This is a genomic window from Gemmata obscuriglobus (genome assembly GCF_008065095.1).
GTDB classification, from domain to species: domain Bacteria; phylum Planctomycetota; class Planctomycetia; order Gemmatales; family Gemmataceae; genus Gemmata; species Gemmata obscuriglobus.
In genome coordinates this window covers 339,527-453,471 of the sequence record NZ_CP042911.1, presented here as the reverse complement: position 1 = coordinate 453,471, position 113,945 = coordinate 339,527, and the positions used below count along the sequence as shown (strand labels likewise).

General features: G+C 68.2%; 103 protein-coding genes and 1 pseudogene (1 of these 104 cut by a window edge). 45 read left to right on the top strand and 59 right to left on the bottom strand.

The features are described 5' to 3' along the window. Together GobsT_RS01985 and GobsT_RS01980 are read left to right on the top strand one after the other, a co-directional pair. Positions 1-1,237, top strand: the 3' portion of a protein-coding gene (locus GobsT_RS01985; protein WP_010043653.1) for an ABC transporter permease. Its footprint begins 407 nt before the window's first position; only the last 1,237 of its 1,644 coding nucleotides appear in the window; the start codon falls outside the window, past its left edge; it ends in the stop codon at positions 1,235-1,237. A gap of 156 nt (positions 1,238-1,393) precedes the next feature. Then, positions 1,394-3,541 carry an ABC transporter permease gene (locus GobsT_RS01980; protein WP_010043656.1) on the top strand — a complete coding sequence of 716 codons (2,148 nt, stop codon included), beginning with the start codon at positions 1,394-1,396 and terminating at the stop codon, positions 3,539-3,541. Positions 3,542-3,802: 261 nt separating this feature from the next. Here GobsT_RS01980 and GobsT_RS01975 read toward each other — a convergent pair whose 3' ends face one another. Next, on the bottom strand, positions 3,803-7,285 hold the full coding sequence (locus GobsT_RS01975; RefSeq protein WP_109571347.1) for an isoleucine--tRNA ligase: 3,483 nt from the start codon (positions 7,283-7,285) through the stop codon (positions 3,803-3,805). A 229-nt stretch (positions 7,286-7,514) separates the two neighbouring features. On the opposite strand from GobsT_RS01975, the gene GobsT_RS01970 reads away from it, so the two are divergent. Next, complete coding sequence (locus GobsT_RS01970; RefSeq protein ID WP_010042952.1) at positions 7,515-10,109, top strand: VWA domain-containing protein; 2,595 nt, start codon at positions 7,515-7,517, stop codon at positions 10,107-10,109. Positions 10,110-10,228: 119 nt separating this feature from the next. On the opposite strand, the gene GobsT_RS01965 is transcribed toward GobsT_RS01970, so the two are convergent. The 8 genes from GobsT_RS01965 to infC all read right to left on the bottom strand — a co-directional run bounded on the left by GobsT_RS01965 (position 10,229) and on the right by infC (position 17,960). After that, positions 10,229-11,062: an N-formylglutamate amidohydrolase gene (locus GobsT_RS01965; RefSeq protein WP_010042954.1), complete on the bottom strand. Its 834-nt coding sequence runs from the start codon at positions 11,060-11,062 to the stop codon at positions 10,229-10,231. A 17-nt stretch (positions 11,063-11,079) separates the two neighbouring features. Beyond that, positions 11,080-11,259, bottom strand: a complete 180-nt coding sequence (locus GobsT_RS01960) for a hypothetical protein (RefSeq protein WP_010042956.1) — start codon at positions 11,257-11,259, stop codon at positions 11,080-11,082. A 74-nt stretch (positions 11,260-11,333) separates the two neighbouring features. Beyond that, positions 11,334-11,585 carry a hypothetical protein gene (locus tag GobsT_RS01955; protein ID WP_010042958.1) on the bottom strand — a complete coding sequence of 84 codons (252 nt, stop codon included), beginning with the start codon at positions 11,583-11,585 and terminating at the stop codon, positions 11,334-11,336. A 30-nt stretch (positions 11,586-11,615) separates the two neighbouring features. Beyond that, a complete protein-coding gene (locus tag GobsT_RS01950) occupies positions 11,616-12,923 on the bottom strand; it encodes a 3-isopropylmalate dehydratase large subunit (protein WP_010042961.1) in 1,308 nt (435 codons plus the stop codon). Between the two features lie 494 nt (positions 12,924-13,417). Continuing rightward, a complete protein-coding gene (locus tag GobsT_RS01945) occupies positions 13,418-15,811 on the bottom strand; it encodes a spermidine synthase (RefSeq protein WP_010042963.1) in 2,394 nt (797 codons plus the stop codon). Positions 15,812-16,075: 264 nt separating this feature from the next. Beyond that, the gene (locus GobsT_RS40355) at positions 16,076-16,522 is read right to left on the bottom strand and encodes an ISAs1 family transposase (RefSeq protein WP_010042093.1); all 447 of its coding nucleotides are present in this window, start codon (positions 16,520-16,522) and stop codon (positions 16,076-16,078) included. A 1-nt stretch (position 16,523) separates the two neighbouring features. Next, positions 16,524-17,222, bottom strand: a complete 699-nt coding sequence (locus GobsT_RS40350; RefSeq protein WP_010042966.1) for an ISAs1 family transposase — start codon at positions 17,220-17,222, stop codon at positions 16,524-16,526. Positions 17,223-17,348: 126 nt separating this feature from the next. After that, positions 17,349-17,960, bottom strand: coding sequence for a translation initiation factor IF-3 (infC, locus tag GobsT_RS01930; protein ID WP_010042968.1), 612 nt, complete (start codon positions 17,958-17,960; stop codon positions 17,349-17,351). Between the two features lie 341 nt (positions 17,961-18,301). On the opposite strand from infC, the gene GobsT_RS01925 reads away from it, so the two are divergent. Together GobsT_RS01925 and GobsT_RS01920 are read left to right on the top strand one after the other, a co-directional pair. After that, the gene (locus GobsT_RS01925) at positions 18,302-18,850 is read left to right on the top strand and encodes a peroxiredoxin (protein ID WP_010042970.1); all 549 of its coding nucleotides are present in this window, start codon (positions 18,302-18,304) and stop codon (positions 18,848-18,850) included. Positions 18,851-18,969: 119 nt separating this feature from the next. Next, complete coding sequence (locus GobsT_RS01920) at positions 18,970-19,644, top strand: tetratricopeptide repeat protein (protein ID WP_010042974.1); 675 nt, start codon at positions 18,970-18,972, stop codon at positions 19,642-19,644. 251 nt (positions 19,645-19,895) lie between these two features. Here the strand turns inward: GobsT_RS01920 and GobsT_RS01915 are convergent, their stop codons facing one another. Continuing rightward, on the bottom strand, positions 19,896-20,648 hold the full coding sequence (locus GobsT_RS01915) for a hypothetical protein (protein ID WP_010042975.1): 753 nt from the start codon (positions 20,646-20,648) through the stop codon (positions 19,896-19,898). A 161-nt stretch (positions 20,649-20,809) separates the two neighbouring features. On the opposite strand from GobsT_RS01915, the gene GobsT_RS01910 reads away from it, so the two are divergent. Next, a complete protein-coding gene (locus GobsT_RS01910; protein ID WP_010042981.1) occupies positions 20,810-24,412 on the top strand; it encodes a hypothetical protein in 3,603 nt (1,200 codons plus the stop codon). Positions 24,413-24,456: 44 nt separating this feature from the next. Next, positions 24,457-25,320, top strand: coding sequence for a carbon-nitrogen hydrolase family protein (locus GobsT_RS01905; RefSeq protein ID WP_010042984.1), 864 nt, complete (start codon positions 24,457-24,459; stop codon positions 25,318-25,320). A 187-nt stretch (positions 25,321-25,507) separates the two neighbouring features. On the opposite strand, the gene GobsT_RS01900 is transcribed toward GobsT_RS01905, so the two are convergent. Further along, entirely contained in the window at positions 25,508-27,088 is a 1,581-nt protein-coding gene (locus GobsT_RS01900; RefSeq protein WP_010045771.1) for a GTPase family protein, read from the bottom strand. Positions 27,089-27,161: 73 nt separating this feature from the next. After that, on the bottom strand, positions 27,162-28,373 hold the full coding sequence (locus GobsT_RS01895) for a YcjF family protein (protein WP_157506899.1): 1,212 nt from the start codon (positions 28,371-28,373) through the stop codon (positions 27,162-27,164). A 125-nt stretch (positions 28,374-28,498) separates the two neighbouring features. On the opposite strand from GobsT_RS01895, the gene GobsT_RS01890 reads away from it, so the two are divergent. After that, entirely contained in the window at positions 28,499-29,380 is an 882-nt protein-coding gene (locus GobsT_RS01890) for a class I SAM-dependent methyltransferase (RefSeq protein ID WP_010045775.1), read from the top strand. A 351-nt stretch (positions 29,381-29,731) separates the two neighbouring features. Further along, the gene (locus GobsT_RS01885; RefSeq protein ID WP_010033957.1) at positions 29,732-30,877 is read left to right on the top strand and encodes an ISAs1-like element ISGob5 family transposase; all 1,146 of its coding nucleotides are present in this window, start codon (positions 29,732-29,734) and stop codon (positions 30,875-30,877) included. On the opposite strand, the gene GobsT_RS01880 is transcribed toward GobsT_RS01885, so the two are convergent. The 3 genes from GobsT_RS01880 to GobsT_RS01870 all read right to left on the bottom strand — a co-directional run bounded on the left by GobsT_RS01880 (position 30,838) and on the right by GobsT_RS01870 (position 32,611). Further along, the gene (locus GobsT_RS01880; RefSeq protein ID WP_148087576.1) at positions 30,838-31,281 is read right to left on the bottom strand and encodes a hypothetical protein; all 444 of its coding nucleotides are present in this window, start codon (positions 31,279-31,281) and stop codon (positions 30,838-30,840) included. The genes GobsT_RS01885 and GobsT_RS01880 overlap by 40 nt on opposite strands. Positions 31,282-31,392: 111 nt before the next feature. Then, positions 31,393-31,953, bottom strand: coding sequence for a thiamine pyrophosphate-dependent enzyme (locus GobsT_RS01875; RefSeq protein ID WP_010045777.1), 561 nt, complete (start codon positions 31,951-31,953; stop codon positions 31,393-31,395). A gap of 262 nt (positions 31,954-32,215) precedes the next feature. After that, positions 32,216-32,611 carry a hypothetical protein gene (locus GobsT_RS01870; protein ID WP_010045780.1) on the bottom strand — a complete coding sequence of 132 codons (396 nt, stop codon included), beginning with the start codon at positions 32,609-32,611 and terminating at the stop codon, positions 32,216-32,218. Between the two features lie 223 nt (positions 32,612-32,834). Between GobsT_RS01870 and GobsT_RS01865 the strand changes: the two genes are divergently transcribed. From GobsT_RS01865 to GobsT_RS01845, 5 genes are all read left to right on the top strand, one after another. Continuing rightward, entirely contained in the window at positions 32,835-34,445 is a 1,611-nt protein-coding gene (locus GobsT_RS01865) for a serine/threonine protein kinase (RefSeq protein WP_010045783.1), read from the top strand. A gap of 32 nt (positions 34,446-34,477) precedes the next feature. Then, the gene (locus tag GobsT_RS01860; RefSeq protein ID WP_148087575.1) at positions 34,478-35,302 is read left to right on the top strand and encodes a hypothetical protein; all 825 of its coding nucleotides are present in this window, start codon (positions 34,478-34,480) and stop codon (positions 35,300-35,302) included. 103 nt (positions 35,303-35,405) lie between these two features. Next, positions 35,406-36,038 (top strand): RNA polymerase sigma factor, encoded by a 633-nt coding sequence (locus tag GobsT_RS01855; protein WP_010045788.1) that lies wholly within the window; start codon positions 35,406-35,408, stop codon positions 36,036-36,038. Positions 36,039-36,215: 177 nt separating this feature from the next. Continuing rightward, positions 36,216-36,926: a hypothetical protein gene (locus tag GobsT_RS01850; protein WP_010045790.1), complete on the top strand. Its 711-nt coding sequence runs from the start codon at positions 36,216-36,218 to the stop codon at positions 36,924-36,926. Between the two features lie 112 nt (positions 36,927-37,038). Further along, the gene (locus tag GobsT_RS01845; RefSeq protein WP_148087574.1) at positions 37,039-37,521 is read left to right on the top strand and encodes a hypothetical protein; all 483 of its coding nucleotides are present in this window, start codon (positions 37,039-37,041) and stop codon (positions 37,519-37,521) included. Between the two features lie 21 nt (positions 37,522-37,542). On the opposite strand, the gene GobsT_RS01840 is transcribed toward GobsT_RS01845, so the two are convergent. From GobsT_RS01840 to GobsT_RS01805, 8 genes are all read right to left on the bottom strand, one after another. Then, positions 37,543-37,749 (bottom strand): type II toxin-antitoxin system HicA family toxin, encoded by a 207-nt coding sequence (locus GobsT_RS01840; RefSeq protein WP_010045794.1) that lies wholly within the window; start codon positions 37,747-37,749, stop codon positions 37,543-37,545. Next, entirely contained in the window at positions 37,746-37,979 is a 234-nt protein-coding gene (locus GobsT_RS01835) for a type II toxin-antitoxin system HicB family antitoxin (protein WP_010045798.1), read from the bottom strand. The genes GobsT_RS01840 and GobsT_RS01835 overlap by 4 nt, the downstream gene beginning before the upstream one ends. Positions 37,980-38,104: 125 nt before the next feature. Further along, a complete protein-coding gene (locus GobsT_RS01830) occupies positions 38,105-39,067 on the bottom strand; it encodes an ADP-ribosylglycohydrolase family protein (protein ID WP_010045801.1) in 963 nt (320 codons plus the stop codon). A gap of 7 nt (positions 39,068-39,074) precedes the next feature. After that, a complete protein-coding gene (locus GobsT_RS01825) occupies positions 39,075-39,656 on the bottom strand; it encodes a GNAT family N-acetyltransferase (protein ID WP_010045804.1) in 582 nt (193 codons plus the stop codon). A gap of 4 nt (positions 39,657-39,660) precedes the next feature. Continuing rightward, entirely contained in the window at positions 39,661-40,587 is a 927-nt protein-coding gene (locus GobsT_RS01820; RefSeq protein WP_010045805.1) for a carbohydrate kinase family protein, read from the bottom strand. A 28-nt stretch (positions 40,588-40,615) separates the two neighbouring features. Beyond that, positions 40,616-41,404 (bottom strand): enoyl-CoA hydratase/isomerase family protein, encoded by a 789-nt coding sequence (locus GobsT_RS01815; RefSeq protein WP_010045807.1) that lies wholly within the window; start codon positions 41,402-41,404, stop codon positions 40,616-40,618. Positions 41,405-41,564: 160 nt separating this feature from the next. Next, positions 41,565-41,930 carry an AtuA-related protein gene (locus GobsT_RS01810; RefSeq protein WP_010044819.1) on the bottom strand — a complete coding sequence of 122 codons (366 nt, stop codon included), beginning with the start codon at positions 41,928-41,930 and terminating at the stop codon, positions 41,565-41,567. Beyond that, on the bottom strand, positions 41,930-43,288 hold the full coding sequence (locus tag GobsT_RS01805) for an acyclic terpene utilization AtuA family protein (RefSeq protein ID WP_029601098.1): 1,359 nt from the start codon (positions 43,286-43,288) through the stop codon (positions 41,930-41,932). The genes GobsT_RS01810 and GobsT_RS01805 overlap by 1 nt, the downstream gene beginning before the upstream one ends. Positions 43,289-43,665: 377 nt before the next feature. Between GobsT_RS01805 and GobsT_RS01800 the strand changes: the two genes are divergently transcribed. Then, complete coding sequence (locus GobsT_RS01800) at positions 43,666-44,364, top strand: FHA domain-containing protein (RefSeq protein ID WP_010044825.1); 699 nt, start codon at positions 43,666-43,668, stop codon at positions 44,362-44,364. Between the two features lie 89 nt (positions 44,365-44,453). Here GobsT_RS01800 and GobsT_RS01795 read toward each other — a convergent pair whose 3' ends face one another. Next, positions 44,454-45,368: a dihydroorotate dehydrogenase gene (locus GobsT_RS01795; RefSeq protein ID WP_010044826.1), complete on the bottom strand. Its 915-nt coding sequence runs from the start codon at positions 45,366-45,368 to the stop codon at positions 44,454-44,456. A 107-nt stretch (positions 45,369-45,475) separates the two neighbouring features. On the opposite strand from GobsT_RS01795, the gene GobsT_RS01790 reads away from it, so the two are divergent. Next, positions 45,476-45,817 carry a hypothetical protein gene (locus GobsT_RS01790; RefSeq protein WP_010044827.1) on the top strand — a complete coding sequence of 114 codons (342 nt, stop codon included), beginning with the start codon at positions 45,476-45,478 and terminating at the stop codon, positions 45,815-45,817. Positions 45,818-45,896: 79 nt separating this feature from the next. On the opposite strand, the pseudogene queC reads toward GobsT_RS01790, so the two are convergent. Next, positions 45,897-46,601 (bottom strand): annotated as a pseudogene (gene queC, locus GobsT_RS01785) (7-cyano-7-deazaguanine synthase QueC); the annotation flags it as partial. Between the two features lie 98 nt (positions 46,602-46,699). Between queC and queF the strand changes: the two are divergent. After that, positions 46,700-47,065 carry a preQ(1) synthase gene (gene queF, locus GobsT_RS01780; RefSeq protein WP_029601099.1) on the top strand — a complete coding sequence of 122 codons (366 nt, stop codon included), beginning with the start codon at positions 46,700-46,702 and terminating at the stop codon, positions 47,063-47,065. A gap of 74 nt (positions 47,066-47,139) precedes the next feature. On the opposite strand, the gene GobsT_RS01775 is transcribed toward queF, so the two are convergent. Further along, positions 47,140-47,346 (bottom strand): hypothetical protein, encoded by a 207-nt coding sequence (locus tag GobsT_RS01775; RefSeq protein ID WP_010044830.1) that lies wholly within the window; start codon positions 47,344-47,346, stop codon positions 47,140-47,142. Positions 47,347-47,604: 258 nt separating this feature from the next. Here GobsT_RS01775 and GobsT_RS01770 point away from each other — a divergent pair, with 258 nt between their 5' ends. The 6 genes from GobsT_RS01770 to GobsT_RS01745 all read left to right on the top strand — a co-directional run bounded on the left by GobsT_RS01770 (position 47,605) and on the right by GobsT_RS01745 (position 53,470). Further along, positions 47,605-47,880 carry a hypothetical protein gene (locus GobsT_RS01770; protein ID WP_148087573.1) on the top strand — a complete coding sequence of 92 codons (276 nt, stop codon included), beginning with the start codon at positions 47,605-47,607 and terminating at the stop codon, positions 47,878-47,880. A 189-nt stretch (positions 47,881-48,069) separates the two neighbouring features. Then, the gene (locus GobsT_RS01765) at positions 48,070-49,101 is read left to right on the top strand and encodes a tetratricopeptide repeat protein (protein WP_010044832.1); all 1,032 of its coding nucleotides are present in this window, start codon (positions 48,070-48,072) and stop codon (positions 49,099-49,101) included. Positions 49,102-49,146: 45 nt separating this feature from the next. Further along, entirely contained in the window at positions 49,147-49,761 is a 615-nt protein-coding gene (locus GobsT_RS01760; protein ID WP_010044833.1) for a macro domain-containing protein, read from the top strand. 1,314 nt (positions 49,762-51,075) lie between these two features. Continuing rightward, complete coding sequence (locus GobsT_RS01755; protein WP_010044835.1) at positions 51,076-51,387, top strand: hypothetical protein; 312 nt, start codon at positions 51,076-51,078, stop codon at positions 51,385-51,387. Positions 51,388-51,450: 63 nt separating this feature from the next. Then, positions 51,451-52,428 carry a DUF1559 family PulG-like putative transporter gene (locus GobsT_RS01750; RefSeq protein WP_010044838.1) on the top strand — a complete coding sequence of 326 codons (978 nt, stop codon included), beginning with the start codon at positions 51,451-51,453 and terminating at the stop codon, positions 52,426-52,428. A gap of 358 nt (positions 52,429-52,786) precedes the next feature. Beyond that, positions 52,787-53,470 (top strand): DNA-3-methyladenine glycosylase family protein, encoded by a 684-nt coding sequence (locus GobsT_RS01745; RefSeq protein ID WP_010044842.1) that lies wholly within the window; start codon positions 52,787-52,789, stop codon positions 53,468-53,470. Positions 53,471-53,553: 83 nt separating this feature from the next. Here the strand turns inward: GobsT_RS01745 and GobsT_RS01740 are convergent, their stop codons facing one another. Further along, on the bottom strand, positions 53,554-54,570 hold the full coding sequence (locus GobsT_RS01740) for a hypothetical protein (RefSeq protein WP_010044843.1): 1,017 nt from the start codon (positions 54,568-54,570) through the stop codon (positions 53,554-53,556). Positions 54,571-55,118: 548 nt separating this feature from the next. Between GobsT_RS01740 and GobsT_RS01735 the strand changes: the two genes are divergently transcribed. From GobsT_RS01735 to GobsT_RS01725, 3 genes are all read left to right on the top strand, one after another. After that, positions 55,119-56,069 (top strand): DUF1559 domain-containing protein, encoded by a 951-nt coding sequence (locus GobsT_RS01735; RefSeq protein WP_010044844.1) that lies wholly within the window; start codon positions 55,119-55,121, stop codon positions 56,067-56,069. Further along, on the top strand, positions 56,069-56,482 hold the full coding sequence (locus GobsT_RS01730) for a hypothetical protein (protein ID WP_010044845.1): 414 nt from the start codon (positions 56,069-56,071) through the stop codon (positions 56,480-56,482). Before GobsT_RS01735 ends, GobsT_RS01730 begins: the two co-directional genes overlap by 1 nt. 351 nt (positions 56,483-56,833) lie before the next feature. Then, positions 56,834-57,166 (top strand): ATP-dependent Clp protease adaptor ClpS, encoded by a 333-nt coding sequence (locus GobsT_RS01725; protein ID WP_010044847.1) that lies wholly within the window; start codon positions 56,834-56,836, stop codon positions 57,164-57,166. Positions 57,167-57,485: 319 nt separating this feature from the next. Here GobsT_RS01725 and GobsT_RS01720 read toward each other — a convergent pair whose 3' ends face one another. Continuing rightward, positions 57,486-57,968 (bottom strand): hypothetical protein, encoded by a 483-nt coding sequence (locus tag GobsT_RS01720; protein WP_010044850.1) that lies wholly within the window; start codon positions 57,966-57,968, stop codon positions 57,486-57,488. 80 nt (positions 57,969-58,048) lie between these two features. Between GobsT_RS01720 and GobsT_RS01715 the strand changes: the two genes are divergently transcribed. Next, positions 58,049-59,116 carry an alpha/beta hydrolase gene (locus GobsT_RS01715; protein ID WP_010044852.1) on the top strand — a complete coding sequence of 356 codons (1,068 nt, stop codon included), beginning with the start codon at positions 58,049-58,051 and terminating at the stop codon, positions 59,114-59,116. 655 nt (positions 59,117-59,771) lie between these two features. Next, positions 59,772-60,299, top strand: coding sequence for a peptidylprolyl isomerase (locus GobsT_RS01710; protein WP_029601130.1), 528 nt, complete (start codon positions 59,772-59,774; stop codon positions 60,297-60,299). A 140-nt stretch (positions 60,300-60,439) separates the two neighbouring features. On the opposite strand, the gene GobsT_RS01705 is transcribed toward GobsT_RS01710, so the two are convergent. From GobsT_RS01705 to GobsT_RS01650, 12 genes are all read right to left on the bottom strand, one after another. After that, a complete protein-coding gene (locus GobsT_RS01705) occupies positions 60,440-61,210 on the bottom strand; it encodes a carboxylesterase family protein (protein WP_010045461.1) in 771 nt (256 codons plus the stop codon). A 70-nt stretch (positions 61,211-61,280) separates the two neighbouring features. Further along, positions 61,281-62,792, bottom strand: a complete 1,512-nt coding sequence (locus GobsT_RS01700) for an ABC transporter permease/substrate-binding protein (RefSeq protein ID WP_010045462.1) — start codon at positions 62,790-62,792, stop codon at positions 61,281-61,283. Next, the gene (locus GobsT_RS01695) at positions 62,789-63,526 is read right to left on the bottom strand and encodes an ATP-binding cassette domain-containing protein (RefSeq protein WP_010045463.1); all 738 of its coding nucleotides are present in this window, start codon (positions 63,524-63,526) and stop codon (positions 62,789-62,791) included. The genes GobsT_RS01700 and GobsT_RS01695 overlap by 4 nt, the downstream gene beginning before the upstream one ends. 7 nt (positions 63,527-63,533) lie before the next feature. Continuing rightward, complete coding sequence (locus GobsT_RS01690) at positions 63,534-63,818, bottom strand: DUF427 domain-containing protein (protein ID WP_010045465.1); 285 nt, start codon at positions 63,816-63,818, stop codon at positions 63,534-63,536. 20 nt (positions 63,819-63,838) lie between these two features. Then, the gene (gene egtD / locus GobsT_RS01685; RefSeq protein ID WP_010045466.1) at positions 63,839-64,789 is read right to left on the bottom strand and encodes an L-histidine N(alpha)-methyltransferase; all 951 of its coding nucleotides are present in this window, start codon (positions 64,787-64,789) and stop codon (positions 63,839-63,841) included. Further along, entirely contained in the window at positions 64,786-66,051 is a 1,266-nt protein-coding gene (egtB, locus tag GobsT_RS01680; RefSeq protein ID WP_010045467.1) for an ergothioneine biosynthesis protein EgtB, read from the bottom strand. Before egtB ends, egtD begins: the two co-directional genes overlap by 4 nt. A gap of 193 nt (positions 66,052-66,244) precedes the next feature. Beyond that, positions 66,245-67,483, bottom strand: a complete 1,239-nt coding sequence (locus GobsT_RS01675; protein WP_010045470.1) for a PQQ-binding-like beta-propeller repeat protein — start codon at positions 67,481-67,483, stop codon at positions 66,245-66,247. A gap of 153 nt (positions 67,484-67,636) precedes the next feature. Continuing rightward, a complete protein-coding gene (locus GobsT_RS01670; protein ID WP_010045480.1) occupies positions 67,637-68,431 on the bottom strand; it encodes a sugar phosphate isomerase/epimerase family protein in 795 nt (264 codons plus the stop codon). Between the two features lie 269 nt (positions 68,432-68,700). Continuing rightward, on the bottom strand, positions 68,701-69,264 hold the full coding sequence (locus GobsT_RS01665; protein WP_109571350.1) for an HYExAFE family protein: 564 nt from the start codon (positions 69,262-69,264) through the stop codon (positions 68,701-68,703). An 8-nt stretch (positions 69,265-69,272) separates the two neighbouring features. Then, positions 69,273-70,112: a hypothetical protein gene (locus GobsT_RS01660; protein ID WP_010045484.1), complete on the bottom strand. Its 840-nt coding sequence runs from the start codon at positions 70,110-70,112 to the stop codon at positions 69,273-69,275. Positions 70,113-70,142: 30 nt separating this feature from the next. Continuing rightward, positions 70,143-71,495, bottom strand: a complete 1,353-nt coding sequence (gene hisS, locus GobsT_RS01655) for a histidine--tRNA ligase (RefSeq protein WP_010045486.1) — start codon at positions 71,493-71,495, stop codon at positions 70,143-70,145. 107 nt (positions 71,496-71,602) lie between these two features. Further along, a complete protein-coding gene (locus GobsT_RS01650) occupies positions 71,603-72,805 on the bottom strand; it encodes a site-2 protease family protein (RefSeq protein ID WP_010045488.1) in 1,203 nt (400 codons plus the stop codon). A 103-nt stretch (positions 72,806-72,908) separates the two neighbouring features. Here GobsT_RS01650 and GobsT_RS01645 point away from each other — a divergent pair, with 103 nt between their 5' ends. Both GobsT_RS01645 and GobsT_RS01640 read left to right on the top strand, forming a co-directional pair. After that, complete coding sequence (locus GobsT_RS01645; protein ID WP_010045491.1) at positions 72,909-73,418, top strand: NUDIX hydrolase; 510 nt, start codon at positions 72,909-72,911, stop codon at positions 73,416-73,418. Positions 73,419-73,512: 94 nt separating this feature from the next. Further along, positions 73,513-75,393, top strand: a complete 1,881-nt coding sequence (locus GobsT_RS01640) for a hypothetical protein (protein ID WP_010045494.1) — start codon at positions 73,513-73,515, stop codon at positions 75,391-75,393. 152 nt (positions 75,394-75,545) lie between these two features. Here the strand turns inward: GobsT_RS01640 and glgC are convergent, their stop codons facing one another. From glgC to GobsT_RS01610, 6 genes are all read right to left on the bottom strand, one after another. Next, positions 75,546-76,808 carry a glucose-1-phosphate adenylyltransferase gene (gene glgC / locus GobsT_RS01635; protein ID WP_010049703.1) on the bottom strand — a complete coding sequence of 421 codons (1,263 nt, stop codon included), beginning with the start codon at positions 76,806-76,808 and terminating at the stop codon, positions 75,546-75,548. Between the two features lie 126 nt (positions 76,809-76,934). Further along, a complete protein-coding gene (locus tag GobsT_RS01630) occupies positions 76,935-77,390 on the bottom strand; it encodes a GNAT family N-acetyltransferase (protein ID WP_010049705.1) in 456 nt (151 codons plus the stop codon). Positions 77,391-77,597: 207 nt separating this feature from the next. Next, positions 77,598-78,146 carry a hypothetical protein gene (locus GobsT_RS01625; RefSeq protein ID WP_010049707.1) on the bottom strand — a complete coding sequence of 183 codons (549 nt, stop codon included), beginning with the start codon at positions 78,144-78,146 and terminating at the stop codon, positions 77,598-77,600. Between the two features lie 57 nt (positions 78,147-78,203). Beyond that, on the bottom strand, positions 78,204-78,527 hold the full coding sequence (locus tag GobsT_RS01620) for a hypothetical protein (protein ID WP_010049708.1): 324 nt from the start codon (positions 78,525-78,527) through the stop codon (positions 78,204-78,206). Positions 78,528-79,010: 483 nt separating this feature from the next. Next, positions 79,011-79,559 carry a DUF6939 family protein gene (locus tag GobsT_RS01615; RefSeq protein ID WP_010049711.1) on the bottom strand — a complete coding sequence of 183 codons (549 nt, stop codon included), beginning with the start codon at positions 79,557-79,559 and terminating at the stop codon, positions 79,011-79,013. 43 nt (positions 79,560-79,602) lie between these two features. Continuing rightward, positions 79,603-80,301 carry a YqjF family protein gene (locus GobsT_RS01610; protein WP_010049714.1) on the bottom strand — a complete coding sequence of 233 codons (699 nt, stop codon included), beginning with the start codon at positions 80,299-80,301 and terminating at the stop codon, positions 79,603-79,605. Positions 80,302-80,732: 431 nt separating this feature from the next. On the opposite strand from GobsT_RS01610, the gene GobsT_RS01605 reads away from it, so the two are divergent. The 4 genes from GobsT_RS01605 (at position 80,733) to secD (ending at position 87,226) form a co-directional block, all read left to right on the top strand. After that, positions 80,733-82,109 (top strand): DNA-directed RNA polymerase subunit alpha C-terminal domain-containing protein, encoded by a 1,377-nt coding sequence (locus tag GobsT_RS01605; RefSeq protein ID WP_010049716.1) that lies wholly within the window; start codon positions 80,733-80,735, stop codon positions 82,107-82,109. Positions 82,110-82,232: 123 nt separating this feature from the next. Beyond that, on the top strand, positions 82,233-83,342 hold the full coding sequence (gene tgt, locus GobsT_RS01600; protein ID WP_010040057.1) for a tRNA guanosine(34) transglycosylase Tgt: 1,110 nt from the start codon (positions 82,233-82,235) through the stop codon (positions 83,340-83,342). Positions 83,343-83,404: 62 nt separating this feature from the next. Next, positions 83,405-83,731: a preprotein translocase subunit YajC gene (gene yajC / locus GobsT_RS01595; protein WP_010040058.1), complete on the top strand. Its 327-nt coding sequence runs from the start codon at positions 83,405-83,407 to the stop codon at positions 83,729-83,731. Positions 83,732-83,812: 81 nt separating this feature from the next. Further along, on the top strand, positions 83,813-87,226 hold the full coding sequence (gene secD / locus GobsT_RS01590; RefSeq protein WP_010040059.1) for a protein translocase subunit SecD: 3,414 nt from the start codon (positions 83,813-83,815) through the stop codon (positions 87,224-87,226). 149 nt (positions 87,227-87,375) lie between these two features. Here secD and GobsT_RS01585 read toward each other — a convergent pair whose 3' ends face one another. Continuing rightward, the gene (locus GobsT_RS01585) at positions 87,376-87,948 is read right to left on the bottom strand and encodes a protoglobin family protein (protein ID WP_010040062.1); all 573 of its coding nucleotides are present in this window, start codon (positions 87,946-87,948) and stop codon (positions 87,376-87,378) included. 136 nt (positions 87,949-88,084) lie between these two features. Here GobsT_RS01585 and GobsT_RS01580 point away from each other — a divergent pair, with 136 nt between their 5' ends. Next, positions 88,085-88,549: an RrF2 family transcriptional regulator gene (locus GobsT_RS01580; protein WP_010040064.1), complete on the top strand. Its 465-nt coding sequence runs from the start codon at positions 88,085-88,087 to the stop codon at positions 88,547-88,549. Between the two features lie 108 nt (positions 88,550-88,657). Here GobsT_RS01580 and GobsT_RS01575 read toward each other — a convergent pair whose 3' ends face one another. Further along, complete coding sequence (locus GobsT_RS01575; protein WP_010040066.1) at positions 88,658-89,113, bottom strand: hypothetical protein; 456 nt, start codon at positions 89,111-89,113, stop codon at positions 88,658-88,660. 1,064 nt (positions 89,114-90,177) lie between these two features. On the opposite strand from GobsT_RS01575, the gene GobsT_RS01570 reads away from it, so the two are divergent. The 3 genes from GobsT_RS01570 to GobsT_RS01565 all read left to right on the top strand — a co-directional run bounded on the left by GobsT_RS01570 (position 90,178) and on the right by GobsT_RS01565 (position 93,058). Further along, entirely contained in the window at positions 90,178-91,116 is a 939-nt protein-coding gene (locus tag GobsT_RS01570; RefSeq protein WP_010040068.1) for a DUF1559 domain-containing protein, read from the top strand. Between the two features lie 81 nt (positions 91,117-91,197). After that, positions 91,198-91,362, top strand: coding sequence for a hypothetical protein (locus GobsT_RS37395; RefSeq protein ID WP_157506716.1), 165 nt, complete (start codon positions 91,198-91,200; stop codon positions 91,360-91,362). A gap of 277 nt (positions 91,363-91,639) precedes the next feature. Then, positions 91,640-93,058 carry a sulfatase family protein gene (locus GobsT_RS01565; RefSeq protein WP_010040073.1) on the top strand — a complete coding sequence of 473 codons (1,419 nt, stop codon included), beginning with the start codon at positions 91,640-91,642 and terminating at the stop codon, positions 93,056-93,058. 445 nt (positions 93,059-93,503) lie between these two features. On the opposite strand, the gene GobsT_RS01560 is transcribed toward GobsT_RS01565, so the two are convergent. After that, positions 93,504-95,723 (bottom strand): methyl-accepting chemotaxis protein, encoded by a 2,220-nt coding sequence (locus tag GobsT_RS01560; protein ID WP_010040076.1) that lies wholly within the window; start codon positions 95,721-95,723, stop codon positions 93,504-93,506. 490 nt (positions 95,724-96,213) lie between these two features. Between GobsT_RS01560 and ilvN the strand changes: the two genes are divergently transcribed. Together ilvN and GobsT_RS01550 are read left to right on the top strand one after the other, a co-directional pair. After that, positions 96,214-96,720 carry an acetolactate synthase small subunit gene (gene ilvN / locus GobsT_RS01555; protein ID WP_010040078.1) on the top strand — a complete coding sequence of 169 codons (507 nt, stop codon included), beginning with the start codon at positions 96,214-96,216 and terminating at the stop codon, positions 96,718-96,720. A 59-nt stretch (positions 96,721-96,779) separates the two neighbouring features. Continuing rightward, positions 96,780-97,085 (top strand): hypothetical protein, encoded by a 306-nt coding sequence (locus GobsT_RS01550; RefSeq protein ID WP_010040082.1) that lies wholly within the window; start codon positions 96,780-96,782, stop codon positions 97,083-97,085. Positions 97,086-97,120: 35 nt separating this feature from the next. Here GobsT_RS01550 and GobsT_RS38585 read toward each other — a convergent pair whose 3' ends face one another. Further along, complete coding sequence (locus GobsT_RS38585; RefSeq protein WP_010040084.1) at positions 97,121-98,224, bottom strand: hypothetical protein; 1,104 nt, start codon at positions 98,222-98,224, stop codon at positions 97,121-97,123. 35 nt (positions 98,225-98,259) lie between these two features. Beyond that, on the bottom strand, positions 98,260-99,048 hold the full coding sequence (locus GobsT_RS38580) for a hypothetical protein (protein ID WP_010040085.1): 789 nt from the start codon (positions 99,046-99,048) through the stop codon (positions 98,260-98,262). 46 nt (positions 99,049-99,094) lie between these two features. On the opposite strand from GobsT_RS38580, the gene GobsT_RS01535 reads away from it, so the two are divergent. Next, complete coding sequence (locus tag GobsT_RS01535) at positions 99,095-100,309, top strand: DegT/DnrJ/EryC1/StrS family aminotransferase (protein ID WP_010040087.1); 1,215 nt, start codon at positions 99,095-99,097, stop codon at positions 100,307-100,309. Between the two features lie 4 nt (positions 100,310-100,313). Continuing rightward, on the top strand, positions 100,314-101,933 hold the full coding sequence (locus tag GobsT_RS01530) for a hypothetical protein (RefSeq protein WP_010040088.1): 1,620 nt from the start codon (positions 100,314-100,316) through the stop codon (positions 101,931-101,933). A gap of 146 nt (positions 101,934-102,079) precedes the next feature. Here the strand turns inward: GobsT_RS01530 and GobsT_RS01525 are convergent, their stop codons facing one another. Then, positions 102,080-103,075 carry an L-threonylcarbamoyladenylate synthase gene (locus GobsT_RS01525; RefSeq protein ID WP_010040089.1) on the bottom strand — a complete coding sequence of 332 codons (996 nt, stop codon included), beginning with the start codon at positions 103,073-103,075 and terminating at the stop codon, positions 102,080-102,082. Positions 103,076-103,171: 96 nt separating this feature from the next. Between GobsT_RS01525 and GobsT_RS01520 the strand changes: the two genes are divergently transcribed. Next, positions 103,172-104,632, top strand: coding sequence for a tetratricopeptide repeat protein (locus GobsT_RS01520; RefSeq protein ID WP_010040091.1), 1,461 nt, complete (start codon positions 103,172-103,174; stop codon positions 104,630-104,632). A 191-nt stretch (positions 104,633-104,823) separates the two neighbouring features. Continuing rightward, positions 104,824-105,072: a hypothetical protein gene (locus tag GobsT_RS01515; protein WP_109571351.1), complete on the top strand. Its 249-nt coding sequence runs from the start codon at positions 104,824-104,826 to the stop codon at positions 105,070-105,072. 133 nt (positions 105,073-105,205) lie between these two features. On the opposite strand, the gene GobsT_RS01510 is transcribed toward GobsT_RS01515, so the two are convergent. Then, positions 105,206-106,138: an aldo/keto reductase gene (locus GobsT_RS01510; protein ID WP_010040092.1), complete on the bottom strand. Its 933-nt coding sequence runs from the start codon at positions 106,136-106,138 to the stop codon at positions 105,206-105,208. A gap of 49 nt (positions 106,139-106,187) precedes the next feature. Further along, a complete protein-coding gene (locus GobsT_RS01505; protein WP_010040094.1) occupies positions 106,188-107,168 on the bottom strand; it encodes a Gfo/Idh/MocA family protein in 981 nt (326 codons plus the stop codon). Positions 107,169-107,471: 303 nt separating this feature from the next. Here GobsT_RS01505 and GobsT_RS01500 point away from each other — a divergent pair, with 303 nt between their 5' ends. Then, positions 107,472-108,347, top strand: coding sequence for a DUF6263 family protein (locus GobsT_RS01500; RefSeq protein ID WP_010040097.1), 876 nt, complete (start codon positions 107,472-107,474; stop codon positions 108,345-108,347). 119 nt (positions 108,348-108,466) lie between these two features. Here GobsT_RS01500 and GobsT_RS01495 read toward each other — a convergent pair whose 3' ends face one another. From GobsT_RS01495 to GobsT_RS01475, 5 genes are all read right to left on the bottom strand, one after another. Further along, on the bottom strand, positions 108,467-110,032 hold the full coding sequence (locus GobsT_RS01495; RefSeq protein WP_010040100.1) for an HD domain-containing phosphohydrolase: 1,566 nt from the start codon (positions 110,030-110,032) through the stop codon (positions 108,467-108,469). A 226-nt stretch (positions 110,033-110,258) separates the two neighbouring features. Continuing rightward, positions 110,259-111,287, bottom strand: coding sequence for a hypothetical protein (locus tag GobsT_RS01490; RefSeq protein WP_010040101.1), 1,029 nt, complete (start codon positions 111,285-111,287; stop codon positions 110,259-110,261). Positions 111,288-111,316: 29 nt separating this feature from the next. Beyond that, positions 111,317-112,015: an RNA polymerase sigma factor gene (locus GobsT_RS01485; protein ID WP_010040102.1), complete on the bottom strand. Its 699-nt coding sequence runs from the start codon at positions 112,013-112,015 to the stop codon at positions 111,317-111,319. 127 nt (positions 112,016-112,142) lie between these two features. Then, entirely contained in the window at positions 112,143-112,604 is a 462-nt protein-coding gene (locus GobsT_RS01480) for an Ig-like domain-containing protein (RefSeq protein WP_010040103.1), read from the bottom strand. Positions 112,605-112,849: 245 nt separating this feature from the next. Continuing rightward, positions 112,850-113,866: a DUF1559 domain-containing protein gene (locus GobsT_RS01475; RefSeq protein WP_010050939.1), complete on the bottom strand. Its 1,017-nt coding sequence runs from the start codon at positions 113,864-113,866 to the stop codon at positions 112,850-112,852. Between the last annotated feature and the right edge of the window lie 79 nt (positions 113,867-113,945).

Genomic DNA, 113,945 nt, shown 5'->3' with positions numbered 1-113,945 from the left:
CGGGCTGCGCCGCAGCATGCTCCGCAGCTCGCTCACGTACCTCGCGCTGTTCGTGCTCACGCTGGTGCTGTGCCTGATCTACGCGGTGCTGTACATGATCGGGAACGCCACCACCGAGAAGGAGGCGAACTTCAAGGCCATCGTCACCCACAAGACGATCATCCCGAGCCAGATGCCGCCGGGGTACTACGAGGAGTTCAAGCGGGTGTGCCTGGAGGAGCTGCCGCCGGAGATGCGCCCGGCGAACGGCGACAAGGACATCATGAGCTGGTCGTTCATCCTCGGCACCACCGACAAGGTGAACATGCGCAAGGACAACATGGTGTTCCTGTTCGCGCTGGAGCCGAACAAGGTTACGACCATGATGGACGGCCTGGACGAACTGACCGGCCAGGAGAAGGAGCTGCTGGACCGGGCGTGCGAGGCGATGACCAAGAACGACAAGGCCATCGTGATGAGCAAGAGCCGGCTCAAGGCGCTGAACAAGAAGGTGGGCGAGAACCTCAAACTGAGCGGGGTGAACTACCCGAACTTGGTGTTCGACTTCACCATCATCGGCGAGCTGCCCGACGGCAAGTACGAGGGCGTCTCGTTCATGAACAAGGACTATCTGCTCCGCCAGATCGACGCCTACGAGCGGGACCGAACGGCCAACCCGAAGGGCGAAAAGCACCCGATGGCCGAGAAGTCCATCAACCTCATTTGGGTGCGGCTCCCGACCAAAGAAGCGTTCGAGGTGCTGAGCCAGAAGGTGAACGATCCCGCGAAGTTTAACAAGGTGCCGATCAAGCTCGAAACGGCGTCCAGCGGCATCGGCACCTGGCTGGGGGCGTTCAAGGACATCTTCTGGGGCATCAAGTTCATCCTGGTGCCCGCGATGATCGGAATCATGAGCCTCGTGGTCGCCAACGCGCTGAGCATCTCGGTGCGCGAGCGCCGCACCGAGATGGCGGTGCTAAAGGTGCTCGGGTTCGCCCCGCGGCACGTGCTGCTGATCGTGCTCGGCGAGGCGCTGCTGGTGGGGTTCCTGGGGGGCGGGATGAGTGCGCTGATGGCCTACGGGCTCTTGGGGAACGTGAAGTTCCAGATCATGTTTTTTGGAGCGTTCTTCGTGCCCGCCAACGCGCTCGTCTACGGCCCGGCCCTGGGAATGGCGGTGTCGTTCGCGGGGTGCATCGGTCCGGCGCTGGCCGCCAAGAACGTGAAGGTGGCCGAGGTGTTCGCGCGCGTGGCGTGAGGCCCGGTCGTCGCACACGGCTCTCGTCCCGCGCCGTGCCCCGGCGCGCTCAAAGTAAAAGGTACTGCACAGGCTTCCGCGCCCGGTACGGGCGCGGTCCGCGTCGCGCGGGGTGCGAGCCCCAAGCCACCGACAGAATTTCAGGAACCCGCACCGATGACCGACGCCCCTGCGACGCCCGAACCGACCGAGGCCCGGAAGGGCCGCGCCCGCCTCGCCGGCGAGAACCTGAGCCTCGACCGGGGCGGCGATGGTTTCGGCCGGCGGCTGGTAAAAACGTTGGCCCGGTTCTTTCGTACCATTTTCAGCCTCGTCGGAACCCTGTTCGTTATCGGGTTCTCGCTGCTGCCGCTCTCGGCGCTGCTGATCGCATTGCCCGCCGTGGCGCCCAACGAGGCCGTGCTCACCGACTCCATTCGTCCGGCGCGGTCCCGGCTCGCGCGCACCTTCCGGCGCGCGTTCGCGCTGGGCGCGGGGTTCGTGGTGCTGATCGCGCTCACGGCGTTCGCCATTGAGGTGGTGTCCCGCCTCCCGCTGCCGGCCGGGGGGCAAATGGGCACGCTGGCGAAGAAGGTGCTCGGCTTCGCGGTCACGGACTTCGTCCCGGACGACCCGCAACCGGCCGAACTGCCCGAGGGCAAAACGTGGCTCACCACGCCCGAACTGCTCGACAAGGTGCGGTCGCTGCAACAGGCGGCGAACCGCCAGAACCTTAACCCGCGCGACAAAAAGGACGCGAGCGACAAACTGGCCGAGACCGAAGCCGAGTTGGAGGAGCGCGCCCCGAAGTCCCCGAAGCTCCAACTGCTCCGAAACCCGCGCCTCGCCCCAGTGCTGGGCGTGCCGCTGTGGAAGCTGCTGCCGCTCGCCCTGGTCGAGCAGTGGCCGTTCGTCCTGCTCGTCGTGTACGGCACCGACCTGCTCCTGCTGTTGCTCATCGGCAAGGTGCCGCTGGCGTACAACTTCCGCTACCTGTGGGTGCGCCGCCGGGACACCGCGCTCACCGCGGTGGCCTTTACGGTCGTGGTCGCGCTCGTGGTCGTGCTGCTGGCGTTCGTCAACGGGATGTACAAGCTGAACGAGACCACGGGCGTGCCCGGGAACGTGCTGGTGATGTCCGAGGGGTCCACGGACGAGTTGTTCAGCAACCTCGCGCGCGGCGGCGAGATCGACAACGCCATGCGCACCAACCTGACGGCCGACGAAAAGGGGCGGCCGATCGGCGGCGGTAAGGGCGTCGGCGTCGCCCGCGGCACGTTCGGCCCGAGCGGAGCGTTCGACCGGTTACCGGCGGACGCCCCGCGCGACCTGCCGGGGGCCACGTACCTGCACAGCTACGAATCGTACATCGTGATGAACCAGGCGATCCCGCCCAAGCCGGGCGAAACGCCGAAGCGGCGGTTCGTGCAGATGCGGGCCTTTCAGGACGTGCGGCTCGGCGGCGCCGTTCACAACATCGACCTGGAGCCGGGCGGCCAGTGGGTCTCCGGGACGGGCGTGGAGCCCGGGTCGAAGGCGCCGGACGGGCGCGAGTACCTCCAGTGCTGCATCGGCGAGGGCGCCGCGGCCACGCTCGGCGAGGACGCGGGCAAGGCGCGCCTCGCGGTGGGCGACACGTTCGAGTTGGGCGACCGCTGGTGGAAGGTGGTCGGGCTGATGCGCACCCGCGGCACCACCTACGGGTCAGAGGTGTGGGCCGGTATCGAGAACCCCGTCGTGCGCGCCACCGGTAAGGGGGACAAGTACACCACGCTCGTGCTCCGGATGGCCGACGACTCCGCCGCCTCGGCCCGAGCGATGGCCTACTTCCTGAACGAGGTGTACGACCAGGCCAAGCTCAAGGCGTTCTCGGAGCCCGACTACTACAAGGAGCTGACGAAGACCAACGAGCAGTTCCTCACCGCGATCGTGATGATGGCGGTCATCATGGCGGTGGGGGGCATCTTCGGGGTGATGAACACCATGTTCGCCTCGATCGCCGCCCGCATCAAGGAGGTGGGGGTGCTGCGCATCCTCGGGTTCAAGCGCTGGCAGATCCTCATTTCGTTCATGATCGAGTCGCTGGCGATCGCGTTCGCGGGCGGGCTCCTGGGCTGCCTGTTGGGGCTGTTCGCGAACGGGTTCGAGGCCGCCAGCACGCTGTCCGGTGGCCAGGGGGGCGGGAAGAGCGTGACCCTCACCATGCAAGTGGACGTCCCCATCCTCGCGACCGGAATGTTGTTCACACTGGTGATGGGGCGGCTCGGCGGGCTAGTGCCCGCGCTGTCCGCGATGCGGATGGAGATCCTGGACTCGCTCCGTTAGTGGGAGCACCCCCGGTTCGAATACCACGATGAATGATGCGGTACTCGAACGAGATCAATCAAGAACCCAGGCGATAGTAACGCCTACGGTCCAAGCGCCAGCAGGCTTCACACCAAGTCCGATTGAAGAGTACCGGTAATTGGGAGCGCCACCCGCCGGCTGACACCGGCGGTTCGACGAGCCACGGTCGAACCGCCGGTGTCAGCCGGCGGTTGTAATCTACGCCCTTGCCGAGCGGTTATTCTTCAACCAGATTCGGTATCACACCTTCCGCAACGCGATCGTGAGCGGCTGACCGTCAATCTTCGCGGTCGCGTTGTGAACACCGGTGCCCGCGAGCGGCTCCGCGCGCCACTGTGTGGCCTGAACGGCGGTGGCGATGTTCGGGCCGTGCTCAGCGATCGCCTTCGTCAGTTCCGGCGTGCTCGCGGTCAGGTGCAGCTCGATCTTGTCGAGCAGATCGAGCTTCGCGTCTTTGCGGGCGTTCTGCACCTGACGGATCACGTCGCGCGCCAGCCCTTCCAGCTTCAGGGCCTCGGTCACGGTCGTGCTGACGGCAACCTGGACGCCGCGGTCCGCGACCCCGGCCCAGCCCGGTTGCCCGGCGTGCTCGATGTTGAAGTCGGCCGCAACCAGCTCCACACCCGCAACCGTAACCGGCCCCTTGCCCAGATCGCTCGCGAGTTTAGCCGAATCCATCGCGGCCAATTCGGCCTGAGCGGCCTTGAGGTTTGCCCCGAGTTTGCTCCCGGCGACCTTCTGGTTCAGCTTCGCGGAACCGACGAGCAGCGGTCCGGCACCGGCGTCGTGCAGGCGCACCGCCTTCACGTTCAGCTCGTCGAGGATCAAGTCGCGGAACCGCTCGGTGGCCCGCTTCTCAGCGTCTGCTTCGGCCGACACGACCAGTTCCGCGAGCGGCTGGCGCACGTTGAGCTTCGCCTGCTGGCGCGACGCGAGGCCCAGCGAGATCACCCGCTGAACGGCCGCCATGTCTTCGGATAGCTGTGCATCGATAAGCGTCCTGTCTGCGTTCGGGAGGTCGCACAGGTGAACGCTCTCGGAGTCCGCGGGCAGCCGCAGGTTCTGCCACATCACCTCGGTGATGAACGGCACGCACGGCGCCAGCAGCTTGCAAAGCGTCGTGAGCGTCGTGTACAGCGACTGGTACGCCGCCTGCTTGTCCTTGAGCCCCGCGGCGTCCAGGTCGGCGTTCTTGCTGTGCAGTCGATCCTTGTTGCGACGAACGTACCAGTTCGACAAATCGCCTTCGATGAACTCCTCGGCCTTGAGCGCGAACGTCATCACGTCGTACTTGGAGTACGCTTCGTGCGCAGTCGCGATGAGCGATTGCAGGTTCGAGAGCAGCCACCGGTCGATGTCGGGGCGCTCGCTCACCGGCACCGCGGGCGCGGCGGGATCGAACCCGTCGCCGATTGCGTAGTTGCAGAACATCGCGTAGGTGTTCCACAACTTGAAGAACACCCGGGAGCGCACGTCGTTCGCCGGCTCCGGCCCGAAGTTCAGGTTGAGCGCCGGGTTCTGGCGGCAGTACAGCCACCGCATCACGTCCGCCCCGATGGCGCTGAACGGGAGCGTGCCGCCCTTCGGGTTCACGATCTGGCCGCCCTCGTCCGCGGCCGACCGGAACTCGATCGAGTTGCCCGCCGTCTTGTGCATCTCGTGCCCGAACTGGTCGCGCACCAACCCGTGCCCGAGGAGCGTTTTGAACGGCGGCTTGCCGTCGCTCATCATCGTGGACATCGCCAGGAGCGCGTAAAACCAGTTGCGGAACTGGCCCGGGAAGCTCTCGGTGATGAAGTCGGCCGGGTACCACTCTTTTGGCATCGTGGAGAACGCGACGATGCCCGCATCGAGCCACGGGTTACCCACGTCCGGCACGCGGCTCATGCGTTGCCCCAGGTGCTTCGCACTCTCGATCTTCACCTTGTCGATCCACGGCCGGTGCGGGGTGTGGCCCTCGAACTCGGACCATCCCTCAACGGCGCGAGACTTCAGCTCCTCGTAACTGCCGATCACCTCGAAGTCGGTCGGGTCGTTGTCGTTCACCCAGACCGGCAGCGCGAGCCCCCAGTAGCGCTTCTTGGAGATCATCCACGAGCCCATGTTCCAGAGCCAGTCGCGCTCGCGGGCCTTCCCGTTGATGCTCTCCGGTAGAAACTCGACCTGGTTCACCACCTTCATGATGTCGCCGCGGAAGCCCTCTTCCGTGTGCTGCGGCCCCATGTCGATGAACCACTCGTCCACGAGCCGGTACAACAGTTCCGTCTTGCACCGCCAGCAGTGCGGATAGCGGTGGACGTAGCGCTCCACGGCGAACAGGCAGTCTTTCGCCTTGAGCTGCTCGAACACCGCGTCGGCGGTAGCGGGATCGACGGCGTTCTTGCCCACGAGCGGCCCGAAGCCTTCAACGAAGATGCCGTCGTCGCCGATCGGCGCCACGGGGGGCAGCCCGTTCTGCTTGCCCCACTGGTAGTCGATCGCACCGCACCCCGGCGCGGTGTGTACGATGCCCGTACCCTCGGTTTCGGTCACGTCCTTCCCGCCGCTCACCACCTTGTGCGACTGCGCGGCGGTCTTCGCGGGCCAGTGGCCGCTCTGCTTCGTGACCTTCGCCACGTCCTCCGGGAAGCCGTACTCGTGGTTCTGCGCCGGGAGGTCGTCGAACGGCCCGACGTACTCCAGGTCCATCAGTTCCGCGCCCTTCACCTCGCCGACGACTTCGTAGGTCTCGCCCTTACCGGCCTTCACCTTGAAGTGCTGCTCGATGGTGACGAGGTTCGGCACCTCCTTGAGCCACGGGCGCTTACCCTTGCTCCCCGCTTCGCCCTCGTCGGCGTCGGCCTCGCCGCCCCCGCTCCCCTCCATCCGGTTCAGCTTGAACGCGCCCTTCGCGACGTAATAAACCTCGTCCTTCACCTTCACCTTGAGGTAGGTGAGTTCGGGGTTGATGGCGGCGCCCACGTTGCTCGTGAGCGTCCACGGGGTCGTGGTCCACACGAGCAGGTTTTCCTTCTCACGAGCCTTCAGCGGGAACTTCACGAAGCACGCACGGTGCTCGACGAGCTTGTAGCCCTCTTTCATCTCCTGCTCGGAGATGCCCACGCCGCACCGCCCGCACCACGGCATCACGTCGTAGCCGCGGTTGATGAGCCCCTTGTGGTGGCACTTCTTCAGGAACGACCAGATCGTGTAGTTGTTCACCTCACTCATCGTGAAGTACGAGTGGCGGTCGTCCGGCTTCTTGGCCCAGTCGGCGTCGGTGCGGTCCCAGTTCATCCAGTACCCGAGCCGGATGCTCTGGTCCGTCTGCACGCGCGCGAACTTGTTCACGCGGTCCTTGCAGGCCTGCACGAACCGGTCGATGCTCGCTTCCTTGTCGCCCGGAACGAGGTTCTCGATGTCGCGCTTGCTCTTGAGCTTCAGCTCTTTCTCGACCTCGACCTCCACCCACAGGCCCTGGCAGTCGAACCCCTGCTGGTAGCGGAGGTCGTGCCCGGTCATGGCGAAATAGCGGTTGTACACGTCCTTGTAGGTGCGGCCCCAGGCGTGGTGAACGCCCATCGGGTTGTTCGCGGTGATCGGGCCGTCCAGGAAGCTCCACTTCGGCTTGCCGGCGTTGATCGCTTTGCGCTTTGCGAAAATGCCGTTCTCGTCCCAGAACTTCAGAATGGAGCGTTCCAGCGCGGGGAAATCGACGGACGACTCGACCTTCTCGAACGGCATGGCTCAATGACCTCGCAACGGTGTGCAACTCCTCCATTTTACGACGGACACACGAACCAGCCATGCGGCTCGCGCCAGCGCGGAAATCAACGCACCTACAGCCCGATTTGATACATGCGTACACTTCGATTAAGTTTGAGCGAACGGGCCGGTTTCCAGTTGCCCCCCGTATGCACCGGGGCACAATGTCGGCGTACCTTCGCACTCTTCTGCAATGAGGCCGAACGTCATGGCGAAATCCACCACGGGTAAGACCGCTGCGGCGAAGAAGCCCGCAGCAGCCAAGAAAAGCACCAAGAAGGCGACTCCGGGCGCACCCGCGCTCGCACCGGCGGGCGAGCTGGCACGGCTCAGCGGGCCGAGCAAGTTCACGCTGTTCAATCTCCTCGGTCAGCCCCGCGGGTACTACCTTGTTGAGCCGCACGAACTCGACCGCGGCGACGCCCCCGGCGACGCCAAATCGGTCGCCCACAGCGTGATCGTTGTGGACCGGTCGGGGTCGATGTACTCCGCCCTGCCCGAAACCAAGGAAACACTGCTCAAGATCCTCACGCTCGACGAGTACGCTCAGTACAACCTGCTCGTCACGCTGATCTCGTACTCGAGCCAGGGCGACGTGATCTGCCACTTCGAGCGCGTGCCGATCCGCGAGATCATGAAGAAGGACTCGCGGTACCAGAAGGACATCAAGTCGATTCAGACCTCGTGCGCGACGTGCATTTCGCAGGGCCTCAAGCTGGCCTCGGAGAAGGTGATGGCCGGCGAACTCACCGCGATCACGATCCACACCGACGGGTACGCCAACGACCCGTCGTCCACGTCCGAAGCGGCGACGCTGTTGAAGCTCTGCGACGACATGAAGGGCAAGGACGTGTTCGTGAACACGCTCGCCTACGGCGACTATACCGACTTCCGGCTGCTGTCCCGGATCGCCAACGCCGGCAGCGGCTCGTGCGTCAAAGCCGGCAACATCGGCGCGGTGTACGCGTCGCTGTACAACTCGACCAAGACGCTCGGCAGTTCCGTAACGCCGCCGATCGAGGTGCCGCTCGGCGGTTACGACTACCAGGTGTTCGTCTCGCGCGGCGCGGGCCGGGTGAACGGCACAACCGGCCCGCTCTCGATCCGCGGGCTCAAAGCGGAAGACGACGCGATCGTTTACAAGTACAAGAAGCTCACGAAGGCCGAGTACGACAAGTCCGCTGCGCCGGTCGAGCAGACGAGCGAGGCGGTGTTCGCGTTCGCGAAGGGGCACCTCGCCGAGGGCGGGCTGAACACCGCGAAGTACGCGCTCGGCAGCACCTTCGACGCCACGCTGGTCGGCGTTCACGCCCGCGCGCTCACGAACAACCAGGTGGCCGCGCTGTCACAGGACCTGGACACGCTGCTCGCCGACCCGACCCAGCTCGGTACGCACGCGATGCTCGATCAGGTGCCGGTGAACAAGAAGATCCCGTTCCTCACGCTCGTCAACCTGCTCGACGCCAACCGCGGCAACTTCGTCATCAACCGCGAGGCGCTCACGGCGGTTTACGTGCGCCGCGGGCTGAAGCGCCTCCAGGGGGTGCGCGACGACGACGGCACCGTCACCGAGCCGTGGCTGAAGACCGAGTTCGTGAGCGAGGACAAGTACATTCCGATCTCCTCGTTCGACGTGAACCGCAACACCGCGACCATGAACATGCTGCTCACGCGGAAGGTGCGCCTGGTGCCCACCGCGGGCGGCGCCCCAATCACCGAGGTCGCCGGGATCAAGCTCGACAACCTCAGCACCTTCAACAACTACACGCTCGTCGGCGACGGCGAACTGACGGTACCGTACCTTCGCATCAAGATTTCGGACACGTCGCTGTTCGACAAGCTCGCGAACGAGGGCGTGCTGGAAGTCGACGGGCAACCCGCCGGCAAGTACGACGCGAACGAGGAGTACACGCTCCGGCTCGACCAGTTGCCGGTCGTCCCGCCGTTCGAGGGCGCCGTGGAACTGGACGGGGTGTTCGACGAACTGGCACGTCTCAAGGTGCTGTCCAGCCTCTGCGCCGCGCACCTAAAGGAAGCATCCGACGAATTGAGTGCCGAACAGGTCGAAGAGCTGAAGAGGCACTACCTGTCGAAGAGCCTGTTCCTCAGTTTCCCGACCACCAACCCCTACGCGAAGCTGGAAGACGCGCTGGCCGACGGAAGCGTGGACACCCGCACCAGCTACAAGATCGACATCGGCAACAAGTCCATCCTGAACCTGTCGAAGCTGCACAGCGCGAACAAGTTCCTGGACCGCATGTACGAGGTGATCGGCGCCGACGGGAAGCCGGTAGAGAAACCCGCGTTCGAGGACGTGCTGGACGGGAACGTGACTTACAAGCACAAGACGCTCTCCGCCCGCACGAAGGTGACGAAGGTCGACGACTTCATGAAGGCGCTGTTCGACGACTTCCTCGGGCTGCGCCCGAACGGCGAAGCTGCAAAGTTGCTCGCGTCTGCTGAGGCCGAGAAGTTGGCCGCGATCGTGAAGGGGCGTGCGTCCGGCAAGCAACCCGACCGCAAGGAGTTCGTGGAAGCCCTCGCGGACGCCCGTAAGAAGCTCGACGCCCGCTCCGACGCCCTGTTCGCAGACAAACTCAGCGCGCTAGTGTTCTATGTGGGCGCCACCGGGCTCCTGCCCGACGAGGTGGAGGCCAAGGCGCAGCCCGCCGACGCGCTTGCCGCGAAGTACCCCGAACTGGCGTTTTCGAAGGACGAGAAGGAAGGGACGTTCTTCGAGGTCGGCGACACGATCCTGAGCGTGTACGCCAAGACCGAGTACTTCTCGCGCGACAAAGAGTAAGGTTCTTCAAACCGAACGGCCGGCGCGGGCGAGAAGCGCCGATCGTTCGGCCCGGACTGGAAGGCGGCGGGCACCGCAGTTGTGCGGCGCGCTTTGACGCGCTATGCCTGCCAGAGCGTTCACTTCTTCGTCGCGTCTTTCAGGTAAACGTCGTAAAACACGCGGACCGCATCCGCGAGGTCTTTCGCGGTGTCCGCGGACTTGTCCTTCGCGCGGAGGTGGCTGCCGAGTTCGAGCTGGATCGCGTCGATCGCGAACGCGGTGTGGCTACCGTAGTGGTTGATGATGTACCCGCCGTTGAACTGCGGTTCCTCTTTTGTGCCTTCTTCGGCGTCGGCCGCCGGCAACACCTTGTACCCGTGCTTCTCCATGCGCCCCAGCACGCTGTACTTGCCACGCAGCGCGGCCATTCCGTCGCGGTCGCGGAGGAGCTTGACGGTTTTCAGGTTCTGCGTGCCGCGGCAGATCGCGCCCGGGTGCAGGGCCTGACCGTGGATGTCGAGCAGAAGCCCGCGCCCGTGCTTCTCGCGAACCGCCTTGCACGCGGCCTCGAGCGGGGCGTGGTAGGCGTCGTAGTACGGCTTGGCTTTGTCGCTCTCGTAGCCCTGCTCGGACGACCGGTTCGCGTCCAGGTACTTGCGCTCGAACCGCGCGATCACCACCCACGGCTTACCGTCGAGGATTTCTTCTAACTCTGCAGCAAGCTTCTCGGTCAACTCGGCGGTGTTTTCGTCGCGCACGGTCTGGAAGTTGTTCAGCCCGGTTCCCACACGCAGCGGCAACTCGGGCACCGGTTTGCGTCCGCCGTGGGGCGCCGAAATGATAATCGGGAGTGTACCTTTTTGTACGGTAACAAAATCGCTGGGCTTGGGTGCGTCTGGGGCGGCCGGAGTCAGGGCCGCGAGCGCCGGGAACAGAAGGGCGGCGCTCGCAGCCCCGAACGAACGGCCCATGCGGTGAACCTCGCGACTCAAACCAAAGACCAGACGCGCAGGACGCGTACCTTCTTGTCGTCTTCGATCACTTCGTACTCAATTCCGAGCGGCAGTTCGACGGCCGTGTAAACCGCCGGAGAGCCGCGCGACAGTCCGCGCCCGTATGGAGCGGTCGCGATTTCCTTGTCGAGCCGGTATGACCCCGCGGTGACCACGTGCCGATCCGTCGCCGCGACCCAAACGTCTGCCAGTTCCTGCTCGGCATTGGGCGTTCAGGTGACCGCGTAATTCACGGCTTGTGCCTCTCGTGAATCCGCTTCCACACGTCCGCGAGCGGTGAACCGTCCGGTTGCTTCCGCGCCTCCTCGATTTCCTCATCGGAGATCGGCGACTTAACCCCTCGCGGCAGCCCGCCACGCGTGACCGTGTCCGCGGTTTTGACCGCCTCTCCGGACGGCCCGCGGAAGACGATCCGGCCCTCTGCGGCGGCCAGTTTCGCGAGCAACTCGGGGTCAGTAATGGTGATGATCGTCGTGGTCACGGCTCGTTTTCCTGCGCGGGACGTGCGCGATTATACCAGCAGCTCGCGGCAGTCCGCGATGGTGCCGGTCAGCGCGCTGGCGGCCACCGTCAGCGGGCTGGCCAGGAACACCTGTGCGTCCTTGTGACCCATCCGGCCAGGGAAGTTCCGGTTGGTGGTGCTGATGCAACTGATCGGCGCGTTGAGCCGGCCGAACGTGTCCGACGGCCCGCCCAGGCACGCCGCGCAGCTCGCGTCGCCGATCTTGGCGCCGGCGGAGAGGAAGATGTCGCGCAGCGACCTGCCGCCGATCGTCTCCGTGTCCAGGCCGCGGGCCACCTCGGTCGTGGCGGGCACCACGAACGTGTCGATCTTCACCGTCTTGCCGTTGAGCAACTGGGCCGCGGCCTTGAAGTCGGTGAGCTTGCCGCCGGTGCAGCTCCCGATGTACGCGCGGTCGAGCTTGGTCCCCTTCACTTGGCTCACGAACGCCTTGTTGTCCGGGGAGTGCGGCTTGGCGATCACCGGCTCCAACTTCGACACGTCGTACACCTTCTCGAACACGAACTGCGCGCCCGGGTCGCTCTTCACCACGGTGTACGGCCGGTTCCCGGCGTTCCGCTTGTTGACGTAGTCGAGCGTCACCTGGTCGGCGGCGATGATGCCGTTCTTGCCGCCGGCCTCGATCGCCATGTTGCACAGCGTCATCCGCTCCTCAATGTTGAGGGCGTACACGCCGTCGCCGTCGAACTCCATCGCGCGGTAGGTGGCGCCGTCCACGCCGATGTCGCCGATCACCGCGAGGATCAGGTCCTTCGCCATGAGGTACGGCGGCAGGTTGCCGTGGAACACGAACCGCATGGTGGGCGGCACCTTGAGCCACAGCTTGCCGGTGCCGAGGACGAACCCGGCGTCGGTGTTGCCGATGCCGGTGGCGAACTCGCCGAACGCGCCGGCGGTGCAGGTGTGGCTGTCGGTGCCGAGCAGCACCTCGCCGGGGCGGGTGTGCCCCTCTTCGGGCAGCGCGATGTGGCACACGCCCTTGTAGCTCTTGGTGCCGACGTCGTAGAAGTACTTGATGTCCTGCTCTTTCGCGAACTGGCGCAACACGTCGACGTTGCGGTTCGCCATCGCGTCCTTGGTGAAGATGTAGTGGTCCGGGATGAGGACCAGCTTCTCCTTGTCCCACACCTTCGCGTCCGGCCCGAACTCCTTCTTGAACACGCCGAACGTGCCCGGCCCGCACACATCGTGCGTCATCAGCACGTCGACGTTGGCCCACACGTTCTCGCCGGGGGCAGCCTGGGCTTTTCCGCTGGCGCGGGCCAGGATCTTCTCGGTCATCGTCATCGCGGACATCGCGGCAGGCTCCGAATCGGAAGAGGTCTTCTTTCAATTGTAACGAATCGACAGGAAACGGAGCGGATTCGTCTCAGAGCGCCGCCACCCGCGGCGTTCGTTGATTTGACCAGAGGTCCGGCCTGGAGTGTGATCCGCGAGCGACGCGAGCGGGTCGAGCTCACGGCCCGATGGTGAAGGTGGTCACCTTGGGCAACCCGTCGGGAGCAACCCGGAGCCGCCGGAGGAAGGAAGGCCCCGAGTGCCTTTGTGCCGGTACCATCGGCGTCAGGCGCCGGAGGGCAGATGGCTTCTCTCAAAATGCGGAGCCAGACGACCGCGTCGGGCGTGGGCGTGTGCCACCGCCGGTCCCCAAATCCAGGGCCGCCAAGCCGCCCAATACAGTTCCTCGGGGTGGATTGCGGATAGGGGGCAACCGCCCGAGGAGTTATGGCCACGTTTGAGGCAACTGCCCCACTCGATCGCCTGGGGCCGCGAGCGGCATCGCACCGGCTTCACTCCGTCCCGCGCTTCTTCCACACACGGAGCAGGTTCGCAAAGTCGTCGCGCCAGATCGGACCGTCTTCCAACGGCACCTCGTTCCACTGCACCAGGAACTTGTACGGCGCGGGACGTGTCCACGGGACGCCCGCGACGCTCGCCGACGCAGCCGCGAGCGTCTGAACCAGCGGCGACGGGCCGAGGGTTCGGGAGGTGTCCACCACCGGCGCGAGGTCCGCATCCGAGCGCGCCAGCAGCATCCACTGCGACTCCGTTTTGCCGTCCGCGCGTTCGGCGTCGAGCGGCGCGTCGTGGCAGTACCGCACCGCCAGTTTCGGGTTGTGGTCGTCGGCCAGCCGGCGGATCAGCGGGGGCAGGTCGAGGTGGTTGTTCGAGACGTGCATCGCGATCACGCCGTTGGGCGCGAGCTTCGAGACGTAGAGAGCGATCGCCTCGCGCGTCAGCAAATGGACCGGGATGGCGTCGGAGCAGAATCCGTCGAGGATGATGACATCGTAGCACCCGTCCGGCGGCTTGGTGAGGTGCCGGCGGGCGTCGCCGAGGACCACGTCGCACTCGCCCTGGCAGTCCGAGAGGAAGCGGAAGTAGTTGGTGTCGCGCGCCACCCGCACCACCGCCGGGTCGATCTCGTAGAAGGTCCACTTCTGCCCCGGCCGCGCGTACGCGGCCACCGCGCCCGTCCCCAGCCCGACCACGCCGACGGTTTTCACCCGCTCGGGCGGCAGCGACGCGAAGAGGTGGCCGACCGGCCCCTTCTGGTGGTAGTAGGTCATCGGCCGCGGCGGCCCCGGCTCGTCGGCACGCTGCTGGCCGTGTAGCGTCGTCCCGTGGATCAGCTTGATGAACTTCCCGTCGCGCGTGACCCGGATCACCCCGAAGAAGTTGCGCTCCTTGTGCAGCGTCTCGCCGAAGTGGCCGGTGTCGAACGCCCCCGCAACCAGAATGGCCGCCAGGGCCAGCGCGTACCGCGCCGGCTTGCGGACCAGCGCGAACGCCGCGGCGCCCGGGATGCCGAACATCAGCCCGCCGCGCAGCAGCCGGGAGGTGAGCGCGTCCGGCGCGTCGGGCTCGGTCGGCACCCGGACCAGGTGCTGCACCGCGAGCACCAGCCCTACCGACAGCGCCAGCAGCACCAGCACGAGCGCGACATCGGCCCCTTTCAGCCGCTCCTCGGGGTCGTCGCTCCGGGGCCGCACTGCTGCGGCCAGCACCAGCGCCAGCGGGTACTCGACCATGCCCACCGCGGCGAACAGGATCGGGGCGAGGAGCGCATTGAACAGCCCGCCGAGCACCCCGCCGAACGACATCCAGAAGTAGAACGCGGTGAGGTACTCGGCCGGCGGCCGGTCCTTCGCCATCTCGCCGTGGCACACCAGGCACACGCCGAAGAAGGCCAGCATGTGCAGCAGCCCGACCACCGCCAGCGGTTCGGCCGCGTTGGTCAGCAGCGTCAGCACTACGAACAGGAGCAGCATCGGCGTAACCCGGCCGACGAACCGGTGTACCCCGTCGGGCCAGCGCGCGAACACCAGAATGAAGCTCGTGAGGTACAGCGCGAGCGGCACCACCCACAGCAGCGGCACCGGGGCCAGGTCGGTCGAGACGTGCGTCGTTACGCCCAGCAACAGGCTCGATGGCAGCGCGGCGAGCATCACCCAGCGGGCGATCCGTGAAACCGCGATGGGGGCCGCAAGCGTCGCGCGGAGTTCCGGACCGCCCTCCGTACCCTGGCCCTGCGTGCCTTCGGTCCCGCGTTCTGCGTTCCGAATGACCGTGAACGAACACGCGACGACCAGCCCGATGTACCCCATCACACCGCCCGCGAACACCCACTGCTGGTGCTTCAGCGCGAGCCGCGGCTCGATCAGGAGCGGGTACGCGAGCAACCCCAGGAGGCTCCCGGCGTTGCTCGCCGCGTACAAGAAGTAAGGGTCTCGCGCGGCCGGGTGGCCGGTCGAGGCGAACCACCGCTGGAGCAGCGGGGAGGTGGTCGAGAGGACGAGGAACGGCAGCCCGACGGCGATCCCGACCGTGAGGCCGAGCTGCGCGACCATCAGGACGGACGAGTCCTGGTCGTCCGGGAGCATCGACGGGACCACCGGGACCGGTGCGCCGGTGGTCGCGATGGCCGCCTTGAACGAGACCGCGACCGCGGTGAGAAGCAGGAGATGGAACAGCGCCTGACGCCGCACCCCCAGCTTTCCGGTGCTGCGGTGCGCGTACAGGTAGCCGACAAGCAGCACGGACTGAAAGAACACCATGCAGGTGTTCCACACCCCGGGCGTGCCGCCGACGAGCGGCAGGAGCAGTTTGCCGACGAGCGGCTGCACAAGGAACAGCAGGGCCGCGCCGGCGAACAGTGTTGTCGCGTACAGGACGGCGAGCAAGCGACCTCCGCGCTCGGCGGTGGGCCATTACGGCGAACGCGGGGAGCCCCCGAACCGGCGGGAACCGGTGCTAACAGAATGCGGACGCGACCACGCGAGGGCAAGGGGTACTTGCCGCAACCGTGACAAGTGCGGTCGCGCCGACTACTCGCAAAGCACCGCCACATGGTGCGTGCCGTGCGTTCGCGACGGCCGCCGGGCAAGTGTCGGCTCGTGAAATGTTGTGGAGGGCGATTGGAAGTGCTGGGCGCTCCCCCCCCAGGGCTACTCAGAGATTGAAATTGGCTGGTTGAGCGCAGCCAGCGCCAGCTCAGGTCTGGCAACGACGGTCCGAACGGCCGCCGCGATGGTGCCGGCGCCGAGGCGCCGGAGCAGGTACACGGCCACGTTTCGCAGCGACGCCAGCACCCGCGGTGCCGTGCCCCGGCGCACTCGGCATCGGTCCTCGTCCAAGGTCACATCGCGGACGTAGTGCAAGCTCTCGATGCCCCAGTGGCTGCGGGTGTACCCGAGCACCGTGTCCGGAGGCGCGGCCACCGGGCTGAGGCTGGAGATCCCGTACACCACCTCCACGGTCGTCTTCCCATCGGCCCGGCGCTGGCGCTCGAGTCGGAACACCTGCTGCACCCCGGGCCACCGGGTCAGGTACTCGTTGAGCCACGTGGTGGTTGTGATGGACCGCCGCTCGACCCGCCCGTGCCCCTTGCTCACCTCAACTGCCGTTCCCGCGTCCCGATCCCACGCGCCCTGTAACCCGGGGGGAAAAGTCGCCACCCGCGGCGGTGGCGAACGCGGCCTCCAGGTCGGCCCGTAGCGTACCTTGGTTGCTCTTGGCGTACAGGATGGAGTCCCCACCCTTGTGTTGCACCGCGGCACACACGTCCGGTTGGGTGAAGATGGCATCACCGGTGACTACGGTCCCACCCAGCGAGGGCAACACGCCCAACAACCGGAGCGCCGCCTTGTGCTCGTTGGTCGTGGCCTCGACCGTCATCTGGGCGACCACCGCGGACACCTGTGGGGCGTACGCCGCCAGCAGGTGGGTGCCCGGCACCTGGCCGTCGCGCGACCCGCACAGCCGCTTGCCGTCCAACGCCAGGTGCTCCCACCCGTCCGGGTGCCGATCCCTGAGCCACGCCCCGATGATCGCGTCCAGGCGGTCCGGGTCCAACCGCCGCAGCAGCCCGGCGATGGTGTTGGGACACGGCATGTTGCCGTTACGAAACCCCAGCGCGTGACCCAACCGCTTCTGCCGCAGCCGCCCGAATTGAGAGATCGCCTCGGGCGTGGTGTGCCCGCCCATCACCGCCACCAGGCACAAGGTCAATAGCCCGACCAGCGGATACTGGCGACCGTGACGGCTCCGCGGGTCCGGTAACTCCGCCAAACGCTCGACCAGGGACCAGGCCATGTGTGCCGCTCCTAAAATGAGGAGCCGCACATACCCACACGCCGCAACTTACCCAACACCAATCCGTGCGTAGCCCTGGCTACCCCCCTCCCTTAATTGAGCAGAGGGGGTACACGGGAAAGAGGTTCACACTTTCGGCGGCGCGGCCGGTTTCGGCGCGGGAGCGGCAACCGCGGGTCCCCCGATCGGCGCGGTGCCGGCGGGCGCCGGCGGTTTCGGCGGTTTCGGCTTGGCGGACGCCTGCCCGCCCTTCTCGCTCGCCTTCGGGGCCAGCAGCGCGACCATGCGCTTGCCTTCCATCTTCGCGGGCATTTCCAGCTTGCAATCGTTCACCAGGGCCTCGAGCACCTGGTTCATCACCCGCTGACCTTCCTCGATGTGCTGCATCTCGCGGCCGCGGAACAGCACGTTCACCTGCACCTTGTCGTTGTGCTCGAGGAACATCTTCGCTTGCTTGATCTTCGTCTCGATGTCGTGGTCGCCGGTCTTGGGGCGCACCCGGATCTCTTTGAGCTTTTGCTGGTGCGTCTTTTGGTGTGACTTCTTGGACTGGGCGTACTTGAACTTGCCGTAGTCCATGATCTTACAGACCGGGGGCTTCTCCCGATCGGCGACCTCGACGAGGTCGAGCCCGGCTTCGCGGGCCATCTCGAGCGCCTGTGCGGTCGGCACGATGCCGAGCGCCTCCCCCTCCGCGCCGATGAGGCGGATCTGGGGCACCCGAATGCGTTCGTTCATCCGCGGGCCTTCCGGGCCGCGGGGCGCGTTGCTGCGATCGAAAGGTGGGATTGCTGTCACTCCTGTTACCGCGGCGTTTCGCGTGGACCGCACCCGCGACCCGTTCCGCGCAACCCGTAATACATAACTCTTAACCCCGGGTCTTAACGTCGTCAACGGGGTTTCCGTATTGGTTTTACACGTTTGCTGTCAGGTATTTTCCGCACGCCGCCCCGGCCGGCCCGAAATAGGGACGCGCACAAACGGCCGGCCGACCCTTGCCACCGTCGCCGCGGCTGTCGAAAATGGCGCCGCCCCGCCCCGTGTCCCCTCACCGGTTCCGTCTTAACGGAGACGCTGTCATGATCCGCTCCGCCGCCGCCGCGGTCCTCTGCGCGCTCACAGCATGCGCCGCGTCCGCCGACGACTCCATGCTGAAGGTGAAGGTCGGCGACAAGTTCCCGGACGTGCCGCTGGCCGCCGCCCAAATCGACAAAGTGAAGAAGGACGCCAAGACCCTCTCCATTGCCGACTTGAAGGGCAAGACGGTCATCATCTTCTTCTACCCGAAGGCGCTCACCGGCGGCTGCACGGTCGAGTCGTGCGGGTTCCGCGACCTCATGAAAAAGGGAGACTTCCCCAACGACATCGTGGTGCTCGGGGCCAGCTGCGACGGCGCCGAGTTGCAACAGCAGTTCATCGACAAGAACGAGCTGCCGATGCCGCTGCTGTGCGACACCGACGTGAAACTGACGAAGGAGCTGGGAATCCTGTCCCCGAAAAACCCGAAGATGTCGCAACGGGTCACGTTCGTCGTGGACAAGGAAGGCAAGATCGCCAAGATCTACGACAAAGTTACCCCGAAGAGCCACCCGACCGAGGTGCTCGAGGACGTCAAAAAGCTGAAGTAACCACCCCCCAATCAATTGCGCGGCCGGGCTCGTCCCGGCCGCGTCGCGTTTACCGTCACTTGTTCGCGCCGGGCCGGGCACGGTAGATTAGAGGGGTAACGCATCCGGAGGGTTCACGCGTGCCCGTTTCCCTGCTGGTGGAACTGTTCGACCGGTTGCCCGAACTGCGCCTCGAGGACGATCACGACCTCTGGACCGCCGGCGCCCGGCCCGCCGTCGGCGAGTTCCGCGACGCCGTGCGCGAGTCGTACAGCGAGGGCACCCTCCAGCGGTTGCTGTCCGCCCCCGACGCCAAGGCGCGGCGGGCCGCGGCGCTGGCACTGGGGCTGATCGGCACGCCAGAATCGGTGCCCACAGTTGCCGCCGCCCTCCGCGACGACGACCCGCTCGTGAAGCACTTCGCCACCGACGCACTGTGGGAACTGTGGTTCCGCGCCGGCACCGAGGAACAGAACCAGCGGCTCCAGGACGCCGTGCGCGAATCGGACGCGAACCGCACACGTACCGAACTGGACGCGCTGCTCCGCGAGGCGCCGGACTTCGCCGAAGCGCACAACCAGCGGGCGATCTGGTTCTTCAAGCGGGGCGAGTACGCCCGGGCGGTGGAGGACTGCGAGGCGGTGCTGCGGCTGAACCCGCACCACTTCGGCGCCGCGGCCGGGTTGGGGCAGTGCCTGCTCAAACTGAACCGCCCCCGGGCCGCACTGCGGGCGTTCCGGCAGGCGCTGGAGATCAACCCGAACCTCGACCTGCACGACGCCGTCCGCGCGCTCGAAGAACTCGGCGAAGAATGACCGCAGGTTGGCTGCAAGAAAGCACAACAGGCGCAAATAATCACAAAGAGACGGCGCCGCTTGCAGACCTTGGATGAGTAAGCAATCTCGGCCGGGGCTCGGTGTGAGATCCTGGGCTGCACGAAAAGCACCTCTCCTGCACCAGCCCGATCGTCGCCCGCGATCTGTAACTCGTTCGCGGTGGTTCCGACGTCCGGGGGCGGCGCCAGGGGCACCGGGCGAAGGCTTGCGGAGCGTCGGCATCGTGTCCCTCACGCCGCTTCGAGTACCGCCCGGTAGCGGCGTGGCACGCCCTCGAACGCCCGCCGGTACGTCGATTCGAGCGGCACCTCAATGTAACCGGTTCCGTCAGTCGTCAGGAACAGCGGCATGCTCCGCAGCACTTGCCCAACCGCCACCGGCTCGATGTACGCCGTCTTGACCGGTCCGGCCGAGTACGCCGCGAGCGTGCGGTCGGCGTCGCCTGGGCACGCGTATGCGGTGCCGTCGAGTTGCTCCCACAGCGCCCCGTGAAATCCGTTCGGGTCGCGGGGCGTGGGCGGGTACGCATCGAGTACGAGCAGGTGGACGCCCCGGCTCAGCGCCGCCAGGGCTTTGTCGCTGACCGTTTGCCACGCGTACTCGCTCGCCTTGTTCCCGGCCGAAACGATTTCGACCATCGCGACGATCCGGTCCCCGCTCGTGTGACGGATCACCATCCGCCGCCGCTTCGCGGTGTAGAACTCGTGCTCCGATTTTGCGACCAACCGGGTCTGCGGCGGGGCCGTCAGCAGTGCGGTCCCGACACCTTCGGTTGGGAACTGGTCGGATGTGTGCCCGTTACCGTGCGGCTCGTGAAGCGTCAGCACGTCCGGGTTCCCGCCGCCCGCGACCTGTTCGGCGAGCGCGTAGTACCCCGACGGGAGCAACCCACCGTTCAGTTCTCGCCGGATCTCGGCGATCCAGGCGAGATGAAAGTCGTGGCAGATGCCCGCGTCCACGCGTGTCCAGTCGTGCAGCGGCATTGGCGCGCCTCCCCAAATCTTCGCGGGCGCCAGTATACCGCACCGCGTTCCGCCCACCAGCGCCGGCCCCGAACACCCGGCGCGGCTTGACCGTACTCAGTGGAGAACCTAGCGTGACTCAACGCTCGCGCCTGTTATTCGTGCCGTGACGAGGTCGACCCGTGAAGCTGTCCGCTCCGCCGCCACCACCGCCGCCGCCCAGTGACGGGAACCCCGGTGCCGGCGCGCCCGGCACCCCGGACGAACAGCCGAGCCCTCCCTCCGGCGCGTCCCCGGCGGCCGAAACACCAACCCTTCCCGCCGCGTCAGCGGTTGCGCCTGCCGCGCTGAAGCCGCTGACCTGGCCCGCGTGGTACAGCGGGCTCGACGCCGCACTCGCGGGGCTGGTCGTCGCGTTCGCGTTCGCCGCCGCCTCGTTCGTGGCCCGCAACTCGGACGCGTGGCTGCACCTCGCGGCCGGCAAGCGGATGTTCGCCGGCGAGTACGTCCCCGGCGGAAGCGACCCGCTGAGCTACACGGCCCAGGGCCGCACGTGGGTCAACCACAGTTGGCTCACCGACGCCGCCGCGTACCTGCTCTACGGCGGCGCTGGGCAACTCCTCGTCGCCGTCAAGGCGCTGCTCGTCGCGGCGGCGTTCGGGCTCCTGATCGCGATCCGCCGGCCGGCGTTCTCGCTCTGGCCGTGGGCGGCGCTGGCGTGCGTCGGCGTGCTCGCGTGCGCGCCGCAGTTCGCGCTGCGCCCGCTCGTAGTGTCCATGTTCCTGTTCGCGGTCACGCTGTTCGTCCTGTTCCGGATGCCCCGCGGCGCGGCCCACCCGAAGCGGCTCCTGGTCGCCATCGGGGTGACGTTCTGGGTGTGGGCGGGCGCGGACCAGTGGTTCTTCATCGGCCCGCTCGCGCTCGCCCTGGTGCTCGCCGGCGAACTGATCCAGAAGTACGTGTTCAACAGCCCCGGCGAGCCGGGCGACACCCCGGACACCGAGCCCCTGGTCCGGCTCCCGGATGTCGCGACCCTGGCCAAGGCCCTCGGGGTCGGGGTGCTGGCCTGCACGCTGACCCCGCACCACGTGCGGGTCTGGGAGCTGCCGTTCGAACTGGTCGGCGCGCCCGGGGCCGAGATCGACCTGCGGTTGCGCAGCATGCTGCTGGCGCCGACCGACGGCGACTACATCAAGAACGCGTCCCTGGGGTACAACCTGAACGGGCTCGCCTACGTGGTGCTGTTCACCGGCGGCGCAACAATCTTCGGGCTCGGGCCTGCGCGCATCCGGATCGGCCACGTCGCGCTGTGGCTCGGGCTGGCGGTGCTGAGCCTGTTCAGCATTTACGCGATCCCGTTTTTCGCGCTGGTCGCGGTGCCGCTCGTGGCCGCCCAGTTGAACGCGTTCAGCCTCGGCGCGCGGCTCCGGACGTGGGGCGACCCGCGGACCCGGCTGCTGGTCATCGGGGCGTCCGGCGGACGGGTGCTGTCGGTGATCGCGGTGTGCGCGCTGGGGGTGATGGCGTACCCCGGGTGGGTCCACCCGGACGTGGTGGACCCGGCATACGCCAAGCGCCTGGCGTGGGGTGTTGAGCCCGACCCGGCACTGGCGCAAGCGGCCGAGCAGTTCCAGGCGTGGCGCGCCGACGGCGGGCTGCCGGACGACGCCCGCGGGCTCGTCACCAGCACCGAGCTGGCCAACTACATCGCGTGGTACGCGCCCAAGGAGAAGGTCTTCATCAACGGCCGGTTTCGGCACCACCGGCCCGAGATCACCGATTACCTCGCCGTGCGAAAGGGGCTCGGTCTGGTCCGGATACCCGACGAGGAGCCGGACACCCGGGCGGTGGCAGCAGTGTTGAAGTCGCACGGCGCCGAGTACCTCGCGCTCCACGGCGGGGCTGCCGAGACACCCCAGATGCGAGCGCGGGCCGTGCTCGCGGCCCAGCGGCTGTACCTCCAGTGGGGCCAGTGGTCGGAGTGGTACGTGAGCGGCGGCACGGTCGTGTTCGGGTGGCGCGGGGACGGGGCCAAGCCGTCGTTCGCGGCCCTGGCGCTGGACCCGGTGGCGCGGGCGTTCGGACCCGGGGCGGCGAAGGTGCCGGCTCCCGAACTGACGCAGCCGCTGCGGCAGGACGCGGACCCGCTGGTCGAGGCGTTCGCGCAGGCGCCTCGCCCGGCCCCGGCCGGGGCGGCCGAGGCGCGCGCGTGGATCGAGTACAAGGAGGCCCTGGTCACCCGGGTGCGCATCCGGCAGCAGCTCAGCGTGGAACTGTTCTTCTATGGCCCGGCGGTGCAGCACGCCCTCCACTACCCGGTCCTGATCGGGGCTGACGCCCGGGGCATGACCCGGTTCCCGGCCCGTGGCGCGACCCCCGAAACTCAGGCCGAGCTGCGGGCCGAGGCGGACGCGCTCCGCGCGATCCCGCTGCTGGCGTTGCGGGCCGCGCGGCGGGCCATCGCCGAAGACCCGGACCACCCGGACGCTTACTTCGCGCTGGGATTGGCCCTCGCCGACCCCGACCTGCCGCTGCCGGAGGGCGAGCGCGCGCTAGGGCAGATCACCGCGTTCCGCCAGTGCCGGGTCCGGCTCCCCCGGCCGGAGCGGTACAAGCGGGGCCAGTTCTCCGTGAGCGGCACCGAGGCGGCCCTGCGGCTGGCCCAAACGTACCTGGGCCAGCCGCTCGTGTGGCGCGATGCGCGCAACCGAGAGGTGGTCGATTACACCGGCTTTCCGGTCGATGCGGCCCCGCTCCGGGGGATGCTCGCGCAGCCGCTGTTCCGCGAGCGCAACGGGGCCGTGTCGCGCGGGGAACCGGCGGACCAGCGGACGGCGGCGGTCATGTTCAACGGCGCCGCGTTCGTCTTGCCCCTCGACCTGGCCCGCCAGGAGCTCGAGCTGGCGCTCCAGTACGCGCCGCTGGACATCGGAGGCGATTCCGACGAGCGGCTCCAGGCGAGCGTGAAGCAGGTGGAGGCGTTCCGCCGCGAGGTGGAGGACGTGATGATCCGGTACAAGGGCCGGTACGACGCCAGCCGGGCCGCAGCACCGAAGATCCCCATGCTGGTGGGCCGGGCGATCCAGTTGTGCATGCCGGGCGAGGCCTTGCGGATACTCAACGACAAAGAGACGGACTTCGAGAAGGAGTTCGGCCGGGACCAACTCGGGGCCGCCCAGTTGCTCGTCGCGTTGGATCTGGCTGTCGGGCGCATCGAGGACGCGGCAGAGACCTTGAAGAACTTGTCCGGCACAACCTTCGGCGGTCCCACGCTCCAGTGGCTGAAGTACCAGAAGGCGGTGCTGGCCGGCGAGTACAAGCAGGCCGGCGATTTGTGGGAGTCACTGAACCCGGAGGTGGGGGCGCTGGACACGCTCCCGCCCCCCGGGGCGGGCGTGCCGAAGGAGCGGGTGCTGGAGACGGTCCAGGCGCTGACCCGGAGCAAGAACCCGGAAGAGGTGCTGAACCGCATGCTCGTCGCGCCCGTCGGGCTGGTGCCGGAGCCGCTCCAGATCGTTCCACAATGGTTCTGGCTCCAGTCTTGGGAAAGCTTGCGACAACTCCTCCAGCAGCGGTTGGCGGGGCAACTCCAGGCGGATTCGAACTTCTTCACCCGCCGCGGGGTGCTGTACCTGCTGGAGGGGGACACTCCGGCCGCGAAGGAGCGGTTCAAGAACGCGCTGCGCAAGGCCCCGGCAGGGTGGGGCGTGCCCGACATGAACTCGGCCCAAGCGGACGGATACCTGAAACTGATCGAGAAGGCCGCGGGCCGCCTCCCGCGGTAAAACGGTTCGGGCGGCACTCGCCGGCCGTCGGACGAGGGAAACCCATGCCGAAGTGGACCGTGGCCGGTGTGCAGATGGACTGCGCCCTGGGCGATACCGTCGCGAACCGGAACGCCCTCGTGGCGAAGCTCCGCGCGGCCGCCGCGGCCGGCGCGCGGCTCGTGGTGTTTCCGGAGTGCGTGCTCTCCGGGTACGGGTTCGAGTCGCGGGCGCACGCGCTCGCCGCGGCGGAACCGGTTCCCGGACCGAGCACCGACTTCGTGGCCGCCACGTGCCGCGAGCTGGGCGTGTGGGCCGTCTTCGGGCTCCTCGAAGCGGCCCCGGACGGGAAGCTCTACAACGCGTGCGCGCTGGTCGGCCCGAACGGCCTGGAGGCCAGCTACCGCAAGTTACACCTGCCGTGCCTGGGCGCCGACCGGTTCACCGACCCCGGCGACCGGCCGCTCGCGGTCCACGACCTCGGCGGGCTGAAGGTCGGGATGAACATCTGCTTCGACGGCAGCTTCCCGGAGTCGGCCCGCATCCTCACGCTGCTCGGCGCCGATCTGGTGGTGCTGCCGACCAACTGGGCCACCAACGCGCGCAAGATGGCGGAGCTGGTGTCCGCCGCGCGGGCGTGGGAGAACCACATCTACTACCTGGCGGTGAACCGGGTGGGCACGGAGAGCGGGTTCACGTACCTGGGGCTCAGCTCGGCCGCCGACTACATGGGTAACGTGCTGCACTTCGCCCCGGAAGGCACGGACGCGACGTTCCTGATCGAGGTCGATCCGGAGGCGGCGCGCCAGAAGCGGGTGGTGACCTGCGCCGGCACGTACGAGATCGACCGCGTGAACTGGCGGCGCCCGGAACTGTACGGCCCGCTGGTCGCGAACCCCGGCCAGTTCACCGGGCACTTCAACAAGTGAGCAGGACCGCAGAGGGCAGAAGAGCCGTATTCACCGCAGAGGGCACGAGAGGGCGCAGAGAGAAAGCCAAGAACGTCAGAAAAGGGAAACTTCTTGTGCCTCATTCTCTCTGCGCCCTCTCGTGCCCTCTGCGGTGAATATTGCCCTAACGCCGTCGTGCCCTCTGCGGTGAATACTGCCCTTCACCCTACTTCTTGAACACGTCCCGCAGGATGTTCAGCACCTGCTTGCCGCCTGCGAGCGCCTGGTCGCGGAGCTTGTCGTACTTCCCGGCCCCCGCCTCCGCCTCGAACGCCTTCAGCACTGCCGTGCCGCGGGCGTGGTCGAGGTGGGACACGATCGCGGGCACCAGCCCGTCCGCCACCCCGAACGACTCGTTCTCCAGCCCGCACACCGGCACCACGTCCTTGGTGAACGTGTCGAACTGCTCCCGCGCCACCGCCACGCACTCGCGGATGTTGACCTCCTTGGGCCGGGTGCCGGCCCGCCAGTCGTAGGGCGGCGCCCACTCGGCCTTGGGGCTCAGCAGGTCCACGTGCGACACCGCCACCGCCACCGGCGGCATCTTCAGGTGCGGCTTGTCCGCGAACCACGCCCGCAGCCGGGCCAGCAGGTCCACGTCGTTCTGCCGGCCCGGGACCGTGGCCTGCGTGACCAGCAGGATCAGGTCGGCGTCGCGGGACGCCTCGGCGGCGGCGGCGAAGTCCACGTCACTCGGGCCGTCCTGCCCGTACCCGCTGGTGTCGAGGACGCTGACCGGCTGCCCGTCGGGGAGCGTGTAGTCGTACCGCACCCCCGCGGTGACCGGCAGGCGGTCCACCTTGGCCGCCGCGCGGCCGAGCAGGGCGTTCACGAGGCTCGATTTGCCGGCCTTCACGGACCCGAGAACGCCGATCGTGATGGCCTTGGGGCCGGTCGCGGTGTTGGCCGCGGCGGTGACGGTCACGTCGCCGATCTGCGCCGTCGAGGCCGCGGGCCGGGCGGCCGGGTCGTCGGCGGGGGGCGGCTGGCGCTCGGCGAGCAGCTCGCGGTACCGCTTCACCCCCACCCGCAGCCGCCCGCTGTTCAGCTCGATGAGGTACCGGCCCAGGTGGTGAATGAACGCGGTGTGGAACCACAGGATCACGTTGTTCTGGAGCCGGTCCAGCATGGTCCCCAGCGCGGCCTTCGAGGCCAGGTACCGCAGCGCCGTCTGGAGCGGGTCGAGCAGCGCCGCCCCGGCCCAGTAGATGTTCTGCCCCATCTTGTAGTACTCGACCGCCTTGCGCGCCCGCTTCATGTCGCGGATGCGCAGCATGTGCGACCCGGGCACGTACTTCTGCACCAGCTCGTCGAGGTCCGCCGACGCCAGCTCGATGCACGCCAGCACCTCGGGGAGCGTGAGGTGCTCGAACGGGTCGCCCGCCCCGGGGTTGTACTGCTCCGCGACCTGCTTCGCGAGGTCCAGCGCGAGGTCGCTGTAGTGCTTCGGGTCCTCGAGCTGCTTCGGGCTGACGGCCTCGAACGAGTTGGCCTTGGCGACCACCAGCGCCCACGCCGCCTGGTCGCGGTCGGTCCAGTACCCCGGCCGGTCGTCGGTCGGGGGCAGGGTGGTGCGCCGGGTCCAGCGCCACGCGAGGAAGTACGCGAGCGCGATGCACCCCACCATCGGCCACCACGTCCACAGCACCCAGCCGGTGGACCAGAGGTGGTAGCCGCCCGCCCCCATCAGAAACGCGAACGGGGCCGCGAACAGCACGATCAGCAGGGCGATGCGAAACCGGGTCATGCGCGGGTCTCGGGTCGGGGGTCGGTCCGAATCGTTCCCAACGGTCTGCGCCGCGAATACCGGCGCCGCGGGATCACGCCTTTGCCTCGGCCTTCGGGTGGTCGGCCTTCCACTGCTTCTCGGCGGCGTCGTAGTGCTCGTGGTAGAACTTCCGCAGCGCGTCCGGCGTGGGGACGTGCCCCTCGCACACGGCCTCGAAGTAGAAGCACAGCGCTCGGCCCAGCGCGTAGGTCGAGGCGGCGGCGACGGTCGCGCCCACCGCCGAGCCCACGACCGGGATGAGCTTCACCGCCTGCCGGATGAGCTGCCGCGACAGCATCCCGACGCCGATCGCGGCGGCCAGCTCGCGCAGCCGCTCGGGCGTCAGCGGCTGGCCGTAAATCTGGCCGATGTGGTGCGCCATCCGCGCCTGGATCCCGGGCAGGATCACCATGTCCGCGAACGGGATCGGCACGGCCCCGGCGGTGCCCGCCAGTGACGTGTACCCGAGGATGATCGGCTCCGCGTGCCGCTGGTGGACGCCCTTGAGCGCGTCCGTTGCCTCTTTCAGCCGCAGCAGCGTCTGGCGGTACGCCGCCGGCAGCATCTTGAGCAGCACGCCCTTGAGCTGTTCGCCCCCGTAGTTCGGCTCGGCGAACCCGTCCTCCGGTTTCGTCAGGTCCAGCGGCACGCAGGCGTCGAACAGCCCGGCGAACGCCCGCCGGTGCTCCTCGATGCACTCGCGCATGTGCTGCGGCACCGTTTCCGGTATCGGCGCGCCCGGGTGTGCCGCCAGTGTCTCAAAGGGGTATGGGGTGGGGTGCGGCTTCCGCGGGATCGTCTCGTGCAGGCAGGTGACCGCCAGGATCACCGGGCGCGACGGGCTCGCCGCGCGGATGCGCTCGAGGGCGTGGCGCACGTTGCCCTGGCCGAAGTCGGTCGCCTTTGCGGTGACGACCACGACGTGCGCCTGCCGGTCGAACTGGGCGATGTCCTCGGCCGGGTCGTAGCCCGGTTCGTCCACGCCGCGGGTGTCGAGGAACGTGAGCAGCGGGGCGTCGCTCGTGGGGAACTGGTACAGCCGGGAGGTTTTGGTGCACGGGCGGAACCCGGAGCCGATCGCGGCGTCCTCGGCCCCGGTGAGGAACCGGACCAGCGAGGTCTTGCCCGATTGCGTCTTCCCGAGCAGCCAGAACACCGGCGCCGGCGTCTTCCCGCGCACCGCGTCGAGCGCCTGTTCCAGGTCCGGCGGCGGGCTGGCGTCGCCGGTCACGGTGCGCTTCATCGCGTTCCAGAAACGACTCATGCGATTCGCCCCCGTGCGCCCGCCGCTACCCGACGCCCGAGTCGCGTGATCTCGCTCTTGACCCATTTTTCCCTCACCGCTATCGCGTGACCACATCTGACCCTGCGTTGCTGCGGTGCGCCCCAATGGAGAGCGAGACCGGTAACCTGAAGTTGTTCGCTGGCCCGCCGGAGACGGCGGAGCTGCCGGTCCCGCCGTTGCCCGCCCCGCTCCCGGACCCGCACGTCGCCGCCACCCGCGAGCTGATCCGTCCGTCCGCCGTGCGCCCCGGCCGGCGCAACTACGAGCCCTACTCCGCGGCCTGGTTCGAGGAGCTGGAGCAAAAACGATACCAGCGCCACGGCCGCTGGCTCCCCAAAGCGCTGGAGTTCGGCCGCCACCCCGGCGAATCGCTCCTGGTGCTCGGGTGCGGGCTGGGCATCGACGCCGCCGCCTACGCCCGCACCGGAACGAGCGTCACCGTCGCAACCGCCCCGGACGAGCGCCCCGACCTGATCCGCGAGAACTTCGACCGCAACGGGCTGACGGGCGAGTTCGTCGCACTCGCCGGCCCGCGGCTGCCGTTCGCCGACGGGGCGTTCGACGTCGTGACCTGGAACGCCCTGTACGACGCGGCCGAACCGAACCCGCTCCGCATCGACGAGCTGTTTCGCGTGCTGAAGCCGGGCGGCAAGCTCATCGGGCTGTTCCCCGCGCACTACGACACGGCGTTCTGGCAGAGCGTCCTGTTGCCCCTTCAGTGGTTGTACTGGCGGCGCCCCGCGGACCCCACAACTGCTCCGAAAGCGACGGCCCGCGAACTGGTGCGGCACTTCCGGCGGTTCGGTGAGCACCGCGTGTCGAAGCGGCATTTGCGGCGCGGCGAACTACCCTACGTCTGGCGCCTGCTCCCGCTGGTGCTCCTCGAGCGGATCATGGGGCGGGTGCTGGTGCTGAAGGCGAAGAAGCCGATCCTCGCCGCCCGGCTCCAGGCCGCGCAAATCGACGTCGGCCGCGTTGCGGCGTGAGTTGGGCACGCATAACCCTCCAGGCGAATCGCCACTCCGTTTCGCGTGTGTTACTTCGGCGAACGGGGAAAGCAGGCGGTAAATATCAGAGCCATCGACAACAGGCAAAAGCACAACGTGAGGAGCCAGCCACCTCGCCTCATGACCCACCACACCAATACCCCAAGCACGATTAGCGGGTAGATCGGGCGAGAGCACGCGAGCAGGGCAAACGCACTCAATCCCCTAGGAATCGCTGGATTCTAGCTAATTTTGAGGCGTGTGATCGAGCGGCCATCGCTCGCCTCCTGCGCATGTGCGGCCCCGCCTCCATATGATTCTGGCGCGCCCTCACCGCCTCGGAGTCTGCCGATGAGTGCCGCCCCCGGCCCACGCCCGTTAATCGAGTACCTGTCCCAGATCCCGGATCCGCGGGTCGAGTTGAAGTGCTTCCACGACTTGATTGATGTACTCATGATCGTGACCTGTGGGACGATCGTCGGGGCCGATGACTTCGTGTCGATCGCCGAGTTCGCGCGGGCCAAGGAGTCCTGGTTCCGGGACCGGCTGGGGCTGACGCTGCGCAACGGGATTCCGTCCCACGACACCCTCAACCGGGTGTTCGCGCTGGTCCGCCCGGAGGCGTTCGGGCGGTGCTTCCGGGCGTGGGTCGCGGACGCCGCCGAGGGCCTCCGGGTGCCCCACATCCCGATCGACGGGAAGACCATGCGGGGGTCCAAGCGGGTCACCGGCACGGGGGCTCGCAAGGCCACACACATCGTCAGCGCATGGGCTCAGCAGTTGGGCCTCACGTTGGCCCAGGTGAAGACCGACGAGAAGTCCAACGAGATCACCGCGATCCCGGAACTGCTGGAGCGGCTGGACCTCGCGGGGGCCCTGGTGAGCATCGACGCGATGGGCACCCAGAAGGACATCGCCCAGCAGATCGTGGCCGCCAAGGGGGACTACCTGCTGGCGGTCAAGGACAACCAGCCGCGGCTGCTCGAGGACATCCAGCGGTTGGCCGAGGGGGCCCTAGAGGCGAGCTACGCGGGCCGCTCGACCGACCTCAACGAAGGAACGGGCCACGGGCGCGAGGAGATGCGGTTCTGCTTCGTGATCGACGACCTGGAGTCGATCCGGGACCGGAATGTGTGGCCCCGGTTGCGGTCCGTCGTGGTGCTCGTCAGCAGCCGCACGGTCGCCGGTAGGACGAGCGACGAGGTGCGGTATTACATCAGCTCGCGGAAGGCATCGGCCAAGCGGTTCCAAACGTGGATCCGGGCTCATTGGTGCATCGAGAATTCATGCCATTGGGTGCTGGATGTCGCGTTCCGAGAAGACGACCACCGACTCCGTGAAGGGCACGGCCCGCAGAATATGGCCCTCGTGCGCAAGATCGCCTTGGCGATGTTGAAGAAGGCAAACGCCAAATGTGGGATCAAGAACCGGCGACTCAAGGCCGGATGGGATAATACCTACCTCGAACAGGTACTACTGAAAAATCCCGAGGATTGAGTGCGTTTGCCCTGGCACGCGAGCCACCACGTTTCCCCGAACCAGCGGCATGATGTCAGTTCCACCGCGGTCACCGCGCCACCCAGCCCGAAGGTCACTTCCAAATGTCGGCCGCGATCGTCAATGGAGACATCGAAACCGGCCATCTGATCACCCGCGGGCAGGTCATCGAGCGTTGCGCGAGAGAACCCCGCTACCTGCTTTCCGTCATGCGTCTCCCCCGTAAAAAACGCCTCGGCTCCGTGAAGGTCGTGTGCCCGGATAACCGCGACCGCCTCGGCTTGCGACATGCCGACCCGCACTTCGGCATCGATCTGACCCAGCGCCCCGGGTACGCGCGGTCCGCCAACGAGTTGCACGTAGCCGGCTGTCACAAACAAAGACAAAAGAAGCAGTCGACTCATTCGGGTGTGACTCCGCGAATCAGATCCAGCCATGCCCACCACATGCGACAGTGTCAAAGTGTTGAACGAGTCGCACCGGACAGAAGCTGCTTAATTTCGGCTGTCGCGCACTTATCGCAGCGCGTCCTGCAACCGGGCGATCTGTTCGGCCATCGGGCGCGGCGCCGCCGGCGTCGGCTTCCCGTGCTCCCCCTGAACCTTCAGCCACACGAACACCGGGCCGTTCCCCGCCACCGCCTCGCCCGCGACCGCTTCCCACCCGGCGCGCGAGTCGCACGTGTACACGCGGCCGATCCCGGCGCCCCGCGCGATCGCCCCGAAGTCGGTGCCGCCCGCGTTGGGAACCGCCTGCCCGCCGGTCACCTCGTACAGCCCGTTGTCGATCAGCACGATGTACAGCGGCACCTCGACCTGCGCAACAGTCACCAGGCACCCGAGGTTCATCAACAGCCCGCCGTCGCCGGTGAGCACGACCACCCCGCGCCCCGGCTTCGCGAGGCACAACCCGAGCCCGAGCGGCCCCCCCTGGCCCATGCTCGACGGCAGGTAGTGGAAGTCGAGCGGTGAGTCGGACAGTTGCGGCCAGATCGCGACCGACCCCATTGTTGTCACGACAACCTGGTCGCTGCGGACCGCGGCCAGCACTTCGAGCGCGTCACGGTGCGTCATCATGGCGTGTCATGTCGCATTGGGTTGGGTTGTTGTTTTCTGCCGCCGGCAACGCCCGAAAGCCTGAAGCCACGTGCTCAACACCACTCGCCGCAACAAGATTTGTAAAGAATAGAAAAGCGAATAGGTCGGAAAGCGAGCGATCGGCCCGAGTGCGTCCCGTTGACGCTCTGAGCAGTCGAGCGAAGCTCTTGAGCTGAAAGGATCTAAGAACCGCGGGCGCTTCTGCGGAGCGCCCGCGCCGAACGGGCGGCTCACGTGCCTCTTACTTTTCGCGCTTGCCGTCGAAGTCGCTCTTGAACTCTTTGTCGTTGAAGCTGGTGGTCGCGGTGCCCTTGATCGTGTCCCCGGTGACCTTGCCCGCGTACTTGCTGGTCACCTTGTTCTCCTTGATCTCACGGGTCACGCTGAACGAGAACTCGCCGTCCTTGATCTTCCCGTCCTCGATCTTGACCTCCCCCTTGTTCATCGTAACGGTGCCGGTGAGCTTGCCGTCCTTGCTCTCCAGCTTCCAGGTCGATTCCACGTCCTTCTTGCCGAACTTGGCGGTGACCTTCCAGGTGCCGGTGGCGTCGTTCTTGTCCGCCGCGCGGGCGGTGCCGGCGAGCGCGAGCATCCCGACCAGCCCGAACACGAACGCAGCGAGCGCGAGCTTCTTCATCGTCGGTCCTCCGAGAGTGGGGAGCGGGCCACCCGGCCCGCACCCGACCGGCGGTGTTCTACGCCGCGGCCCGCGCGGGGCAAGCGTGTTGCTCCGCGCGGGCGCGAAGGCGTTATAATGGCCCCACCGCCGCGGCGCCGGATTTTTGTTCCAATGTCTGTGCCGGGCGTGCGAATCATTAGGAATGAGAGGGGTGGTGCGCCCCCCGCCGCAGGGGTCCGTAATGGCCGCGATGAAGTTCACCTACCGGTCCGGGCAGCGCCCGCTCGACGGGTTCACCCTCAAGCGGGGCGTCGGCCGGGGCGCGTTCGGCGAAGTGTACTTCGCCGTCAGCGACGGCGGCAAGGAGGTCGCGCTCAAGCTGCTGTGCAACAGCACGGACGCCGAACTCCGCGGCGTCGGCCACTGCCTCAACCTCAAGCACCCGAACCTGGTACACCTGTTCGACCTGCGGACCGACCCCCGCGGGGAGCACTGGGTGGTCATGGAGTACGTGTTCGGCGAGTCACTCGCGCACGTCATCAACAAGCACCCCACCGGGCTCCCCACGCCCGTGGTGCGCGAGTGGTTCGCGGCGCTGTGCCGCGGGGTCGGCTACCTCCACAACCAGGGCGTCGTCCACCGCGACCTGAAGCCCGGGAACATCTTCATCGAGCACGGGCAGCTCAAGATCGGCGACTACGGGCTGTCGCGGCGGATCAGCGGGAGCGAGCGCGACGAGCTGAGCCGCGGGGTGGGCACGCCCTACTACATGGCGCCCGAGATCAAGAACGGGAACTACACCGCGAGCATCGACATCTACGCGTGCGGCGTCATCCTGTACGAGATGGTGACCGGGCTGCGGCCGTTCAACGGCGAGACCCCTTACGAGGTGCTGCTGAAGCACATCACGGAGACGCCGGACCTGACGAAGCTCCCACCCCCGTACCGCGAGGTGGTCGGGCGGGCGCTAGAGAAGGACCCCGCGAAGCGGTACGCGACCGCCGCGGAGCTGGCGCGGGCGGTCGAGGAGGTGTTCGCCGGCAGCCGACGCGCCGACGCGCCGACCGCCACCCAGTTCCCGGTCCCGTCGTTCCCGGCGCCCGCACGGGCGACCCCGGTTATGCCCGAGCCGCTGGACCTGGCCCCGCCCGACGCGGTGCGGCCGGTCGCGGTGCCGGTGCCGGTGCCAAGGGTCACGCGAGCGCCGAAGGTGCCGCCCGCGTGGCCGCCGGTGCGCACCGTCCGCGACCGGCTGACCGAACTGGCCGGCGGGGTGGCGCTGGCGCCGCTGGTCGCCGCCGCCTGCACGGCCCCCTGGGCGGTGTTCCAGGGGCCAGTGCAGTGGGCGCTGCTCGGGCGCGTGTTTCTGCTGTCTACAGCGCTGGCGTGGGCGGTGATGGTCCTGGGGCGGCTGCCGAAGCGGAGCGAGGCCAACCCGTGGGGGCGGCGCGCGGTTCAGGCGGCCGTGGGGTTGGGGGCCGGTGCTCTGGCGTTCTGGCTCGACGGGTGGGCGCTGCCGACGGGCACCGCGGCCGCCTCCACCCGCGACGTCGTGCTGTTCACCGGGCACCGGCTGGGACAGGACACGCTCGGCACCGTGATGCGGTACCTGATCTACTTCGGGGCCACCGTGGGGCTGTGCCCGTGGTGGCGGGCGACCGACTACCGGCGCCGCGAGCGGGTCCGGTTCGTCCCGATCTTTTGGGCAGGGCTGCTGGGCGTGGTGTTCCTGTTCCTGCGGCCCCACGAGGCGCCGCCCGCGATGACCGGGGTGGCGGTCCTGGTGATCGCGGCGGTGGCCGCGCAGGTCGCCAGCCCGTGGGCCGGCCCGCCGCCGCGGACCCGCGCGTGAGCGGCCGAAACGAACAACGGAGGGGGCGCGTCATGACGAGTGTGGGGCGGAACCTGATCCGACTGGCGACGGTCGGGCTGTGCCTCGCGCTGCCCGCGTGCGCGAAACCCGCGCCGCCCGGCGGCGCGACCGGGAGCAAGGCCGATCGCGCCCGGCGCGATGCCGGCGCGCTCGCGGCCGACTGCGTCGCGGGGGCCGCTCAAGCCCAGGCCGACGCGCACCCGGAGCTGGCCGTCCGGCGCTCGTGGAAGGACACGCTGCTCGGCCGGGCGGTGGCGCCCAAGGGCGGCACGCCGCCGGCCCCGCCCGCGCCGCCGGTTTTGGTTGTGAAGGCCGCCCCGGCGCCGAAGGCGTCGCCCCGCCCCGGGATCGGGGCGCTCGTGGTCCGCGAGCGTGTGAGCAGCGCGATCCCGTACGCGACCGAGGCAGAGGCCGAGGAGGACGCCCTGATGCTGGCGTGCGAGGTGGTCGAAAAGCGACTCGCCGAACTCGACCCGCCGGTGCGGCACAAGGTGGCGCCCAACGAGGTGCGCCACGAGTTCCTGCGCAAGGATAGCCGCACCGTGCGTCCGCCGGCCGCCGAGGAGGCCAGCACGTTCGCCCGGTACGGAGTTACCGGGGAACTGGTTTACGTCGAGTACGACGTGGAGGTGACGGCCGACCAGGTGCGCGAGCTGCGGACCCAGGAGCGGGTGGCGGGCGGGCTGCGGGTGCTCGGCTCCCTGACCGCGATCGCGCTGGCCGGGTTCCTGTTCCTCCGGGCCGACGAGTGGACCCGCGGGTACCTGACGAGTTGGCTCGCGATCGGGGCCGCCGCGCTGGCCGCCGGGGCCGCGGCGGCGCTGGTACTCGTATAGTGGTTGGTGTCCAGTGTTCGGTGTTCTGGTGCCCGGTGCCGCTTCCGCTTCCGGTGAGGCGTGCACCAAGCACCAAGCACCAAGTACCAAACACCGGTTGCTCATGATCACCGAATCCGACCGGTTGCTCATCGCCCGGGTGCGGGCCAACGACCAAACCGCGTGGGCCGAACTGGACAAGCGGTACCGGGGCCGGCTCACGGCGTACGTGCGGCGCCGGCTCAAGGACCACGCTTCGGTCGAGGACGTGGTGCAGGAAACGTTCATCGGGTTCAGCAACAGCCTGGTGAACTACGACGACAAGCGTGACCTGCAGACCTGGCTGTTCACCATCGCCGCCCACAAGGTGACAGACCAGTTGCGGAAGATGGGCCGGAGCCGGTTCCAGACCGGCACCGACAGCGAGGACGAGGCGATGTCGCGGGCCGACGACCGGCAGCGCGGCGCCTCGACGCTGGCCCGCAGCTCGGAGCAGCGGGAGCGCGAGGAGGCCGCGCTGGGCCAGGCGCTCCGCGACCTCGTGCGCGACTTCAAGACCAAGGGCGAGTGGCCGAAGGTGATGGCGCTCGAGCTGCTGTACGTGAAGGGCTGGGGCAACGCCGACGTGGCGACGCGTTTGAAGCGGACGGAGCAGGACATTGCGAACCTGAAGTTCCAGGTCAAGAAGCGGCTGCACGATCACCTCGTCGCCGCGAAACTGTCTCCCGCGGTGTTTCCGGAACTCCAGGCGGAATGAGAATCAACCGGCTTCCGGTCGTTTCGAGTTAGCCGCTACTGCCTGCCGGCGCGGCCAGTAGCGGTAGCGGCACGCCCGGATCATGCCTGAACTCCCCGCTCCCCTCCATTTGACCCGCCCCCCCCGGCGTGCTACCGGTTACACGTGAGATCGTTCCGCGTTACGCCGCCAACCGTAATGGCCGCTCCCGGCGAAATAATACTCGACACGACCCTTCCCGGTGCCACCCGCCGGCGGGTGTGGGCGCACCCGGACGTGAGTTCGCACTCGCTCGTCGTGCTCACCGCCACCCGTCTGTACTTGGCGCCCCTGTCGGGCGCGCCGAAAGCCGAACTGGTCGCCGCGATCGAAAACGGGGGCAATCTGGACGAACTGCTTGGGCCGCTCGCGGTGGTCGTGGAACTGATCGCGGTCCGCCGGCTCAGGCTCGACTTGCTGCGGAACGTTCTGACCGGCGAGTACGTGGACGGCGGTCTCGGCACGAGCGGGCTGGCGGTGGTGTTCGCGACACCGGAAGCCGCGGACATGTGCTTCACCAAGTTCTGGCGGCGGCTCGGCGACGGGTACCGGCTCCAACCGTACCAACGGGACCCCTGGGCGCTCGCCCGTCCCCCTCTGTTGCTGCTGCTCGGCTCGCTATTGGGCACGGCCGTTCTCGCTCTGACGCTGAGTGTGTTCGAGGACGCCGGGTCGGCCCGAGCTGCGGCGCTGCGCGAGGACGATCCCAGGGTCCCTTTCCTGCGACCGGAGCCGAAAGGCCCGCTCGAACGGCTGCTCGACTGGCGCGTGGTGTGTGCGGCGGGCGGGCTCGTGGCCGGCGCCTCGCAGGTGTGGCTGTACCGCCGGTTCACCCAACCGCCCCAGGCGCTCGAAGTGACGCGCGACTGACCCCGCCCGGCGGCGGGAAATCGGAACGAGAACGCACGAGATCCGAACCCGTGTGGGGCGTGCCTTCGTTCGGATTCTGTGTCCGAGTTACGGAACCCCGGAGGAGGCCGACGTGCGCCGCGAAGACTGCGTCGAGATGTTCAAGCGGGTCCCGGAGGTGTCGCACCCGCAGATGAACCTGGTTCTGCGGAACCAGTTCGTCCTCTCGGTCGAGGTGGTCGTTCGGTTCGAACCGACCTACTTGGTGTTCCGCGGGCGCGAGGGGGGTACGACCGACGAGGGCCGCGCGTTCTTCGTGCCCTACGACGAGATCGGGTACATCCGCCTTGAGCGAGTGGTGCGCGTCGGCGAGTTGAAGCAGATGTACGGCGAAATGGGGTTCGTGGACGCCGAGGACCGGCTGTCGAAGGGCGAGACGCAAGAGGAGAAGGCAGAAGCGGCGAAACTCGCGGGGGACGCGAAGGGGCCGTCGCCCTCCGTGTCCGGGCTCCCGCTGGACCCCGCCAGCATCGCCAAACAGAACCTGCTCGACCGCATCCGTGCGACCCGCGCGAGCGTGTCCGGCATCACCGGCAGGCTGACGGACAAGAAGTAACACGGCCGCCCCGCGCTCAGCTCACAACTCGTCGATGAGCGGCGTGAGGTCGCGGGCGAGGTGCCGCTGCGTGGTGGGCTTCATCGGCTTGCTGCGGCGAACGGGGACGATCGTGTAACGCTGACTCGTCGGGTGCCGGTAAATGTGATGCACTCCGGACACGCGTACCAGCACCCACCCCCGGCTCTCCAACGACTGACACATCTGCGACCCGAACATCCGCTTCATGCCTCTCCCTCGCGCCGCGGGGCGTGGGACGCGTGGTCGTGCGCCGCCGCGAGCCACGCCTCGGCGGCCTCGCGCAGGTTGGCCCGCACCTCGTCGAGCGTCTCGCCCTCGGTGTAGCACCCCGGCAGCGCCGGCACCGCGGCCGAGTACCCCCCCGCCTCGGGCTCGGGGTACACCAGCGCGGTGACCGAGACGGTCACCTGGACGACGATCGGTTGCGCGTTCGGCACGGCTCGGCCCTCAGGCACTACCAAAATCATACCGTCGAAGAAGAAATGCTGTATGGCCCCACCAAAGGATCTGGAGGGTAAGTTGTGTGCAAAGGTGAAATGGGACGCGAACTTCGCGCCGGTTCTTAAAAGTGTGTGAGGAGCTGCTGCACGCGCGTTTCGAGTTGGGCGCCGTGGACCAGCCCCGAGCACCACTCGGCCGGGATCGCCGCGGCGCCGAACCGCGCGCCCAAGAGCGCGCCGGCGACCGCCGCGTTCGCGTCCGCGTCCCCGCCTTCGTGAATGACGTGCGAAATGCCGGATCGGAAGGAGTGGGCGTGGCGCAGCGCCCAGAACCCCGCGCCCAGCGCCTTGAGCGTGTCCCCGGCGCGGTCCGGCTCGTTCGGGTTCAACCCCTCGTCGAGGTCGAAGGTGTCCAGCGAAGGGGCCGCGGTGGCCTCCAGGCACGCGACGAGTTCCGGATGGTACTCGCGCACCTGCTCGGACACGGCGGCCGTCAGGGCGTCCATGTCGGTCGCGCCGAGGAGCAACTCGCGCACGGCGAGGCAGACCGCAACGCACGAGCCGACGCAACGGGGGTCGGCGTGGGTGAGCCGGCACGCCTCCTCCGCGTTCTGGCGCACGCGCCGCGGGTCCGCGTGCCCCCACACCCCGAGCACGGACGTGCGCATCACCCCGCCGTTCGCGGCCACCCGGCCGTTCGCCTCCCAGTAGCGCTGCGCGACGGCGTGCGGGTCGGTGAGGAACCGGCGGTCGCGGGCCGCGGTGTAGACGACCTGGTCGACGCCGAACCCGTCCGCGGTGGCCCAGTGCCGGATGCGGGCCGCGATGTCGAGCAGCTCGAACCGGCCGTGCGCGAGCAGGCTGTCGCAGATGCAGAGCATCTGGTCGGTGTCGTCGGTCCAGTCGCCCGGCTGCCACTCCGGGCACGGCCGGAACCGGGTGAGCTGCGCGTACCGCTGCAGCCCGAACGGGAAGTGCTTCTTGACGTCCGTGCGGGAGAGGAACTCCGTCCCGAAGCCCAGCGCGTCGCCGACGGCCTGGCCGAACAGCACCCCGCGCACCCGGTCCGCGACGCCCGTGCCCATCCGCGCCTCACGTGATTTCAGGTTTCTGGTCCCGGCCCCACTCCTCGCGCGTCAGCGAGTACATCCGCACGTCCTCGAAGCGCCCCCGGCGCAGCAGCGCCCGCCGGAGCGTCCCCTCGTAGCGGAACCCGAGCTTCTCGAGCACCCGCCCGCTCGCCGCGTTCCCGTCGATCACCCGCGCCTGCATCCGCTCGGGGCCGAACTCCGCGAACGCGAGCCCGAGCACCGCCCGGCACGCCTCGGCGACGTACCCCTTGCCCCAGAACGGCTCGCCGATCCAGTAGCCCAGCTCCATCGTGCGGTGCGGCTCGGCGGCCCAAAAGCACCCGCACGCCCCGACCGGCTGCGGCGCGGGGTTGAGCGTGATGGCGTAGGGCTCGGGCATCCCTTCCATGTACCGTAGCACAGCGTAATCGCGGATGAAGGTGTTCGTGTCCGCAACGGTCTGGTGCGCGTCCCAGAGCGTGAACCGCGTGACGTTCGGGTTCTTCGCGTACTCGAACAGGGCCTCCGCGTCCTCGTTGACGAACGGCCGGAGCGTGACGCGCTCGGTGGAGAGAACGGGGGGGCGCCAGAAGTGCGGTTTCACGGCCTCACCTCAGCCCCGCGGCGCGTTCGACCTCGGCGCGGGCGATGCGGGGCGTCCCCCCGGGCTGCTCGCACACCCGCGCCGCGTAGTGGACCGCGAACCGGGCGGCCTCACGCAGCGGCTTCCCTTCGAGGTGCAGGCACACCATCGCCGCGGTGAACGCGTCGCCGGCGCCCACCGTGTCAACAACGTTTGCCTTCACACCGGGCACGGCGAACGCTTCGGACGGGAAGAGCGGATCGCCTTCCGCGTCGCGCGATTCCCGCTGGTGGTAGATCTCGCACCCGCCTTCGCCGTGCGTCACAATCACCGCCTGCTCGGCAAACGCCGACATCCACTCTTGGGCGAGTTCGTTTGGCGTCGAGCAGCCGAGTAAGGCACGCAGAGTATTGAGCTCGTCGGCGTTGATCTTGCACCAGTCGCAAACGCTCAGCCCCCACTCCAGGCGATCAACGTCGAAATACGAGCCGCGCAAATTCACATCGAAAACGGCCAGCGCCGTCGTGCGGCGCGGCGTTGTAAATCGGTGAACGGGAACCGGGGTGCCGAACCGTTGCGCGAGCGTGCCGAAGCAAACCGCCCGGTGCGACGCCGCGAGCGCCTCTAATCGGTCCTCCCAGGCGATGTAATCCCAGGCCACGTATTCTGTTATCGTGTATGTCGGGATCGCGTTTGCCCCGAGCGTCACTCGCACGGTGCCGGTCGGGTGCTCGGGGTCGGTCTGGATGTACTCGTCCGAAAGGCCCAGCTCGCGCACGCGCTCGCGCAGCTCGTGGCCCAGGTCGTCGTCGCCGACCCGCGACACGATAACGGACGGGTGCCCGAGCTGGTGGCAGTGGAACGCGAAGTTGAACGGCGCCCCGCCGGCGACCTTGTGGCCGTCCGGGTACACGTCCCACAGCAGTTCACCGATACCGACGATGGGGTTCATAACGCGGCGCTCCGCACCGGGATCGGGTTCACCCTTGTGAAGGCGCGACCGCCCACGGGGCCGGCCGCTTCCCGAAGAACGCCGCCAGACCGCTCCGGCACTCTTCGGTCAGCCGCGGTTCAGCGCTGGCCCTGGCGAGTTCGTCCACCGCGACGCCCTGGCGCGAGCAGCGGCGGAGCAGGTCTTTGGTGGTCGCGAGCGCCTTCGGGCCGCCCTCGGACAGCGCCCGCGCCCACTCGTCGGCGGCCGCGAGCAGCGTCTCGGCAGATGACACCTGGTTCACCAGCCCGATCCGGAGCGCGGCGAGGCCGTCGATCAGTTCGCCGGTGAGCAGGAGCCACCGGGCGGTGCGTTCGCCGACGTGCCGCAGCAGGTGCGGCAGCACCATGGCCGCGACGAGCCCGCGGCGCACCTCGGGGTAGCCGAACTTGGCGTCCGGCACGCTGACCGCGAGGTCGCAGACGGTGACCAGCCCCGCCCCGCCGGCGACCGCGGCCCCGTTCACCGCGGCGACCGTGGGCTTCGGGAGCGTGTAGATCAGCTCGTACAGCGCCGAGAGCCGGTGCGCGTCGTCCCACACCTTATCGGAATCGGGGCCGAGGGTGGCGCGAAGCTCGTCGAGGTCCATCCCGGCGCAGAACGCCGGGCCGGCGCCCGTCAGGACGACGCACCGCGCGTCGGGATCGCTCGCGGCGCGCAGGAACGCGTCGCTCAGATCCGCGATCAGCTCGCGCGACAGCGCGTTCCGCTTCTCGGGCCGGTTCAGCGTGACCACCGCGGCCGGCCCGCGCAGCTCGTACCGAACGACGTCGGACATAGGTTCCTCGCTTCGCCGGAGAAGGCGCCCCTTATACACGTACCCGGTAATACTGCCGCTTTCTTGACGAGCGGCGACCGCCAGGCAGCGGGATACGTGGCACCGCTCCCTGGCGGCCGCCGCTCGTCAACAAAAGCGACACCCATTGCGGGCACGTGTATTAGGCCTTGGCCATACGGTCTACAGACGGGGGAGGCAACGGGGCCGACTCTTCCCAATCGATCTCCATCCGCAGCAGCGCCACCGCCAACGTTTTGCCCTGCGTGTCGGTGCGCAGCGACCGGCTCGCGCCGCCGGCCAGCACGTCGTACAGCACGAAGTTGAGCGCGCGGACGTTGGCCGCCTCGTACCGCTCCATGCGGCTCGGCCCCAGGGGCGCGAAGTACGCGGCCACGGCCTCCGCCGTGAGGTTGTCGCGGAGCCAGGCGAACCCGGCGTCCGTCCGGGCGATCACCGCGACGTTCGCGTGCGACCCTTTGTCGCCGCTGCGGCCGTGTGCGATGTGCGAGAGGGGCACGCGGGGCATCACACCACCTCCACTGAAGGCGTAACGGCGGACTTGGCGACCAGCGCCGGCCAGTACGCGAACACCTCGCGCACCGGTGGGCGCCCGGTCGTGTAGCCGGTCGTCCCCGGGAACCCCGAGGTCACCAGCGGGGCGAACTCCTTTGTGAACCGCTCCACCGCCGCCCGCCGCGGGTCGCGCACCGCCACCCGGAGCACCACCTCCGGCGGGTCGCCCGTCGCGCCGACGACGCCCGGCACGCAGTCGCCGGCCCCGAGCGCCTCCACGCGCGTCTCGGCGTAGGTGAGCCCGGACCGCTTCAGCTTCTCCAGGAGAATCGCGCCCGACCGCCGGGCCTTCGCCGCAGCGCCCGGCCCGGCGATGACCAGCGTGCCCGCGGACATGAAGCCGTCCCGGTACGCCACCGAGACTTTGTACGTGTCCGTGAGGCCGTTCGCGGTGCCGCCCGTCACGCGCACCACGTCCGGCGCCTGCTGGGCCAGCGCCACGGTGGTAAAATCGGCCACCACGTCGGGGGTGAAATAGCGGGCCGGGTCGGCCACCTCGTAGAGGAGCTGCTCGGACACCGTTTCGAGGTTCACCGCGCCGCCGGTCCCGGCCGGCTTGGAGAGCGTGAACGCGCCGTCCGCGCTCAGTTCCGCGATCGGGTAGCCGACGCTCCCGAGCCGCGTGGCGTCGTCGGCGCCGATCCACAGCCCGCCGGTGACCTGGGCGCCGCACTCGATCAGGTGCCCCGCGACCGTGGCCGCCGCGAGCCGGTCGAGGGCCGACGTGCCGAACTCCCACCCGAACTCGAACGCCGCCGGGCCGACCGTGAGCGAGGCGTCCGCGACGCGCCCGGTGACGACAACGTCCGCGCCGAGCTTCAGCGCCTCCACGATGGGCCGCGCACCGAGGTACGCGTTCGCACTCACGACCACGTCACGGATCTGGGTGAGGGGGGCGCCGCTGTCGAGGTGGTTGAGCGGGTGGCCGGCGCCGAAGAGAGCGTCGAGTCGCGGCAAGAGGTCGTCGCCGCTCACCACGGCGACCCGCTTGTCCGCCAGTCCGGCGGCCGCGAGAACCTGTTTCGCCTGGCGGGCACACGCGTGGGGGTTCATCCCGCCCGCGTTCGTCACGATCTTGAGCTGCGGTTGGGCCTTGAGAACGGGAGCAAGGCGCGACAGAACGTCGATGAAGTCGGTCGCGAACCCGGCGGCCGGGTCTTTCGCCTTCTGGACGGCGAGGATCGACATCGTGAGTTCGGCGAGGTACTCGAGCGTCAGGTAGTCGAGGTTCCCGGCCGCCGCCAGTTCGACGGGCGCGTCGAGGTTGTCGCCCCAAAAACCGCACCCGTTTCCGATTCGCACCCGCTTCATGACGGCCACCGGAGAGGTTGGGTCCGGAGTCATCTTATCGCGGCCGCCGCACGCGCGCACGCCGCGCCTCATTCTACCCTCAGGAGGTCACGCTGCAGTTTGTCGCTCTTGATTTGCTGATCGAACCGCCCGCGTCAGCCGGCTGGGCGCCCCGCCAACCAACCGCGCGGGCCGTAAAACTCGGACCGGTCCCGACCTCGCCCCCGCGCCCCCTACCCTGCGAGAGAAATTGACACGCCTGCCTGAAACGCGGACAATGGCGGCTGTGACGCGTTACCCCGTCGGCGGTTTTTGCGCCCGACCGAATTGGTTGTGCTATACCAGTCTCACCGGGCTGCCCGCGCTGACCGGGCAAGGCATCCGTACAGGACCCATCCATGCGCACCGTTACCTTCCTGGTCCTCGAAGGGGTTGATAAGGGCCGGGTCTACAAGGACCTGCCCATCCCCGTCACGATCGGCCGGGAAGAGGGGAACGGGCTGCGGCTCAACGACGAGCGCGTCAGCCGGTTTCACGCCAAGGTTCAGGTCGAAGACGCCGACATCATCCTCACCGACCTCGACAGCACCAACGGCACCCGCGTGAACGGCACCGCGATCCAGATCCGCCGGCTGCGCGCGGGCGATCAGGTGTCGATCGGCCGTAGCATGCTGCTGTTCGGCACGATGGAAGAGATCGACGCCCGCCGCAAGGCCGCCGCGGCCCCGATCACCAACGCCGGCGGGCAAGTGCAGACGATCCGCGCCGACGAACTGGCCGCCGCGTCCGGCCGCGTCTCGGTGGCCGACAGCCAGCGCACAGTAGCCCCGGCGCCGCCCGCGGCCCCCAACCCCAACTGGACCGCGTTCGACGACGACGTGCCGCCCCTGCCGCAGAAGCTCACGCCCGCCCAGGCGGCCCGGCTCGCCGAGATCCTCGACTACCTCCACAAGGGGCTGACCACCGCCGTCGAGAACATCGACGCGAACGAGGACGGCACCGAGATCCGCATCGGGTTCGCCGAGTGGCAAACGATCCAGGCCGTGCAGATGCTTCTGGCCCGCTACGCGCGCAACATCTCCGAACCCACCGTCTGAGCGACAGGCGTGACGAGGCAGGGGCCTGAGGGAAGGGCAAATAGCTCCGCCCTCAAGTTCGTCTCGTTACGGCCGGGTTCGGGGCCGTTTTACGTGTTCAGCGTTCCGACCACCTGCCGGGCCGCGGTCGCGCCGAGCGACGCGACGGCTCCCGGGAGCGCGTCTACGATCCGCACGCTGGCGGTCGGGTCGTAAAAGTTCGCGGTGCCGATCTGAACCGCGCTCGCGCCGACCACCAGGAAGTCCATCACGTCGTCGAGCGACGCGATCCCGCCCACCGCGATCACCGGCACCGCCTTCAGTTGCGCGATCCGCCAGACCGCGCGCAGCGCCAGGGGCTTGATCGCCGGGCCGCTCAGCCCGCCGGTCACGTTCCCCAGGATCGGCTTCCGGCGCCGCCAGTCGACCGCCATCCCGACGAACGTGTTCACTGCGCTCACGGCGTCGGCGCCGCCGTCGGCGGCGGCCCGCGCGATCAGAGTGATGTCGGTTACGTTCGGCGTGAGCTTGGCGATGAGGGGCAGGTCCGGGCAGGCGTCGCGGCACCGCCGGATGATGCGCTTCGTCAGTTCGGGGTCGGTGGCGAAGTCGGTGCCGCCGGCCACGTTCGGGCACGACAGGTTCAGTTCCAGCGCCGCCAACCCGTCCCGGCTCTGATGCACCCGGGCCGCCATCGCGACGAACTCGTCCTCGCTCTTGCCCGCGATGTTCCCGACGATCGCCGTGGGCAGCGTTTTGAGGTACGGGAGGTGGTGGGTGAGGAAGTGCTCGAGGCCGTCGTTGTCGAGCCCGATCGCGTTGAGCATCCCGGAGGCGGTTTCCACCGTGCGCGGCGGCCGGTTCCCGGCCCGCGGCGCGTGCGTGACGGTCTTCGGGATCACGCCCCCCAGCTTCGCGAAGTCCACGAACGGGGCCATCTCCTTCGCGTAGCCGAAGGTGCCGCTGGCCACCAGTATGGGGTTGCGCAGCGCGAGCCGGCCCAGCGAAACGGACAGATCGATCATCTCTTGCGGTTCTCGGAATTGGTCCATCGGGCGCGTGTAACCGGTGCGACACTCGCGTGTTGATAGGGTATCGGCTCGGTTCCGTGCCCGCCAACGAGGTGCCCGCAATGTCCCGCAAGTTGTTCGCCGCCGCTCTGTTCGTGCTGACCGGCGTGGTGAGCTACGACGCCCACGGCGTCGATGTGGCTCCGCCCCCGCGCGAGGTGCCGACCGACATCCCGCCGGCCGGCGCGAAAAAGGGAACCGGCAAGCTCGACAAAAGCAAACTGGACCCCGAGAAGCTCAAGGCGCTCAAGGAGAAGCTCGCGAAGGGCGGCTTCGACAAGAGCAAGCTGGACCCCGAGAAGGTGAAGCAGCTCAAAGAGAAGTTCGGCGACAAGTTCGACCCCGAAAAGCTCAAAGGCCTCAAGGAGAAGTTCGGCAAAGGACCGGGCGGGAGCGGGGAGTGAGTGGGCGAGAATCATAGTACAGACGCCCGTCGCCCCCGAATCACACGCCGTGCATTCGTGCCCCGACCTCGGTTCTCGTTCACCCGCCGACCGCGTAGTGCGTCGGGTCCGGGACGCCCGCTTCGGCGAAGCCCTTCTTGCGTAGCAGGCACGAGTCGCAGCGGCCGCACGCACGGCCCGCGGCGTCGGGGTCGTAGCAGCTCAGCGTTTGTGCGTAATCGACCCCGAGCTTCACCCCCTCGCGGATGATCTCCGCCTTCGTCAACTTCAGCAGCGGCGAGTGAACCCGGAACCGCCCCGCGCCTTCGGTGCCGGCCTTCGTCGCGAGGTTCGCGAGCGCCTCGAACGCGCTCAGGAACTCCGGGCGGCAGTCGGGGTAGCCGCTGTAATCGAGAACGTTGGCGCCGATGAAAATGTCGAACGCGCCCACCACCTCCGCGAACCCGAGCGCGACCCCGAGCAGGATCGTGTTGCGCGCCGGGACGTACGTGACCGGCACCCCGTGCCCCATTTCGCCGTCGGAGCGGTCCTTAGGGACCGCGAGGTCGCTCGTCAGCGCCGACCCGCCGATCTCCCGCAGGTCCAGCTTCACGGTCCGGTGCTCGATCACCCCCAGCGCCTTCGCGACCACGGCGGCGCGTTCCAACTCGACGCGGTGCCGCTGCCCGTAATCCACGGACAGCGCGTAACACTCGAACCCCTGCCCCCGTGCGACCGCGAGGGCCGTGGTGCTGTCCAGTCCGCCGCTCAGGAGCACGACCGCTTTTGACATGAGATGGTTCCGGACGGCGGCGGCCGCGCTTTGCGCGGCGCGCCCTACAAGACGCCAGCACGTTCAGCTATCAACATACTGTGCAACCCCACGAGATGTGCAGCATGGAACTGACAGAAACCCCGTCCGTCGAGCAACTGGAGACGTTCCCGAACCCCCGCCCCGGGCGCGAGTTCGCGGTCGAGATCGTGTGCCCGGAGTTCACCAGCGTGTGCCCGAAGACCGGCCAGCCCGACTTCGGCACCATCACGTTCACCTACACGCCGGCCGAGACGTGCGTGGAACTGAAGTCGCTGAAGCTGTACCTCCAGCGGTTCCGCAACCAGGGGATCTTCTACGAGCAGGTGACGAACCGCCTGCTGGACGACTTTGTGGCGGCGTGCAACCCGGTGCGGTGCAAGGTGGTGTCGGTGTGGACGCCGCGCGGCGGCATCTCCACGACCGTGACGTGCAACTTCGAGGCGCAGAAGAGCTGACACCCAACCGGCGGCAGGCTCGGAGGCGTGCTCTCCTGATCTGCCGCTTGTGCCGGTTGTGCGGAGCGTGCGGCTTATTCGACGACGATCGCGTTCTCGAGCCGGACGTTCGGCAGCGCCTCGAACACGCCCTCCTGGGCGAGCTGCTTGACGTGGTACGAGTTGGCCCGGCCGCGGATCACCACACGCTCACCGCCGGTGGCGATCTCGACTTCCAAGTTCCGCACCCGACGGCCGGTGCGATCGGTTACCCGCTGGGTCACGAGGTCGAGTAACGGCATGGGATTCGTGCTCATTGTCTTTGTTATGGTCTCAGGCTTGCTCATGCGTCGGGCAGAAGTGCCCGCACTTTGGTCGCAAAAGCACCGCCAGGGGCTTCTTTTCTGAGAGTAGTTGACGCAATGCAAACCGCAGTCCGGAATGTCCCTTCTTCTTCGGATCTCCTCAAACTGCGTGGCACCCGTCCCCTGTTCGCCGAAGAGCTGCGCACCCGGATCGCGGCCGGGTCGCGCTGTGTTCGGTTCGAGTATTGTTTCTCGTTGCTGTTCGTTACAGTGCGCCGGCAGTCACCGGTCTATCTCACCGGCTCCTGGCAGGTCCGGTACCTGCGGGGCCTGTGGTTCAGCCTGCTGGCACTCGCGCTCGGCCCGTGGGGCGTTCCCTGGGGGCTCGCCTGGACGCTCTGGTCCGTCTGGATCAATACGACCGGTGGCGTTGACTGTACCACCGAAATCATATCCGTGCTGGAGCCGGGCGCCAGAGTTCCCGAAACGGGGCACGGAATTGCCCGGCCCGCGGACGTTACTCCTGCCTGACATGATTACAATCGAAGTAGGTGCAAAAAATTTTCGCCGTGCACCTCAACTGTGTCAGGTGTGTCGCTGTTCGGTGTGCCAGAGGGTGTCACTGTGAGGCGCTACGGCAGGGTCGCTGTTCTGGTCGTATTGGCGTCCCTTCTCGCGCGCCCCGGAGCGCATGCGGCGCTGCACCACCCGGACGAACCGATGGCGATTCCGGTGAACGCGCAGGGCGTGCCCGAGCCGCTGCCGTTCAGCGAGTTCGCCCGACGGCGGCTCGTGCTGATGAACGCCGGGAACCCGGACTGGCCCCTCGAACGCCCCAACCCCAACGACCCGCAGAAGATGGTGCGGAGCGACCGCGGGGTGCTCAAGGACCGCATCGACCGGCGCCTCAAGGTCCCGCAGCGGACGCAGGAAGAGAACGTGGCGCTGGCCGTCGACCTGCTCCGGTTCCGCAAGGCCGACGACGCCGACGGCACCCTGGTGGGGCGGCAGCGACAGGGCTATTTGGGTAACGTCACCCTGGCCCACATTGCGGCGGCCCAGCCCAGCCCGAGCGACCCGAAGGTGCTGGACTGGGCACGGGCGTACAACCTGCTCACGATCGCGAACGAGGAGACGCCGCCCAAGAGCCTCCCGGGGCTGACCCCGCAACAGCTCGCGTGGCAACTGAAGCTCAACAACGGGGCGCTGCTGAAGCTGTTCCGCCTGCGCATGGAAGAAGCCCGCAGCCGGCCGACGCCGGAGAACGAACTGCCGGACGCGATCTTCCCCGTCAATTTCGCCCAGGTGGCCGACGGCGCCCTGGTTCCCGCGGAGCGGGCGAAGCTCCCGCCGGACGCGCTGGCGACGGTGCAGCAACTGGTGCTGTGGTTCCCGCACGACACCCGGCTCTACTGGCTGCTCGCGGAGGTGTACGCAGCGCGGGGCGAGTTCGCGGCGGCCGAGCGGATCATGAACGAGTGCGTCTCCTCGCTGGCATACAGCAACCGCAAAGTGCTGATGTCGCACCGGGAGGCGGTGGTGAAGGCCGCGAAGGAGAAAGGGCCGGCGAACCCCGAAGAGCTGTTGCCCGCCGGGGGTGACGCGCCCGCGACCGACCCGCCCCCGGAAGTCCCGTTCACGCTCGGCGCGGTGTGGGTCTACTTTGGTGTGGTGGGGCTCGTTGCGCTGTTCGCGCTCGTCCGCAAGTTGACGAGGAAGCCCTCGACGAACAACCGCCCGCGCGTCGGCTGACGCTGACCGGACCCGGCCGCGGTCGCGGCGGGCGCGGGCGCCGATATGATCGACAACATCTGGCTGGTTCACCCCGAGCTCGCGATGTGCGACGCCTTCGCGCGCCGCTTCGACGGGCTGCGCAACGTGCGGGTCGTTCAGGGGCGGTTCGAGGACCTGGGGCCGCACGACTGCTTCGTGACCGCCGGCAACGCCTTCGGGATGATGACCGCGGGCATCGACGCCGCGGTGGTGCGGTTCTTCGGCGAAGAGCTGATGGCCCGGGTGCAGCACCGCATCCTGAACGACTACTTCGGCGAGCAGCCGATCGGCACGGCGTTCGTGCTGGAAACGGGCCATGCGTCACTCCCCTTTCTGGTCCACGCGCCGACGATGCGGGTGCCCGGCAACATCGACGGCACCGACAAGGTCTACTGCGCCACCTGGGCGGCGCTGCTGGCGGTGCAGGCGTACAACAACGCGAACGGGCACCGGATCGAAACCGTGGCGTTCCCCGCGATGGGCACCGGCTTCGGCGGGGTGCCGTTCGACGAGACTGCCCGGCAGATGGCAGCGGCGTGGCGCAACTACCTCGACCCGCCGCACCGCCTGGACTGGGAGTTCGTGATCGAGCGGCACCGCTCGGTCTGTTACGACGGCCCGCGCCAGGTGGCGAAGTAGCCGATTCTCCGGGCTGCGAGCGTGCCGTGTCAGCGAAGACTCGATGGCCGCCCTGTAACCCCCGTTACACCTCATCCCCGTGGGCGGCAACTCACTCTGGGCCGGGCACGCGGTCCGACCCTGCGGGTTGTGCAGATAATTCGCGGGGAGCGAACTGGCAGCGAACCGGTAGTACGCGAGGTAGCGAACGGCCCGCGAGTGTCCCGTCAGCACCCCGTTCGTTCACCCGTCACCCACGTTACACCCTCAAGCGTCACCCGCTTGACTGTTCTCTTTGTGGCACAGACATTCCTGTCTGTGCAGCGCGGGACGGTCGCGCAGGCAGGAGCGTCTGTGTCGCTTGCGCGGATTATCCGCGCGCGACGGACCGGCAGCGGGTTGGTAGCGAACGGGTAGTCCGAGAGGTAGCGAACCGCCCGCGAGTATCCCGTCGGCGCCCCATTCTCCACGCTGCCATCCGTTGCACCTCACCCTCAAGCGCCGTCCGCACCGCTCATCCCGACCTGTGTGGCCCGAACATGGGGGCTATCGGTTGGACCCGTCCCTCCAGCGGCCCTGATACTGAACGCGACAAGATCGCAGGAGCTTCAGCTATCATGGCCCCTCAAGCCGAGCGGGGCGGCGGAACGCAACCGGAGGTCGACCGATGACCGTTTTCAGCGATCTCGCCTGCGCCAGCGTGGTGAGTCGCCGTTCCCGAGCAGGCGCACAGCGTTGATTGAGTGCCGTGCCGCCCCGGCTGATGACAGAAGGGCTTCGGCCCAAAGCGACCGGCGAGCGGATGCTCGCGCGTCGGAGCGGTGGTGACGGCTTCCCTGGTCTGTTTCGCTCGGCCATCGGCCGCCTCTCGTAAAGGCCGCGGCCCCGGGACAACCCGAGCGGGCATGGGTCACATGCAAAGCCGTCTTCTCGTGCCGCCCGCGGGCGGCACGAGGAGGGCTACCCGGCGCGCCGGGCCGAGCGTGTACTGCGCGACCGCTCGAACCCGACGTGCTTCCTGCCTGAAGTGCGCCGCCGTTCTCGGAAGACTCGGGTTAGCGAGCTTCGCCGTGAACCAGTTGCAATGGATTAACACGTTTAAATGCGTTAGTGTGAAGTTTTTGTTGCTTCATTGGTATCGGCTTGTTCTGCACGATTGGCCAGCTTACACTACTCCGGGAGGCGTTGATTTTGAGGCGACTATCGCAGCTGGCCCGTCACAAGAATGGAGCGTTCGACATGAATTATTGTCGGCAATTGGTCTGCTCTATTGTGCTATTGGCATCTTGTTCACTTATTTCCGTTGCGCAGCAGTCGCCACATCCAGGCTTCTCTGTGACGACGACGAGCGCAAAGGGCGGCAAGCTGGTCATCAGTGCCGAAGGGACTGTCAACCTCCCTCCCACGTTCGACATCATTGCGGCGGAGTTGCGGCTCTCACCTTCCGCTGGCGGAACCGCGCCGTCCCCGGTTATCATCGTCGACTACGGTAACGGCACGTGGAAACTCAAGGACGAAACGGTGAAGACGGCGGGAACCTATGACGTTTACGCCGTCTTCACCTTCAAGAAGAAGAACCCCCAGGCCGGTGACGCTTCGTTCGATGTGGCAAGTGCCCCAATCACGGGAATTGCCGTGCAGCCTTGAGGATGGATCCCGTCCGGCGGTTGGGCGCACGGCCCGGCCGCCGTTTCGCAGGAGGAGTGATTCATGTCGCATTCACGGACGCGCGGCGGTCTGACGTTAATTGAGCTGTTGGTGGTGATCGCAATTCTGGCGCTGCTGATCGGCTTGTTGCTGCCCGCCGTTCAGAAGGTGCGCGCGGCCGCCGCCCGGCTCCGGTCCCAGAACAATCTGAAGCAGATCCAGCTCGCGACGCTGAACTTCTCGTCCGCGTCCGGGGAGCGGCTGCCGGCGGTGAACGGCGGGGAGCGCAGCCCCAACGCGGGCCGCTCGCTGTTCGTCGCGGTTCTGCCGTACCTCGATGCGTCGGCTGCGGCCGATAAGTTGCTCGCGGACGCGCGGGACGCCGTCGACGACCCGCCGTCCGCGCCGGTCATCCCGACCTTCCTCGACCCATCGGACCCGACGCTGTCGCTGGGGGCCGGTGCGCCGCCGACGTTCCCGGGGGGCGTGCCGCCCAGTGTCGGGTTGCAGTTCGGCCCGCTCGACGCCGGCCTGTCCAGCTACGCGGCCAACGCGCAGGTGTTCCGCGAGGGGGCATTGCAAGCGGCGGCGCTGCCCGACGGCTTCTCCCAAACGATCGCCTTTGCGGGGCACTACGCCTCCGATTGCGGGGTGAACCACGTGTACTTCAAGTACGCCCTGTTCCGCCGGGGCGACTTGCGGGTCCGCCGGGCGACGTTCGCCGACGGCGGGCCGTTCCCCGCCGTGGCCACGAGCTACCTCGACTACTACCCGCACACCGCCGGTAACCCGCCGTACAGCCGCCCGGCAACGGGCGCCCGCTCCGGCGTGATGTTCGCGCCGCCGGAGGTCACCTTCCAGGCCGCGCCGGTGCCGGCCCGCACGGCGTGCGACCGGGACCAGGCGCAGTCGCCGCACCGGGAGGGGATGTACGTGGCGCTCTACGACGGGAGCGTGCGGTTGCTCGCGACCGGGATCGCGTCCCCCGTGTACTGGGGGGCCGTGACCCCGGCCGGCGGTGAAATCCTTGCCGATTGGTGACCGGCCATTCGCCCGCTCGCAGCCGGTTCAGGTGACTGGATGCGAGCGTTCCCGCCAAGAGACGCGGGCGAAACGGACGGATGATCGCATGTTCGTTTTTACGAATGCAGATTTTGACAGGATCGACAGGATTTGCCGGATGGAGACAGATCAACTTGAAATCCTGTTTATCCTGTAAATCCTGTCAAAAATCCTCTTGCCCCCCCCATCGAGTGTTGGTGCTTACCCACCCTTGCCTCGGGCCGCAGTGTTACCCAGAGCGGAGTTCATTCCGCAGTCCGTTCTCAAGCACCGGTCGCCGAACGCGATCGGGACACTTTGGCTCGCATCTCGCGGCGCACGCCGTTATACTGGCCGCATGTCCACACCATTCTACCAACAGGCCCGGGAGCACCTGTCGGCCGCGTGCCCGGTCATGAACGGGCTGATCGGCCGCGTCGGGCCGTGTCTGCTGATGCCGCGCGGCGAGGACCCGTTCACGCTGCTGGTGCGGTGCGTGATCGGTCAGCAGATCTCGACGAAGGCGGCGGAGTCGATTTACAACCGGCTCGCGCGGGCGGTGAACCCGCCGCCGGAGGGGCCACATCCGGCTGATGGCACCTCGCTGGCGATGTGGCAGCGTGAGGGCATCATGCCGATGGACAAGCTCGCCGCGCTGTCGGAAGCCGAGTTCAAGGAGTGCGGGGTGTCCGGCCCGAAGCAGCGGACGCTCCGGGCGGTCGTCGAGCACGCGCGGGCCAACCCGGACCTGCTGCCGAGCATCGCCGGCTTGGACGACGACACGATCCGCGAGCGGCTCACGGTCATCAAGGGCATCGGTCCCTGGACCGTGGACATGTACCTGCTATTCGGGCTGGGGCGGCCGGACGTGCTGTCGGTGGGGGACTACGGGATCAAGGTGGCGGTGAAGAACCTGTTCCGGCTCCGGAAGCTACCGGACCCGGCGAAGCTCACCCGGGTGGCGAAGCCGTGGCAGCCGTACCGCAGCGTTGCGCTGTGGTACCTCTGGCGCAGCCTGGACAAAGCGCACCAGGGCGAGTGAGGCCGAATGGTTGCCCCAACGGCTGCAGCCCGTTCACCTGGATCAACGCCGCCGGCCCATCGTTCGGGCCGTCAGGTAAACCGTCAGCGGCGCGAGAAAATACGATACGGGCGGTCCAAGAAGCTGATGCGGCGCGGGGGGCTTTGAGTCGGGAGCGTCAGATCCGGCGTGCCGGGAACGTACCCGACAACCGTGGGCACCGGGGGTTGGCCGTCGGCGACCGGGATCGGATCGACCCGGTACGCGCCGCCGGGGCCGGGCCACGCGTTCGGCGGCTGCGGCCGGTCTTGCCCGCGCAGCGCCGTGCCCGGAATCGGCGTCCACAGTTGCGGCGGACCCCACCCGCGCCCGGCCAGCGGCGGGTGCCGGTCGATGTACGGGTTCCGGGACCGGTCGTAAAACAGGTCCTGCGAATAGGTCGCCCCGGGCCGCGCCGTCTCCCCGTCGATCAGCCCCGCGTACACCAGCGCCTCCAGCACGATCTGCACGCACACGTACTTCTGCCCCGGGCCGACCGGCTTCCCCGCGAACCGGGTGACCAGCGGGTTCCGCGCCCGCAACAGCGTGAGCTGCATCCCGAACTTCCGCAGGTCGTACTTTCCGCCCTCGGCCGCCAGCGCGAACTCGGTCAGCGCGCGGTCCTGCTCCGCCGTCAGCGGCTCCTGGCGCGGCCGCACCCAGATGTGCCCGGAGTACAGGTTGAGGCGGTAGTCCAGCGGGGTGATCCGCGTCCACGGCGTGAAGCTGAACCCCGATTCCAGCACCCCCAGGCGGCCGTCCGGCATGGTAATGACCACCGCCGAGTGACCCGGCCGGCCGCTCCGGGCGATTACGTACAGAGTGGTGAACAGCGGATCGGGGTCGCTCAGCAGAAGCACATCGCCCGCCTGCGGCGCGTACTTCACGGCGTCGCCGCGGGGCACCGTGCGGAGGTCCGCGGCGGGCTGGTACAGGTACCCGTGCGGCGCCTCCGCCGGGACGTAAACGGGCGGGTACGCCTTCGGCCCGAGCGGATCGGACTTGGGACCGCCGAGCACGTCGCCGCACGGGGCGAAGGGCAGCGCGAGGGCGAGCACCGGGACGAGATACCAGCTCTTCATGTTCGCACCGGACCGGAACGAAGGGCGGGCCGCGGGACGGTGCGGTCGGCCGCAGGTGTCTACTCGGAGCAACGGCCGCAACGGGGTACTCATACCAAGTCCGATCGACGAGTATCGGTAATTGGTAGCGTCACCCGCCGGCTGACACCGGCGGGTGCAACCGACGTCCGGCCGAGCGGTTACTCTTCAACCAGATGGTGAATCAGACCGCGCGGCTCCGCTCCGTTCAGCCTACCTCTTGCCCACTCGCGGTAAACTACGGCACCGGCATACTGGCCTCCGGCCCGCAAATTTTGCCCGGATTACCCCGGACAATCGGCGCCATGCCACTCCGCCGGGCCGATCGGCAACCGGGGCGCGTATTCCGCGGCCCACCGCCTTCCTCTCCGGGCGCCGCGGTGATTCGGTTGTGCGGCGGAACATTTCTGCTTGTGTTGCGAACGTGCGGCGGCAATACTCTCCACCCACACGGGCCGTCGGAGCACTCCACGGCCGCCCGCCCAACCGCTTGGTGCTGCGCCTACCTCCATCCGCTCGGAACCTATTACATGCCCACCGCCCGCCCGCGCTACGGGTTCACGCTGATCGAACTGTTGGTCGTCATTGCCATCATCGCCATTCTGATCGGGCTGCTGTTGCCCGCGGTGCAGAAGGTGCGCGAGGCCGCCGCCCGCATGAAGTGCCAGAACAACCTCAAACAGCTCGCGCTCGCGTGCCACAACAGCGAGTCGTCCAACGGCCGCTTCCCGATCGGCAGCCAGGGGAACGACCCGGTCACCGGCCTGCTCAGCACCAAAAAGCGCAAGCCGTTCGTCGCCGACGTGCTGCCGTACATCGAGCAGGACACCCTGTACAAGAACTACGACCAGGCCCAGGACTTCAACCACGCCAACAACACGCTGGCGCGGTCCCAGAAGCTGACCCTGTTCCAGTGCCCGTCCGACCAGACCCAGGAGCCGTGGTCGCCGACCAACGACTACAAGGGGAACTACGGGGTGAACTGGGGGCGGTGGGCGTTCTTCGACCAGGGCGGACCGGCCAGCAACCCCGCGCCGCTGAACGTCGGCACCGCGGGCCGCTCGCCGTTCTGGCTGGAGTTCGGCGCCAGGTTCACGGACATGACGGACGGCACCAGCAACACCCTGTGCCTGATGGAGATGCTCCAGCCGCCGCGGGACCACTCCGGGGACCTGACCGACCGGCGCGGGCGGATCTGGAACAACGACTCCGGGTGCTACGAGATCTCGGCCCGCATCACCCCGAACAGCCCGTCCGGGGACTACGGCCAGTGCATCGACAACCCGCAGCAGGGGTGGCCGTGCATCCGGTCCACGGCCGACTCGCTGAACTTCTTCATGGGCAGCCGCAGCCGGCACAGCGGCGGGGTGAGCGTGGCCCTGTGCGACGGCTCGGTGCGGTTCGTCCGCAACTCGGTCGATCTCGCCACCTGGGCCGGCATGAGCAGCATGGCCGGCGGCGAAGTGCTGGGGGACTTCTGATGCGTGCGGGTGTGTGGCGCGCGGTCGCTCTGGCCGCGCTGATCGGGTGCGGGGACGCGGCCCCCAAACGGGGGCCGGTGCGCGGGACCGTCTCGGTGGACGGGACGCCGCTCGCGACCGGGAAGGTCCGCTTTTTCGCCCTCACCAACGGCATCAGCGCCGAGGGCGAGGTCCGGGACGGGCAGTACGAGATCCCGGTCGAACGCGGCCCGACGGCCGGGCGGTACCGGGTCGAGATCATCGCGGAGCAAAAGACCGGGCGGCGGGTGCCGGACCCGGACGCCGCCCCGGGGACGATGCGCGACGAGACCGTGAACGTGATTCCGCCCAAGTACAACCGGAACTCGGCCCTTCAGGTGGATTACGACCCGGCCGCCAACGCCGCGCACGACTTCCGTCTCCTGACGAAGTAACAACTCCCGAGGTTCCCGGTTGTTCGCCCCGTTGCGGGCCGTGCGTGCAGGCGCCGCCGGGCGGTCGAACGGTTCATATTGGGGCGTGACGCCGCGCTCACCCGTGGGAACGAGCCCGGCGATTCCAGTCGTTTCAAGTTCGTTGGTTGTGCGCCACCCGCCTGCGTCAGCATGCGGTGTAACCTCCGATCACGTCATTGATCTCGTCACGACTGTGCCAGCTTGAAACGACGGGACGGACCAACGGTACGGCTGGCGACCGTACTTTCGGGGCCGGCAGCGCACTTCCACGCGCCGCGCGAGGGGGGTATACTAACCGTTGTTACCGCCCGCTCCCGAGAGACCGGACTCATGGCCAACGCCACGCCCACCCCGGACGTCGTTCCCGAAGAGGAGACCGAAACCCGCACGCGCCGCCAGCCGCCCTACGCGGTGGTGCTGCACAACGACGACACCAACACGATGGACTTCGTCGTGACGGTGCTGCGCAAAGTGTTCGGGTACACCGTGGAGAAGTGCGTCGAACTGATGCTGGAGGCGCACACGCAGGGCAAAGTCGCGGTGTGGATCGGCGCGCTGGAAGTGGCGGAACTGAAGGCCGATCAGATCAAGTCGTTCGGCCCGGACCCGCACGTGACGAAGAACGGGCACCCGCTCGGCGTCACGGTCGAACCGGCTGCGTAGCATTGAAGGCGAAGAGCCGACAAAACTACAATGTCGCGGCACATCTTTCGGACCGGCATCACCGTCCGTTCGTCTGAGTGAATAGTCCTGTTCTCGTCGTGCGCCCCAGTGGCCGCGACGCGCCAGCGAATCGGCGGCCCGAGTACCAGGTTTTGTGTTTTTGTTGCACAGGCATCATTGCCTGAGCGACAAGAAATAGACACAGCCAACCGGATCACGAATCAGCCCCGCCGCGTGCCGCGCTCGATCCGCGCGTTCCGCCATATCAACCCGATGGCACCGCGGACCGGCGCCGGAAAACAGCTCGCACGATTCGGCGTCATTCCGCCCACAGGAGGGCGGACGCGGTCGGGTGCCCGGCCAGCGCCGCCACCGCCCGGGCGAGTTGCGCGATGTCGTTCGTTGACGGGTCGAACCGCGCGTGGTGGACCTCCCACGCCTCGATCAGGCGCGCGGCGAAGTGCGGGCAGTTGTCGGCACTTTTACCGGCACGGGCGTTAAGCTCGCTCCGAACACCGATAATAAGCTTGAGCGGCAGCTTCAGGTCGTGGACCACGTTCCGCACCGCGTCGCCGGCCTCGAAGAAGCCGGTGCACTGCATTACCACGAGCGGGCGGGCGGCCCCGAGCATGAGGCCCGCGGCGACGCCCACCGCCTCGCCCTCGCGGCACACGCGGACCGGCGCGAGCGGCGAACCGCGGAGCGCCGGCTCCCAGCGCCCGAGGTGGCTGTCGGGAATCCACACCAGATGGGTGAACCCGGCCGCCACCAGGGACGATACGATCTCAGTCGGATCGGGCATGACTTGACACTCCGCCGCGACGGGCCTGGAGCGAATAATACGCGGAACCGCGGCGCGCGGAACCACCTTTCGAGGGGCGAATGGTCGAGTTCGTGGTGCGGGTGCCGGAGTCCACCCCCCCGTGGCGGCGGGCGTTCCTGGCCGGGGACGGGCCGCTCGGCGACTGGTCCGCGGCCGGCGTCCCGCTCGACCCGTGGGGGGACGGGACGCGGCGCGCCCGGCTCGAACTGCCCGACGGGTTCCGCGGCCGGTTCCTCGTGACCCTGGGCCGCTGGCGCGACGCCGAGAACGACGGCCGCGGGCACGAGTTCTTCCCGCGCGAGGTCCGGGCCGACGGGCCGCCCGTGATCGAAGCCCACGTGAACGGCTGGGACCAGAGCAGCGTCGACTACCACCACGACTTCCGGTCCCGGTTCCTGCCGCACGCGCGCACGGTCAGCGTGTGGCTCCCGCCGGGGTACGGGGCCGAGCGCGACCGCCGCTACCCGGTGTTCTACCTGCACGACGGCCAGAACCTGTTCGACGCGCACACCGCGTTCGGCGGGGTGCCGTGGGGCGCCGACGAGGTGGCCGAGCGCGAGGTCCGGGCGGGTCGCGTGCCGCCGGTCATTCTGGTAGGCTTGGCCAACACCCCGGACCGGCTCCGAGAGTACGGCCCGGTGCGGTGCGGCCCGCGGCGCGACCACGACCTCTCCCGCGGGTACGGGCGGTTGCTGGTCGAGGAGGTGAAGCCGTTCATCGACGCGACGTACCGCACGCTGTCCGGGCCGGCACACACCGGGGTCGGCGGGTCGTCGATGGGCGGGCTCATCTCGCTGCACCTGTGCAAGTGGTACCCGGGGGTGTTCGGGAAGTGCGCGGCGGTGTCGCCGTCGCTGTGGTGGGACCGCGAGTACTTCTTGCGGAACGTGTCGGTGTCGCGGGGGTGGCTGGGCGGGTGCCGGGTGTGGCTCGACGTGGGCGAGCACGAGAGCCCGTCCCGCGTGGGCCGCGCCGCGACCATGCGCCGCACGCGCCGGCTCTCCGCGCTGCTCGCGCGGTACGGGAACCCTTGCCGCTACACCGAGGTGCCGGGCGGGACACACAACGAGGCGTCCTGGGGCGCCCGGTTCGACCGGATCTTGCAGTTCCTGTTCGCAACGGGGTGACCCGCGCGGCCGGAACTGAAGGCCAGGAGCCGATCGGCCGCAAAAGGCACAAGACAACGCAGAGGAACCGGCCGGCCCTGGTGTCGTACCGGGGCCAGTCGTTTCATGCACCGGCCGTTAAGTGTGATCCGCTCACTCCGTGAACAGTTGCTCCGAAGACCGTGTCCGCTCCTCGTGCGGCCGGTCTGGCGGTTGGCGCGCAACGCACCTCCGAGCCCCAAGGCGGGCCACACTGATACACGTACCTGGTAATGCTGCCGCTTTTGTTGACGAGCCGCGACCGCCCGGGAGCGGTGCCACGTATCCCGCTCCCGGGCGGTCGCGGCTCGTCAAGAAAGCGCCCCCGCAGATGGGTTCATGTATGAGAACCCGCACATCGCTGCGCGGCCCGAACTTGAAACCACTGAACTCCGCTTGACCGGCCTCCCGTCCAGCAGTACACGCCGCAGTTTCACGGGCGCAGCGCCCCGATCCGATGTTTGTGGAGGTCGCCATGACCCACCGGCCCATGATTCTTCTGCGTCGAGCCGTTTTGTTGGCCTGCGTCGCGGTTCTGCCCGCGTGTACGACAAATTGGCCGGACGCCGACGGCGGTCGCTCCGCGGCGCCCGAGCGCGGGGGGCTCCTCGGCGACGATTACAAGCCCTTCCACGCCGTGAACCCGAAGAACCCCAAGGCGTTCTTCGAGATCGCCATCGACGGCAAGCCGGCCGGGCGAATCGAGATGGAGCTGTTCGCCGACACGTGCCCCAAAACCGCCGAGAACTTCCTGCAACTGTGCGTCGGCACCAAGAGCAAGGCCGGAGCGGCACTGGCTTACAAGGGTTCGTCGTTCCACCGCGTGATCCCGGGCTTCATGTGCCAGGGGGGCGACTTCACCTCCGGCGACGGCCGCGGCGGTGAGTCGATCTACGGCGGCAAGTTCGACGACGAGACCTTCCAGGGCAAGGCGGGCAAGCACTTCGGCCGCGGCACCCTTTCGATGGCGAACGCCGGCCCGAACACGAACGGCTCCCAGTTCTTCCTCTGCACCGCCGCGACACCACACCTCGACGGGAAGCACGTCGTTTTCGGGCAGGTTGTGACGGGCTACGACGTGGTCAAGAAGATCGAGGCCGTCGGCTCGCGGAGCGGGAAGACATCCGCCAAGGTCACCATCAGCGACTGCGGCAAGGTCGGATAGTTTCGCTGTACGGTGGGATCGCACACACGCAACCGCAAACCGTGACGGGGATCGCGGTCGCATCGCGTTCGTTGACAACTCCGCCGTTCGGGTGCGTGGCACGAGCCGTCTTGCCCGTTCCGCGCGCCGCACTCTGCGGCTCATTTCTTGGTCTGGCGCTTCTGAGCGAAGATCCAGTTCCAGAACTCTTTTTCCTCGAACGCCGGGGACCAACTGTTGTGCCCGACCTTCGGGTACTCGGTGTACTTCGGCTCCGCGCCGGCCTTCTTCAGCGCCGCGACGATGTCCCGCGACCCCTTGGCGGGCACGACGGTGTCCGCGTCGCCGTGGAACGCCCACACCGCGACGTGGGCGATGTCCTTGGCCTTGGCGGGATCACCGGCGCCGCAAATCGGCACGCACGCGGCGAACAGCTCCGGCCGCCGCTGCACGGCGTCCAGCGCCCCGTACCCGCCCATCGACATCCCCACGATCGAAACCCGGTCCGGGTCGATCGGCAGCTCCTTCAGGAGCGAGTCCGTGAGGGCGAGGGCGAGTTTCAGCGGCTCGCTGACCTCCGGCGACGTGTAGGAGCCCTTCTCCCACGGCACCTCGACCCACTTCTTGCCCTCCGGGCACTGCGGGATCAGCACGAACGCCTTGGCCGCTCCGACTTCGGGGCGCGTGAGAACGCTGGGCTGTTTGTCCTTCCAGAACCACACCAGTTGCTTCTTGTTGTCGCTCCCGCGCTCGCCGGCCCCGTGCAGGAGCACCACCAGCGGGTACCGTTTGCCCGGTTCGGCGTCGGCGGGCTTCAGCAACCGGTACGGGAGCGACTTGCCGTCGGCCTTGAACTCCTTGGCCTCCGGCTCGGCCGCACGCACGGGTGCGGTGAGAAGCGCCAGCGCGCACGCGGCAAGAACGTGTTTCATGGGGTGGGCTCGCGGGGGGAAGGTGCCGACGCTGTTGTAGCGACCACCGGCCCGGTCGGCGGGTGAACGCTCACCCCCGCCGAGCGACGGCGCGCTCGACCAATCCGAACAGCCCTTCGATCGCCAGCGCGAGCACCGCGGCGGGGATCGCCCCTTCGAGCATCAGCGGTACGTCGAACTTGTCGATCCCGCGGAGGATCGGGCGCCCGTACCCGCCCGCCCCGATGAACCCGCCGAGCGTCGCCGTGCCCACGTTGATGACGGCCGCGGTGCGCACGCCTGCGAGGATCGTCGGCGCCGCGAGCGGCAACTCGATCCGCCACAGGATCGCCCACGGGGAGAGCCCCAGCGCCGCGGCCGACTCGCGCAGGGGGGCGGGAATGCTCGTCAGCCCGGCGTGCGCGTTCCGGACGATCGGCAGCAGGCTGTACAGGAACAGCGCCGCGATCGCGGGGGCCGGCCCCGTCCCCTCGTCGACGAGCCACTTCATCACCGGGATCATGAACAGCAGGAGCGCCAGCGACGGGACCGTCTGAAGCACGCCGGTCGCGCCGAGCGCGACCCGTCCGAGCGCCGGCCGCCGGGCGGCGAGTACGCCGAGCGGCACCGCGACCAGCACCGCCGCGAGCAGCGACGGCAGCACCAGCTTGAGGTGCTCGCGCGTCGTCTCCAGCACGCGCCCGGCGAGCGTCCCGTCGCCCGGCTCGGCCGTTGCCCCGGCCGTAACCCCCAAGGTCTGGGTCAGGAACTCGCCGGCGACCTCGCGCTCGTCCTTCTTCTGCTCGCCTTGCGCCAGGCTGTTCATCCGCTGCATCTGCGGTTCGGTGACGCGCCCTTCGAGCCGCCGCAGTTGCTCGACCGCCTTGGGGTGCCGCGATTCCAGGTCCGCGCGGTATAGCCAGACCGCTTCGTAGGCCGGGAAGAAGTTGCGGTCGTCGTCGAGCACGAGCAGGTCGTACTGGGCGATCTCGCCGTCGGTGGTGTACACCTCGGTCACGTCGATCGCCCGCTCGACGAGCGCCCGGTACGCGAGCGTATGGTTCATCCCGCGCACGTCCGTTTGCGGCAGGTCGTAGTGCCGCTTGACGCCGGGCCACCCGTCGGGGCGGTCGAGGAACTCGTGAATGAACCCGCACCGCAGTTCCGGGTGCTGCCGCAGGTACGAGATACTCCGCACGCCCTTCGCGGCGGCCACGTCCTTCCGCATCCCGAGCGCGTAGTTGTTGCGGAACCCGAGCGGCTTGCTGATCCGGACGCCCTGCGCCGCGAGCGCCGCGGCGAGGTCCGGCGGGTCGTCTTTGAGGATCTGCCGGGTGATGGTCCCCGTGTACTCGGGGTACGCGTCGATGTCGCCCTGCGTGAGTGCGAGCCACAGCGCCGGGGTGCCGCCAAGGTCGTCGCGCCGGGCCTCGGCCCCGCCGGCGCGGGCGAGTTGCGTTCCCATCTCCGCCAGAATCACCGACTCGGTGAACTTCTTCGACCCGATCACGACCGGCCTCTGCGCCGCCGGCGAGCAACCGGGGACGAGGGCGACCGTCGCGGCCAGGGCCGCGCACACGAATGCGGGCAGCTGGCGCGTCACGCGGGCACCTCCGGCCCGCGCTGGGCCTGTACGAACGTCGTGACGAACGGGTCCGCGGGGCGGTGCCACAGGTCCGCCGCGCTCCCCTGTTGAACGATCTGCCCGTCGCGCAACAGGACGATGCGGTCCGCGAAGAACACGGCCTCGCCGAGGTCGTGGGTCACGAGCACCACCGTCTTGCCGAGCGCCCGGAAGATGTCGCGCAGCTCGCCCTGGAGGTCCGCCCGCACGAGCGGGTCGAGCGCGCCGAGCGGCTCGTCGAGGAGCAGCGCGTCCGGGTCGAGCATGAGGGCGCGCATCAGGCCGACCCGCTGCCGCTGACCGCCGGAGAGCTGCTGCGGGTAGCGGTCCAGTCCGTCCGCCGGGAAGCGGGTGAGGTCGGCCAGTTCACCCACCCGCGCCGCGATCCGCGTGCGGTCCCAGCCGAGGTGGCGGGCCATCAAGGTCACGTTCCCCCGCGCGGTCAGGTGCGGGAACAGCCCGCCGTCCTGGATGACGTACCCGGTGCGCAGCCGCACCGCGCGGGCCGTGGCCGGCGTGACGGGCGTGCCGTTGAACATGACGGCGCCGGCGTCCGGTTCGACCAGCCCGACCAGCAGCCGGACGAGCGTGGACTTCCCGCACCCGCTCGGGCCGATCAGCACCGTCGTGCGCCCGGCCGGCACGTCGAGCGCGAGCGGCCCCAGGGCCGGGCGCCCGGCGTACACCTTGGTCACGTCCGTGAGTCGAAACATCGCGCCGTCACCACTCCAACTGGACGCCCTTCCAGAACGCCACCCGCCCGGCGATCTCCTTCGCCGCGTCCTTCGGCTCCGGGTAGTACCACGCGGCGTCCGGGTTCTGCTGCCCGTTCACCTCGATGGTGTAGTAACTGGCCGTGCCCTTCCACCCGCAGACGGTGTGCGTGGCGCTCGGCTTGAAGAACTCCGCGCGGATCGCGCTCGCCGGGAAGTAGTGGTTGCCCTCGACCACGACCGTGTCCCCGGACTCGGCCAGCACGGCCCCGTTCCAAACTGCTTTCGGCACGACGATCTCCGTGAAAAGGTTCAGGGTACGGCGGTCAGGTGCATCACGGCGAAAAAGCCGTTCGCGTCGGTCCAGGTCGCGTCCGCGCGCAGCCCGCACGCGGCGGCCCGCTGGGCGAACTCGGTCGGGGCGTATTTGTACGAGTTCTCGGTGTGGATCGACTCGCCGGCGCGGAAGGCGAACGTCGCGCCGCCCATCTGCACCCGCTGCTCGGCGGCGCTCACGAGGTGCATCTCGATCCGGGACCGCTCGTGGTTGTAGAACGCCCGGTGGCGGAACGCGGCCGGGTCGAAGTCGGCGCCCAACTCGCGGTTGATGCGGACCAGCAGGTTCCGGTTGAACGCCGCGGTCACGCCGCGGGCGTCGTTGTACGCGGGCTCCAGGACGGCGGTGTCCTTACGCAGGTCGATGCCCAGGAGCAGCCCGCCGCCCGGCCCGACCAGCCGGGCGACGCGCCCCAGGAGGTCGTCGGCCTCGGCTGGGTCGAAGTTGCCGATCGTCGACCCCGGGAAGTACACCACCCGCCGCGCCGCGGGCACCGGCGGGAGTTCGAACGGCCGGGTGAAGTCCGCCACCACGGGGTGAACGCCGAGCCCGGGGTAGTCGGCGGCGAGTTCCCGCGCGGCGCCGCGCAGGTGCTCGCCGGACACGTCCACCGGGACGTACCCCGCCGGGGCTACCAGTTCGTCGAGGAGCAGCCGCACCTTCACCAAGCTGCCGGCGCCGAGTTCGACGAGCAGGCACCGCGGCCCGCACCGGGCGGCCATCGCCGCCGCGTGCTCCCGCATCACGGCCAGTTCGGTCCGCGTGGGGTAGTACTCGGGCAGCTCGGTGATGCGGTCGAACAGTTGCGAGCCGGCCGCGTCGTAGAAGTATTTGGACGGGAGCCGCTTCTGGGGCCGCGACAGTCCGGCAAGGACGTCCGCCCGGAACTGATCGTGCGTCCGTCGGGAGGCGCAGGTGCTCGTCATGCGGAGAGGTCCTTCGCGAGTCGGAGGCCGGAGAACTGCCAGCGGGCGTCTGGCGGGAAGAAGTTCCGGTACGTCGGCCGGACGTGCCCGGCGGGGGTCGCACACGACCCTCCGCGGAGCACCATCTGGTTGCACATGAACTTGCCGTTGTACTCGCCGATCGCGCCGGCCGCGGGCCGGTAACCGGGGTACGCGGTGTACGGGCTGGCCGTCCACGCCCACACGTCGCCGTAGAAGGACGCGCCGCCGGGCGCGGGGTGCAAACGCCCCGAATCGAGCAGGTTGCCGCCCACCGGCCCCGCGCCGGCCGCGACCTCCCACTCCTGCTCGGTGGGCAGCCGCGCGCCGGCCCACCGGGCATACGCGTCGGCCTCGTAGAAGCTTACATGGCACACCGGTTCGTCCGGGTTGAGCGCCCGCTGGCCGCGGAGCGTAAACTGCGTCCAAGAGCCGCCGTCACGCTCCCAATAAAGCGGGGCGGTCCAGCCGTTCCGCTGCCGGGCCGCCCACCCGTCGGAGAGCCAGAACTCCGGGCGGTCGTAACCGCCATCCTCAATGAACCGCAAGAACTCGCCGTTACTAACCGTGCGCGCCGCGATCTCGAAGTCGTTCACGTACACGCTGTGGACCGGTCCCTCATTATCGAAGGCGAACCCTGCGGAGGTGTGGCCGATCCGGCGCACGCCCGCCGCGTGCCGTTCCCACCGGGTCGGCCCGGGGGGCGCGTCCGGCTGCTCGTCCTGCGGTGCGGCGTACACCGGCCGCAGCGGGTTCAGGCCGAATGCGTGCTTCAGATCCGTAAGGAGCAGCTCCTGGTGCTGTTGCTCATGGTTCAGCCCCAACTCGACGAGCGGCGCGATTGCGGTCAGTGTGCCCGCGTCGGTGGTCGCGATCAGCGCGAGGATTTGCTCATCGACGGCGGCGCGGTACGCGTACATTTCGGCCACGGTCGGCCGGGAGAGCAGCCCCCGCGCCGCGCGGGGCCAGCGGTCGCCGACGGCGTCGTAGTACGAGTTGAACAGGTAGTTGAACCGCGGGTGGAACGGACGGGAGCCGGGCTCGTGTGCGGAAAGTATGAAGGTCTCGAAGAACCAGGCGGTGTGGGCCAGGTGCCACTTCGGCGGGCTACAGTCGGGCATCGACTGAAGTTGGTAGTCTTCGACCGCGAGCGGCTCGCAGAGCCGCTCCGTTTCGGCCCGAACGGCGGAGAACCGGGCGGCGAGAGCCGTCCGGACAGCAGCGTGGGGGGGCAGTTCGGACATTCCACCTCTCGGATTTTGCGCCCGCGGATCGGATGCCGGTTGTGTGCGATAGCCGTGCCAGGACCGACAACAATTTACGCACGCCGGGCGTGATCGGATTCGGTGAGGTGGGCACCGGAAACCGGTCGCGGTTCTTGCAACCGGTTTCTCGGAGCGCGCGAAGGGGACGGCCGTTTCTTGCCGCGCGGAGCAGTTACCGCTTTTCGATCTTGTACAGCGCCTTTTCCGTGCGCACCAGCAGCGCGTCGCCGTCCACCCCGAAGCTCGCCAGCGCCCGCTCGCCGAGCTTGTTCTTCGCGACCTCGTCGTAACTGTCGCCGGGCTTGAACACCGTCGCGGTGCCGGCCTCGTCGAGCAGGTAGATCAGCCCGTTCGCGCACAGCGGCGACGCCGAAAAGTTGCCGCCCACGCGCTCCGTCCAGCGCTCCGCGCCGGTCTTCGCGTCGAGGCAGGTGAGCATCCCGTTGTCGGACACCATGTACAGCGCGTCTCCCACCGCGATCACCGACGGGTTGTGCGGCACGTTCTTCTTCACCGTGAACGCGACGTGCGTCGCGGTGACATCCCCCGTGCCGTCGGGCTTGATCGCAACGAGGTTCGGCGTGTTGTATCCCGTGCAGACGTACACCAGCCCGTTCGCGAACACCGGCTTGGGCACCACCGAGTACCCGGCGCCGTAGGTGGCGCGCCACAACTCCTTCCCGGTGGCCGGGTCCAGCGACAGTACCGACCCGCTGCCCGCGGAGATCAGTTGCTCCCGGCCCTTCACCGTGATGAGTTGCGGCGTGCTGAACGAGAACGGGTTCACCCCGGGTTTGCTCGGTCGCGGGGTCTGCCATCCGACCTTTCCGGTCGTCTTGTCGAGCGCGATGACCGCCTGTTTGTCGGTGCCGTCGATGCTGAAAATGAGGTGCTTGCCCGTGACGATCGGGGAGCCGCCGTTGCCATGAACCGGCTTGTACGCCAGCTCCTGCGTGGCCCACACCTTCGTCCCCTCCTTCGCGTCCAGGCAGGCCGTTCCGAGGTGGCCGAAGTGAACGTACACCCGCCCGTCTTCCACGACGGCCGACGGGCTGGCGTGGCTGTTCTTCGAGTGAATCTTCGGCGCGTTGGCGCCCTGCTTGAACACCTCCACGTCCCACACGGTGCCGCCGGTTTTCGCGTCGAGGCAGACGGCGCGGAGCGAGTACCCCCCACTTTGCGGGACCGCGGTGGTGAGGTAGACGCGCCCGCCCGCGACGACCGGCGACGACCACCCCACGCCCGGCACCTCCTTGCGCCAGGTCACGTTCGTTTTCGGCCCCCACTCGGTCGGGAGCTTCGCTTCGGTGTGACCGCTCCCGTCCGGACCGCGGAACTGGAACCAGTCGGCGGCCTGCAGCGCGGGGGCGAGCGCGAGGGCGAGCGTCCAGGCGAAGAGCACGCGGGGCATCAGCGGAAACTCCGGGAGAGGAGTTGTGGGGCAGGGCGGAAAACCAGTTTACCGAACGACGGGCGCGACGCGCGCGGAATTTGCAGCGTCTCGACTTCACTTGACCCGGACACGCCGGGGGCGGGTGGTGCCCGTAACCAGTGACGTTCGTGGTCAACCCGGCAGCGCGAACCGGCGGAGGAACTTCACCCCGTTGGCCACGTCGGCGAACTTGGTGTCGCCCTGCTCGCGCTCCACCGCGAGCAGCCCGTCGAACTCGAGCACCTGAAGGGTCGCGGTGAGGGCCATCCAGTCGATGTCGCCGGCGCCGAGCGGCACCTCCTGCATCCCGCGGCTCACACCGACGGACCGCGCGTCGCGGGCGTGGACGTGTTCCACCAGCCCTTCGAGCGGCATCAGGTTGGCGAGCGGGTCGTGACCGTGGAGCACGAAGTTCGCAGGGTCGAACGTCACCTTCAAGGTGCCGACGTTGAAGCCCGCGAGGTACTCCTTCATCTTCTGGGCGGGGTCGAAGCCGATCTCGAGCGCCACGAGGCACCCGATGCGGTCGCCGAACCCGGCCAGCGCGAGGAGCGACTCGCGCATCAGTTGCGCGCGCGGGGCCGCGGCGTCCTCGGGCAGCTTCGGGCACGGAAGGACCACCCGTCGGCACCCGAGGTCGAACGCGAGCTGCATCGACTTGCGCACCCGCTCCAGGCGCGGTTGCAGGTCTTCCGCCACATCGAGCCCGCGGCGGACGGGGACGTTGAGGGCCGACAGCTCGAGGTCGAAGGAGCGGAGCAGCGTGCGGAACTCGCGCCGCCCCGTCCCGCCGAGCGCGTCGGGCGCGAGCGCGTCGACCGCGTCCACCTGGACGCCCTTCGCCCCCATCCGCGCCGCCGCCTCGAGCGCGGACCGGATCGGCAGTTGCGTGGACTCGGCGACGATTCCAATTTTCAGCGGCTTCATGGTGTGCGTCCGGTAAGAGTTTCGACAGGATCAACAGGATACGCCGGATGAAGAACCGTTCTCCTCTTGATTCTGTTTATCCCGTCAAAAGCTCTTCGGTCTTTGTTCACAGGCGCCGGCAGTCGAGGGTGAAAGTGCGGACCCAAGTGCGGAACTTGCGCGACCTGGACGCCCTTCGCTCCATTCGTGCCGCGGGTCGAATCGGCAGCGATTTTTGACAGGATCGACAGGATAAACAGGATGGAAAACTGCTCTTCTCTTGATCCTGTTTATCCTGTCGATCCTGTCAAAAGCTCTTCGGCCTTCGCGCCCGCGGGTGCGAGGAAGTGCGTGATCGGCTTCACGAGCCGGCGGAAGTCGGCGCTCGGGAGGTGAACGGTCCGCCACCGCGGGCTGCGCGTGCGCATGTGCCGGCGGTACTCGCCGACCGGCACCCCGCGGAACAGAAACACGTGCCCGCGGAACGCGAACACGTCCGGGGTACAGGGGGGCAACTCGAACTGAAGCGCCACGTCGTACACGAACGCCAGGACGCCCTGGAACCCGTCGCCGAGGCGGTCCGACCAGCGAGCGAGGCTCTCGACATCTTCGAGTTCGCACCAGTTCTGCCACGACCGGCGCGGCGTTCCGCCCTTCCCGGCGCCTGGGAACTTGCGGCCCTTCACGTCGATCACGAGCTTCGCGCCGGCGGGCGCGAGGGTGAGAAAGTCGGGCGACTTCACCTCCGAGGTGTCGAGGTAGCTGCGGCGCGACTCCACCACGGGCACGACGGCGCACCCGCGCGCCCGCAGGAACGCGTCGAACGCCACCTCGTAGTGGTTGTCGGCCTTCATGGCGCAGGCTACTCCAGCCGGTATTCGCCGGGGTGCGCGCGCATCGCCCGGAGCCGCACCCGGAACGGCTCGGCGCGGGGCGTCAGCGGCCGCACCTCGACCACGTCACCCGGTTCGGCGTCGGACGGCATTGGGACCTCCACGCGCTCGTCGTCTGACAGCCCGATGACGAACCCGTCGCCGTAAAACGCCGACGGCGGGAGCCACCAGTCGACCGTGAGCGGCGGCCCGGCGCGGCGGCCGCGCCGCCTCCGGCGGCGGGTGTACAAGCGGCGCACGCGGCGCGCCTGGTACGCCTGGTACGCGACGAGCCGGGCCGCCCGCTCCCGGGCGACGCGCTCCCGGTGGGCGATCCGACCGCGGTTCGGCCGGCACCCGGCCTTAAGCTGCCCGCGCAGGAGCAGAACTAACGCACCGGTGGCGCTCACCGCCGCGCCGCTGCCGAAGAAGATCCAGAAGACGATCGACGCGCCGCTTGTGACGAGCATGGGGATGGACAGAAGCGGGCCGATCGTTCCGAGGGCCAGCAGGAACCAACCGACGGGGGCGAGCCAATCGTACCGCGCCGCGGCGATGGCGCCCCGCATGTACGGTTGGTAGCGGAAGCAGTCCGGGCACGGGATGGGCTCGTAGTGGCGCGGGTCGGCGAGTTGCTCGGCGAGTTCGGATTCGGCGCGGTCGCGGACCCGACTCCGCGTGCCGCGCTGGTTGATGTTGTAAAGCGCGACCCCGGAACCGGTGCCCGTGTATTCGGTTTCGTAGACGTACTGGCAACCGCACTCGGCGCACCGCACGAAGTGCGGGACCGTCACGGACGCCTGGGCGGTGTACTCTGTATACCACAGCACGAATTGGGCCTCCGCGCCGAACGAGCGCTGTCACCCGACCGCAGATTGTACCGCGCCGACGACCTCCGCTTCAACAATCGTCTTCTCTTCGCGTTTCGCCAGATCCTTGACCTTCCACACGCCCTGCTCGAACTCCGCGGGGCCGGCGATCACCGCGAGCTTGAACCCGCGCTTCTCGGCGTACCCGAGCTGCACGCCGACCTTCTTGGCGTCGGGGAACACCTCGACGCTCACCCCGGCGGCGCGGAGGGCGCGGGCGATGCGCTGGTAGTCGCCCAGCCGGGCGGCGTCGAAGTTGACCACCAGCACTTGCGCCGGCGTGGTCGCGCCGGTGAGGAGCGGGTGCTTCAGCTCCTCCATCGCGGCGATGAGCCGGTCGACCCCGAGCGATGCTCCCACGCCCGGGAGCACCTGCTTCGTGTACTTGCTCGCGAGGTTGTCGTACCGACCGCCGCTGCACACGCTCCCGATCCCCGGGAGGTCGGTCAGGAAGGTCTCGTAAATGGTCCCGGTGTAGTAATCGAGCCCGCGGCAGATGCTCAGGTCGATCTTGATGCGCCCCTCGGCCACGCCGGCCGCTTTTGCAACCGTCAGCAGCTCACGCAGACAGCGAATGCCCGCGGTGGCCTTCTCGTTCGCGCCCCCGAACCACGCTTCGAGGTCGGTCAGCAGTTGCTCGTTCGGGCCGGTCAGGTCGGTCATCATGAGCACGCGATTCGCCTGCTCGGGCGTGATCCCGGCCTCGCGCACCATCTCCTCAGCCACCTTCTCGCGGCCGATCTTCAGCAGCTTGTCGAGCGACCGCAGGACCGGGGCGGCCTTGTCCGCGATGCCGAGCGATTCGAGCAGCCCGTTCAGCACCATCCGGTTGTTGATGCGGATCTCGAACCGGTCGAACTGGAGCGCGGTGAACAGGTCGTTGATGACCAGCGCGGCCTCGATGTCGGCGGCGTTGGAGGTGGTGCCGATGGTGTCGAAGTCGCACTGCCAGAACTCACGGTACCGGCCCTGCCCCGGGCGCTCGCCGCGCCACACCGGCCCCATCGCGTACCGCTTGAACGGCGTGCCCAGCTCGTTGATGTACTGGGCGCTGAACCGCGCGAACGGCACCGTGAGGTCGAACCGCAGCCCCATCTCGGCCTTGTCGCCGCGGGCGCTGAGGACGCGGTACACGAGCTTGTCGGACTCGTCGCCGCCCTTGCCGAGCAGCACGTCGAGCGACTCGCACGCGGGGGTGTCGATGGGCGTGAAGCCGTAGGAGCGGTACACCTCGCGGGCGCGGCGCAGCACCTCCTCGCGGGCCAGCATGACCGCCGGCAGGTAGTCCCGGAACCCCGACAGCGTGCGCGGCGTGATGAGCGCGGGCGCCTTTTCTGCGGACATCTCTTCTCCCGTTCCCAAGTCTCAAGGCCAACAGCCGTCGGGGCGAAGAGCAGAGCCGCGGAAGTCTTCGACTTTACGACGGTTGACCTTCGGACCTCCGACCCACGTCACGAGGTGTTCCGTTTCCGGTCGCTGACCCGGCGCAGGAACTGGCGCTCTTCGTCGGTCAGCGACCCCTGGCCGCTCCGGGCGATCTTCTCCAGGATCTGGTCCATGCGCGCGTCGTCGCGCTGCTTGGCCTCGGTCGCGGCGGCGGTCTTGCGCGCCCGCCGCGCCTCGCGCCAGCGGGTGATGAGCCCCGGGCGCTTCGGCTCGGGCGGCGGCTCGTCGTCCCGCTCCAGGCTCGTGTACCCGGCCGAGAAGTCGTACCCGAACGGCCCCTCCTCGGCGTCGAGCTGCTGCAAGGCCCGGTAGGCCTCGAACAGCATGAACAGGGCCAGCCCGACTAGCAGCGATTCGTTGGCCGTGAACGCGACGACCATGAGCAGCACCGCGAACACCATCCCGGTGTACGAGGCAACGACAACCCCGCGGCGGTGGTCGGTTCGCGCCCACACCACCGCCTGGAGCAGTTTCCCGCCGTCCAGCGGGTACGCGGGCAGCAGGTTAAACAGGAGCAGCCCCCAGCTCACGAAGAAAACGCGGTACGCCCACACCGCCCACGTCGGCGTCACCGCCCGCTCGAACCCCATCTCCGCCGCCGCGTCGGCGTACTTCGCGGTGTCGGTCGGCTTCGGGAGCCCGTCGGTGCCGTGCCGCGCCTTGTACTCGGCCAGTTTCGTGTCGAACTCTTTCTTGGTCGGCTCTTCGGCCGCCGTGCCCGGCTTGTACAGCTTCACCCGCGACGGGCTGGTGTACGTGCGGCCGTCCCGGTTGCTCAACTGCACATTGTACGGGTCGTCGAACGTGAGGCTGGGGGAGAACCCGGCCGCCGCCAGCGCCGCGGCGCACGCCACGCACAGCACCACGTTCACCGCCGGCCCGGCCGCGACCGTGATGAACAGCGCCTTCCACCGGTGCGGGACCTCGGTGTAGGCCAGGCCGCCGAGGGGCCAGATCAGGATCTCGCGCGCGTCCCCGCCGACGTACCGCGCCCCGAAGCAGTGCCCGTACTCGTGCAGCAGCACGGTCACGAACAGCACCACCACCGTGAGCAGGAACTTGTCCACCCACGACACGCCGTCGTACTGGAGCAGGAACATCTGCCGCCCGAACAGGCTGAGCGCGACGAGGAAAAACAAGATGTGAACTCGGACCTGCACGCCGAACGCCCGGAACGCCGGGATCGACCAACTCATCGGATCGCGCATCGCACGCTCACTCGCTCGCCGCGAACGGTTTGTCGGCGGACAATCGATAATCTACCACCACGAACAGCGAGTCGCAATTCCGCGGGCACCGGGGGCTTGGCTTATGTCGGTCGAAGTGGTACACGTCGGGCGCCGGATCCGTGTGGAAGTCGACACCCTCACCACCGCAAACGGCCAGACCATCCGCCGGGACGCGATCCGGCACCCGGGCGCCGTCGTCATCCTCCCGGTGCTCGACGCGGAGCGCGTGGTGCTCCTGCGCAACTACCGGTTCGTGATCGGCGACACGCTCTGGGAGCTTCCGGCGGGTACGGTGGAGCCCAACGAACCGCTCGAAGCGTGCGCGAAGCGCGAGCTGATCGAGGAGACCGGGTACCGGGCCGCGAAGTGGCGGGGCCTGGGCTACATCTACGCGTCCCCGGGCGTGATGGACGAGAAGCTGCACCTGTTCGTCGCGGAAGACCTCACCCCGGGCGCGGCCCGGCCCGAGCCCGACGAGCAACTGGAGCCGGTGGTCGTGAAACTGGACGAAGCGGTTCAGATGTGCCTGAACGGGACCATCCGCGACGCCAAAACCATCACGTCGCTGCTGCTGTGGGAACGGATGCGGTAACGGGCTCGGAAATTGGAGTACCCCGGCCCACCGGCGTATGGTATTCCGGTTCGCTCGTTCTATCCGATTTCTGCAAGCGGTGCGGAGGCTCTCAATGGAATCACGGCGGGCAAACGTGCGGCGGGCGGTGCTCGCGCTTGTTGTCGGGGCCGTGGCGGTGTCCGCGCCGGTGCTGGTCCTCTGGGATCCGGCGCTCGGCTTCGGGACGGATTATTACGTTCACGCCTGGATGGTGGGGTACCAGGGCGAGGCGTGGAAGGCGACCCGGTCGTTCGCCCCCGTGTTCAACTCGGCCCCCGAGGTCGGTACGCCGCTCCCCGTCTTCTACGGCGGCCCGCTGTACAAGCTCGGCGGGCTGCTGAGCGCGCAGTGGGGGTGCCATGTGGCCCTCCGGCTGATCGTCTTGCTCAGCCTGGGGGTCACGTACCCGGTGGTCCGCCAAACGGCGCGCGCGTTCGGGGCCGGGGTGTGGTTCGCCACGGCGACCGCCTGCTCCGTCTGCTGGGCCACTTACGGCCTCACCAACGTGTACAGCCGCACCGCGTTGCCCGAGTTCTTCGCGAACGCGATGCTCACCTGCTCCTGTTGCTTGTGGGCGCAGTTCTTTTTCCGCCCCGGCGCGGCGGTGCGGTGGCCGGCCGCACTGGCGGCCGGTCTGTGCCTCGCACTGGCCGCGGCCACCCACCCGATCACCGGGTTGCTGAGCGTTCCCGTTGTCGGGCTGATTTATGTGGCGCACTGGAGCGTGCCGGCGGCGCGCCGCGGCGGCCTCGTTCGGCGGCACGTGCCGGTCCTGGCGGCGGCGGCGCTGACGTGTGCGGTGCTGGCCCCGTGGCTGTACGCGTACCACCGGCTCGGGTCGCAAATCGTGATCTCCGCCGGGGGGCCTGGGGATTCCGACTACCTCGGCTTAACGGCCCGGACGCTCGTCTGGGTCCGCCTGTTCCCGCTCCCGTTCGACTACAACCACCTGACCCCGGGAGCCCCGGCCCTGGGGACGCCTCACCTCGACACGCAGGTCAGCCTGCCCCTCTTGGGGCTGGCGGTTCTGGCCCTGGTGTCCGCGTACCGCACCGCCCCTCACGCGCGCCGGCGCCTCGCCGCCGGCGCCGGCGCGGTGGCGCTGTTCGGGCTGTTCGTGTTCGCGCTGTCCGTCAGCCCCGAGCTTAATGCGGCGCTCCCCGCCGCGGCTCGGGCGCTCGTCGGGAAGGTCCAGTTCGCGTACCGGCTGGTCGCGACCGTCAACATCGCGTTCCTGATCTTGTTGCTCTTGGGGCTGGCGTTCCGGGCCGCCGCCCCGGGGGCCGCGCCCCAGAACGAGTGGGCGGGGGGGGCGGTGGCGCTCGCCGTACTGTTCACCCTGGCGGCGTGCGGGTTGGTGCAAAAGTCCGTGAACGGGAGGGCCGCGGGCTGGAAACAGACGTCGGCCGAGCACGCCAGCGCGACGCGCGTGCGGTGGATCGAAACGACCCACTGTGGTGCGGGCTGGGCGTACTTTACTCCGAACTGCGTGTCCGCGTTGCGGGCGGACGAGACCGCACGGGTCCACGCCGTGGCGTTCCCGGTGGGCACCGGAGAGCGGTGGGGGGAGGTGGGGCCGGTGCGCACCACCTTCGCCGCCGCCGGTTACGCCGGCACGCAGGCGGTGCCGTTCCGCTGGAGCACGTTCCGTGTGGACGGCGCGCCCGTGCCGGAGTGGGAGCTGCGGGTCTGGGAGGACCCGCGGTACGCGACCGGTCCGGCGGCGCTGCGGGTCGCCGTGCCCGTGCCGGCCGGCGAGCACACGGTCGAGTACGCCTTCACCCCGCCGCGCAAGTGGCGCGTGCTGAGCCAGGCGGCCGACGGGGTGCTTGTGGGGTGGGGGCTGATCGTGGCGTGCGCGCCGCTCGCCAACCGGCTCCGCCGGCCGGCGGCTGGGGGTGCCGCGGCGCTCGCGCCCCTTCCAACGCCGGCCGAACCGCGCCCCGCGGCCTGACCGTGCCCCGACCGGGCAAACGATGCCGCGCTCGGGGCGCGGGGCGCCTCATACACGTACCCGATAATATTGCCGCCTTCTTGACGAGCCGCGACCGCTCCCTGGCGGTTAATGGCTCGTCAAGAAGGCGGCCCCGCAGGTGGGTTCATGTATCAGTTCGGGAGCGGGTTCGGGGCCTGGAACGTTTCGGGCGGCTCGTTCTTCGGCACCACCACCACGCCGGTGTCGGTCACGGTGAACCCGCGCTTCCGGTCGAACTCGGGGTCGTACCCGAGCACCGTGTACGGCGGGAGCTTCACGTCCTTGTCGATGATCGCCTTGCGGATGCGGCAGTACCGGCCCACGTCCACCCCGTCGAGCAGGATGGAGTCCTCCACCACGGCGTAGCTGTTCACCCGCACCCGCGGGGAGAGGATGCTGCGCCGCACGTGCCCGCCGGAGACGATCGAGCCGGCGCACACGACGCTGTCGAGCGCCTCGCCGCGGCGCGCGTGCCCGGCCGCGCCCTCGCCGGTGAACACGAACTTCGGCGGCGGGAGCTGGGGCTGGTGCGTGCGGATGGGCCACGTGGCGTCGTACAGGTTCAGCACCGGCTCCACGTTGACCAGGTCCATGTTCGCCTGGTAGTAGGCGTCCAGGGTGCCCACGTCGCGCCAGTACGGGACCGCCTTGCGGTTCTGGTCCAGGAACCGGTGCGCGAGCACCTTCTGCCCGCTGGCGATCATCTGCGGGATGATGTTCTTGCCGAAGTCGTGGTCGCTGTCGGGCTTGGCCGCGTCCTGGCACAGCAGCTCGAACAGCAGCCGCGTCTTGAACACGTAAATGCCCATGGACCCCAGCGCGTGGTGCGCGTCCCCGGGCATCGGGGGGGCGGTCTTCGGCTTCTCCAGGAAGTTCACGACGCGGTCGTCCGCCGCCGTCTGCATGATCCCGAAGTGCCGCACCTCGTCGAGCGGGACCGGGATGCACCCGATGGTCACGTCCGCGCCGCGGTCCACGTGCGCGCGGATCATGTGGCCGTAGTCCATCTTGTAGATGTGGTCCCCGGCCAGGATCAGCACGTGCTCGACGTTCTCGCGCTCCAGCGAGTAAATGTTCTGGTAGATCGCGTCCGCGGTCCCCTTGTACCACGTCTCGTCGATCCGCTGCTGCGGCGGGAGCACCTCCACCAGCTCGCCCATCTCGGAACTCAGGAACCCCCACCCGTAGCGGATGTGGCGGTCCAGGCTGCGGGACTTGAACTGCGTCAGCACCAGGATGCGGCGCAGCCCGCTGTTGATGCAGTTCGAGAGCGTGAAGTCGATGATGCGGTACAGGCCGCCGAACGGGACCGCGGGCTTCGCGCGGTCCCGGGTGAGCGGTTCGAGCCGGGTCCCGCGCCCGCCGGCCAGGATGACGGTCACAACGCCGCGCATGAAACACCCGAGGGAGTGCGGAGTGCGGAATTCGGAACGAAAACAGACAGGGAATGAGAGACAGGAATCGGTTCGGCTCGCCGGTGCTCACTTCTGCATGCCGAATTCCGCACCCCACATTTCCGATCAGCGCCCGCCGGTCAGGTTCTTCTCGAACATGATGAGGTTGTCGCCGCGGTCGGCGTCCCAGCGGAGGCCTATGATGTCGTACCCGAGTTCGATGGCGAGGTGGAGCATCGGGCGGTGCGCGTTGTGGCACTCCAGCCGGATCGACTCGTACGCGTGCTGCGCGGCCCAGCTCTGCGCCGCCTCCATGAGTTGCGACCCGATCCCCATGCGGCGGCCGTCCGGCACCACGCCGTAGAACCAGGCGAAGAACACGTCGGGCTTCAGCTCGAACCCGAGGAAGAAGCCCGCCGGCTTGTCCTTCACCCGCGCGACCAGTTGCAGCACGTTGTGCCGCCCCAGGTACCGGCGGCGGAACGCTTCGATGGTCTTCGTGGGCCGGAAGATCTGGTTGTACAGCTCGACGATGAGCGGCAGCTCTTCCACGCCCACCACGTCGATGATCGCGTCCGCCATGGCTTCACCTGGTTCCACGTTCCTGGTTTCCGGGTCCCGCAACGGCCGCCGGGCCTTTAACCCGGCGCCGGGAACCCGGAGTCTGGGGCTGACTAAGGACTTCGGGTCAAAAGCCCGATCATCGAAAGTCGCAAAGTCACAAATCCAGTGATAATAATGGTTCGTGACATTACGACTTGCGGACCTGACGACTTTTAGCCGGAAGTCCTAATTCGGGCGGTAGAGACCGCCGACGATGCTGTCCCAGGACGGCACGTTCCAGGTGGCGATCAGCTCGCGGAGCACATCGCTGGCGGTGTCCTCTTCGGCGGTCAGCGGGGCCGGTTCCGAGTTGAACTCGTCCGCCTCGTCGTCGCTCTCATCGTCGCGTGTCGGGGCGTCGTGGTCGGCGGCCGCGACCGGTTCGGCCTCCGCCGCCTCGTCGGACGCTTCGGCTTCTTCGGCCCCGTCCTCGCTCGCGCCGGCGACCACCGCGGAGTCGCCCGGGGCGCCGCCCTTGCGGCGGCGGCGGCGGCGGCGGCGGCGCTTGCGCCCGGTGCCGGTGGCCGCGTCCCCTTCGGCCCCGGGCTCACCGGCGGCCTCTTCCGCGTCCTCGAACTCGGTGTCGGTTTCGGCCTCGGCGGCCTCCGGCGCGAGTTCCGCGCTCTCGCCCTCAAGGGCGGCCGGTTCGTCCGGCCCTTCGGTCGCGGGCTTGTCGAGCGCGAACTCCCGGGCCAGCTCGTCCCAGTCGTCGTTGCTGTCGTGGGGGTCGTTCATGGGTGGATTTGTCAGTGTGCGCAGGCGGGCCGGGAATCGGCCCGTGACGGCAACATCTTATCGCGCGACCGCGGCGCCGGAAACGTCGGCCTGTTGCAGTGCCCACGCGCGCGACGGCCGCGCGAGGCTCACTTCGACGACGCGGTCACCGGCCTCGGCCCCGTACCCGTCGGTCAGGGCGCCGGCGGTGTCGCCGTCGGCCAGCTCGTCGCGCGGCACCAGGAACACGTCCGGCTCCCACCCGCCGGCGGCGCCGAGCTGGTCCGCGAGCAGGCCCCACGCGTCGACGGGCAGGGGCAGCCCCGGGAGCAGCTTCGCGAACAGGTCCGTGACGGCCCGTTCGAGGCACTCACGGGGCGGAAGAACGTAAAAGGTGGCCATTGCGTTCCCTCGCGGTGGTGACGGGAGGGGTATCGACCGTGCGGCAGCCGTGCGTGTCGCGAATGGGTTGTTCCAAATGTGCCGACGGCCCTGTGTCGCGGAACAACCGGCACAGCTTACCATTCGCAGGGTCACTCTTGAGCAACGGCGATTCGTGCGACGGGCACCGTGCGGGAACCGTTCACGTAACAACAGCGCTGATTGCTTGAAGAAGAAGAAACGGTGGTCGCGGCTTCGTCCAGCCCCCACGGGCTTCGTGTTCACGAACACAGATTCTTGACAGGATCGACAGGATTCACCGGATCGAAGACCGACCGATTTAAAATCCTGTTGATCCTGTCAAAATCGTCTGGACTCAGCCGCCGCGTATTGGTGTTCCCTGCCCTCGCCTCGGCGGCCGTAATGTTACTCCGAGCAGGGTTCATTCCGCCACCAACTCCAAGGCATCCGATACGAGTCGGTGGGAATTAGCGCCTGTTGGTATCAGCCGGCCGCCGCGCGCTCGGCGCACTTCCGGTTCAGGTACCGTACCAATACGGCGGCTTGAGCGAGCGGCTGGGTCGCGTCGTTCGGGTCGCCGTTATCGCCGACGTCGTGGAAGTGCTGCGTGACGCCCGCGAACGCGGCGTCGATGAACGCCCGGATCTGTTCGGGCGAGGTGCGGTTCTCGATCACCCATTCGTAGGTCGGGACGTAGATCAGGCGCCGGGCCTCGACCACGCCGAGCAGTCTCGTTCCGAACCGGTGCCCGGACGGCTTGCCGCCGCGCTTCGCACCGGGGCCGCGAAAGTACCGCGGCGCGGTCTGCCCGCGGATCACCTTCAGCCCCTGCCACACGCCCTCGACCGTGTCGCTCGTTTCGCCGGGCGCGCCGGGAACCGGAACGCCGCCGTGAACCCACATCGGGCTGAGTTCACAGTGCGGGGGCTCTGCGTAGCTGCTCACGTCGTACACCACGCTGCCCGCGGGCAGGTTCTCGACGTGGTACCGCGGCACGAACACGCACCGGGCGAAACGGGTGACACGGGACATCGGCAGCCCTCCCGCACCCCGACACCGTTCGCAACCGCCGGGTTCACCCCTTCGGAAACACCGCGACCGCGCTTCCGGCGGCGAGCACCACGCTGGCGGGTTGTACCCCGTTCATCGGCGCCCACTCCGGACCGTACAGGGCGGCCCAGTCCACATCGAAGGTGAACTCACGCACCGGGTACACGCCCCACTCGGGATGGTTCACCTCGTAGCGAATGAGCTTCCCGCCGCGCGAGGTGCCGAACCCCCATGCGTGTTCCTTGAACCAGTGCTCGGAACTGTCCGGGGCGGGGTGAACCGCGGGCTTCGCGCCGACGGCACACAGCGAGTGAACGCGGCCCTGCCATTTCACCGCGTAATGCGCCGTGAGCGTGTCGGACAAGTCCGCAACGGCCATCGACAGGCTGGCCGCCCGGTACGGCTCGTTGTAGATCGCACGGGCGAGGGTCGCGACCGTCCACTGCGGTACGAACTCGCGGACGAAGCACACCCCGCGCTGTCCCTGGTGCGAGACGTAGAACCGCAAGTTCCACTCCGGGAAGTTGCGGAACCCGGGCCAACCGATGCCCAGCACGCGGGTGCCGAGAAACTGGAACCCGACCAGGCTGCCCCAACACGCGCCGTCGCGGCGGTCGAGTTCGCACCCCGGCGGCACCAGCGGGCGCAACAACTCTTCCGGGATCGCGAAGTTCGCGAGGATCAGGTTTTGCCACCGGGCCGTCAGGAACGTGCGGCGCGACATCGTACCTCCGTCCGGGCGGTTCACGTGTGTTTCCACCTGTTCCGCCCCGCAGTTGGGGTCGAAAACTATCAACCGGCCGCTATCAGACAACGTAACTCGGCGCACGAAGATATGGAACCGCTCCGAAGAGGGACCCGAATTCGGTGACTCTTCGGAGCGAGCCGCACTGGTCGGAGGGGCGGTCCCGGAATTCCGGCGAAACCGCCACACGGAACGGTCAGACACTCGGCCCGGTGCCGGGTGGACTTGCCGGGATCCCGGTGCGGTCGGTATTATTCCATTCTTCGGCAATGCACGTTATTTATGCCGGATCTCGCGCGATCTGCCGACGCGCGGCAAGGCCCGGCGGGTGAGTTTGCGGGTCATAGCGTACCAGTTTCTCGCTCCGCGGTACCGCGGAGTGGGCGGCTATCGGCCCGTGGGAGTCAGACGTGACGGAATCTCTCATTGATCTGCGCGCCCTTTTGGTCGAGCGCGAGGACTTCGAAGGCGGCATGGTCGGTCGGCTCCGCGAGGGGCTGGCGCAGGGCGGCCCGCAGGTCCGGAACCTCAAAGACATCCTCGACACACTCAACAAGCGGCTCGCGGTCGCGGCGCCGCCCCAGCAGAAGAAGGTCCACCTGAAAATCGGGGTGGCCAGCTACTTCCTCGGCCACGTCCGCAGCGCCATCGACCACCTCAACAAGGCCGAAGGCCCGCTGGCGGCGTTCTTCCTGGGCCAAGCGCACGTCGCCCTGGGGCAGTCCCGCCAGTACAGCGAGGACCAGTCCGACACCACCGACCACTACGGCGAGGCCGTGAAGGCGTTCGAGCGGGCCGAGAAGTCCGGCTACGCGGCCCAGCAGGTGCAGCTCCAGCGCGCCGGGGTGCTGCGCCTCCAGGGGCACGTGGGCGAATCCAAGGCCATCCTCACGAAGCTGAAGGACGCCGCCGCCCACAACGCCGAGTACTACTACCAGGAAGGCTCGTTGGCCGAGGCCGAGGGCGACACCCCCCGGGCCGCGAAGTACTACGAGCGGGCCGTCGAGCTGGAGCCGCGGCACTCCGCCTCGCTGTTCCGGCTCGGGTTCCTGAACGACCAGCAGGGCAACGACCACGAGGCCATCGGCTACTACGAGCGGTGCCTGAAGTACCCGCCGGTCGGCAAGGGCGTGCTGTACAACCTCGGCGTGCTGTACGAAGACAACGACATGTACGACAAGGCCGCGGACTGCTACCGGCGGCTCGCCAAGGCCGACCCGCGCGACGAGCGCGCGAAGCTGTTCGTGAAGGACTCCGAAGCGTCCCTCACGATGCACTACAGCCCGGAGGACGAGCAGCTCACCCAGGCCAACCGCGTCGTGCTCGAGATCCCGATCACCGACTTCGAGCTGTCGGTGCGGAGCCGCAACTGCTTGAAGCGGATGAACATCCGGACGCTCGGCGACCTCACCCGCGTCACCGAGCCGCAGCTCCTGGCGAGCAAGAATTTTGGCGAGACCTCGCTCGACGAGATCCGCGCCATCATGGTGACGAAGGGGCTGCGGATCGGGCAGTCGCTGGACCAGGGGCAGCAGTACGAGTTCCGGTACCGGCCGCAGCAGAACCTCAGCCCGGAGGAGCAGGCCACGCTCGGCAAGCCGGTGAGCGACCTGAACCTCTCGGTTCGCGCCCGGAAGTGCATGAACCGCCTCAACATCGGCACGCTGGGCGAACTCGTCCAGCGCACCGCCGACGAGCTGCTGGAGGCGAAGAACTTCGGTCAGACCTCGCTGACCGAGGTGCGTGAGCGGCTCCAGCAGTTCAACCTCAAGCTCCGCGGGGACTGACCTTTTGAAATGCGGAATGCGGAGTTCGGAACGCGGAATTGAAGACAGAACACAGCACTCTGTCCGTCGGTTCGCCTTTCTGCCTTCAACTCCGCATTCCGAACTCCGCATTCCGCATTCGTTATGGCAATTTCCTTCACGCTCCACGCCACCGACGGCGCCGCCCGCGCCGGGACGGTCCACACCCCGCACGGCGACGTGTCCACGCCCGCGTTCATGCCGGTTGGCACGCAGGGCACCGTCAAGGGGCTCACCCCGGAGATGGTCCGCGACGCCGGCGCGCACATCCTCCTCGGGAACACCTACCACCTCGCGCTGCGCCCGGGCGACGAGATCGTGCGCGACCTGGGCGGGCTCCACACGTTCATGAACTGGAACCGCCCGATCCTCACGGACTCCGGCGGGTTCCAGGTGTTCAGCCTCGCGGGGCAGGTGAAGATCACCGACCACGGGGCGAAGTTCAAATCGCACATCGACGGCTCTCCGCTTGAACTCACACCGGAGCGGGCGGTCGAGATCCAGCAGAACCTCGGCTCCGACATCGCGATGGTGCTCGACGAGTGCCCGCCCGCCGACGGCGCGCCCGAGGTCATCCGCCGCGCGGTGACCCGCAGCATCAAGTGGGCGGAGCGGTGCAAGCGGCACCACTCGCGGCCCGATCAGGCGCAGTTCGCCATCGTGCAGGGCGGGCTGAACCTCGACCTGCGCGCCGAGTGCGCGAAAGAGCTGGTGGCGATGGACTTCCCCGGCTACGCCCTCGGCGGCTTCAGCGTCGGGGAGGCGCCCGAGGCGATGCACGCCGCGCTGCCGGCGTGCGCGGCGTGCCTGCCCGAGCACAAACCCCGGTACCTGATGGGGGTGGGGCGGCCACAAGACCTGCTCGCGGGTGTCGCTTCGGGCATCGACATGTTCGACTGCGTGATGCCCACCCGCAACGGGCGCAACGCCCTGGCGTTCACCGACGAGGGACCGGTGCGGTTGCGGAACGCGAAGCACCGGCGAGATCCGAAACCGCTGATGTCCGGTTGCGGCTGTTACTGCTGTGCGAACTACTCGCGGGGTTACCTGCACCACCTGTTCGCCGCCGAGGAGATGCTCGGCCCGACCCTGCTGAGCCTCCATAACATTAGTTTCTACTTGAACTTAATGGCGGGCGCCCGGGACGCCATCCGGGCCGGACGGTTCGCCGAGTTCCGGGCCGGTTGCCTTGCCCGGTGGACTCCCGCTTCCTAGACTGAGCGTTCCGATTGTAGCGAATAGGGTCGCCGCCAGACCCGCCGGCCGAGACACCATCCATGACGTCGTTGCTTCTGTTCGCCCAAGAGGGAGCGGCCCCGCAGTCGCCCGGCCTGATGCCGCTGTTCGTCCTCGGCATGGTGGTACTGTTCCTCATGGTGGTCGTGTTCCCCGCCCAGCGGCGGCAGAAGAAGGAACAGGACAAACTGGTCGCCACGCTCAAGCGGGGGACCAAGGTGCTGACCAACGCGGGCATCGTCGCCACCGTCGTGTCCGCGACGGACGGCGAGGACGAGATCGTGATCCGCTCCGAAGACACCAAGCTGCGGATCAAGCGGAACGTGGTCGTCCAGGTCCTCGGATCGGACGAGGCGGCCAAGTCGTAGACCGGAACCCCGGAGTGCGGAACTCGAACCCGGACCCGCCCGCCGCGTCGCGGCGGGCGCAGGGATAGGAAACGGAACGCCATGCAACGGAACTTCATCCGCGGGCTGCTGGTCTGCCTGATACCGTGCCTCGTAGCCGCGATATTCGTAGTGCGGCCCCAGAATTACCGGCTCGGCATCGACCTCGCCGGCGGCACCATCCTCGTCTACGAGATCAACCTCGAGCGCACCAAGGCGCGTAAAGAGGTGCAGGGCGAAGCCGGGGCCGCCGCCCCGGCCGCGGCGCCACAGCCGGGCGCCCGGGCCGAAGGGCTCAGCAGCGAGGACATGAACACCCTTGCCGCCCAGATCAAACGCCGCATCGACCCGACCGACATCAAGAACGTGACGGTCCGCCCGAGCGGCAACAGTCGCGTCGAGATCATCCTCCCGACGGGCGGCGCCACCACCGGCAACCGCGAGAACCTCTCGGCCGAGGGCATTGAAGAGGTGAAGCGGCTCATCTCCCAGATGGGCGTGCTGGAGTTCCGCATCCTCGCCAACGGCATCGACGACCAGGCCGGCCTGATCGCCGCCCGGCAGTTGATCGAGGGCAAGTCCGCCGGCGAACTCGAGGACCGCGCCCGCAAGGGGCTGCCGCCCGAGGCGCCCGCCGACGAGTTCAACGTGGACATCGGCGAGAGCAAGGCCCGCGTCCGCTACGTGTGGTCCGAGATCGGGCCGGAGCAGCGCGAGAGCCTCGGCCTCAGCAACGCCAGCGAGGGCGCCGGCGGGCTGTGGGGCGTCCTCGCCGGCCAGCGCGACAAGCCGGTCGCGGTGCGCGACAACGCCCCGGCCGACTACGTCAACTGCAGCATGCTCCTGTTCAGCCGCAAGGTCGTCAGCACCGAGCAACTCGCCAAGGAAGAAGCGGACGCCGCGCGGATCAAGGGCGAGAACCCGGGTAAGACCGACGCCGAGATCGAGGCCCTGGTGAACCGGAAGAAGTACGAGTACTTCGTGCTCACCCGCGTGTCGCCGGAGGACTCGCTCCGCGTGGGCGGCAACGACGGCCAGATCACGATCAGCGCCAGCGCGGGCACCGACCCGAAGAGCCTCAGCCCGTGCGTCGAGTTCCAGTTCAACACGGCCGGCGGCCAGCAGTTCACCAAGATCACCCGCCGCAACAAGCCCACCGGCAGCACCACCCGCAACCTCGCGATCCTGCTCGACGACCGAGTAGTGTCTGCCCCGACGCTCCAGAGCGAGATCGGCAACCGCGGGCAGATCACCGGCAAGTTCGACCGCAAGAGCGTGGACCGGTTGGTCCAGATCCTCAAGAGCGGGGCGCTGTCGGCCGAGCTGCGTGAGAAGCCGGTGAGCGAGAACACCATCGGGCCGACCCTCGGCCAGGACACGATCGTCCGCGGGACTACCGCGGTCGGCGGGGCGTTCGTCGCGGTGCTCGCGTTCATGCTCGTGTACTACCGGTTCGCCGGGCTGGTCGCGTGCGTCGCGCTGTTCGCCAACCTGCTGCTCACCATCGGGTTCATGGTCGCGGTGAACGCCGCGTTCACGCTCCCCGGGCTCGCCGGGCTGGTGCTCACGCTGGGCATGGCGGTGGACGCCAACGTCCTCATCTACGAGCGGCTCCGCGAGGAGCGGAACCGGGGCGCCAACATCGCCACCGCGCTCCGCAACGGGTACGAGCGGGCGTTCCTCACGATCATCGACACCCACCTGACGAGCATCTTCACCGCGATCGTGCTGTACACCTTCGGCAACGACCAGTTGAAGGGGTTCGCGATCAGCCTCACGGTCGGCCTCGTCATCAGCCTCTTCACGTCGCTGTACATGACCCGGCTGATGTTCGACTTCTGGCTGCATAAGAAGTGGCTGACCGACCTGAAGATGATGCAACTGTTCGCCCGCCCCAACTTCCACCCGATGAAGATGCGGTACATCTTCTTCCCGCTGACCGCGGTGCTGACGGTAGCGGGGCTGGCGGTGTTCGTAGTCCGCGGCGAGGCCGGGCTCAACGTCGACTTCCGCGGCGGCACCGTGTTCGCCGGCAAGCTCAAGGACGGCGAGGAGCGCGGCCTCACGAAGACCGCCGACGGCAAGGACGGGTTCCGCGAGTTGCTCGGCGAAGAGGCCCAGAAGAAGCGGCTCGCGTTGAAGGCCGGTGACGACGCGGTCATCTGGGAGAACCGCCCGAGCGGCGACGAGCGGGTGAACACCTGGATCTACACCGTCACCTACGAGGACGGCACCCGCGCCACGGTGACGCTTACCGCCAAGCCCGAGGGCGGCACGGACGCGGACATGCGTGAGGACGTGCGGCAGCGGGCCGCCCAGCTCCCGGACGTGTCGGTGGAGCAGATGTTCATCTCGGGCCAGCAGTTCGAGATGGGCAAGAGCCGCTACTTCACCATCCGTACCACCGAGAAGCAGCGCGACCTGGTGCAGACCTCGCTGAACCGCCTCCTCGTGAACGAGAAGGGCGACTCGATCATGTCCGGGGCGACGATGACCCCGGGGGCGATCGCCGGCCCCGTCGTCACGATCGACTTCGACAAGCCGACGTCGCGCAGCTTCACGCAGGAGCTGTTCGAGCGCGAGTTCCGCAAGGTCGGCGCCGGCGGGCCCGACGACTTCTCCCTCACCGGCATCGGCGAGGCGAAGGAGGGGCGGTTCTCGCAAATGAAGCTGGACGTGTCGCGCAACCAGGCCCTCTCGCTGATCGGGTCCGCCGCGAACGCGCCGGGCGTCGACCAGAAGGCCCGTGCGGACCAGTTGAAGGCCCTCCAGGAGATCGTCGCGGGGGCGAAGCGGGCGTTCGACGCCACCCCCGAGCCGGAGCGGCTCGAGGTGTTCGACACCCAGCTCGCGTCCGACACCCGCGAGAAGGCCATGATGGCGATCGTCGCGAGCTGGGTGGCGATCCTGCTGTACCTGTGGTTCCGGTTCGGGAACTGGACGTTCGGCCTCGCGGCGGTGATCTGCCTCGTCCACGACCTGTGCTTCACCATCGGCGCGATCGCCGTGTGCCACTACCTGCACATGATCCCGGGGTTCAGTCACCTCGGCATTGAGGACTTCAAGATCGACCTGACGACGGTCGCCGCTCTGCTCACCCTGGTCGGGTACTCGGTGAACGAGATCATCGTGAACTTCGCGCGGCTCCGCGAGGTGCGCGGCAAGAACCCGCAGCTCACCCCGCAGATGATCAACGACAGCGTGAACCAGACGCTGAGCCGCACCATCCTGACCTCGATGACGGTGTTCCTGGCGTCGATCGTGCTGTACGCGTTCGGCGGCGAGGGCGTCCACCTGTTCGCGTTCGTGATGGTGGTCGGCGTGCTGGTGAGCACCTACAGCTCGATCTTCGTGGCCAGCCCGCTCTTGCTGTTCCTCGGCGAGGGCCGGGACGGCACCGCTACCCCGGACGAGGCCGCCGCGACCGATAAGGAAGAAGGCGCCGGCGCCACGGAAGAGGAAGTGGTCGAAGGCTGAGAAGTTCGGAACGCGGAATTCGGAACGCGGAATTGAAGACAGAGGGTTCGCCCTCGCTTCAATTCCGCGTTCCGCATTTCCGCCCGCGTCGGGCGCGGTTCGCTCTGCCTCTTGTCTTCAATTCCGAATTCCGCATTCCGGATTCCACATTACCCTTGGTAGTGCCTGGTGATCAGGTCGTTCTGAATCCACAGCAGCTTGCCGAACGCGCGAAGGGTCCTCGCCTCGGTGTCGCGCGGCAAGTTGAGCCCGAGAACCGTTGCGGTCAGCGCGTCGCTCACAAAGCCCATCAAGGCGTTCATCTGCACCAACGGCACGTTCAGCTCCTTGCTCCCGGCCTTCGGGGTGTGCATCTTGCCCACCATGTCGAGGTACTCGACCATCTTGGCGTCGTAGGGCCGGGTCACCAGCGCCGCGAGGTAGCGCCCCAGGTGCTGCTTGCGGAAGGTGATCTGCGCGTGATCCATTCTGAGGTGTTCGAGCGTGTCCGGCACGTTGCCGTCGTACCCGTACTGGCGCGGAAGGAAGTGGCGCCACGTCGCGTCCTGCTGAAACAGCTTATCGTACACGGCGTCCACGAGCCCCGGCACCAGCGGCGCCAGCAGCGGCGCGGCGCCGTGAATGGCGGCGATGTCGTCGGGGCCGAACCCCATGAACCCCGCGACGTAGCCGAACCGGTACCCGAGGTCCGATTCCAACCGCGGTTCGTCGATCTTCGTCATGACTCGCTCCGGGAGAGTGCTCGGCACGTAACTCCGTGCAGAGAGGAAACAGGAGTCTTTTATCCTATTTTTCGATTGCGGTCCAGTGGGTTATAGTGAGAATGTGTCGGGAGTAGTGCACTGACGGGGGCCGCGGATGTTCTCGCGAACGGTGGAGTACGCGCTACGGGCGGTGGTCCATTTGGCCCACGAGGCGCCAAAGGCCCGGACGACGGCGCAGATCGCCGAGGCCACGCAGGTGCCCAAAGACTATTTATCGAAGATCCTTCAGGGACTTGCGAAAAAAGGCATCGTGGACACGCAGCGGGGCGTCGGCGGCGGCGTATCGCTTACGAAATCGCCTCATGACCTGACGATCCTGGATGTGGTGAACGCGGTGGAGCCGATCGAGCGCATCACCACCTGCCCCCTGAACCTGCCGAACCACGGGCCGAACCTGTGCCCGCTGCACAAGCGGATGGACGCCGCGATGGCGCTGGTGGAGGAGGCGTTCCGCGGCAGCACGCTGGCGGAGGTGCTGGCGGACCCGACCAGCAACAGCGTCCCGCTGTGCGACGGGACCGGGGCGGTGCAAACCCTTCGCCTGCGGGCGAGCGAGTGAACCCAGCTCGGCGCGGGCGGACGGTTCAACGCGCCCCATCCCTCCGCGACCGTGCCGGCGGCGCGGTCGCGGAGGGATGGGGCGCACACCGCTCGAAACGGCTGCCCGTCACGGCTCGAAACATTCGAGCCGGATCTCGGCCGCTTGGTCGGTTTGGTTTTCGATGATAAACCACGACGATCCGGCGGGAACGGTCAGCGACATCTCGAGTACCGGCTCTTTCGAGTCGACCGTCAGCAAAAGGTCTGCCTTGTTGCCTTTTTGTCCGCTCTGGAGCGCCTTATAGCCGCGGTCCGTCACAACGGACGCGGCGAACGGCCCTGGTGCGGTGATCCGGAACGTGACCGTACCGCCGCGCCGGGACGTGATCTCCCGTGTCCACTCTTTTTTAGCGGGCACCTCTTTCTTTTGATCGAGAAACGCCTTCTTGGTCTCGCTCACGCTTGCCTTCTGGTCCGCGACCGTACCGCTCGGCTTCGGTTCGCCAGCTCCGTGGCCCTCGACCGCCTTCCCGGCCGCGGTCGGCGCGCCCGGCTTGGAGCCGCAACCGGCCGAAAGAATCATCGCAACAACCGTTGTCCCAGCGCAGCAAATCGTCGTGCAAGCCCGCATCAATTACCGCCTCGTTGTCGAATACACCGGTACTGCCAGCGGCAGTGTATCGCGCGCGGCGTTCAGAAGTTGTGAAGAACGAGTGTGCGCCAGCCGCCCGAGTGCGGTTCCCACGTCGGGCACGGCGCAGGTGCCGGAACATGACGTGCGGTTCCGGCCAGCGGCACCGCACGTCATGTCGCATCAATCACGCAGTATTTGACAATTTATATATGTTATTTGCCAGCCAACGATTGCCGTGCATCTCGCGAGTGATAATGCAGACAGCCGGCGTGTATATGGAAAGCCCCATGTGCCGCACTAAAGCACCAGCATATAGGCTTAGCCAGTTGCGTTACATTTACATCATCATCGTCGATTAATTATGTAAATTCCGACACATGTGCAGGCTGGCGATACGCACCGTCGGCTTGTGACCTCCGTTATTTCACGTTCCAGGTTCCAAGTGCCAAGTGGGAACCGACTCGGTACAAGCTCCGGACACATTCGTGTGCCTTTTAGCCTCACGTGGAACTGGAAGCCTGGAACGTGAAACGACTGGATTTGGCAGGAGGGCACGAGACAAAGGCACGGCGTTCTGATGTGCGTTCGGCCCCGAACGGCCCTAAAGCCACTATCAATCTGGCGCCTATTATGTCGTACAGCCATACCGATCTTACCTGGCGAACGCGTCTATCCAGGCGGGGCGTTGGGGCGGTTGGCGGCAGAACGCGCGGCGGTAACGCGCCGACGGGCACGGCCCCGGCGAGCGGCGTCACGGGTGCGCCCGGGTCCGCTCTCACCTTTCGTTAACATCAACACCACGCAAAAATTAAAAAAGTTAAGTCGCTGGACATGCCGATCAGTTCGTGTAGATTTGGTTATTACCCGAGGCATACTCGCGTCTCGTGGTGAAGCCCGCTCTCTCATCGCTCAACAGTCCAATCTTTCTTACCCTAGTCTGCCGGTTCAACGCCGGTGGGTCGAGCCGCGCCGTCATTCTTCTCCCTTCGACGCGTGGCTCGCGGAGACTCGTCATGAATCGTTCCTTTTCAAGGAATGGGCGCCGTCGCGCCGGGTTCACGCTGATCGAGCTGTTGGTCGTTATCGCCATCATTGCCATTTTGATCGGGCTGCTGCTGCCCGCCGTGCAGAAGGTGCGCGAGGCCGCGGCCCGCACCCAGTGCATCAACAACCTGAAGCAGATGGGGATCGCGCTGCACGCGTTCCACGACGCCAACCAGGCGCTCCCGCAGGGCCAGTCGCCGTGGGCGAACGCCGGCGTGTCCCCGTACGAGGGGGCGTGGTCGTGGCAGGGCTACATCCTGCCGTACATGGAGCAGGACAACGCCTACAAGCAGGCGAAAGCCTGGCAGACCGCGTCGAACACGTACTCCTGGAACAACCCGACCGCGGCCCTGAAGATGAAGCTGTACACGTGCCCGGCCGACTCGCGCGGCCCGGTGTCGTACCCCGGCGCGTCCGCCGGCCTCAACGTCGACCAGGCGCTGACCGGGTACCTGGGGAACTCCGGCACCACCTCGACGTCCAACGACGGGGTGCTGTACATGGGCTCGAAGATCACGCTGGTGGGGATCACGGACGGGACCAGCAACACCCTCCTGGTCGGCGAGCGGCCGCCGAACTCGAACCTGGAGTTCGGGTGGTGGTTCGCAGCCTACGGGTACGACGGCCGGGGCAACGGCGACTGCGTGATGACCTCGAACGATGTCGCCATCGCGAACTACTTCAACGGTAGTTACGGCTGTGACACGACGAACATGTCTCTCAAGGTCGGGCTCCAACGTGGTAACCCGAACGTCGGGTGTGACGCGGCCCACTACTGGAGCTTCCACGGGGCCGGGTCACAGTTCCTGATGGCCGACGGGTCGGCCCGGATGGTCACGTATGCGAACAACGGCATCCTGCCGATGCTCTCGACGCGGTCCGGCGGCGAAGTGTTCACCTTGAACTAAGTGTAACCGCTCGTGCCGCCCCGTGGCATCGGGCCACGGGGCGGTATTTCGTTTCCGTATTGCTCCTTTCGAGACGACGCTATGAGGACGGCTTTACTAGTTCTCGCGTGTGTGGTCGGCGCGGCCGCTCTGTCCGGGTGCGGCGGCTCCGACCCGGCACCGGCAGCCGGTGTGAACGCGCCACCGGTTCAGGACTCCGGCGCCGGAGCCAAGAAGGGCGGCCGCCTCCCGGCCCCGAAGAAGTGAACTTCCTCCGGCCGCGGAGTGCTCGCGGCCGGCGCCCGGTCCGTTCTCCGCGCGACACCCGCGGGCGTACCGCCAGCCGGGCACCTCACCGCGACGCTCTTGCACTTTCGCCGTCGAAGCACCGAACCAACTCCTTCCACACAACGGGCGAAAAAGCGATTCGCCGTGTGCCCCGGCTCGCGCCGCGATACACTCGGGCTCGCCGCATCGGAGCAGGTGGCACGGGCACCGCCCCTGAACAACCGCAGCGGCCCTGATTACGGTTCCCGGAGTCGATATGCGCTCGATCCTGCCCGCACTCGCGCTCGTGGTGCTTGCGGCACCCGCGCTCGCGGCCGACCGGCCGAACATCGTCGTCATGATGACCGACGACCAGCGGCACGACTACATGTCGTGCGCCGGGCACCCGTTCCTGAAAACGCCCAACATGGACCGGATCGCGAAGGAGGGCTTTCGCTACACGAACGCGTTCGTGACGAACGCGCTGTGCGCCCCGAGCCGTGCGACCCTGATGACCGGTCAGTATTCGCACCTCAACGGCGTCCGCGACAACATGGGCACGACGCTCAACCCCAACGCCCCGTGGCTCCCCGACGAGCTGCGGAAGCTCGGGTACGAGGTGGCGTTCTGCGGGAAGTCACACGTTCCGGGTCACTTCCGCGACAAGACGTGGGACTACTACTTCGGCTTCCAGGGGCAGGGCAACTACCTGAAGCCCCTGATCGCGGAGAGCGGGCCGGACGGGAAGATCGGCCCCGACAAACCTTACGACGGCTGGATCGACGACGTGGTCACCGACAAGGCGCTCGCGTGGGTGAAGAAGCCCCGCGCCAAGCCGTTCGCGCTGTTCCTGTTCTTCAAATCGCCGCACCGGGCGTGGCAGCCGGCGGCGCGGCACAAGGACCTGTACGCCGGCGCGGCGGTGAAAAAGCCGGCCCTCTGGGACGACCCCGGGCAAGGCAAGCCGCGGGCGTTCCTCCAGGCCGCCAACATGATCGGGCAGTACCCGGACACCAAGGACTACGACGGCATGATCCGCGACTACGCGCGGTGCATCACCGGCGTGGACGACAACGTCGGCAAGGTGCTGAACACGCTGGACGAGCAGAAGATCGCGGACACCACCGCGGTGATGTACACGTCCGACAACGGCTTCTTCCTGGGCGAGTGGCAGCGGTTCGACAAGCGGTTCATGCACGAGCCGTCGGTCCGCGTCCCGCTGCTGTTAAAGGTCCCCAAGGCGCTGGCGAAGGACTGCGTGCCGCCCGGCTCACAGCCGGGTGCGATGGTCATCAACCCCGACATCGCGCCGACGGTGCTGGAGTTGGCGGGCGGGGCGCCGCCGAAGGCGATGCAGGGGCGGAGCGTCTTACCGTTCGCGCGCCTGCCCCCGGCGGGACCGCTGCCGCCGGAAATGGCCCCGCGCGAGGCCTGGTACTACGAGTACTTCGAGTTCCCGGACCCGTCGCACAACGTGGAGAAGCAGCGCGGCGTCCGCACCACGAAGTGGAAGCTGATCCACTACTACGACCCGCCGTTCAAGTTCAAAGACGCTTACGAGTTGTACGACCTGGAGAAAGACCCCGAGGAGCGGGTGAACCTCGCGAACCGGCCGGCGTTCCAGGGGACGGTGAAGGAGCTTCAGGAGAAGATGGCGGCGCTGCGCAAGGAACTCGGCTCGACCGACGCGAAGTGACGCCGGGTCGCGTGGTTCTGGTGATGGGGTCCCAGCAGGTGGTGGCGCGTGCACCGGTGCCTCCGGTCATCCACCACGCGCGGATCCGCAGGCTCACCCTGACCAACAGCAGCCGGTACACCGGGTGTCGGATGTGTCGCCGGGGCGCATCCCGGTGAGCCCCAGTGTGTGCCGATGACCCGGCACCGGGCCACCGCCACCCGGGTCACCGACGGGCCGTCGGTCCGGTGCAGCACGTCGGCCAACGCCCCGCCCAGGCGTGTTGGCTCCGCACCGCGACGGCGGTACATCGGGAACGGCGCATGGCGAACTCCGCTCAATGGGTTGGCAGCACAACCCATTGTCACCGAAACCGCGCCGCTCAACCACCGTGGCAACTGCTGAAGAGTGTCTGTGCCACAAGAAACGAACACAGCCAGAACTCGGCAAACCCGCCGAGGCTACTCTAACGGCGGTGAACCGCCGGGCGGCCGTTCTTGCGCGCCGGTGCCGTCCGGGACCGCGCGGCGGGGGCCGAAGGTCGGCCCGCACCCGGCGCGCCGTCGAGCGTGAACCGGGACACCAGGTCCTGGAGCTGACCGGCCTGATCGGTGAGGGTCTGGGCGGTGGCGCTCATCTCCTCGGTCTGCGACGCGTTCCGCTGGGTGACGGTGTCCATCTGGGCCACCGCCTTGTTCACCTGCTCGATGCCCGTCGATTGCTCGCGGCTCGCGGACGCGATTTCGGTGACGATGTCGGTGACCCGCTTGACGCTGGTGACGATCTCGGCCAGTGTGTCGCCGGACTTGTTGACGAGCTCGGTGCCCGCGTCCACCTTCTTCACGCTGTCGTTGATCAGGCTCTTGATCTCCTTGGCGGCGGTGGCCGAGCGCTGGGCCAGGTTGCGGACCTCGGTGGCCACCACCGCGAACCCGCGCCCCTGCTCCCCGGCCCGGGCCGCCTCCACCGCCGCGTTCAGGGCCAGCAGGTTGGTCTGGAACGCGATCTCGTCGATGGTCGTGATGATCTCCGCGATCTTCTTGCTCGACTCGTTGATCTCGCCCATGGCGTCCACCGCGCTGCTCACCACGCTCCCGCCCTTCTCGGCCACCTCCTTGGACCCGCTCGCCAACTGCCGGGCCTGCTGCGCGCTGTCCGCGCTCTGCCGCACGGTGGACGTGATCTCCTGCAGGGTGGACGCCGTCTCTTCGAGGCTGCTCGCCTGCTCCTGGGCGCCGGTGGAGATCTCTTCGCTCGCCGCGGACAACTGCCCGGACGCGTCGGCGAGTTGCTCGGCCACCTCCCGCACCCCCTCCAGGGCGGTCCGCACGGACACGATCGCCTTGTTCAGTTCCTGAGCCATCCGGCCCACGTCGTCGGTCCCCAGGTCCGGCACCGACGACGTGAAGTTGCCGTCCGCCAGCGCGCTGACGACGGCCATGATCGAACTCATCTTGTGCTCCAGCTCGGCCGCCGCCGCGTGCTCCCGCTCGGCGTTGTCTCTCACCTGCTTTTCCAGCGCGAGCCGCTCGGTCACGATCGACCAGGAGACCATCGTCCCCAGGTGCGTTCGGTCCTGGTCGAAGACCGGGCTGACGCAGAGCTCGAGCGTTTCGGGGCCGACCTGGATGAGCGTCTTCGGCGGGACCGTGCTCGGGTCGGCCAGGAGCCGCCGCTGGTGCTCGGGGCGCTTGTGGAAGATGTCGATCGACTTGCCGACCATCTCGTCCGCCTTGACCGGCAGGTACTGCTCCAGCCGCCGGAGCGTCTGCACCGTGGCCCGGTTCGCGTACCGGATCGTGCAGTCCCGGTCGGCGAACAGCACGTTGAGCGGTGACTGCTCCACCAGCGCGCCGAGCTGGGCCATCCGCGTCATGTTCGCGTGCAGGGTGTCGCAGGCGGCGTTCAGGGCGGCGGCCATCTGGCCGAACTCGTTGCCCCCCGTCACCGGCGCCCGCTGGCTGTAGTCGCCCGCGGCCACAGCCCGCAAGACGCGCACGTTGGCGGCCAGCGGGGGAACGATTTGGTGGTGGAAGAAGGCCGCCATCCCGAGCGCGACGAGGACCGCAACGGCGGCGGCGGTGAGGAGCTGGCTCCGGGCCGCTTGATACTGCTCGCGCGCACGAACGGTGTGCTCCTTGGCGGCGCCGTAGTGAACGTCAATTAACTCGTTCAGCGAGTTGTTCAGCCGCACCCCGGGCGCGGGGTCGAGGCACAGGGCCTCCGCGCGATCCACGTCGCCGGCGCCCAGCGCGTCCAGGGTCGCACTGTAGTGCCGGCGGAACTCCTCCAGGCCGGTGCGGAAGTCGCCCCAGAGCTGCCGCTCCCGGTCGGTCATCGGGAGCGACTCGTACCACGTCATGGCGGTCTGGAGGTCCTTCCACGCCCGCTCCAGGTCCTGTCGGGCCTGGCGCTGGACGGGCTCGTTCTTGCTCCGGGTCGCCATGATCAGGGTCCGCTCGGTCCGCTGAACGTTGTTGACCCCTTTGCCCCGCGCGTCGGTTAGCGCGCAGATCGACGGTATCAGGTCGTTGTTGGAACTCTCTTGCGATTTGTTGATGTCGCTCGCGACCGTCAGACCGCACACACCCTCCACCAGGCAGATGGCAGCAAGCAGCAGGAGCCCGCCGACGAGCAAGTGACTGATGCTAATGCTGTTGAGCATCCCGCGGTGAGAACTGGACATGGGCGGAGCCTCTGGGCCTTTCGCGTCGAGCAAAAGCGGTGCGTGACGAGTCGTTTCGTCGGAGCCGCGGCGCAACCGAGCCGGCGGCACCCCAACTTCGATGCGGCCAGCCGGCACATCGCCGGCGAGCAAACCTAGCATCCGAACAACTAGGAGCGCTGCGGGTGAGAGGCGCAAAACGGAGCGGAATGCGGAGAATACCTGACACGCATTCTCCCGCTTCAGCCCACACGTTGGGCTTTTCGAGTGCCGCCGCATCACTCTTATCGTTTGACACCTGGTAAATTTTTGTGCGGCCCCCAAAGACACTCGAACAGGCATCTCATATGCGGGCGCGCGTCCGATCCGGCGCCGCCTGCCGTTCGGGTGACGAGTGCGGGGCGGATGCGGCCTCCCGACACCGGCTCGGCGAAGTGGGGGGTAGGTTCCGACCCGCCCGCTCCGTATCATCATCTCCGCAACGGTTTTCTCTCCGGGGGGCGTTTGATCCATGCGGCACGTGCTTTCCGCTCTGGTGCAGAACCAACCGGGCGTTCTGGCGACCGTCGCCGGGATGCTCCACTCGCGCGGGTTCAACATCGACAGCCTCGCCGTCGGCGAGACCGAGACGCACAACCTGTCGCGCATGACGTTCGTCGTTCACGGCGACGACCAGGTGCTCGATCAGGTGCGGAAGCAGCTCGACAAGATCGTCACCGTCGTCCGCGTCGACGACATCAGCTCGGAGAACTTCGTCGAGCGCGACCTGATGCTGATCAAGGTGAAGTGCGCCTCGCCGCAGCGCCCGGAAGTGTTCCAGCTCGCCGAGAGCTTCCGCGGCCGGGTGGTGGACATCCAGCACAACAACGTGCTGATCGAGATCAGCGGCACCGAGGGGAAGGTCGAGGCGTTCATCGAACTGATGCGCCCCTACGGCATCCTCGACCTGGCCCGCACCGGGCGCATCGCGCTGGTCCGGGGCGAGGCGAAGCCGCCCGTCGCGGCGGAAGGGACCTGAGCCCGCGGCCGACCGATCGGCGTTGCGATCGTGACTTTCCGACTTGGGACCCGCACGAAATGAGCACCGCACCCGAGAAGATCGTCCTCCCGACCCGCCGGCTCGACCCGGCGGTGGTCGAGTTGCTCCGCGCGCTGCAGCCGGGCGACAAGATCAAGGTGACGCAGACCGTCCGCGTCGGCGCGAAGAAGTGGGCCGCGGAGGCCGGCGGCGAGTTCCGCGGGCTGGCGTACCTGCAAACCGGCATCACCACCGAGCGCGTGAAGGAAGACGATCTCGTGGTTCCGGTGGTGCGGTTCACCAAGCCGAACGGCGAACTCGCGTCCATCAGCATCGACGAGAACACCAAAATCGAACGCGCCTGACGCGTGACGCCCGCCGCGGCCGACCGGTTCGGGCGTCACGCGAACGGGTCTTTACCGCGGAGCGACTTCAGGTCGAAGAAGTCGTCGAACGGGTCTCGCTTCGGTTTGGGCTTCTTGCCCGGCTTCGGCGCGGGCAACGGGGCGTAGCGGCCCAGGATCAGCTCCAGCACCCAGCACCCGCGGAGGTGCTGGGGCGGCTCCTTCACCCCGACCTCCGTGCCGCGGCAGTGGCGGAGGATCGCCTCCTCGTCGCAGTCGGCGTCCAGGAGCGCGTCGGCCAGCGCCACCATCCGCTCGAAGGCCCGCTCCTCGTAAATCGTCTGCGCCAGCGCTGCCACCTCATCCGTGCGCCAGGCGGGCTCGAACCGCGGCGGCTTGAACGCGTTGCCCACGATCTCGCGCAGCACCCGCGCGAGCTGCTTCGCCGCGGCCCGCTCGCGCTTCATCTCGGACTCGAGTTCGTCGTCCTGACTCTTCCCCTTGCCCTCTTCCAGTTTGCGCACGATCTCGAGCGCCTCGGCCTCCGCCCGGCCCTTGTTCTTCACCCCCGCGGACCGGTCCGCGTGCTCGTCGCCCTCGCCCTTCAGCCGCAGGGCGTTGTTCGCCGACGTGTTGGCCCGGGTGCGGGTGGCGGCGGCCTGCTCGACGAGCGGTCGGATCGATTCCAGCATCTCGGCGCCAGGCTCCTCGAACAGCACGCGCACCGCCGCGGCGGCCTCGGTCACCGCCTCGCCGATGCCCTCGATCGCGTTCGCGGCGTGCCGGCTGGCCGCCTGGAACAGTGGGAACGACGGCGCCGCCTGGTTCGGCTTGCTCAGCACCGGGTCCGCGACCGTGGCGGCGTCCGGGTCGGCGGGCTTCACGATCGCGTGCTGGATCGCCTGCGCGCGGCTCACGGCGTCGGGTACCGCGGCGTCGATCTTCTTGAGCCACGTGTTGCGCTCTTTCGCGCTCAGAGGTTCGAGTGCGAGTTCGGCGGCGTCGATGGCCTGACGGAGCGGGCCGTCGGGCAGCGCGTCCCAGAGCCGGCGGGCGTACGCCGCCGACGCCAGCAGCCATTGGCGGGGCGACAGCCGGTCGGCGACGAACTCCAGCATCTCTTCGCCGTCGGCGCCGGTCTGCCAGCTTGTTTCATTCATATCGGTGGGAACCTGACGGCTCGCGGGCTGTTAACCTACTCCCGACCCAGTACCGAATCCACTACCCAGTTCCCGCGGCCGTGGGCGCCGGACGGCGCGCGGCACCGCCCCAACATCACTTCGTCCGTGCAGCCGGCGTCTTGCAGGGCGTCGGCCAGAATGGGCACGGCGGAGAAGTCGCCGCTGCCGTCCATCTGCCGGGCGAGGGCGGTCACGGTGTCGGTCCGCCACTCGGGCGAAAACGGGCGCGCGTACTGCGGGGGCGGGAAGATGTCGCGGACCAGCTCCGCCTGGTGCCCGCGGGCGGCCGAGAACGCGCGGTTCCACGCCGCCTGCCACGCCTTCGAGACGGGGCTCCCGCCGGCCGGCGCGGGGCCGGCGGCGCGGGTCGCGAGCGCCTTGGCGGCCTCGCGCGCCGCCTCCACCGGGTTCCAGACGGGGCGCTGCGGCCCGGTGGCCCGAGGCGGGGCGGCGAACCGCCCGGCTGACGCCCACCCGGCCGCGTTGGTCGCCTGCTGCCGGAAGGTGGTCGGCCCGTAGCTCATCCGCACCGCCGCGGCCCGCAGGGCCGCCTCCGCCGCCGGGTCGTCGGCGGCCCGCTCGGACAGCAGGACCGCGTTCCGCGCGTCGGGGGGTAGCACATCCCATACCATCCGGGCGCACGCGACCCCGTACAGCCGCAGCCGCCGCACCAGCGGCGGGGACAGGCTCGGGAGCGCGGTCTGCGCCTGGTGTGCCAGCGGGCGGGGCCAGACCAGGTTCAACAGCACGTCGGGGTTGTGGGCGGTGCCCCAGGCGGGCTGGGGATGAATTTCGGTGGCCACGGGCGCGCCTTCGGTTCGCGGAACCTGTTCCAGTATACCTGAACTCATGCGTTCCGAACTACCCGCACTGCTCGGCGGTACCCCCATTCGGCCCGACGGGCCGCCGCCGTGGCCGCTCCCAGATCCGGACGTTCAGACCGCACTGTACGCCGCCGTCGCGTCGGGCGCGTGGGGCCAGTACCGCGGCGAGCACGTCTGCGCACTGGAAGCAGAGCTGGCCGCCTTCCACGGCGTCCCGCACGCGCTGACGTGCGCCACCGGCACCCTAGCCGTCGAGGTGGGGCTCCGCGCGCTGCGGGTCGGCCCGGGCGACGAGGTGGCGATGGCCGCCTACGACTACGAGTCCAACTTCCTGACCGTCCACGCCCTCGGCGCGAAACCGGTGCTGGTGGACGTGCGGCCGGACAACTGGCAGCTCGACGAAACGAAGCTCGAAGCCGCGCTCACGCCTCTCACGAAGGCGGTCCTTTGCTCGCACCTGCACGGCGGACTGGTGAACGTGCCCGCCGTGCTCGCCCTCGCCCGGCCCCGCGGTGTCGGGGTGATCGAGGACGCGGCGCAGGCGCCGGGCGCGGTGCTCGACGGGCGGCCGGCGGGCACCTGGGGGGACATCGGCACGCTGAGCTTCGGCGGCTCGAAGCTGCTCACCGCCGGGCGCGGCGGCGCGTTGCTGTTCGCGGACCCAGCCCTTTTCCAGCGCGCGAAGGGGCACCTGAACCGCGGGGTGCAGCAACTCGCGCCGCTCAGCGAGTTACAAGCGGCGGCCCTCCGACCACAGTTGCGGAAGCTGCACGAGGCCACGGCGTGGCGCGCGAAGCGCGTGCGGGAACTGTTCCAAAGCCCTCCCCCCCTTCGCGCCACTGGAGGGAGCGGTCCGGGGGGGGTAGGTCTGCCCTTCCCCCCCCTCGCGCCGCTGGGCGCCGGCCCGAACCTCCCGGCCTTCTACAAACTCGGGCTCCAGTACGACCCGGCCGCCTTCGGGCTGTCGCGCGAACTGTTCGCCAAGGCGCTGCGCGCCGAGGGCGTCGCGTTCGACGCCGGCTTCAAGGCGCTCCACGTGGGGCGCTCCCCGTCGCGATTCCGCGCCGCCGGCGCCCTCGACCACGCCGCCGACGCACACGCGCGGTGCGTGGTGCTGCACCACCCGGTCCTGTCGCTCGCCCCGGCCGACGTCCGCCAAGTGGCGGAGGCGGTGGCGAAGGTGTATCGTTACCGGGACGAACTGAACCGCCCCGCCCCCACTCCCGACCCCGAGAGCTGACCTCATGCCCCGTACACTCCTCGTCCTCGCCGCGCTGATCTGCGCGGCGGGCCTCGGTCGCGGCGCCGACCCGGCCCCGCCCGCCGGGAACTGGAAGCTCACGCTCCCCATCTCCCGCGGCGAGGAGACCACCATGCTGATCTCGTTCGCCGAGAAGGACGGGAAGTGGACCGCCGAGTACCTCGGCGCGTCGGACGAGCTGAAGATCAAGCCGGCCGTCACCGGGGTGAGCGTCAGCGGCGACCGGGTGTCGTTCACGCTCGGCGTCACGGACCGCGAGATCGTCAACTTCGACGGCCAACTGACCAAGGACAAGAAGAAGCTCAACGGGTCGCTGTCGGTGGTCGGCGGCCGGCTGCAACTGACGACCCTGTACCCGACCAAGCTGGCGAAGCTCACCGACCCGTTCGAGGTGGCCCGCGAGGCGCTGGCCCAGACCGACGACGGCCCCGAGCTGTTCAACGCCGCGTTCCAGGTGCTCGCGCAGGCGGCCGACAAGAAGGTGCCGGCGGGCGAGGTGCGCGGGGTGGTGGAGCGGGTGAACAAGTCGGCCGCGCTGTTCGGCCCGCGGTGGGAGCGCGAGGTCACGCTCCGCACGGTGGAACTGCTCGCCGACCAGGCCGGGCTCGCGGACCTGGCGGTGGCCCAGGCGAAGCGCGCCGAGCGGCTCCTCACCGACGACGACACCGCCGCCGCCCGCATCGAGGTGCTGGAGGCGCTGGTGCGCACGCTCCAGAAGGCCGGGAAGCCCGACGACGCCAAAACGTACCAGGCGCAACTGACGAAGCTCGAGCTGCGCGACTTCGTCGAGTACTCGAAGACCAGCCCGCCGTTCAAGGCCGAGCCGTTCGCCGGCCGAAAGGCGAAGTCGGACCGGGCGGCCGTGGTGGAGGTGTTCACCGGGGCCGAGTGCCCGCCGTGCGTGGGCGTGGACCTCGCGTTCGACGGGCTGCTGAAGGCGTACAAGCCGGCGGACGTGGTCCTGCTCCAGTACCACTTCCACGTCCCCGGCCCGGACCCGCTGACCAGCCCGGACGGGATGGACCGCGCCGAGTACTACGGCGACCAGATCCGCGGCGCCCCCACCCTGTTCATCAGCGGGAAGCTCGGCACCGCCTCCGGCGGCGCCGCGGCCGACTCGGAGAAGTTCTACAAGCAGTTCCGCACGACCCTGGACGACCTGCTCGAAAAGCCCGCGGGTGTGAAGCTGTCGCTCGCGGTGACGAAGGGCGAGAAGGGGGCCTTCGAGGCCAAGGCGAAGGTGTCGGACCTGGAGGCCCCGGGTGAGAAGGTGCGGCTGCGGTTCGCCCTCGTGGAGGAGCGGGTCCGGTACACCGGCGGGAACGGCATCCGGTATCATCACATGGTGGTGCGCGCGATGCCGGGCGGCGCGAAGGGGTTCGCGCTGGCGAAGAAGGACCACGAGCAGGCGGTGGCCATCGACCCCGAGGCGGTGAAGGCGTCGCTGGTGAAGTACCTGGACGACTTCGCGAAGTCGGAGAGCCCGTTCCCGCGCGGCGCCCGGCCGCTCGCGCTGAAAAACCTCAAGCTCGTGGCCCTCGTGCAGAACGACGCCACAAAGGAGATCCTGCACGCGGTGCAGGCGGACCTGGACGGGAAGTGACACCGGGTCCGGTTGCGGAGTGCCGGCGCCGGGAGTGAGCCACGAGTCCCCGCGGAGCCGAACCGACCCGCTGGCGTCTAAAGAGGCCCAGAGGGCCGCGCCGCGGCGCCGGGCACATGCCCCACTCACATCAACCGGATCGGAGCTCACTCGCGCGCCGCGGCGCGGGTGAGCCGGTCGCGCACGGCCGCCCACTCTGGCGTGTCAGGGGGCATCTCGACGACGATCTGGTCGTACCGGCCGTTATCGAGTTCGTGCAGAACCGCGTACAAGTCGGCCGCATACTGATCGGGCTCGAACATCATCGCGCGGTACATCGAGGCCGCAGTGAGAGGTAAATCGAAACCGACAACCACGGCCCGAAGTCCGAGGCGGCTGGCAGCGGCACGCGCCCGTTCCGCCTCGTCGGCTCTGTCAACCAGCACCAGCGGCGTGCGCGGGCTGTAGTGCTTCACCATCTGACCCGGGGCGCGGGCCACGCCTTCGCTTTTTGTTCCCACCTCGACGCGCCCGCACACCGCTTCGAGCATCGGAACCGTGATGAGGCCCGGGCGCAACACGCGCGGGATTTCACCCGTCACATCAACCACGGTCGATTCCAACCCGCCGGAACACGGGCCGCCATCCAACACGATCGCGATGCGCCCGTTTAGGCCCTTCAGGACGTGTTCGGCGCGCGTCGGCGAAAGTTCGGTGCTCCGGTTCGCGCTCGGGGCCGCCAGTGGAACGCCCGCCGCGCGGATCAAGGCGCGGGCGACCGCGTGATTCGGGCACCGCACCGCCACAGTCGGGCCGCCGGCGGTTACAATGTTCGGTACGCTGTCGCGCTTCGGAACGACGAGGGTGAGCGGCCCCGGCCAGAACCGGGCCGCAAGGGTCTGCGCGGTCGCGGGCCACGCCGCGGCCACGTTTAGAACCTCGGACGCGTCTGAAACGTGCAGGATCAGCGGGTTCGTGGACGGGCGCCCCTTCGCCTCGAAGATCCCGGCGACCGCCGCGGCGCTCAGCCCGTTCGCGCCGAGGCCGTACACCGTTTCGGTGGGAAAAGCAACGAGGCCGCCCGAGCGGACGACCGCCGCGGCGCGGCCGATCACGTCGGATTCGGGGTTCGTCGGGTCGACTTTCAGAACGCTCGTTTCCAAGGCGCAGTTTCCCCCTCTCCTTTGTGGTACAACATCATGGTACGCGGTTCCCAGACCCTGCGCGGTGCCGCCGCTACGCACGAGAAGGCCAGCGCCATGCCCGAACAACCGTCCGCGAGTCCGGTCCCGGCGCCCAACGCCGAGCAGAAGCGCATCGCGGTCCAGAGTTTCGCCAAGGCCAAGGAGCTGCTCGCGGAGGGCGGATACGACTACGCCATCCAGTTGCTGCTCACCTGCTGCAAGCTCGACCCGGCCAACTTCCACTACCGGAAGCAGCTCCGCGAGACGCAGAAGGCCAAATACGGAGACAACCTGCGGGGCAGCCGGTTCGCGTTCCTCACCACCCCGCGGTGGAAGGCCAAGCTCCGCACCGCGAAGCGCAACCGCGAGTACCTGAAGGCCCTGGAGCACGGCGAGCAGGTGCTGTGCCGCAACCCGTGGGACCTGGGCGCCCAGATGGACATGGCCGAGGCGTTCGACGCGCTGGGGCTGTCGGACCTCGCGGTGTTCTCGCTCGACCAGGCGCGCCAAAAGCACCCCAAGGACGCCACCCTGAACCGCGCCCTGGCGCGGCTGTTCGAGAAGCGCGGCGACTTCCAGAAGGCGATGATCCTCTGGCAACTGGTCCGCGAGGCCAGCCCGAGCGACGTGGAAGCGCAGCACAAGGCGAAGGACCTCGCCGCCAACGCCACGATCCAGAAGGGCGGTTACGAGCAGGCCGCGGCCGGCACGAAGGAGTCGCCGGTGGTGGGGCGGATCGAGTCGCGCGCGACCGAGAAGGCGGACCGGCTGACCCGCGAGGCCGGGCCGCTGCTGACCCGCATCGCCGCCGACCCGACCGAGCCGAGCCTGTACCTGCAACTGGCCGCGGTGTACCGCCGCGGCGGCCAGGAGGACCGCGCCCGGGCCGTCCTCCAGCAGGGGCTCGGACCGACCGGTAACGCGTTCCAGGTCCAACTGGAACTCATGGAACTCGACCTCGCCCCGGTGCGCAAGAACCTCGAACACGCGGACGCGCGGCTCAAGAAGCTGAAGGCCCGGTCCGCCGACGACACCGACACCGGAACCGACGAGGAGATGACCGAGGCGGAACTCGCCGCCCTCCGCGCGAAGCTCCAGAAGGAAGTGCTGTCGCGCGAGATCGAGCTGTACCGGGTCCGGGCGGACCGGTTCCCCAACGAGCCAGGCCACCGCATCGAACTCGGGACGCGGCTGCTAAAGGCGGACCAGATCGACGAGGCGATCGCCGAGCTTCAGCAGGCCCGGCGCGACGACCGCCTCAAGTGGCGGGCCGCACTGTACCTCGGGCTGTGCTTCAAGAAACGGAACAACTGGCGGCTCGCGCAGCGGAACTTCGAGGAAGGGCTGACCGGCGTGCCCGAGTCCGAGGAGCCGGTGAAAAAGGAGCTGCTGTACCAACTCGCTACCGGCGCCGCGGAGAACGGCGACCTGGCCCGCGCGCTGGACCTGGGGCACGAACTGGCGAACCTCGACTTCGCCTTCAAGAACATCGGCAAGCTGCTCGACGAGTGGCACGATCGGACGCAGTCCGCGTGACCGAAGTGGGAGAACATTTTGACAGGATTAACAGGATGGACAGGATGTGAAAGGCAAAGCTGCTTACTGTCTTTCACATCCTGTCCATCCTGTTAATCCTGTCAAAACGGCTTTCTTGCATCTCCTTCAAATCAGCCATGCACACAATTCGTCTTGGCCCGCCGTGGGAAGTCGCCTCGGCGGACGGCACCGTGCGTCACTCCCGAAAGTTCGGACGCCCCCGCACGCTCGACCCGAACGAGCGCGTTTGGCTCGTGTGCGAGCACGTTCCCGGATCGGGGGAAGTGACTGTAAACGGCGTGCTGGTGGGTACGCTCGCAACTGCCGGTTCGTTCGCGGCAGACATAACCGCGCGGCTCGCGCCCCGCAACGAAGTGGCGTTGGTGGTTGCGTCGGAGGCGCCGCTCGGGGCGGTGGCGCTTGAGATTCGCGAGGGTTGAGTCTTTCCCTGGGACCGCGGCCGTCCCGGCCGCTTTCGCTGTTGGGCAGAAGAAACGGTTGGCCAAAACGCGCTGATGCGATCCGCTTCGCGGAGCAAAGCGGCCGGGACGGCCGCGGTCCCAGGGGGAAAACTCAGCCCGTCCAGTTGCCCGATTTCCACGTCAGGTCGCGCACGGGCGCCAGTACCTCCAGCACTTCGGCCAGGAGCGATTCGTCGATCGGCGTGCTCATCGCCTTCAGGTTAACCTCCAACTCGCTCCGGCGCGCCGCCCCCGTGAGCGTACAGGGCACCTGCTTCAGCCCGAACGCGAACTGCATCCCCAGAAACGCGATGTCCGTGCCACGCGAGCGGCATAGCTCAGCGGCCCGTTGGCACGTCGCGATCAGTTCCGGCGGTCCCGGGAACCACGGCTGCGGCCCCTGGTTCGTGAGCAGCCCCATCGCGAGCGGGCTGGCGTTGATCACCCCGACCCCGTGCGCCGCGGCGGCAGGCAGGAACTTGGTCACCAGGGTCGTGTCAGCCAGGTGACCGTGCGCGTAAGAGATGACCACATCAAGAGCGCACCGCTCGGCGGCCTGTTTTAGCAGCCCGAGCGGGTAGCACGACATCCCGATGAACCGCGCCTTGCCTTCTTTTTTCAGGTCATGGAGCGTGCGGTACGTCTCGTTGAACACGTACTCGTAATCGGTCGCGAACTCGATGTCGTGGGCCAGCAGAACGTCGACGCACTCGGTGCGGAGCCGCTTGAGCGACCCCTCCACGCACTTCCGTGTTCCTTCCGGGGTGAAGTCGAACACGGCCCGGTCGAGCCGGCAGGCCTTCGTACAGACGAAGACCTTCTCGCGCCAGCCGCCTTCGAGCGCGCGGCCGAGGAACTCTTCGGACGCCCCCCGGCCGTAGTACGCGGCGGTGTCGATGAGGTTCACGCCGGCGTCGATGGCGGTGCGAACGCAGTCGGTGATCTCCGCGTCGGACACGGCCCCGTACTGCTGGCCGAACGCGGCCCCGCCGAGCCCCAGGGCGGACACGGAGAGGCCCGTTGTGCCGAGCGGGCGACGTTCCATGAGAAACTCCGGAGAGGTTCACCCGCAGATCGGCGCGGGCAAAAAGGCATTACAAACTCACGACGCTCTTTTCCGCGATGCTCTTCTCGGCGGCCTCAATCATCTTCTGCGCGGTGATGGCGTCGTCGAGCGTGCTGAGCGGCTTCTGCCCCATCCGCAGGCAGTCGATCAGGAAGTGCCGCACCTCGTTGGTGATGGAACCCTGGTACGCCGTGTAGGTCTGGCTGTGGACCAGCCCCGGCTTGATCTCGACGTGGTCCCGGTAGCTGTACCGGGTGCTGCCCGCGGTGCCGATCACCTTCACCATGACCGTCCACGGGTCGGCCGCGTGGTCGTCGGCCGCGAAGCTCGCGCAGAAGTGCGCGAGCGCCCCGTTGTGCAGCCGCATCTGCACCATCGCGATGTCCTCTTCCTTGTACTCCTTGTAGTGCAGCGTCGCCTTCATCGCGCACAGCTCGACCGGCTTGCCGACCAGGTAGAGCATGATGTACGAGTGGTGCGTCAGGATCTGCCGGACGACGCCCGGGTACCGCGACGCCACGTCTTCCGGGTGGTGGATGTTGTACATGACGTAGGCCGAGACGATCTTGCCCAGGTCGCCGTTGTCCACCAGCTCGCGGGTGCGCACCATGCCGCCTTCGTAGACGTAGTTGTGCCCCGGCATGCACACCAGGTCTTTGGCCCCGGCGAGCGCCTTCATGCGCTCGATCTCGGCGACCGTCACGCCCACCGGCTTCTCGACCAGCACGTGCTTGCCCATCCCGAGCGACTGGACGGTGTACTCCAGGTGCGTTTCGAGGTTGGTGAGCACGAAGACGGCGTCGATGTTGGGATCGGCGACGAGCTCCTCGGGCGAGGCGTAGTTCTTGCAGCCGAACTCTTTGGCCCGCTGGTTGGCCCGGTCCTGGTTGCGGTTCCACAGCCCGACCAGTTTGGCGCCGGGGCACTTCTTGATCGCGGCGGCGTGCAGAACGGAGATGTCGCCGGCGCCGATGAGCCCGACGCCGATCGTTTCTTTCGTAATTGGCATGAAATGCTCCGGAGGGGTGCGTGTGAGTTGTAGTCACGCGCCCGGTGCGGAGCAAGCGCCCCGCGGCGGCCGCCGGGCACACGGCACACCAAGGGCCGTACAGTTGGAGCGCGTTCCCGTTCTCCGTGGCCGCCGCGGCGCAGTGGTGAACCCGTTCCAGCGCCGGCGCGGGTCGCGATGGGGGCGCGTGTGCGGCCGCCCCGAGCGCCCGACGAACGCGCCGCGCGGGTCGGCGCTTGCCGCACGCGCCGGGCCACGGGTAAAGTGGTCGGTGCCGCTTCGTTTCGCCCGGAGTAGACCGTCATGCGCACCGCGTCCGCCTTTGTCGCCCTGGTTCTGCTGGTCGCACCGACCACGGCGGCTGACCCCGTGAGCCTCAAGTGGTCCCTCAAAGAGGGCGACTCGTTCTACGCCACCACCACACAGGAGATCGACCAGGCCATCAAGGTGATGGGCCAGACGGTGAACCAGAAGATGACCACCACGACGGTGGCGAAGTTCGAGGCCAAATCGGTCAAAGGGGGCGGGTTCGAGGTGAAGATGACCTACACGAAGATGACGATGGACGGCGCGCTCGGGAACGGCGGCGGGCTCACCGACCGGTTCAAGGGCGCCAGCCTCACCGCGACCTTCGATAAGGGCTTCGAGCTGAAGAAGCTCGAAGGCTACGACAAGTTCCTCAACCAGCTCAGCGACGGCGACGACGGGATGAAGAAGGTGTTCCAGGCGGTGATGCCCGAGACCGCCGTGAAGCTCATGTTCAGCCAGGTGTTCGTCGGCTCGCCGAAAGAAAAGGCAGCCGTCGGCGACAAGTGGAGCCGGACCGACAAGGTGCCGCTGGCGGGCCTGGGCGAGCTGACCAACAAGACGCAGTTCGCCCTCGACGGCGTGTCGGGCGACGTGGCGACCCTGAAGACGACCGGCGACGTGACGTTCAAAACGGGCGAGGGCGGCGACGCGCTGCCGTTCAAGGTCGTGAGCGCCGACATCAAGAGCGACGAAGTGAAGGGCACCATCCTGTTCGACCTGAAGGCGGGCCGCCTCAAATCGTCGTCCACGTCCATGAAGCTGAAGGGCACGATGACGATCGAGGTGATGAACCAGCAGGTGGATGCGGAGATCGACCAGAAGGCGACCACGAAGGTCGAGCTGAGCGACAAGAACCCGGTCCGCGATTAGTAGTTCGGAACGCGGAATTCGGAATGAACACAGAAAACTAAGCCGACTGAAGCGACGGCTTTAGTCGGCGGGGGCCTTGCTTCACTCCGCATTCCGAATTGCGCGTTCCGAATTACTAATCACCCCCGCGGGTCGTGAATGAACCCGGTGACGGTGACCGGCTCCGGGGTCTCGACCTCGCTGCCCGGGATCAACTCGCCCATCGCGCGGACGATGTCGTCGCGGATGCTCACGAACGCCGCCGCGGCCGTCGGGTCGAACTGCTTGCCGGCCTGGCGCTCGACCTCCCCGAACGCCCACGACGGGGGCTTCCCCTTCTTGTTCTCGTGGTACGGGCGGTTCGAGGTCATCGCGTCGAACGCGTCCGCCACCGCCACCACCCGCGCCAGGAGCGGAATCCCCTCGCCCGCCAAGCCGTCCGGGTAGCCGCCCCCGTCCCACCGCTCGTGGTGGCTCCGCACGATGGGAATGATCGGCCCCATTTCGGGAATGGAGGAGAGGATCTCCGCGCCCTTGGTCGTGTGCTTCTTCATCAGCTCGTACTCGTCGCCGGTGAGCCGCCCCGGCTTGCGCAGGATGGCGTCGTCGATGCCGATCTTGCCGATGTCGTGGAGCGGCCCGCCGATCCGGATCAGTTCGATCTGGTCCTCGGGCAGGCCCAGCTTCTCGCCCAGCATCGTCGCGTACCGGGTGACCCGCTGCGTGTGGTTGCCGGTGTAGTCGTCGCGCAGCTCGACCGCCTGCGCCAGCACCGTGACCGTCTTCTGGAACTGCTCCTTCTGGCGCCGCAGCAGTTGGGCGCTCTCGATCGCCGCGGACACGTGCGCGGCCAGGGCGTCGGCCAGGTGCAGATCGTCCTCGGTGAACGGGTTCTGCCAGAAGCTGCGGTCCAGGTGCAGCACGCCCAGCCGCTTGCGCGGGGTGCGCAGCAGCACGCACAGCACGCTCGCCATCGCCCCGTCGGCGATGCTCTGCGTCACCTTCGACTCCTCGTCGCCGGTGAGCGTGCTGTAGAGCAGCGACACGCCGCTGGCGAAGCACCGCTGGGTCAGCTTCTTCGAGTAGTGGAACCGCCCCGGGGGCTCGCCCTGGCCGACCGCCAGCGCCCGGAGCCGCATCTTCGGCTCCGGGCCGTCGCTCTCGGCCAGCACGATCGCCCCGCGCTGGGCCTCGAGCACGCTGACCGCGTCGTTGAGCACCGCGTCGAGCAGTTGGTCCTCGCTCTGGGTGTTGACGAAGTGGTGCCCGGCGCGGAGCAGCGCGAGCATCTGCTCGCCGGCCCGCGGCATGTGGTTGCGGTCGTAGGCGAGCCGCCGGATGCCCTCGTCGAAGCTCGACACCGCCGCCGCGACGACGTGCTGGTTCGAGGGCGGCCCCTCAACCCCGTCGGTCAGCTCGACGATCACCGCCACCTTACCGAACTGGACGATGTCGCGCGATTTGAGCGGCTGCTCGCCCGGCCCGATGCGGACGCCGTTGACATACGTGCCGTTGGTGCTGCCCACGTCGCGGACGTACCAGCCGTCGTCCCCGTGCAGCACCTCGGCGTGGCGGCGGCTGACGGAGCTGTCGTCCAGGACGATCTCGAGGGTCCCGATGCGGCCGGCCCGGAGCTGGGTGTCCGACTCCCACACCTGCCCCTTGATTTCGCCGCTCAGGCCTCGCAACCGAAGGGGACGTTTCACGGCCCTGCTCCTTCACCGGACCACCGGGACCGGTTCTATTTTCCGACGTGATTAAACCGAGTGTACCACGCGGATCGACGAAACGGGGGAGGCGAAATGCCGAAACGTCGCGTTCTTTACCTGGCAGTTCCCTCGGGAGGTGAATTGTCCTCCCGCCACAGAAAAGCACCCGGCCGGGGGCCACGGCGGGCGATTCAACGGGCGAAGGTGTTGACCGCGCCGGGCGTCACGGGCGGTCGCCGGGGCGGCCGAGGACGGCGTCCGAGCGGTTCATGCCGGCGCCCACGTGTCCGAACGCGTTGCGGTAAATGTCGTCCCCGTTCGGCCCGACGAACGGGGACGTGGTCGCGCGAACGTTCCCGCCGACGAACAGAACGTTCATGCAGCCCGAGTGCGGCGACACCGGCCCGTCCCCCGGCGCCGCGCGTGCGGTCGGGAAGTCGGCCGAGATCGGCATCGTGTCGTGCTCGGTGCCTTCCGGGCCGGCCGGGTCCGGGCGGCGCAGGCCGAGCAGCCGGCCGTCCGGCTCGCGGAACCCGAGCGTGTACGTGTACGCGACGAACGCGTCCGCGCCCGGGCACCCGGGCCGGTAGCCGGCGGGCAGGTGGCCTTGCTCGCCGAGCGACGCGGCGAACGTGTCGGCGGTCGCAGCCGGGTCGATTTGCGGGTACCGGCCCTGCGGGTCCGAGTCCGCGTACCCGGACAGCCCGGTGTGGAGCCCGCGCAGGCTGTTCTGGCAGGCGTACACGCGCTGCTGCTGCCGGGCCTTGGCGATCCCCGAGGTGACCAGCCCGAACGCCAGGAACGCGATCCCGGCGGCCACAACGATTTCGGCCCGGAGCCGGCGCCCGGGCGCCGGCTCCGGCCCGTCGCTCACCGGCGGCGCGGGGCGGGCCGCCCCTGGAACCTTGGCCCGCGTACCCGATCCGAACTCCAGCTCGCCCGGCGCGTCGGCGAACCCGCGCAAGAGTGCCATAACGGCCGGCTCGCGCGGCGCCGGCCGGGCCGGGCGCGGCTCGTGCGCGACAACGTGCTGTGCGACCCGCGCGATGGCACGGACGGCGAGCCCCGGCGGCGGTTCGGGCGGGTTGTCGCGCTCGGCCGTGGTGCCGGCGAGCAGCGGGCTCAGCGACCGGCGCATGCGGTCCAGGCGCGCCGCCAGTTCGGGCGCGAGCGACAGGCGCGTCTCGACCGCGGCCCGCTCCTCGGGCGTCAGCAGGTCGAGCACGTATCCGAGCAGGTCTTCGTCCGACATGGTTGTGGCGCCCTGCGGTCCGGAGCGAACTACGCGGAAGAGGGGGCGTGGACGCCCGTCTCTTCATCATTCTTCTCGACGCCCGGTTCTCCGGGCCCGTCGTGTGCGGCCCCCCACCCCTCGGTGAGCTTGGCGAGTGCCGCGTGCAGCCGCGACTTCACGGTGCCGACCGGGATGCCGAGCGCGTCGGCCACATCGCGGTACTTGAGCCCCTGGAAGTACGCCAGGAGCACCACCTGGCGGAGCAACTCCGGCAGGCGGTCGACCGCGGCGCGGACGAGCTCGCGCTGCTCGGCGCGGTCGGCGGCGGCGGGCGGCTCGTCACCCGCCGCGGGCAGCAGTTCGAACAGCGGTCGGGGCTGTCCGTCCTCGTCGGCCGTGGTGACCACGTCGGCGCGCTGGTCGGCGCGGCGGTTGCGGCGCCGCAGCGCGTCGATGGCCTGGTTCGTCGCAATCGCGTACAGCCACGGCCGCACCGGCCGGTCGGGCTCGTACTGCCCGAGTTTCGTGTACACCTGAACGAACGTGTTCTGGAACACGTCGTCGGCCAGGTCGTCGTCTCCGAGGTAGCGCCGCAGGTACCCGAACAGCTCTCGCTCATACCGGCGCACGAGGACCCCGAAACAGTCCCGCTCGCCGGCCCGGAGCCGGGCGAGCAACTGTTCGTCGGACTCCGGCGGGTGGCGGTTGGGTTCCAGCACGGCCCTCAGCCCCTGTACGTTGCGCACGGGCCGTGCGTTCGCGCGGCGAGAGAATAGGAAGGGCAATTCCCCTGTAGTGTATCATATCGTCACACCGGCGAGGGAGCGAGGCGGCCTGGCGGTGCCCCGGAGCCGCCTTCCGCCGACGTGGGGATCATTTCGGCACCGCGAAGTCCACAACCGACCCGCCGTCGGCCACTTCGGCGCGGAGCGGTGTGTTCCGGAACTCGTTGTAAGACTCGGGGACGCGCGGCCCACTCGGCCGTGCCCCCTTGGCCCCGTCCTCCCCCTCCGGCGGTCCCTCCGCAGCGCCGCCTTGGCCGCCGAGCAGGTTCGCGTCGAGCAAGCCGACGCGGTGCCGGCCCACAACGGCCCCCGCCTGGGTCGGCCCGGCCGTCAGGCGGTACCGGCCGGACCGGTCGGTCAGCCCGGTCGAGCGCGGCCCCAGCGTCCCGGCCTCGGGGTCCGGGAAGAACGTGACCAGCACGTTCGGCAACGGCTTGCCGTCTCGGGTCACGGTCCCTTCGACGGGCGCGAACTGGAACTTGGGCTCGCCGCACCCGGTCGCCACAAGCGCGGCCATCAGTACGCCAAGCCGGCCCGGTCGCCAGCGCATGTTCGGGTCTCCATGTTTGTAAGGTGGGGCCGCACGGGACCGCGCGGCCAGAGGAAGGGGTAACGGCCTTCCGCCGCCGGCCGAAGTGCGGCCGGCGGAACGGGTACGCGGGCGGCCTCATACACGTACCCGGTGATATTGCCGCGTTCTTGACGAGCCGCGACCGCCAGGGAGCGGTGCCACGTACCCCGCTCCCTGGCGGTCGCGGCTCGTCAAGAACGCGACACCGCAGGCGGGTTCATGTATCAGTCCGGCGTGGCGACCTCGCCGCCGGCGCGGGTGGACAGGGCCGACAGCAGCCCGGACGAGTTGTTGATCGCGTCGGATATGTAACGCACGGACGCGTCGCTCATGGCGAAGTTGGCCCCGCCCGTGTGCCCGCTCCCGAACGCGTAAATCCGGGGCGTCACGAGCGCGGCCGGCACGGGAACGGCGGTACCAGTCGGGACCGCCAGCCGGACGTTCAGCGGGTACGAGCCGTTCCCGGGGAGCGCGCCCGAGCCCTGTCCGGCCGTCCCCCAGAGCGAGTTGACGTAATACGGGAACGGCTTGTTGGCGTACGTGGTGCCGACGATCGCCGGGTCCCACTGCGGGTCGCTGTTGAAGAACTCGCCGAACAGCACGGTGCCGGACGTGCCGTCGGTGATGTCGGTGATGCGGACCCCCGCGCCCGGCGCGGAACTCGACGGGGACACGATCACCCCGTCGTTCCACTGGGAGCAGCAGAGCGTCGCCTTCGTCGAGACGCTCGGCCGGTAGCTCGTCACGCCGTAATAGTTGAGCGTGGAGATCGGCTTGTACGCGACCGGGCTCTGGGCCCCGACGTCCGCCGGGCACACGAGCACCTTCGGCACCATGGCCCCGGGCGCGTCCGGCGAATCGTAGGTGCCCGCCACGGTCCCCAGCCCGAGCGAGTAGAAGGACGTCCCGGCCCGCGGGGCCACCAGCGCGAGCAGCCGGTCGTACAGGGGCTGTTGCTCCATGTACGGCAAGAGCGGGATGAACGGGGAGCGGTACCCGAGCCGCACCGGGGCCGTCGACGCGCTCACCGCCAGCACGGGGAACCGCTCCTCCGCCGCGTGGAAGTTGTGCGCGGCGAGCGCGATCTGTTTGAGGTTGTTTTGGCAGCTCATGCGGGCCGCCGCGGCGCGGACCTTCTGGACCGCGGGCAGCAGGAGCCCAATGAGGACGGCGATGATGGCGATCACCACCAACAGCTCAATGAGCGTGAACCCACGGGCGCGACCGTTCGCGTTCGACACGGTACTCTCCTCCTCGGAATGAAAACGGATGATGTTGCGCCGCGACCGCGGGAGAGGGTGCGTTCGCGTCCGCCGGGCC

Bases quoted from the DNA above. Each gene is read 5' to 3' on its own strand.
- GobsT_RS01980 (WP_010043656.1), top strand. From the start codon at position 1,394: ATGACCGACGCCCCTGCGACGCCCGAACCGACCGAGGCCCGGAAGGGC.
- GobsT_RS01975 (WP_109571347.1), bottom strand. From the start codon at position 7,285: ATGCCGTTCGAGAAGGTCGAGTCGTCCGTCGATTTCCCCGCGCTGGAA.
- GobsT_RS01970 (WP_010042952.1), top strand. From the start codon at position 7,515: ATGGCGAAATCCACCACGGGTAAGACCGCTGCGGCGAAGAAGCCCGCA.
- GobsT_RS01965 (WP_010042954.1), bottom strand. From the start codon at position 11,062: ATGGGCCGTTCGTTCGGGGCTGCGAGCGCCGCCCTTCTGTTCCCGGCG.
- GobsT_RS01950 (WP_010042961.1), bottom strand. From the start codon at position 12,923: ATGTCCGCGATGACGATGACCGAGAAGATCCTGGCCCGCGCCAGCGGA.
- GobsT_RS40350 (WP_010042966.1), bottom strand. From the start codon at position 17,222: ATGGCCTGGTCCCTGGTCGAGCGTTTGGCGGAGTTACCGGACCCGCGG.
- infC (WP_010042968.1), bottom strand. From the start codon at position 17,960: ATGAACGAACGCATTCGGGTGCCCCAGATCCGCCTCATCGGCGCGGAG.
- GobsT_RS01925 (WP_010042970.1), top strand. From the start codon at position 18,302: ATGATCCGCTCCGCCGCCGCCGCGGTCCTCTGCGCGCTCACAGCATGC.
- GobsT_RS01915 (WP_010042975.1), bottom strand. From the start codon at position 20,648: ATGCCGCTGCACGACTGGACACGCGTGGACGCGGGCATCTGCCACGAC.
- GobsT_RS01905 (WP_010042984.1), top strand. From the start codon at position 24,457: ATGCCGAAGTGGACCGTGGCCGGTGTGCAGATGGACTGCGCCCTGGGC.
- GobsT_RS01900 (WP_010045771.1), bottom strand. From the start codon at position 27,088: ATGACCCGGTTTCGCATCGCCCTGCTGATCGTGCTGTTCGCGGCCCCG.
- GobsT_RS01895 (WP_157506899.1), bottom strand. From the start codon at position 28,373: ATGAGTCGTTTCTGGAACGCGATGAAGCGCACCGTGACCGGCGACGCC.
- GobsT_RS01890 (WP_010045775.1), top strand. From the start codon at position 28,499: ATGGAGAGCGAGACCGGTAACCTGAAGTTGTTCGCTGGCCCGCCGGAG.
- GobsT_RS01885 (WP_010033957.1), top strand. From the start codon at position 29,732: ATGAGTGCCGCCCCCGGCCCACGCCCGTTAATCGAGTACCTGTCCCAG.
- GobsT_RS01880 (WP_148087576.1), bottom strand. From the start codon at position 31,281: ATGAGTCGACTGCTTCTTTTGTCTTTGTTTGTGACAGCCGGCTACGTG.
- GobsT_RS01875 (WP_010045777.1), bottom strand. From the start codon at position 31,953: ATGATGACGCACCGTGACGCGCTCGAAGTGCTGGCCGCGGTCCGCAGC.
- GobsT_RS01870 (WP_010045780.1), bottom strand. From the start codon at position 32,611: ATGAAGAAGCTCGCGCTCGCTGCGTTCGTGTTCGGGCTGGTCGGGATG.
- GobsT_RS01865 (WP_010045783.1), top strand. From the start codon at position 32,835: ATGGCCGCGATGAAGTTCACCTACCGGTCCGGGCAGCGCCCGCTCGAC.
- GobsT_RS01860 (WP_148087575.1), top strand. From the start codon at position 34,478: ATGACGAGTGTGGGGCGGAACCTGATCCGACTGGCGACGGTCGGGCTG.
- GobsT_RS01855 (WP_010045788.1), top strand. From the start codon at position 35,406: ATGATCACCGAATCCGACCGGTTGCTCATCGCCCGGGTGCGGGCCAAC.
- GobsT_RS01850 (WP_010045790.1), top strand. From the start codon at position 36,216: ATGGCCGCTCCCGGCGAAATAATACTCGACACGACCCTTCCCGGTGCC.
- GobsT_RS01840 (WP_010045794.1), bottom strand. From the start codon at position 37,749: ATGAAGCGGATGTTCGGGTCGCAGATGTGTCAGTCGTTGGAGAGCCGG.
- GobsT_RS01830 (WP_010045801.1), bottom strand. From the start codon at position 39,067: ATGGGCACGGGCGTCGCGGACCGGGTGCGCGGGGTGCTGTTCGGCCAG.
- GobsT_RS01820 (WP_010045805.1), bottom strand. From the start codon at position 40,587: ATGAACCCCATCGTCGGTATCGGTGAACTGCTGTGGGACGTGTACCCG.
- GobsT_RS01815 (WP_010045807.1), bottom strand. From the start codon at position 41,404: ATGTCCGACGTCGTTCGGTACGAGCTGCGCGGGCCGGCCGCGGTGGTC.
- GobsT_RS01810 (WP_010044819.1), bottom strand. From the start codon at position 41,930: ATGCCCCGCGTGCCCCTCTCGCACATCGCACACGGCCGCAGCGGCGAC.
- GobsT_RS01805 (WP_029601098.1), bottom strand. From the start codon at position 43,288: ATGAAGCGGGTGCGAATCGGAAACGGGTGCGGTTTTTGGGGCGACAAC.
- GobsT_RS01800 (WP_010044825.1), top strand. From the start codon at position 43,666: ATGCGCACCGTTACCTTCCTGGTCCTCGAAGGGGTTGATAAGGGCCGG.
- GobsT_RS01795 (WP_010044826.1), bottom strand. From the start codon at position 45,368: ATGATCGATCTGTCCGTTTCGCTGGGCCGGCTCGCGCTGCGCAACCCC.
- GobsT_RS01790 (WP_010044827.1), top strand. From the start codon at position 45,476: ATGTCCCGCAAGTTGTTCGCCGCCGCTCTGTTCGTGCTGACCGGCGTG.
- GobsT_RS01775 (WP_010044830.1), bottom strand. From the start codon at position 47,346: ATGCCGTTACTCGACCTCGTGACCCAGCGGGTAACCGATCGCACCGGC.
- GobsT_RS01765 (WP_010044832.1), top strand. From the start codon at position 48,070: ATGGCGATTCCGGTGAACGCGCAGGGCGTGCCCGAGCCGCTGCCGTTC.
- GobsT_RS01760 (WP_010044833.1), top strand. From the start codon at position 49,147: ATGATCGACAACATCTGGCTGGTTCACCCCGAGCTCGCGATGTGCGAC.
- GobsT_RS01750 (WP_010044838.1), top strand. From the start codon at position 51,451: ATGTCGCATTCACGGACGCGCGGCGGTCTGACGTTAATTGAGCTGTTG.
- GobsT_RS01745 (WP_010044842.1), top strand. From the start codon at position 52,787: ATGTCCACACCATTCTACCAACAGGCCCGGGAGCACCTGTCGGCCGCG.
- GobsT_RS01740 (WP_010044843.1), bottom strand. From the start codon at position 54,570: ATGAAGAGCTGGTATCTCGTCCCGGTGCTCGCCCTCGCGCTGCCCTTC.
- GobsT_RS01735 (WP_010044844.1), top strand. From the start codon at position 55,119: ATGCCCACCGCCCGCCCGCGCTACGGGTTCACGCTGATCGAACTGTTG.
- GobsT_RS01730 (WP_010044845.1), top strand. From the start codon at position 56,069: ATGCGTGCGGGTGTGTGGCGCGCGGTCGCTCTGGCCGCGCTGATCGGG.
- GobsT_RS01725 (WP_010044847.1), top strand. From the start codon at position 56,834: ATGGCCAACGCCACGCCCACCCCGGACGTCGTTCCCGAAGAGGAGACC.
- GobsT_RS01720 (WP_010044850.1), bottom strand. From the start codon at position 57,968: ATGCCCGATCCGACTGAGATCGTATCGTCCCTGGTGGCGGCCGGGTTC.
- GobsT_RS01715 (WP_010044852.1), top strand. From the start codon at position 58,049: ATGGTCGAGTTCGTGGTGCGGGTGCCGGAGTCCACCCCCCCGTGGCGG.
- GobsT_RS01705 (WP_010045461.1), bottom strand. From the start codon at position 61,210: ATGAAACACGTTCTTGCCGCGTGCGCGCTGGCGCTTCTCACCGCACCC.
- GobsT_RS01695 (WP_010045463.1), bottom strand. From the start codon at position 63,526: ATGTTTCGACTCACGGACGTGACCAAGGTGTACGCCGGGCGCCCGGCC.
- egtD (WP_010045466.1), bottom strand. From the start codon at position 64,789: ATGACGAGCACCTGCGCCTCCCGACGGACGCACGATCAGTTCCGGGCG.
- egtB (WP_010045467.1), bottom strand. From the start codon at position 66,051: ATGTCCGAACTGCCCCCCCACGCTGCTGTCCGGACGGCTCTCGCCGCC.
- GobsT_RS01675 (WP_010045470.1), bottom strand. From the start codon at position 67,483: ATGCCCCGCGTGCTCTTCGCCTGGACGCTCGCCCTCGCGCTCGCCCCC.
- GobsT_RS01670 (WP_010045480.1), bottom strand. From the start codon at position 68,431: ATGAAGCCGCTGAAAATTGGAATCGTCGCCGAGTCCACGCAACTGCCG.
- GobsT_RS01665 (WP_109571350.1), bottom strand. From the start codon at position 69,264: ATGAAGGCCGACAACCACTACGAGGTGGCGTTCGACGCGTTCCTGCGG.
- hisS (WP_010045486.1), bottom strand. From the start codon at position 71,495: ATGTCCGCAGAAAAGGCGCCCGCGCTCATCACGCCGCGCACGCTGTCG.
- GobsT_RS01650 (WP_010045488.1), bottom strand. From the start codon at position 72,805: ATGCGCGATCCGATGAGTTGGTCGATCCCGGCGTTCCGGGCGTTCGGC.
- GobsT_RS01645 (WP_010045491.1), top strand. From the start codon at position 72,909: ATGTCGGTCGAAGTGGTACACGTCGGGCGCCGGATCCGTGTGGAAGTC.
- GobsT_RS01640 (WP_010045494.1), top strand. From the start codon at position 73,513: ATGGAATCACGGCGGGCAAACGTGCGGCGGGCGGTGCTCGCGCTTGTT.
- glgC (WP_010049703.1), bottom strand. From the start codon at position 76,808: ATGCGCGGCGTTGTGACCGTCATCCTGGCCGGCGGGCGCGGGACCCGG.
- GobsT_RS01630 (WP_010049705.1), bottom strand. From the start codon at position 77,390: ATGGCGGACGCGATCATCGACGTGGTGGGCGTGGAAGAGCTGCCGCTC.
- GobsT_RS01625 (WP_010049707.1), bottom strand. From the start codon at position 78,146: ATGAACGACCCCCACGACAGCAACGACGACTGGGACGAGCTGGCCCGG.
- GobsT_RS01620 (WP_010049708.1), bottom strand. From the start codon at position 78,527: ATGGCCACCTTTTACGTTCTTCCGCCCCGTGAGTGCCTCGAACGGGCC.
- GobsT_RS01615 (WP_010049711.1), bottom strand. From the start codon at position 79,559: ATGTCCCGTGTCACCCGTTTCGCCCGGTGCGTGTTCGTGCCGCGGTAC.
- GobsT_RS01610 (WP_010049714.1), bottom strand. From the start codon at position 80,301: ATGTCGCGCCGCACGTTCCTGACGGCCCGGTGGCAAAACCTGATCCTC.
- tgt (WP_010040057.1), top strand. From the start codon at position 82,233: ATGGCAATTTCCTTCACGCTCCACGCCACCGACGGCGCCGCCCGCGCC.
- yajC (WP_010040058.1), top strand. From the start codon at position 83,405: ATGACGTCGTTGCTTCTGTTCGCCCAAGAGGGAGCGGCCCCGCAGTCG.
- secD (WP_010040059.1), top strand. From the start codon at position 83,813: ATGCAACGGAACTTCATCCGCGGGCTGCTGGTCTGCCTGATACCGTGC.
- GobsT_RS01585 (WP_010040062.1), bottom strand. From the start codon at position 87,948: ATGACGAAGATCGACGAACCGCGGTTGGAATCGGACCTCGGGTACCGG.
- GobsT_RS01580 (WP_010040064.1), top strand. From the start codon at position 88,085: ATGTTCTCGCGAACGGTGGAGTACGCGCTACGGGCGGTGGTCCATTTG.
- GobsT_RS01575 (WP_010040066.1), bottom strand. From the start codon at position 89,113: ATGATTCTTTCGGCCGGTTGCGGCTCCAAGCCGGGCGCGCCGACCGCG.
- GobsT_RS01570 (WP_010040068.1), top strand. From the start codon at position 90,178: ATGAATCGTTCCTTTTCAAGGAATGGGCGCCGTCGCGCCGGGTTCACG.
- GobsT_RS37395 (WP_157506716.1), top strand. From the start codon at position 91,198: ATGAGGACGGCTTTACTAGTTCTCGCGTGTGTGGTCGGCGCGGCCGCT.
- GobsT_RS01565 (WP_010040073.1), top strand. From the start codon at position 91,640: ATGCGCTCGATCCTGCCCGCACTCGCGCTCGTGGTGCTTGCGGCACCC.
- GobsT_RS01560 (WP_010040076.1), bottom strand. From the start codon at position 95,723: ATGTCCAGTTCTCACCGCGGGATGCTCAACAGCATTAGCATCAGTCAC.
- ilvN (WP_010040078.1), top strand. From the start codon at position 96,214: ATGCGGCACGTGCTTTCCGCTCTGGTGCAGAACCAACCGGGCGTTCTG.
- GobsT_RS01550 (WP_010040082.1), top strand. From the start codon at position 96,780: ATGAGCACCGCACCCGAGAAGATCGTCCTCCCGACCCGCCGGCTCGAC.
- GobsT_RS38585 (WP_010040084.1), bottom strand. From the start codon at position 98,224: ATGAATGAAACAAGCTGGCAGACCGGCGCCGACGGCGAAGAGATGCTG.
- GobsT_RS01535 (WP_010040087.1), top strand. From the start codon at position 99,095: ATGCGTTCCGAACTACCCGCACTGCTCGGCGGTACCCCCATTCGGCCC.
- GobsT_RS01530 (WP_010040088.1), top strand. From the start codon at position 100,314: ATGCCCCGTACACTCCTCGTCCTCGCCGCGCTGATCTGCGCGGCGGGC.
- GobsT_RS01520 (WP_010040091.1), top strand. From the start codon at position 103,172: ATGCCCGAACAACCGTCCGCGAGTCCGGTCCCGGCGCCCAACGCCGAG.
- GobsT_RS01510 (WP_010040092.1), bottom strand. From the start codon at position 106,138: ATGGAACGTCGCCCGCTCGGCACAACGGGCCTCTCCGTGTCCGCCCTG.
- GobsT_RS01505 (WP_010040094.1), bottom strand. From the start codon at position 107,168: ATGCCAATTACGAAAGAAACGATCGGCGTCGGGCTCATCGGCGCCGGC.
- GobsT_RS01500 (WP_010040097.1), top strand. From the start codon at position 107,472: ATGCGCACCGCGTCCGCCTTTGTCGCCCTGGTTCTGCTGGTCGCACCG.
- GobsT_RS01490 (WP_010040101.1), bottom strand. From the start codon at position 111,287: ATGTCGGACGAAGACCTGCTCGGATACGTGCTCGACCTGCTGACGCCC.
- GobsT_RS01480 (WP_010040103.1), bottom strand. From the start codon at position 112,604: ATGCGCTGGCGACCGGGCCGGCTTGGCGTACTGATGGCCGCGCTTGTG.